Genomic DNA, 110,770 nt, shown 5'->3' with positions numbered 1-110,770 from the left:
ACGGCAGCGGGATCTCGCGGCCGCTGCTCACCGCGATCAGCACGAGCGTCGCACCGAACGGGTCGCCGCGCCGCGCCAGCAGGTACGCGCCGTCGGGCGACCACGTCACGCCCCACCGGTAGTCGCGCGACGAGGTCGAGATGCGACGGCGACCGGTGCCGTCGGGCCGCACGACCCAGAGGCCGCCGTCGCTCCAGTAGGCGATCAGGTCGCCCGTCGGTGACCAGCGCGCCGCGTAGCCGTCGATCGCCAGCGACCGGATCGAGCGGCTCGCGACGTCGAGGATCGAGAGGGTGGAGCGCCAGGGCGTGAAGGCGACGTCGGTGAAGGCGAGGTGCCGGCCGTCCGGCGACAGCGTCGGCGCCTCGTGGCGGACGGCCTGGCAGTTCAGCAACCGCGCGAGCTCCTCGTCGCCGTCGTACGGCTCGGGGCTCACGCGCTCGGCCGGCGTCGCCGACCCGGGCCGGACGCGGTAGACGATCTCACCGCCGGTACACGACACGCTCTGGTAGATCCAGCCGTCCTTCGACTCGCGGGCCAGATGGCGCACCGGCTGCCGGCGCTCGGGATCCGCGGGATCGCCGGGGAGGGACGACGCCAGCGGATACCTCCCGCCGTCGAGCGACACGCGGTACACCTCGTCCTGGGCGTTCACGAGCAGCGTCTGCCCGTCGGCGCTCCAGCGCGGCCCGAAGCCTTCCCAGGTCACTTCCGGCAGCCCCGGCACGCCGTCGAACGGCACGCGCCGGAAGCCCGTGCCGTCCACGTGCATGACGCCGAGGGCCGTGCCGTCGAGGTCCTGCCGCACGACGGCCAGCGTGCCCGCCGGCACCACGCTGATCCAGGTCGTCACACTGTCGATGCCCGGCGCCGACACCGTCAGGGCCGCCCGGCCGACCGCGAGCGCTCGCACGTCGCCGTTCGCCGCGACCGCGAGCTCCGGCGCGGACGACGCGAAGGTCACGGAGTCGTCGCGGCGGTTGAAGGCGCGGTCGAGGCGGATCGCCGCCATCCGCGCGCGCGCACCGACCGTGAGCGCCGTGTCGTAGGCGGACAGCAGCTCGAGGTGCTTCGGCGCGCCAGGGCGCACGGTGAAGCGCACCGTGTCCACGACGCCCACCGAGGGGACGGAGAGCGCGAGCGCCGCGGTGCCGGCCACCCAGCCGAGCGTGACGCGGATCGCCGTCGCGCCGTCGGCGTCGGTGGTGTCGTGCAGCCCGCCGTACTCCGCGGCGCGGCCGTCCATCGTGCGTGGGATGGCGACGGGGCGATCCTCGGGCCGCCAGTCCGGATCGCTGGGCGGCATCACGACGCGGTCGACGACGACTTCGACGCCGGGCACGGGGCGGCCCGACGCGTCGGTGACGGTGAGGCGCAGCGGCGCGAGCTCGGCGCCGATGGTGTCCGTCGCGCCAGCGCCGGCGTGCACGACGATCCGCGCCGGTGCCCCCGGCGCGGTGACGTCGCGACAGCCCGCGAGCATCGCCAGCAGTGTGACGAGCGGCACGAGGCGCGAGGCGCACCGCGAGATCGCGGACGAACGACGTGCGGGAGCGGCGAGCGGCATGACGGCGTGGACGGCGTGGACGACGCGAGGCGGATCGACGACGAGAGTGCGTCCCCTCGTGCGTCAGCCGTCGACGCCGCCGACTCCGCGTGAGGGACGACGCGCGCCACCGCGACGTTTCGCCCGGGCCGTCAGGGCGCGGTCGTCAGCAGCGCCGGGTCGGTCCACGCCGCGACCCCGCGCGCGACCGGCGCGGCCATCGTGCGCACGCCCGTCATCGACGGCGTCACGCCGAGTGGAGCTGGATGAGGTTCCCGCAGGTGTCGTCGAACATCGCGATCGTGACGGGGCCCATGACCGTCGGCGGCGTGCGGAAGACGACGCCCTTCGCGACCAGCCGCTCGTACTCCGCGTGCACGTCGCGCGACTCGAACGACGTGAGCGGGATGCCGTCGGCATACAGCGCCTGCTGCCACGGCCGCGCGGCGGGATGCACGTTGGGCTCGAGCGCGAGCTGCACGTCGGGCGTGCCCTCGGGCGACGCGACGGTGAGCCAGCGGTGCTCGCCCATGGGGATGTCGAGCACCTTCACGAAGCCGAGCTTCTCGGTGTAGAACGCGAGGGCCTTGGCCTGGTCGTCGACGAGCACGCTGGCGAGGGCGATGCGCATGCGGTGAGATCCTCGTGAGGGAGTGAGTGGAGCGTGCTGCGTGCTGCGTGGCCTGCCTCGCTGCGCCGGTCCCCTGTGCCTCTGGGAGGGATGCGGATGCTGCGGATCTTGAAGGGCGATGCTTCGGATCGCTCCGCGCGGCGGCGACGCCCCATGCGCCACACGGCGCGATCCGTCTGATCCGTTCCGATCCGGAGCATCCGCATCCTCACCAACGGCCAACAGCCCGGGCGCGACGACGGACGCCGAGGGCATGGAGCTACACGCAGCACGCAGCACGCAGCACGCAGCACGCAGCACGCAGCACGCAACCTCAGATGGCCGCCGCGACGACGTCGATCATCCTCCCCCACCCGCTCGCCGTGCGCTCCGCGTACTCCGCCCACTCGGCGCGCATGCGGTGGACGAGCGTGAGCGCGCAGCCGCCGTCCGCGGGCGCGAGGGCGACGCGCACCAGGTCGTGGTCGGCGGAGAGCTGCGGCAGCCCCCACGTGAACGCGAGGCGGTGCGGGCGGTCGAACGCGACATACGTGCCCTCGTGCACCACGTCCTCGCCGTCGCGGCGGACGACGAAGCGGAACGTGCCGCCCGCGCGCGGGTCGAGCGCGATGCGCACCATGTCGCCCGTGCCGGCCATCCACCGGCCCACGACGTCCGGATCGACCCACGCGTCGAACACGCGCTCGGGCGACGCCGCGAGGTGGCGCGCCACGCGCACGTGCACGTATCCCTCGTCGAGCAGCGTCTCCAGCGCGTCGAGGCACGCCGCCCACCCCGCGTCGAGGTGCGCGTACGGCTCCGTGTCGGGGATGCGGTCGTGCGTCAGCGTCACCTCGGTGAGCGCGGGGCCGATCGCGCGCAGGTCGACCGTGAGGCGCGAGGGTGCGACGTCGCGGCCGAACGCGCCCTCGTACAGCCAGCTCTGCACGACGCGGCGGTCGGGCACCAGCTCCAGGAACTCGCCGGTCGTGAGATGCGCGTCGCCCTCCGGTCCCACGACCTTCACGCGGTAGATGCCGCCCGGACGCGAATCGGTCACCGCCTCCTCCACGCGGTACGGCGCGGGCGCCATCCAGCGTGCGAGCAGCGACGCCTCGGTCCACGCCGCGTACACGCGCGCCACGGGCGCGGCGAGCGTGCGCACCATCACGAGGGTGCGCGGCAGCGCGCCGCGCGACTGGGTGTCCGTCATCGACGATCCGGTGAAGGGTCGGGCGACTCCTCGGCCAGCAGCGACTCGAGCGCGTCCAGCCGCTCGCTCCAGAACCGCTCGTAGTGCGCGAGCCACGCCTGCGCCTCGGCCAGCCGGTCGGCCTGCAGGCGGCAGCGGTGCACGCGCCCCTGCACGCGGCGCCGCACGAGGCCCGCGCGCTCCAGCACGCGCACGTGCTTCGACGCGGCCGCCAGCGACATGCGGAAGGGCTCGGCCAGCTCGCCGACCGTGCGCTCGCCGCCCGCCAGGCGCTGCACCATCGCGCGCCGCGTGGGATCGCCCAGGGCGCGGAAGACGAGGCTCAGCGAGTCGGCGCTTCGTTCAACCATGTGGTTCACGGTACGACCACGCCCGCTGATCGTCAACCATCCGGTTCAGGGTCCGGCGCCGCCCGTCGCCATCGGATCGGGGCACGTGCCATGCACCCCTCCGGCCCATCCCGAGCCGGAGCGACCATGAAGGACGACCGCAAGCAGAACGACCGCAGCCAGTACACGGACACCGGGTTCCGCGACCCCGACGGGCGGCAGGGGTTCGGCGACGACGCGGGCACGCGCGTCGGCCGGCCCGACGGCGCCGAGTCGGCCCACACCGCCCCGCGCGACGCGCAGCTGGGCGACCAGGTGCCGGGCCAGCCGAGCACCAACACCGACCCCGTGTCGAACGGGATCGAGGGGTCGCTGACGGGCGACGGCAGCGAGGGCCCCGCGCAGTCCCGCGTGCGCGCGGCGGCCGAGGACGTGGAGCGCCCCGACGGCAGCTCGCGCGCCGGATCGGCCGACAGCCGGATCGACGACCTGTGACCCCCACCGAGGAGCCGCGCATGCGCGACCGACAGACGCCGCCCGACCAGGACGACTCCCGCCGCTCGACCACCGGCAGCCTGGGCGCGGGGAGCGAGGCCACGGCCGGCGTGCACGCCGACCAGGGCAACAGCTCCGACGGCGCGAGCGCGTCGGCACCCGCGGGCACGGACGCGGTGACCGGGCGCGGCGCCGAGGGCACGGCGGACCGGGCGGGCTCCGAGCCGCTGGAGCGCGACCGCGAGCACAAGCCGAGCTACGGCGGGGAGGGCGGGCAGCCGCGCACCAGCTCCGACCAGCGCGAGCCGATCAACCCGAGCTGACGGCCCGACGGGCCGGGCGGCCCGCTTGACGCGGTCGGCCCGGCCCGGCATCGTGCCAGCAGCCCCTCCGAGCGCCCAAGCCGTGTCGGCCGCACCGCACGGCACCGATGACGCGCGGCCTCCCGACCCCGGGGGGCCGCGTTGCTTTTGCTCCCGCCCTCATGCCTTCCGCCCGTCCCGCTCCCCTCGTGCACAAGTTCGGCGGCGCCGCGCTGGCCGACGCCGACGCCGTGCGCCACGCCGCGTCCATCGTCGCCATGCTGCGCACCGACGACGCGCTCCCGACGGCGGTGGTCGTCTCGGCCATGCACGGCGTGACCGACGCGCTGCTCGACGCCTCGCACCGCGCGACGCACGGCGACGCCACGGGCGCCCGGCACGCGCTCGACGCGCTGCGGCGCCGGCACGACGAGGCCGCGCGCCGCGTCGCGGGCGACGGCGGTGGCGACGAATCGCTCTCCGCGGTCATCGACGCGACCTTCGGCGAGCTCGCGGGACTGCTCGACGGCCTGGCCGCGCTCGGCGACCTGCCGCCCAGCGTCGCGGACGCGGTGCTGGCGCGCGGCGAGCGGCTGTCGGCGCGGCTGGCGGTCGCCGCGCTCGCGGCGATCGGCGTCCCGGCGCAGTACGTGGACGAGTGCGACGTGATCCAGACCGACGGCCGGCCGGGCAACGCCTTCCCCGACCTGCCGCGCACCGCCGCCGCTGCGCGCCGCGTGCTCGCGCCGCTGCTCGCGCGCGGCACGGTCGCGGTGATCCCGGGCTTCGTCGGCGCGGTGCCGGCGCGCACGGCGGCACACGCTGCGCCATCGGACGCGCCACGCCGCGTCGCTCCAGTCGTCACGCTCGGCCGCGGCGGCTCGGACCTCACCGCGACGACGCTCGCCCGCGTGCTCGGCGCGCGCGACGTGTTCCTGTGGAAGGACGTGCGCGGGCTGCTCACCGCCGACCCGCGCGTGGTACCGGACGCGCGCGTCATCCCGGCGCTGCACGCGCGCGAGGCGAGCGAGCTGGCGTACCACGGCGCGAAGGTGCTGCACCCGCGCGCGCTCGTGCCGCTGCTCGCGCGCTCCGCGCAGCGCGACGCGCATCGCGAGGCCGGCGTGCCCGCGCCGCGCGCGCGCGTGACGGTGCGCCCGTTCGCGGACCCCACCGCGCCCGGCACGACGATCGTGCTGGCCGAGGAGCGCCGCGCGCCGGGCGCGACGTCGTCGCCGCCGCGGCATCCGGTGAAGGCCGTCTCCGCGCTCGGCGGGCAGGCGCTGGTGACCGTGCGCGGCACCGGCATGGCGGGCGTGCCCGGCATCGCGGCGCGCGCGTTCGGCGCGCTGGAGCGCGCGGGCATCTCGGTCGCGCTCATCTCCCAGGCGTCGAGCGAGCAGTCGATCTGCATCGGCGTGCCGCAGAGCGCGACCGCGGCCGTGGAGCCCGCGCTGCGCGAGGCGTTCGCGGCGGAGATCGCGCGCGGCGAGATCGAGGGGATCGACGTCGAGCCGGACGTCGCGACGGTGGCGGTGGTCGGCAGCGGGATGGCCGGCGTGCCGGGCATCGCGGCGCGCTTCTTCGGCGCGCTCGCCGACGCGCAGGTCAACGTGGTCGCGATCGCGCAGGGCTCGTCGGAGCTGAACATCAGCGCGGTGGTCGCGGGGAAGGACGCGGCCGCGGCGCAGCGCGCGGCCCATGCCGCGTTCCGCCTCGATCGCGTGGGCGGCGGCGCCGCGCGCGCGCCGCAGCACGCCGACGTGGTGCTGCTCGGCTTCGGCAAGGTGGGACGCGAGCTGGCGCGGCAGATCACGCAGCGCCAGAGCGCGTCGCGCGCGGACGGCACGCAGTCGCCGGTGTCGCTGGTCGGTGTGGTCGATTCGCGCGGCTGGGTGTTCGACGCCGCGGGGCTCGCGCCGCGCCGGCTCGCCTCGCTCTCGAAGGCGAAGGCCGAGGGGCGCGCGCTGGCCGAGCTGCCGGGCGGCGCGGAGGGCGCGCCGGACGCGGCGCTGGCGCACATCGCCGCGCACGCGCTGTCGCGTCCCATCCTCGTCGACGTGACGGCCGGCGACACGTCCGCGCTGCTCGACGCCGCGGTGCATCACGGAATGGACCTCGTGCTCGCGAACAAGAAGCCGCTGGCCGAGGGGCGCGTGACGGTGGACGCGGCGACGGCGAGCGCCGCGGGGCTCGTGGCCACGGCCGCCGCGCGCGGCCGCCGCGTGCTGCACGAGGCGACGGTGGGCGCGGGGCTGCCGGTGATCGACACGGTGAGGAAGCTGCAGGAGAGCGGCGACCGCATCCTCCACATCCAGGGCTGCCCGTCGGGGACGCTCGGCTTCCTGTTCGCGGAGCTGGGCCGCGGGCGCGCGTTCAGCGACGCGCTGCGCGACGCGATGGCGCGCGGCTACACCGAGCCCGATCCGCGCGAGGACCTCTCGGGGCAGGACGTCGCGCGCAAGGCGGTGATCCTCGCGCGCCTCGTGGGCTGGAAGGGGACGCTCGACGACGTCGCGGTGGAGTCGCTGGTGCCGCCCGCGCTGGCCGCGCTGCCGTTGCAGGAGTTCCTGGCGCAGCTCGAGTCGCTGGACGCCCCGTGGGCCGCGCGCGTGGCCGCCGCCGCGGCGCGCGGCGCGGTGCTGCGCTATCGCGCGGACGTGTCGCCGAAGGAGGCGCGCGTCGGCATCGTGGAGGTGGATCGCGCGAGCCCGTTCGCGTCGCTGAGCGGCACGGACAACCAGTTCGTGTTCACGACGCGTCGCTACAAGGAGCGGCCACTCGTGATCACGGGCCCCGGCGCTGGCCCCGAGGTGACGGCGGCGGGCGTGCTGAACGACGTGCTCGCGCTCGCGGGCGCGCGGTGAACGGCGAACTACGAACGGCATTGCAAGGATGAAAATCTGATCAGATCTGATAACGAGGATGGTTCCGTGTGGCGCGACGCCCCTCGACTCCGGAAGGAGCCATCCGTCGTTATCAGATGTTATCCGATCTTCATCCTTGCTGATGCCGTTTGGGTCCGGCGCGTCCGATCACGACGCGCGCCGCCGCTTCAGCAGCAGCCACACCACCGTCATCAACAGCGGCGGCAGCGCGAGCCAGAGCGCCAGCTCGCCCAGCCCCGCGTCAATGGTGAGGCTGAACGACCCGCGTGCGCCCGGCCGCGTGGCCAGCTCCCAGATCCTCGGCAGCTCGGGCCACAGCCATCCGATCAGCACCGCGCTCCACCACAGCACCCAGGCCGTGAACAGCCGCCCGACCGAGCGCCGCCGGTCACCGCGCGCCCCGGGCGCCATCCCGGGGGCCACCACCGGCGCCCGCTCGCGCAGCGACTCCTGGTCCATCCGCGTCCGCGCCTGCGGCTCACGTTCCATGCATCCTCCGCGCGTCCTCCGAAGTCGTGCGTGAGATCGGCGTCCGCGTAGAATACACCACCATGCCCGACCTGACCCTCCAGCGCTGCGCCTCGTGCGGCGCCGAGCTGCCCGAGCGCGACGCGCGCACCAGCTGCCCCGCCTGCGGCGGGCTCCTCGCGCTCGAGCACGCGCCGCCCGCCGAGCGCGGCGCCGCGCTGCGCGACCGCTTCGACGCACGCCTGCGCGACGCCGCGGCCGGCCACGTCGCCGACGCCGCCGGTGCCGCGCGCGCCTCGGGCGTCTGGCGCTTCCGCGAGCTGATCATGCCCGGCGCCACCGACGCCGACATCGTCAGCCAGCCCGAAGGGAACACGCCGCTCTTCCACCGGCCGTCCGTCGCCGCGTGGGCCGGCGTCGACGGGCTGCTGCTGAAGCACGACGGCTTCAACCCCACCGGCTCGTTCAAGGACCGCGGGATGACCGTCGCGCTGACGCAGGCGCGCCGCGCCGGTGCGCGCGCGGTGGCCTGCGCGTCCACCGGCAACACGTCGGCGGCGCTCGCGGCCTACGCGGCGCTCGCGGGCGTGCCGGGCCTCGTGCTCGTCCCCGCGCCCAAGGGCGGCGCGCAGCAGGTGGCGCTCGGCAAGCTCGCGCAGACGCTCGCCTACGGCGCGCGCACGCTGCTCGTGCGCGGCGACTTCGACGACTGCCTGCGGCTGGTGCGCGAGGGCGCCGAGCGGCTCGGCGTCTACCTCGTCAACTCGATCAACCCGTACCGCATCGAGGGGCAGAAGTCGGTCGCTCTGGAGATCCTGCAGCAGCTGGCGTGGAACGCGCCCGACTGGATCGTGCTCCCCGCCGGCAACCTCGGGAACACGTCGGCGGTCGGCGCCGCGCTGCGCGACGCGGTGCGCCTCGGCCTCATCGACCGCGCGCCGCGCATCGCCAGCATCCAGGCCGCGGGCGCGAACCCGTTCGCGAGCGGATATCGCGAGAACTTCGCGACGCAGCACCGCGTGAAGGCGGAGACGGTCGCCACCGCGATCAAGATCGGCGATCCCGCATCGTGGGACCGCGCGGCGGCGGTGATCCGCGAGTTCGACGGCGTCGTCACCGACGTGAGCGACGCCGAGATCCTGGAGGCGAAGGCGGCGATCGACGCGGCGGGGATCGGCTGCGAGCCCGCGAGCGCGGCCAGCGTCGCGGGCGTGCGGCGGCTCGCGCGCGAGGGCGTCATCCGCGCCGGCGACCGCGTGGCGGCGATCCTCACGGGCCACGTGCTGAAGGACCCGGGCGTGCTGCTCGACTACCACCGCGCGGACCACGACGCGCCGCTCGTGAACGCGCCCGTCGAGGTGGACGCGACGCTCGACGCGCTGGCGCGCGTGGTGGACGCGACGGCCGCCGCGGCGGGTCGCTAGCACGCGGCCGCGCGCATGCCCGCTGCCCTCGAGATCGAGCGGCTCACCGTGCGCTTCGGCGCGGTGACGGCGGTGGACGACCTCTCGCTGCAGGTCGCGGAGGGGGAGGTGCTGGCGCTGCTCGGCCACAACGGCGCGGGGAAGACGACGACGGTGCGCGCCGCCAACGGGCTGGCCGAGCCGGCGTCGGGGAGCGTCCGCGTGCTCGGGCGCGTGCCCGCCACCGACGGCCCGGAGATCCGGCGGCGCACGGCCGTCCTCACCGACACGCCCGGCATCGACGAGCGGCTCACGGCGCGCGAGGCGCTGGCCTTCGCGGCGGAGCTGTACGACCTGCCGCGCGACGGGACGCCCGCGCGCATCGCCGCGCTGCTGGCGGAGCTCGGGCTCGCGGCGCGCGCGGACGACCGCGTGGGCGGCTTCAGTCGCGGCATGCGCCAGCGGCTCGCGCTCGCGCGCGCGCTGCTGCACCGCCCCGCGCTCCTCTTCCTCGACGAGCCGACGACGGGGCTCGACCCCGAGGCGACGCGGCAGCTGCACGGCATCATCCGCCGCATCGTGCGCGAGGACGGGCGCACGGTCGTGCTCTGCACGCACAACCTGTTCGAGGCGGAGTCGCTGGCCGACCGCGTGGGCGTCATGGCGCGCGGGAGGCTGCGCGCGCTCGGCACGCCGGCGGAGCTGGCGCGCGGCGTCCGCGCGACCGACCGCGTGACGCTCGAGGTGCACGCGGAAGATGCCGACGCGGCGGCGCGCGTCACCGGCGCCGCGCCGACGCTCGCCGACGGCGCCGCGACGATCGTCGCCGACCTCGCGCACGACGCGGTGCCCGACCTCGTGGCGCGCCTCGTGGGCGCTGGCGTGCGCGTGTACCGCGTGACGCCCGCGCGCCCGACGCTGGCGGACGCGTACTTCGCGCTCCAGCCGCCCGACGTCGTGGCCACCACCGTCGACGGGGACGTGTCGTGACGCGCCGCGCGATGTGGGCGATCGCGCGGCGCGACATGACCGTCGTGCGCCGCAGCCGCGCGATGATGGCGCCGCTGGTCGCGGTGCCGCTGATGATGCTCGTCGTGCTCCCCGCGGCGCTGCTGCTCGCGCCGTCGCTCGGCGCCGCCGATCCGCGCGCGGCCGAGGGGCTGCGGGAGCTGCTGGCGGGGCTGCCGGCGAGCGTGCGCGCGCAGTACGCCGGCCGCCCGCCGGCGGAGATGTGGATGCTGCTCGTGCACACGCAGCTCTGGCCGCCGCTCTTCCTGCTGGTGCCGTTCATCGTCGCCAACGTCATCGCGGCCGACAGCTTCGCGGGCGAGCGCGAGCGGCACACGCTCGAGGCGCTGCTCTACACGCCGCCCGACGACGCGACGCTGTTCATGGGCAAGCTGCTCGCCGCCGGGCTGCCGGGCATCCTCGCGTCGCTGCTCGGCTTCGTGCTCTACGTGGCCGTGGTGACGCTGATCGGACGCACGACGGTGGGCTGGACGCCGCCGTTCGGCGCGGCGTCGCTCGTGCTGGTGACGTGGGTGGGACCCGCCTTCGCGGCGCTCGGCCTGGCGGCGATGGTGCTGGTCTCGCAGCGCGTTGCGCGCACGCAGGACGCGGTGCAGCTGGGCGGGCTGCTCGTGCTGCCGATCGTCGGGCTGGTGGTGGGCTCGGTGAAGGGCACGGTGGTGCTGCAGCCGGGCACGCTCTTCCTCGTCGGCGCGGGCGCGTGGCTCGTGTCGGCCGCGGTGCTGCTGGTGGGCGTGCGCCACTTCCGCCGCGCGCGGCTGGTGTCGCGGCTCTGATCGCGCGCGGCGCGCAGCAGGCGCGTCGACGCATGCAGCAGGAGCGTCGCGCGCGCGCAGCGAACGCCACCGTGTGCGCATCGGCCGCACGCCGATCACGGGCCATCCGATCGTCGCGTGGCGGCGTAGGAACCCGGCGCGCCGGCAGACGTTCGCGTGATGCAGGGTGCGGGACCCTCGCTTGCACTCCGCGCCGCTGCCGCACGTCCATCGGCCGCTCCGGCATCGCCGGCGCGCTCGCCTTCCACGTCGACGCGCATCGACTCGCATCGACGCGCGTCGACCCACGCCGCACACGAGACCACTGCCATGCACCGGATCGCGCGTCGCATCCTCCCGGCCCTCGGGCTGCTGCTGGCCGGCACGGCCGCGGAGGCCCAGTACACCGTCTACGGCGTCACCAACGTCGCGGGACAGCAGCAGCTGGTGTCGTTCAGCAGCGCCACGCCGGGCGCCGTGACGACGCTCGGCGCGACGGGCGCGAACCTGACCGGCATCGACTTCCGGCCGGCGAACGGCCTCCTCTACGGCTACGACGGGAGCCGGGTCTACACGGTGAGCCTCACCACCGGCGCGGCGACGCTCGTCGGCGACATCGACGACCTGACAGGCGGCGCCGGCGGCGTGGACTTCAACCCGGTCGCCGACCGGCTGCGCCTCGTCGACGGCGCGGGCACGAGCCTGCGCGTCAACGTCGATGCGTCGACGACGATCGTCGACGGCTCGCTGGCGTACGCGGCGGGCGACCCGAACGCGGGCAGCTCGCCGTTCGTGACCGCGGTCGCGTACACCAACAGCGTCGCCGGCGCCGCGTCGACGACGCTCTACGGCATCGACACGCGCAACGGCACGCTGGTCACCGTGAACCCGCCGAACAACGGGACGCTGAACACGGTCGGCAGCCTCGGACTCGGCACGCTGTCGGCCATCAACGGCTTCGACATCGTGACCGTCGGCGGCACCAACACGGCGTTCTTCGCCGCGCTCGGCGCCGGCAGCATCAGCAACCTGTACACGGTGAACCTCGGCACCGGCGCGGCGACGCTCGTCGGCGCCGTGAACGCGGGCGGCGGGCTCGCGGGGATCGCCGCGGTGGCGACGGTGCCCGAGCCGTCGACGTGGCTGCTGATGGGCTCGGGGCTGCTCGCCGTCGGCGCGATGGCGCGCCGCCGCGCGCGGACGTGAGCTGACAGGCGACGGAACCGCGAACTGCATTTGCAAGGATAAGATCGGATAAGGTCTGATAACGACGGAGGGCTCCGCGGGGCGGCGAGGTGTCTCGCACTCCATCGGAGCCCTCCGTCGTTATCAGATTTTCTCAGACTTTCATCCTTGCTGCCGTTGTCGTTCGGGTCCGGCGCGACGACTCGCGGCTACGGCGCACCCCGCAACCGTGTCGCGATCTCCGCGCGCGAGCTCACACCGAGCTTGTGCATCACGCGCTCGGTGTGGTGCCGTGCGGTGTGCGCGCTCACGCTCAGCGCCGCCGCCACCTCCGCGTTGCTCAGGCGCTGCGCCAGCAGCCGCGCCACCTCGGCCTCGCGGCGCGTGAGCCCCAGCGACTCCGGCAGCGCGGCCGCGTCGGGCAGCGCGCGCTCGGCCTCCACCGCGACGAGCACCGTGCCCGGCACGCCCCACACGAGCTCCGACGCGTACGTCGCGCGCACCGTGTAGCGCGCCACGGTGGTGACCACGGTCTGCGCGGCGTGGCGCGCCAGCGGCCGCGCGGCCGACAGCGCGCCGAGGTCGCGCGCCGCGCGCAGCGTCGCGTCCAGCAGCCGCTCGCGCTCCGGGTCCGCGGCCAGCAGGCGCGCCAGCGCCGCGCTCCGGTGCAGCGGGCGGCCGTCCGGCGCCACCACCAGCAGCGCCTCGCCCGCCGCGTCCAGCGTCGCCGCCAGCTCCGCCTCGCGCCGCGCCGACGCGAACGCCGCGTGGTGCCCCGCACGGTACGCCGGCAGCAGCAGCGAGAGGAGCGTCGTGTCGTCGCCGAAGCGCGACTCGCGGCCGCGCGGATAGCCCACCTGCAGGAACGCCTCGCCCACCGGCGACTCGTACGACAGCCCGCACAGCCCGAACATCGACGCCGCGTACAGCCCGTCGTTGACGAAGACGCTGCGCGTGCCGTCGAAGCCCAGCTCCTCGATGATGCGCATGTTGCGCGCGGTGCTCCAGACCTGCAGCGCGTGCGCACGGCGGTAGGCCACCCACGCCTCGATCGCCGGGTCGCGGATCAGGAAGTGGCCCGCGCGCGGATCGATGGCCGTCAGCTCCGTGATGCGCCGCCGCGCCGAGTCGTCGATGCTCTCCGAGTCGTTGCGGAGGCGGTCGCCGTCGGGCATCGAGAGCATCACGTTCGAGCCCACGAACAGCTCGCGCAGGCGCGCCTCCGCGCCGCGCCACCAGGCCCACGGATCGCCGTGCGACGGGGCGAGCAGCGCCTCGGTCGCGGCGCCGAGCCGGGCGAGGTCCTGGGCGGAGAGATGGAGGCTCATGGGAGGAGCGTCGAAGATAGATTCCGGCGCCCGCCGCCCACCAGAGACCCGCCATGCCCCAGCCGACCCCGCGCGCGCACGTCCGCGTCCCCTGCTCCACGTCCAACCTCGGCGCGGGCTTCGACTGCGTGGGCATCGCGCTCGATCGCTGGCTGGCGGCCGAGGCGTGGCTGGAGGGCGACGCCGCCACGCCGGTGCTGACGCGCGGCGGCGCGCTCGCCGCGCTGGGCGACGCGCCGGCCGACGACGACCTGCTGGTGCGCGGCGTCGCGCTGGCGTGCGAGGCGGCGGGCCGCGCGATGCCCCGCGGTCTGTCCATCACCGCGACGTCGGACATCCCCGTCGCGCGCGGCCTCGGCTCGTCGGCGGCGGCGCTGGTGGCGGGCGCGCTGCTGGCCGACGCGCTGCTCGGCCTCGGCCTGGGCGCGACGCGCGTCGCGATGCTCGGCGCCACGGAGGAAGGCCATCCCGACAACGTCGCCCCCATGCTGCTCGGCGGCGCGGTGCTCGGCGTGCCGCGCGGCGATGGGTGGGCGTTCGCGCCGCTGACGATGCACCCCGACGTCGCCGCGGTGGTCGCGATCCCGACCTTCCAGACGTCCACGCGCGCCATGCGCGCCGCGCTGCCGCCCGAGGTGCCGCATCGCATCGCGGTGCAGGCGGCCGGCAAGAGCGCGGCGCTCGTGCGCGGCCTCGCGGACGCCGACGCGGCGCTGCTCGCGCACGCGCTCGACGACGTGCTGCACGTGCCGTTTCGCCGCGCGCTCATCCCCGGCTACGATGCGGTGGTGGACGCGGCGCGCGGCGCCGGCGCGTGGGGCGCGACGCTGAGCGGCGCGGGCTCCTCGCTCATCGCGCTCGCGCCGCGCGACGCGGTGGAACGCGTGGGCGCGGCGATGCGCGACGCGTGGGCCGCGCACGGCATCGAGAGCGAGGCGTGGCCCGCGCCCGTCGCCGGCGGCGCGACGACGTCCGCGGGCTGACCCGCGGCACGGCCCATCCGTCCCGCCGGCGTGGCGGCGATCGGATCGGTGCGCGCACCGTGAGCGCGACCCGAAGGCTCGCTCACGTCTCGCCACGCATCCCATGCGTCTGCCCGTCTCGCTCGTCCGCGCCGCCGTCCTGCTGTTCGTCAGCGCCCGCGCCGCCGCGGCGCAGCCCCCACGCGCCATCGGCGTCAGCGACGCGGAGCTGCGCGACATCGTCGCGCTGGCCGCGCAGTCGGACGCGCGGTGGAACGCGCGCGACGCCGCGGGATTGAGCGCCCTGTACACGGCCGAAGGGCACAACCGCATCGTCGGCACGCCGGTGGACCTGCGCGGCCGCGACGCGATCAGGGCCTACTTCACGCGCTCGTTCACGCAGACCGAGCCCGCGCTCGTGCACCACACCGTGGTCGAGGAGGTGCAGCGCGTGTCGCCCGACGTCGTCGTGGTCGAGGGCCGCGTGTGGCTGGAGCGCACCGGCGCCGACTCGGCGCACGCGGTCGTGCGGCGCTTCGGCATGAACGCCATCATCGTGCGCGAGGGCGACGCGTGGCGCGTGCGCTGGAACCGCGCGCGCGTGGAGCCCATGCCGGCCGCCGCCTCCACCGCGACCCTGGGTCGTTGAACCCCATGCGGGGGCGTCGCGGCCGGTGCATCGTCCCCGCATGCGACCGATCCTCCGCCTGCTGACCGCCGCGCCGATGCTGGGCGCGCTCGCCTGCGCGACGCCGCGCGCCGCCGTCCCGCCCTCCGCACCGCTCGCCGTCCGCACCGACCTGGCCGAGGCGGAGGCGGCGGTCGCGGTGCTCGACGCGCAGGCGGCGGGGCGCGGCATCCCCGACGACCTCTGGGCGCGCCTGACGGCGACCGCGGGCTACCGCCGACTGGGAGAGCGCGAGCGCGGCATGGGGCGCCCCTTCACCGACTCGGCGTTCCGCGCGTTCCTGACGTCGGACACGCTGCGCGCCCGGCACGCCGCGCTGCGCGACGCGGTGCAGCGCTGGCGCACGGTCGACGTGCGTGCGGCGGCGGCGCGCGCGGCGGCCTACCTGCCCGCGGGGACGCCGCTCCGCGCCACGCTCTACCCGGTCATCAAGCCGCGCGACAACAGCTTCGTCTGGGACCTCGACGGCGATCCGGCGTTCTTCGTCTACGTCGATCCGGCGGAGCCGCCCGCGCGGCTGGAGAACGTCGTCGCCCACGAGCTGCACCACGTCGGCTACGCGGCCGCCTGCCGCGACGCGCCCCCCGCGACGGCGACGGGTCCCGACTCGCTGCGCGCCGCCCGCCGCGCCACCGCGCGCCTGTGGGCGGGCGCCTTCGGCGAGGGGCTGGCGATGCTGGCCGCCGCGGGCGGGCCGGACGCGCACCCGCAGGCCGCCAGCGAGGACAGCGTCCGCGTGCGCTGGGACCGCGACGTCGCGAACGCGCCGGCCGACATGGCGAAGCTGGCCGCCTTCTTCACCGACGTGCTGGAGGGGCGACTGGATGCGCCGGGCGCGGCGCGCGAGCGGGCGGCGGCCTTCTACGGCGAGCAGGGGCCCTGGTACACGGTGGGCTACGTGATGGCGCGGACGATCGAGACCACCCACGGGCGCGCGCGGCTGCTGCGGGAGCTGTGCGATCCTGGCGCGCTGCTGGCCACCTACGACGCGGCGGCCGCGCGGGCCGGGCTCCCGCGCTGGCCGGCGGCGGTGCTCGCGGGCCTCGCGGCCGGTCCGGGCGGCGGCTGAAAAGCCCGCTCTGGCGCGGATCAGGCACTCGCGGCCGCCCCGGGCGGCGGCGTGAGGAATCCGCTCTGGCGCGGATCAGGCACTCGCGGCCGCCCCGGGCGGCGGCGTGAGGAATCCGCTCTGGCGCGGATGAGCCGGCCGCCCTACCGTGGGCGACCATGCCTCGGACCCCCCTCCTCCGCCAGCTCGCCGCGCTCGCCCGCGTGGCCGACACGTCGCACCGCAGCGGCCTCCCCACCGACGCGCTGCTCGACCGCCGCGCCTTCCTCGGCGCCGCGGGCGCGATGGCCGCGCTGGGCGCCACCGCCTGCGCCGACGACCCGCTCACCGTCCCCGCGGCGCCGCGCTTCGAGCGTGGCGGCGGCACGCCCGGCGGCGCGCCGATCAGCGTCGCCGTCGTGGGCGCGGGGCTCGCGGGGCTCACCTGCGCGCTGCGCCTGCGTCAGGCCGGCATCGCCGCGACGGTGTTCGAGGCCAGCGACCGCGCGGGCGGCCGCTGCTGGACGCGCCGCGACTCGACGTTCGCCGGCGGCCAGCTCGCGGAGCGCGGCGGGGAGCTGATCGACCAGTCGCACGCCAACGTGCGCCAGCTGGCGCGCGAGCTGGGGCTGACGCTCGACAACGTGCTGGCCGCGGAGCCCAACGGCACCGAGGCGCGCTACTGGTTCGACGACGCGGCCTACTCGCCCGAGGAGGCCGCGCGCGACCTGAAGGCGGTGTGGCAGCCGCTCAAGCGCGACTACGTCGAGGCGGGCTACCCGACGCTCTACACGCAGTCCACGCCGCGCGGCCGCGCGCTCGACGCGATGTCCGTCGCGCAGTGGATCGACGCCACGGTGCCGGGCGGCCGCACGTCGCGCCTCGGCCAGCTGCTCGAGACGGCCTACGTCATCGAGTACGGCGCCGAGGCGCACGACCAGAGCGCGCTGAACCTGATCTACCTGCTCGGCGCCGTCGGGCAGGGGCAGCTGCGCGTGTTCGGCCCGTCCAACGAGAAGTACAAGGTGCGCGGCGGCAACGACCAGCTGGCGTCGCGCATCGAGGAGCAGCTCGTCGGCCAGGTCGCGAAGGGCTACGAGCTGACGTCCATCGCCACCGCGCTCGGCGGCCGGTGGGCGCTGGGCTTCCGCGGCGGCGCGACGATGATCGTTGACCGCGTGGTGCTCGCGCTGCCGTTCAGCATCCTGCGCGAGCGCGTGGACTTCGCGGGCGCGGGCTTCCCCGCCGTGAAGGAGCGCGCGATCCGCGAGCTGGGCATGGGCGCGAACGCGAAGCTCGCGCTGCAGTTCCGCACGCGGCACTGGAACGCGATCGGCTGCAACGGCGACACGACGTCGGACCGCGGCTACCAGCAGACGTGGGAGGCGACGCGCGCGCAGGCGGGCACCGCGGGCATCCTCGTGGACTACACGGGCGGCGACGCCGCGCGCGCGCAGAGCGGACGCCTGCCCGCCGCGCTGGCGACGGAGTTCCTCGGCCGCGTCGAGCCGGTGCTGCCGGGGATCACCGCGCAGTACGACGGCCGCGTGGCGTTCGAGGACTGGCCGCGCCATCCGTGGACGCTCGGCTCGTACTCGTACTGGAAGGTCGGGCAGTACACCGCGTTCGCGGGCGCGGAGGGCGAGGCCGTGGGCGCCTGCCACTTCGCGGGCGAGCACACGTCCGTGGACGCCCAGGGCTATCTTGAGGGCGCGGTGGAGTCGGGCGCGCGGGCCGCGCGCGAGGTGCTCGCCGCGGTGGGGCAGATTCCCAAGGCGTAGCTCTCCCAGATGTCGCTGCACCTGACGCACGAGGACACGACGCACCTGGGTGCGGCGGTGGAGGCGCTGCTCGCGCCGTCGGTCGGACCGGACCCGATCCCGTGGTGGACCGAGGTCGAGGAGCGGCTGCGCACCCTGTTCGGCGGCGCCAACGCGATGATCACGTGGCCCGAGGGGCAGCGGCTCCGCTACTTCGGGCGCAGCGTGGACGACGACGCCGAGCGCCGCCTGGAGGCGCTGTCGGCGGCGGACCCGGAGACGGGGCTGCACATCAACTTCGATCCCGGCGTCGTCGCGTGGTTCGAGCATCGCCGCGCGCACCGCATCGAGGTCTGGCACGAGAGCGACAACTTCCGCGTGATGAACGCGATGGGGATCGACGGGCAGCGCGGCCTGTTCTACAACGAGGGGCTGCTGCCCGCGGGCTTCAAGGACTGCTCGGGCACGACGACCACGGTCCGCGGCGGCGAGATGTTCCTCACCCTCGGCTACGACCGCCGCGGGCACGGACGCTTCGGCGGCCCGACCGACGCCGAGGTGCTGCGGATGCTGCTGCCGGCCATCCGCACGGCGCACCACGCGCTGTCCAGCTTCGGCCCGCGCCAGGCGGCGCTGCTGGCGACCATCGACGCGGTGCGCGACGCGCTGCTGATCGTGGGCCCCGACAGGCGCGAGCTGCACCGCAACGTGGCGCTGCGCGAGGCGCTCGCCGGCGAGCCCGCGCGCGACGACGTGGTGGGCGCGATGCATACGATGGCGCACGACCTGCGCGCGCTGCGCCGGAGCGCCGCGGCGGCGGCGGGCGCGCTGCGCCCCTCGCTCGCCGTCATCACGCCGCTGGCGCGCTACACGCTGCGCGCGACCTACGCGTCCGCGCTGCTGTGGGGTGTGGAGGGCGCGGTGCAGGTGTCGCTCGAGATCGACGCGACGGCGCCGACGACGCTCGTCGCACCGAGCGCCGGCACGTCCGTGCGCGACGCGGTGCCCGCGGCGGCACTGCAGGCGCTCGGCCTGACGACGCGCGAGGCCGAGGTCGCGCAGCTGCTCGCGCGCCGGCTGCGCAACGCGGAGCTGGCCGCGGCACTCGGTGTGAGCGCGCACACCGCGCGGCACCACACCGAGCGCGTGATGGCGAAGCTGGGCGTGAAGCGCCGCAGCGAGGTCGCGGCGACGCTCCTCGGCGCGGTGGGCTGAGGGGAGGCGCGCCCATGCCCGCGACGTATCACATCTATCCCGAGGCGCGGCTGGTGTACACCTGCGCGGTCGGCAGGCTCGCGGGCCGCGAGATGATCGCGCACGCGACGGCGCTGGCCGCCGATCCCGCCTTCTCGCCCGACTTCGCGCAGCTCGCCGACTTCCAGAAGACGACCGTCTTCGCCGCGACGGCCGCCGACATGCGCCTGCTCGCCGACCACAACCCGTTCGACCGGGCGGCGCGCCGGGTTGCGCTGGTCAGGACGCCGATCGCCTTCGGCATGCTGCGCATGTACCAGCTCCTGTGCGACATCGAGGAATCGGCGTCGCTGGTCACGCGCAGCAGGCGACAGGCCTGGGCCTTCCTCGGGCGCACGCCCGACGTCCTGCGCGGCGCGGTGGCCAGCGCCTGGACGTCGGACGACGCGCCCGCGCGGCGCTAGGCCATCGAGAACTCCTTCCCGAACGCCACCGCGAACGAGAAGGACTTCGCGCGGCTGCGCGACTCCATCGCGTCGGCCACGCGCTCCAGCCGCTTGGGGATGCCCAGGATCTTCTCCTGCGCGACCTTCCCCATCTCGTCCAGCCCCTCGAGCTTGTCGATCGCCCAGTAGCGGATCTGCTCCTCGACGATCCTCAGGTAGTCCCTGGGGCCGTAGATCCCGGCGCGGCGGATCACGTCCGCCATCTCGCGGAAGTGCGGCATGCTCACGCCCGGCATGTCGATCGACGGCATCACCTCGGCCGCCGAGACGAGCGCGCGGTTCGGGTCGCGCTTGAGGACTTCCTTGAAGATCGCGCGGTAGAACGTGTAGTGCCGCGCCTCCTCCTTCGCGACGTTCGCCAGCACCTCGCCGATCGTCGGCTCGTACGCGCTCGCGAGCTTGCCCGTGTTCGCGTGGCTGACCTGCGTCGCGCGCTCCTGCAGCGTCGTGTAGACAAAGACGCGGTACGGGTCCTTGTCCCACGCCGGCTCGAAGCCCGCCTTGAGGTACTCGAACTGCATCCGCTCGAGCACCGGGTTGTCGAGGATGCGGCTGTCGCGCGCGTAGTCGTGCAGCACCGCGCCGTGCCGGTCCTCCTCCGCCGTCCACAGGTTCGTCCAGCGCGTCCAGAAGCTGTCGCTCCCCAGGTACGCGGCCAGCAGGCGGTGGAAGTGCGGCAGCCCTTCCTCGGTCAGGAGGTTGAGCGCCAGCGCGACGCGCATCGGCAGGCTGATCCCCTCGGCGCGCTTGCGCAGCTCGGAGACGTAGCGGTCCGGGTCCGTGTCCGGCGGCGGCGCGAGCAGCTCGCTCGGGAACCAGAGGACGCGCTTCGCCTCGTGGCTCTCCATCAGCGTGTGCACGACCTCCTCGAGGTCGGCCAGCACTTCCACCTTCGCGAGCGTCTCCGCGGCGGGTTGGGTCGTCGTCATGCGCGGAATGATGTCGGGTGCACGGGGGGGCGTCCAGCGGTGACCCGAGAGGTGAGTGCGACCGATGGCGGCGGACGCCGCGCCCGTGTAGCTAAAGGCGCGCCGCGCCGCACGACTGCGGCCGGCCTCGCCTTCGTCCGCCCTTCCTGCAACGCGCGATCCGGTGCCCTGGTTCGAGCTCGCCCTCCTCGCCGTCGCCGTGCTCTCGGGCGCGACCGCGTCGCTCGTCGGCTTCGGGATCGGCAGCCTGCTGACCCCCCTGCTGGCCACGCGCCTGGACATGCCCACCGCGGTCGCCGTGGTCGCGCTGCCGCACGCGGTGGCCACCGCGCTGCGCTGCTGGCGGCTGCGCGACGCGATCGACGGCGCGGTGCTGCGGCGCTTCGGGGTCCTCAGCGCGCTCGGCGGCCTGCTCGGCGCGCTGGGGTACGCGGGCGCCGGCGGGCGCACGCTGACGCTCGCGCTGGGCGCGCTGCTCCTGCTGACGGCGTTCGCGACGCTGGTGGGCCTGGCCGCGCGCTGGCATCCGCACGGGCCGGTCGTGTGGGGACTCGGCCTGCTCTCGGGCGCGTTCGGCGGGCTGGCCGGCAACCAGGGCGGGCTGCGCGCCGCGGCGCTGGGCACGTTCGCGCTCACGCCGCGCGCGTTCGTCGCCACCGCGACGGCCACGGGGCTGCTCGTGGATGCGGCACGCACGCCGGTGTACGTGTGGCGCGCGGGCGCGTCGCTGCTGCCGCTCGCCGGTCCCATCGCGATCGCGAGCATCGGCGTGCTGGTCGGCACGGTGCTCGGCGAGCGCGTGCTGCTGGGCGTGTCGCCCGAGCGCTACCGCCGCGTGCTCGCCGTCGCCATCGGGCTGCTGGGCGCATGGCTGGTGTGGCGCGCGCTACGCGGCTAGCGCCCGTTCGTCCCACGAGCGGCCGCGGCCGTCCCACCGGGCTGGCGCCCCGCGCACGCGTGGTGCAGCGTGGCGATGTCGGAGCGCGCACGCCGCGCCTCCGCCGACATCCGGTTCCACTTCCACCGCTCCCGCCCGCATGCCGCCACGCGCCGCCCGCGCGCGACGCCGCCTCGCCCGGGCCGTGGGCGCCCTCGCCGCGACGCTGGCGGCCGGCGCGTCCGCGGCCACGCCGCTGCGCGCGCAGCCGAACCTCGCGCCGGTCCGCGGCGGTGGGCCCACCGCGCGCGAGCCGGCGGCGGCCGCCCGCACGCGCGCGCTCGTCGACTCGACGTGGGCGGCCTACGCGCGTGGTGATCGACCGGGCACCGTGGCGCGCGCCGAGCGCGCCCTCGAGGAGCTGCCGTCGTCGCACCGGAACGCGCGCTTCGCCGCGAGCGTCGCCGCCGGACGCGCGCTCGCCGACATGGGCGACGCCGCGGCCGCGCTGCCGCACCTGGAGCGCGCGCTGGCGCTCGACACGCTGCGCGACGCCGCGCGCGGCTGGGCGCTCGCGTACGTCGGCAAGGTGCGCTACGCCCTGGGCGACCCCGAGCGCGCGCGCGAGGCGCTCGCCGGCGTCGCCGCGCTGCGCCCGACCACGCGCCTCGCCGCGACCGTCGCCACCGACTGGCGCCTGTTCGGGTTCGACACGACGTACGCGCGCTGGATCTCGCTGCGCACCCCGCACCTGCGCCTGCGCGTGAGCCCGACCGCGCCGATCCTCGATCGCGCGGCGTTCGCCGACGTGCGCGAGCGGGCCGCGATGCAGATCGCCGCCGCGCTCGGCGACACGTCGGTCGTGAGCGCGCCGAAGCCGATCGACATGTTCATCTGGGACACGGAGACGGAGGCCCACGCGGCCGGACTGACGCGCGTCCACTTCGCGCGGCCGACCGTGGGGCTGACGCACATGACGTGGGACCAGACGGTCGGGCACGAGCTGGCGCACGTGATCGCGTACCGTGCGGTGCGGCCCGTCGTCGCGACGCTGCTGGTGACCGAGGGCGTCGCGGTCTACTTCGACGGCAGCACGCAGGACCGCGTCGGCGAGGCGGCGGCCGCGCTCTCCGGGCTCGGCACCACGCAGGTGGACGTGCGCGCGCTGTGGGCCGACTGGGACCGCCTGCCGCCCGGCGTCGCGTACCCGGTGGCCGGCGCGGTGATCGACGCGCTCGCGCGCGGCGGCGACCTGGCGCAGCTCCGCGCGCTGCTGCGCGTGCAGACGCTGGCCGAGGCGCGCCGCATCTACGGCCCCGCGCTCGACGCGTGGCTCGACCTGCTGGAGCAGCAGATCGCCGCGCGCGCCGCCGCGCTGCTGTCGCCGCAGACGCCCGACGCGCGCCCCTGACCCCGCCATCACCGGAGCTCCCTCGCCATGCGCCTCCGATCGCTCGTCTCGTGTGCGCCGCTGCTGGCCGCACTCGTGCTGGCCCCCGTCGGCTGCGACGCGCAGCCGCCCGCCGCGGGCGCCGCCGCGTCCCAGGCCGCGCCGTTGCCGAGCGTGACGCTGCCGCCGGAGCTGGACCGGGTGCTGCGCGACTACGAGCGCGCGTGGAGCGCGCGCGACGCCGACGGGCTGGCGGCGCTGTTCGCGGAGGACGGCTTCGTGCTCGCGAACGGCGCACCGCCGCGGCGCGGCCGGGCCGCGATCGCCGAGGGGTACCGCGGCCAGGGCGGCCCGCTGGCGCTGCGCGCGCTGGGCTACGCGACGGCGGACACGGTGGGCTGGATCATCGGCGCGTTCGCGGGCGCGCCGGGGGAGGCGGACGGCGGGAAGTTCGTGCTCGCGCTCAAGCGGTCGACGGCCGGGCAGCCGTGGCGGATCGCGGCCGACATCGACAACCCGATCCGCCGGCGGTAGCGCGGTGGACGCGCGGACCGTTGCGCGGACCGTCGGGTACATTATCTTAGCACTGAGACAACTGACCGGCCCTGACCGGAGGACCCGATGACCGACGCTGCCGATACGACCCGCCCCACCCCCGCGACCGACGCTCCCGCCGTCCGGGCGCAGGGGCTCCACCACGTCACCGCCATCTCCGGCGATCCGCAGCGCGTCCTCGACTTCTACGTCGGCGTGCTGGGCATGCGCCTGGTGAAGCGCACGGTCAACTTCGACGATCCGAGCGCCTACCACTTCTACTTCGGCGACGAGACCGGCACGCCGGGCTCGCTGTTCACCGTCTTCCCTTGGCCCACCGGCCGGAAGGGGCGGCTGGGCGCGGGCCAGGTCGGCGAGACCGCGCTCGCGATTCCCGCGGCGTCGCTGGGCTGGTGGCTCGACCGGCTGTCGGCGCACCACGTCCCGCACGAGCTCCCGCAGCGGCGCTTCGGCGCCGACGGCGAGACGGTCGTGACGTTCACCGATCCGGACGGGATGCGACTGGCGCTCGCGGCCGACCCGCGCGCGGCCGCGCTGCCCGGGTGGAGCGCGCCCGGTCCCGACGCGGTCCCGGCGGAGCATGCGATCCGCGGCGTGTACGGCGTGACGCTCTGGGTCGAGGATGCGGAGGGCCAGGCCGCGCTGCTCACCGGCCCGATGGGCTGGCGCCGCGTGGCGAGCGACGGCATGACCACGCGCTTCGTCGCCGACGACGCGACGCTGGGCCGGATCGTGGACGTGCGCGACGTGCAGGGCTTCTGGGGCGCGGCCGACGGCGTCGGCTCGGTGCACCACGTGGCCTTCCGCGTCGGCGACGCGGCCGCGGAGCTGGCGATGCGCTCGGCCGTCGCGGCCACCGGGCTACAGCCGACGACGGTCCGGGACCGGCAGTACTTCGAGTCCGTCTACTTCCGGGCGCCGGGGGGCGTGCTGTTCGAGCTGGCCACGGACGGCCCCGGGTTCCTGATCGACGAGCCGCTGGAGACGCTGGGCGAGGCGCTGCGACTGCCGCCACAGTACGAGCAGCACCGCGCCGCCATCGAGGCCAACCTGCCCGTGCTGGGCACCACCGAGGAGGTGCGCGCGTGACCGCTCCTGGATCGATGCGGGCGCCGAGTGCGGAGGCGTTCGGGTTCGCGTACCGGTACGAGCCGGCCGTGCCGGGTGAGGCCGGGTCCGACCTGACCATCCTCGCGCTGCACGGGACCGGTGGGGACGAGCACGACCTCGTGCCGCTGGCGCGCGCGCTGGCGCCCGGCGCGGCGGTGCTCAGCCCCCGCGGCCAGGTGCTGGAGAACGGGGCGCCGCGCTTCTTCCGCCGGCTGCGCGAGGGCGTCTTCGACCTCGAGGACCTGGCGCGGCGCACCGCCTCGCTGGGCGAGTTCGTGGACGGGGCGACGGCGCAGCACGGGCTGGCGCGCGACCGCGTGGTGGCGGTCGGCTTCTCGAACGGCGCCAACGTCGCCGCCAGCCTGCTGCTCCGCCGACCGGGCTCGCTGGCCGGCGCGCTGCTGCTGCGGGCGATGGTCCCGTTCGAGCCGGAGACGCCGCACGCGCTGCCCCCCGGCATGAAGGCGCCGGTCGTCACGATCGCCGCGGGGCTGATGGACCCGCTCGTGTCGCGCGAGCAGGCGGAGCGGCTGGCGACGCTGCTCCGGGATGCCGGTGCGGACGCGACGCTCGAGTGGCTGCCGGCCGGCCACCAGCTGACGCAGCGCGACCTCGCGATCGGGCAGGCGCTCGTCGCCCGGCTCTGACGGAAGACAACGACGGGCGGGCGTGGAGGATCTCCCTCCACAGCCCGCTCGTCGTCGCTCGTTCAGCCAGGATACGTCAGCCCGTGCTCGGCGCACAGGCGCGCGATGCTCTCGGGCTGGAAGTAGTGGCCGTAGCGCGCCGCGAGGCCGCCGAGGTCGGGCACCTCCGCCACGCTGACGGCGTGGGCCGCGGCCATCTGCTCGCCCAGCTCGTTGAAGAAGTGCTCGAAGCCGGCGGGCGAGATGATCTCGAGGATGCGGCAGGGCGTGTCGCCGGCGTTCCAGAAGGTGTGCCACTGCCCGCGCGGCTTGAACACGAGGTCGCCGGCCTCCGCGATCACCACGTCGTCGCCGAGCTGGGCGCCCATACGGCCCTCGAGCACGTAGCTGTACTCGTCCTCGCGCTCGTGCAGGTGCAGCGGGGCGACGAGCGTGCGCGGCGGGATCGGGTGCTCGACGAGCGAGAAGTCGCCGCCGGACTCCGCGCCCCAGACCATGAAGCGCACGCCGACGGATCGCAGGTCGACGTACTTGCCGTCGCGGGGCCTGATGATGCGCGGGCCGGTGGAGCCGTCGAAGCGGGTCGTGGGGAGCTGGGTCTGCTGCATGGTGGCCATGGGATCACCTCGTGAGGAGGATGCGTCGGGGTCGGAGGTTCAGCGAACACCGATGTTCACCGACCTGCCGCGACGATAGGATCCCCGGGCCCGCCTGTCAAGGGTTCAGTGAACAGTAATGTTCACCAAGCCACCAGGTCGCGCGGCACCGCGCCCGCCGACGCGCAGCCCGCGAGCGCCATCGCCAGGTCGAGCTCCGCGCGCAGCATCCCGAGCGCCGACGCGACGCCGGCCGCGCCGTCGCACGCCAGCCCCCACAGCACCGGCCGGCCGACCAGCACCGCGCGGGCGCCGAGCGCGAGCGCGCGGAGCACGTCGCCGCCGCGGCGGACGCCGCCGTCCACGTAGACCTCCAGCGCGTCGCGCACCGCGTCCACGACCTCGGGGAGCGCGTCCGCGGTGGCGATGGCGCCGTCGAGCTGGCGGCCGCCGTGATTGGAGACGACGACCGCCGACGCGCCGTGCGCCGCGGCCAGCCGCGCGTCGTCGGCGCGCACGACGCCCTTCACGAGCACGGGCAGGCGCGTGATGGAGCGCAGCCACTCGACGTCGCGCCAGGTGAGCGACGGATCGAGCATCGCGGCCACGTACGCGGCGAGCCCCGAGTCGCCGCGCGCCTCGTCGACCGCGCCCTTGCCGTGGCCGACGAGGTTCGCGACCGAGAGCCCCGGCGGCAGCGCGAAGCCGTTGCGCACGTCGCGCAGGCGCCGGCCGAGGAACGGCGCGTCCACCGTGAGCGCGAGCGCGTCGTAGCCGGCCGCCTCCGCGCGCTCGACGAGCGAGCGCGTGATGCCGCGATCGCGGTACACGTACAGCTGGAACCAGCGGCCGCCCATCGCGCCGCGCTCGGCGTCGTACGCGCCGGCGACGTCCTCGAGCGTCGTGGTGGCGAGCGTGCTGAGCGTCATGACCGTGCCGATCGCCGCAGCGGCGCGCGCGGTGGCGAGCTCGCCGTCGGGATGCGCCATGCGCTGGAACGCCGTCGGCGCGACGAGCACCGGCATCGACACGCGCCGGCCGAGCACCGTCGTCGCGAGGTCGCGCGCGGAGACGTCGACGAGGCAGCGCGGGCGCAGCCGCACGCGCGCCCAGGCCGCCTCGTTCCCGGCGAGCGTGTGCTCGTCCTCGGCGCCGCTGGCGTAGTAGTCGTACGCCATGCGCGGCAGGCGCGCGACGGCGAGATCGTGCAGGTCGCGGACGGTCAGCGGGACGGTCGTCACGGAGCGCTCGGGCGATGGGGAGGCGGCGGCAAACCTGCGCCGCCGCGCCCGCGGCCGCCAGCGGAAGCGGTGCCTTGCCGGGTGCGGGTCCGGCCCGCATCGTAGCGCCTGGCGCACGGCCGTCGCCCGATCCCCGACGCGTTCATGCTGAGCACCACCGTCTGTCCCAAGTGCGGCGCGGAGACCGCGCCGCGCGCGCGCTTCTGCTCCGTCTGCGGGCAGGCGCTCGTGGAGGAGGACGCGCCCGCGAAGGGCGACGACCACCTGCTGCGGCGGCTGCGCGGCGCGACGCTGGGCGACTACGACATCATCAAGGAGCTCGGCCACGGCGGGATGGCCGCCGTGTACCTCGCGTGGGACCTGGAGCTCGCGCGCTACGTCGCCATCAAGGTGATGTATCCCGAGCTGGCGTCGCGCGACACGATGCCCCAGCGCTTCCTGCAGGAGGCGCGCACCGCGGCGAACCTCGACGACCATCCGAACGTCGTGCGGGTGTACCGGGCGAAGGAGAGCCAGGGGCTGCGCTTCTTCGTGATGAAGTACATCGACGGCTGCTCGCTGGAGCAGCTGCTGCACGCCGTCGGCGCGCTGCCGGTGGACCTCGCGTGCTACGTGGTGGAGCAGGTCGCGCGCGCGCTGCACTACGCGCATGAGCGCGGCGTGGTGCACCGCGACATGAAGCCCGCGAACGTGATGCTCGACCGCTACGGCGGCGTGACGGTGACCGACTTCGGCATCGCCAAGGTCGCGCAGAGCGAGCAGCTCACGAAGACCGGCTTCGCGATCGGCACGCCGGGCTACATGAGCCCCGAGCAGTGGCGCGTGGAGACGCTCACCAGCGCGTCCGACCAGTACTCGCTCGGCACCGTCGCGTACGAGCTGCTGGTGGGGCGCCCGCCGTTCGCGGGCTCGCTGTACGAGGTGCTGCAGGCGCACCTCTCGACGCCGCCCGCGCCGATCCGCGAGCAGCGCGCCGACGTGCCCGCGGAGCTGGAGGCGACCGTGCTGCGGATGCTGGCGAAGGCGCCCGCGGACCGCTGGCCGTCGCTGAACGCGGTGTGCCGCGCGCTGCGGCTGGACGACCACGGCGGCGCCGACGCGCTGCGCGCCGCGCTGGCCGCGCTCGTCCCGACGGTGCTCGGCACCGACGCGCCCGGGCCGCACACGCCGCAGAGCCCCGTGCCGATCGGCCGCCCGACGCCGGCCGCGACGCCCGCGGCGACGCCCGCGCGGTCGGAGACGCCGCTCCCGACGCCGCTGCCCACGCCGATCCCGACGCCGGTCCCCGAGCCGACGCCCACGCCGATCCCCGAGCCCGCGCCGGAGCCGACGCCGCTCCCGGAGCCGCTCCCGGACTTCACGCCCGCGCCGATCGTCGCGGCGGTGGAGGAGATCGCGGAGCCGGAACCGGTGATCGAGTCGGTGATCGAGCCGGTGATCGAGCCCGAGCCGGAGCCGGAGCCGGACTGGCGACTCCGCGTGCCGTCGCTGCAGGAGACCGCGCTGACGCCGTCGGCGCCGCCGGCGCAGGCACCGCGGCCGATCACGATCGAGACCGCCGCATCGACCGCATCGACCGCATCGACCGCATCGACGCCCATCGCGTCGCCGCGCGCCACGCGCCGCGGTCCGCTCGTCGCGGCCGGGGTGCTCGCGGCGGGAATCGCCGCGTGGCTCGCGCTGAAGGGTGGATCGTCCGACGCGACGCCGCCCGTCGCCGTGACCGGAGCGGGCACGGAGGCCGCGCCGTCGACGCCAGCGCCACCGACGGCGGCACCGACGCCCGCGACGTCCACACCGACGACGACCACCGACGCACCGCCCGCACCATCGGCGCCGGCCGTGCCCGCGCGCATCGTGCTCGACGCGCCGGTGGCGGGGTTCACGCTGGGCGTGGGCGACACGCGCCGCATCACCGCGCGCGTGCTCGACGCGGGCGGCAAGGTGGTGACCGGCGTGCCGCTCGCGTGGCGCTCGTCCGACGCGGCCAGCGTGACCGTGCGCGACGGCGTGGTCGCGGTGCGCGCGCCGACGCGCGGCACGACCATCGAGGTGCGCGCCGGCGCGGCGCGCGCGCGCGTGGTCGTCACCGTGCCCGCGCCGGTCGTCGCGACGGCGCCCACGACGACGGCCGCCGCGCCGGCGTACGCCGCGCCCGAGGTCACGCCCGCGCCGCCGACGCCGTCACCACAGCCGGTCGCGGTGCGCGACGAGCCGGTGCGCCGGCCGTCGGTCCCCGCACCGGCGCCGGCCGACTCCTATCCGCCCGCCGCGCCCGCCGCCGCCGAGTCCGCGCCGGCCGCCGCCGACGCGCGCGCCGCGGTGGCGGCGTTCGCGCGGGCGCTGGAGCGTCGCGACGGGCGCGAGGTGGCGCGCCTGCTGGGCGGCGCGCAGACGGCGAGCATCCCGCGCGCGCGGATGCTGCAGTGGCTCAACGGCACGCGGCAGGTCGCGGTGACCGTCGTGTGGGTCGGCGAGGCGACGCGCGTCGACGGCCAGTGGATGGTGCCGTTCGGCGCGGACGTGCGCTGGATCGTCGGCTTCGGCGCGCGCGGCCAGGAGCAGGGCCGCTTCCGCGCGGTGCTCACGCGCGGCGACGGCTGGCAGCTCGCGGGCGTCGCGCCGACGGCGCCGTTCCCGTCGCGGTGACGCGCTAGAGCGGCTTCGGCGCGCCGAACCCGATGCTGACGCCCGCCTTCGCGACGTACGACGTCAGCGTCGGGAAGCGGAACTCCTGGCTGCCGATCGTGAAGTTGCCGAGCGACTGGCGCAGCACCGCCGCTCCGCCGTCGAGGTTCACGCGGTCGGTGAGCGCGACGATCACGCCGCCCCCGCCGCCGATCGCGTAGCCGCTGGAGCTGGAGCCGCCGAAGTTGTTCGACTGGCGGAGCACCGCGCCGCGCAGCGCGACGTACGGCCCCACGCGCGGCGACGACACGACGAAGGTGCGCCGCGGCTCCACGAACACGCCCGTGAGCTTGATGTTGTCGTCGCGGTCGGTGGCGTCGTTGCGCGAGGAGTGGCTGCTGTACTGCACGCCGCCGCCGAGCGACCAGAGCCCGCTGGTGTAGCGCAGCTGCCCCTCGACGCCGCCGCCGGCGACGCCCGACCCGCCGCTGCCCACGTTCGCGGAGGTGAGCAGTGCGGAGGCCTGCAGCGACCACGGCTGCGCGGACTGCGCGTGCGCGGCGGCGGTCGTGACCGTCAGGGCACATCCCAGCGCGAGGAATCGCATGGTCGTTCGTTGAAGGGTGGGCGTCGCCGCGATCAGCGCGACGGCTGCGCGATGGAGCGCGGTGCGTGCGATGGCGGTGCGGACGCCTCGCCGCGTGAGCGCGCGGCGCGAGGCGACCAGCGAATGCCGCGGGTGCCGCCATCCGTCGCCGTGAAGACCGAGGCGGTCGGGGAACCGCGAAGCACGAGGAAGTTGTCGCCCGCGCCTACCGCCCCACCACCGGGCAGTCCGACGATCGCCCACAGCCCGGCTGGTCCGCGCGTCTGCGTGGTCCACGCCTGGCCGTCGTAGTGGAGCACCTCACCGCAGCTCGTGCCCGCATACACATCGGTGGCGCTCGCGCCCCACAGCGTCCAGACGTTGCACTGCGAGGTTGTCGCCTGAGCCGTCCACGCGGTGCCGTCGAAGCGGTAGATCGCGCCGGCACGCGCACCGACGAACACGTTCGCGCTGTCTGCGCCCCAGATGGTCAGCAGGTCCTCTGTTCGCCCGAGCAGCGACTCCGTGCGCCACACGGTGCCCTCCAGTCGCAGCAGGGTCCCATTCGCGCCCACGGCACGTGCATGCGTCGGCGACGCGGACCAGACGGCGTTCAGCCGGTTGGCAGTCGGCTTGGTCATCTCCGTCCAACTCGTGCCCGCGAGGCGGAAGATGCGGTCGCCGACAGCGAGTGCGCTGCTGGCGCTCGTGCCGTGGACGCCGAGCAACGTGCCGACGCTCCGGATCGGGGACCGCCACGCGCCGGCACCATACTGGAGGATGACGTCGTCTCCGACGGCGATCGCGTTGCCGGCGCCGTCCCCCCACGCTCCGGCGAGGACGCGTCCGACCCCGGTAGGCACGGCCGTGCAGGTGGCGCCGTCCCACCGGCACGAGCTACCGAAGGAACCCACGAGCAGCGCCGACGACGCGCCGATCGGCGCCGCCCCGAACCAGCTTACGCGCGCATTGGTCGGGGTCCATGTGCCACCGCCGTTCCGCCCGAGCACCAACCCGTCGGTACCGCCGACGAACACCGCATCCCCCACCGCAGTCACGGACTGGAACAGGACGCCAGGATACGGCGTCGTCACCGTACTCCAAGTCGTACCGTCGAATCGTGCGATGCCGAAACCCACAGCGTAGATGTCGTTCGCCGCGCTGCCGGCGATGTCGTTGAAGCCAGTCCCAAAGGTCCCGAGCTGCGCGACCGCGGTGCCCGTCTGTACCTGGTAGACGCGTGGGTTGTTGGATGCCGCGTACACCGGCCCGGTGGCGGTGCCCCAGAGCCCGTTGAAGAAATCGGTGGCCGGTGCCACGATACGCCGCCACGACGTACCGTCGAAGCGCAGCACGAGCGACGAGTCGCCGCCGACGTACACGTTTGCGGCGCCGCTCGCCCAGATCGACTTGAAGTGTGCGGTCGTGCCCGCGTTCAATCGCGTTGCGCCGGTGGCGTCGATACGGAATACCGCGCCGCTGTCCCCCACCGCGAACGCCAGCCGCGGCCCCGCGACGAACACGCCGCGCAGGGTGCTGGTACTCCCGGTCGTGATCGTGCTCCAGGCCGAGCCGTCGAAGCGAAGCACGGTGCCGCGCGCGCCCACGGCGTACACGTCGCTCGGGCCCGAGCCGCCGATGTCGTAGAGCACCACCCCGCTGCTGGCGCGGGCGAGTGCCCACCGCGTGCCGTCGTAGCGCCAGATCTCGCCGATGTCGGTGCCGGGGCTGGCGACGGCGAAGACGTTCGATGCGGTGTTTGCCCACACGCCGTAGACGGTACCGCGCACGAGCGTGTCACCGAGCATGCCGGCGCGACTCGCCACCCAAGAGCGGATTGCCGGACCGGCGTCGAGCACCGTGAGCGTCAGCTGCGCGGCCACGTTCGGCGCGGCCACCGAGGCTGCGGTGACCACCGCGGGTCCCGGCGCGACTCCGCGCACGACGCAGGTCAGCGAGTCCACCGCGAGCACGTTTGCCGCGGACGACCGGCAGCGGTAGGCCGTGCTCGCGCCACCCGGCGGGTTCACGGTCACGCGCACCGTCATCGCCGCCGTCGCGCCGACGCGCACGCTCGTCGGTCCCTCCAGCGACACGCCGACCGTGACCGGCACCGCAGAGATCGAGACCGGCACCGTCGTCGTCTGTCCGCCGGCGCTGACCGTGATCGCCGAGCTCCCCGCGGACACGCAGCGCACCGTCGCCGTCGCGCCGGTGGACGTCACCGTGGCGTTGGCATTCGTCGCCGCGAAGGTGAAGGTCGCGTTGGCCTGCGCGGGTGACAGCGCCGCGGCGAGGGTCACCTGTTCGCCGGCCTGGCACGCCAGCGCCGCCGGCGCGGTGGTGAGCGTCACCGTCGGCGTGGTCGGCGCGATGCCGCCGCCGCCCCCACCCCCACAGGCGGCCGACGCGAGGAGAGCGAGCAACGACAGCGGCGTGCGGAGCGCGCTCCGGACGGAGGGCAGCGGAGGCCTGGGCATTGGGTCGGCTCCCTCGGACGGAGTGCGCACCGCAACGGCGAGACGGACGTACCGGTGTCCCTTGGTATGACGGGACGGCGCACTCGTCAAGAGCGCCGCACGCTCCGCGCAGGCGCCGCTCCCTGACCGCACGGCGCGCGTCACCTGGGCCGGAGCACCGGCGCGCCGAACCGATCGGTGCGCGGCAGCGCGCCGCCGCCGCGCGACGTGCGCACGTCGGCGGGGCGCCGCGACGTGCGCGGGCCAAGGTCCGACGCCACGAGCGCCGTCGGGAAGCCGCGCAGCAGCAGGTGGTTGCCGCCCGGCGCGATCGCGCCGCCGGCGGGCAGGCCCGTGATCGCCCACAGGTTGGTCGGCGCCTGGATCACGCGCGTCCAGCTCGTGCCGTCGTAGCGCAGCACCTCGCCGCAGCCGGTCGCGGCGTAGACGTCGCGCGAGCTGGCGCCCCAGATGCCCCACACGCTGCACGTCGACGGCGACGTCTGCGCGGTCCACGTCGCGCCGTCGAAGCGATAGAGGCCGCCGCCCGCGGCGCCGACGAACACGTTGCTCGTGTCGGCGCCCCACACGCTGAGCAGGTTCTCGGTGCGGTTGAGCAGCGGCGCCACGCGCCACGCCGTGCCGTCGAAGCGCAGCAGCGTCCCGCGCTGCCCGACGGCGAGCGCGAAGTTCGCCGTCCCGCTCCACACCGCGTACAGCGCGTTCGTCGTGGGCTTCGTCATCTCCGACCACGTCGCGCCCTGCAGGCGGAAGATGCGCGAGCCGACCGCGAAGGCGTCCGTCGCGCTGCGGCCGTGGACGCCGTTGAGCGTGCCGACGTCGCTGCGCACCGTGCGCCACGCGCCGCTCGAGTACTGCAGGATGACGCCCTCGCCGACGGCGATCGCGCTCGCGCCGACGTCGCCCCACGCGCCGTAGAGCGTCGCGCCGGTGCCCGTGGGCTGCGCGGTGCAGGTGCTGCCGTCCCACCGGCACGATGCGCCGAGCGAACCGACGAGCAGCGTGGAGTTGCCGGCGAGCGGCGCGACGCCGAACCACTCCACGCGCGCGTTGGTCGTCACGAACGCCGCCGGCGTGCCGCGCCGCACCATCACGAGCCCGTCGGGCCCGCCCACGAACGCCGCGCCCGTGGTGGCGAACGCCGAGAGGAGGAGCGCGCCGTCGTACGGCGCATCGACCTCGCTCCACGACGACCCGTCGAAGCGCGCGACGCCGTAGCCCACCGCGTAGATGTCGTTCGCGGCGGTGCCCGAGATGTTGGTGAAGCCGAACGGGAGGCTCGCCGTCTGCGTCGCGGTGCCCGTCTGCACCTGGAAGATGCGCCCCGTGCTGGACGCGGCGAACACCGGGCCGCTGACCGTGCCCCAGATCCCGTTCACGTACTCGCCGGCCGCGGTCGGGATGCGGCGCCAGCTCGTGCCGTCGAAGCGCACGACGAGGCCCGAGTCGCCGCCGACGTAGACGTTCGCGGTGCCGCTGGCCCACGCCGCGTCGAGCCGCGCGGTGGTGCCGGGATTGAGCCGCGCCACGCCACTCGCGTCGATGCGCAGCACCACGCCGCTGTCGCCCACCGCGTACGCGAGCCGCGGACCGGCGGCGAACACGTTGCGCAGCGTCGCCGTCGTGCCGCTCGCGATCGCGCTCCACGCCGAGCCGTCCCAGCGCAGCACGGTGCCGCGCTCGCCGACCGCGTACACGTCGGTCCCGCCGGAGCCGCTGATGCCGTACAGCACCACGCCGCTGCTGGCGCGCGCGAGCGTCCAGCGCGTGCCGTCGTAGCGCCAGATCTCGCCGGTGGCCGCGAACTCGCTCGCGACGGCCCAGACGTTGGTCGCGCTGGTGCCCCACAGCCCGTACACCGAGCCGCGCACGACCGTGTCGCCGACGATGCCCGCGCGGAACGCGCTCCACGAGCGCACCGCGGGCCCGGTGACCGGCGCCGTGACGCTGAAGCCGAGGGTCGCGGCGACGGTGGGGAGCGCGACGGACGTCGCGGTGACGATCGCGTTGCCCGGCGCGACGCCACGCGCGAGGCACGTGAGCGAGTCGACCGTCAGCACGCCCGTGGCCGACGAGCGGCAGCGGAAGTCGGTGCTCGTCCCCGCGGGCGACGCGGTGACGCGCACGGTGATGGGCTGCGACGCGCCGACGGGGATCGACAGCGACGACGCCTCCATCGACACCGAGACGGTGACGGGCACCGCGGTGATCGCGACGGGCACGGTGACGTTCTGGCCGCCGGCGCTGACCGTGATCGCCGACGCGCCAGCCGACACGCAGCGCACGGTCGCCGACGCGCCCGTGGCGGTGACGGTGGCGTTGGCGTTAGTCGCGGCGAAGGTGAACGTGGCGCCCGTCTGCGCGGGCGTCAGCGTCGCGGCGAGGCTCACCTGCTCGCCCGCCTGGCAGGTCAGCGCCGCCGGCGCGGTCGTGAGCGTGACCGTCTGCGTCGGCGGCGGGTTGGTCGGCGCGATCCCGCCCCCGCCCCCGCCACAGCCGGCGGTCGCGAGGACGGCGAGCAGCGTCGCCCGGCGCGGAAGCGCGCGCCAGGCGAGGGGCAGCGGAAGCCTGAGCATCGAGGACGGCCCTCACGAACGGAGTGCGCGCCGCTACGGCGAGGCGGCTGGATCGGTGCCCCTTGGTACGACGCGGCGGCGCACTCGTCAAGAGCGCGCCGCCCGTCCGGATCCTCCCTTCGCTCGGCGCGCTACCAGCGCTGCGAGAAGCCGAGCCCGAGGAAGTAGTCGCGGCGGTTGCCGCCCAGCCCGCGGCCCACGCGCAGGTCGAGCTGGTGGTTGTCCGTGAAGAGGTACGTCACGCCGCCATTCGCGAAGTGCGTCCCCTGCGCGCCGTCGGGCCGCGTCCCGAACCACTCGAGGTACGCGCCCGTGCGCTCCGAGAGCGAGCGCGCGAGCGAGAGGCTTCCCGCGACCTCGCCGGTGCGCGCGTCGCCCGCGTCCACCGACGCGACGTTGAGGTTGGACGACAGCGCCCACGCCTCGCCGAGCGACCAGCCCACGAGCAGCTTGGCCTCGGGCGAGACGCCGCCGCCGCGGAACGCCCGCGACCCGGTCGGCAGCGCCGCGCCGACGATGAGCGCGGTCGTCGGCACCAGCCCCGCCGCGCGCGACTCGCCCACGAGCTCGAACTTGGCGCCGAGGTTGCCGTCGGAGAGGCCGTCCACGGCGCCCGGGCCGGCGACGCGCACGTACGACGGGAGCCCCAACCGCAGTTCCACGCCGCCGCGCACGCCCACGCGCACCAGCGTCTCGCCGAGCGTGTTGGCGCGCACGTCGTCGGTGCGCTCGAGCGTGTTGCCGGCCTCCACCTGCACCGCGCCGCGCGGCACGGCCACCGGGCTCTCGGTGAAGTCGGGACGGTCGGTGACTATGCTGCCGGAGTAGGCGCCGTGGGAGGCGCAGCCGGACGCGAGCGCGGCGGCGGCGAGGACGGGAAGGACGGCGGGATGACGCATGGGAGGGGACTGCGGAGGATGGGACGCCGCGTCAGCGCGCGGCCAGGAGTCGGGTGTCGAAGCGCGGCGTGGAGCGCGGCGCATCCGACGGTGCGGCGGCATCGAGCACGAACGCGTCCACCGCGTCGCGCAGCACGCGCGCCTGCGCGTCGAGCTCCTCCGCCGCCGCGGCGGACTGCTCGGCCGTGGCGGCGGTCTGCTGCGTGGCGCCGTTGAGCTGCTCGACGGCGGCGCCGATGTCCATCACGTCGCCCTGCTGGCGCGTGCTGGCCTCGGTCACCGCGTCGAGCACGATCGCGAGACGCGCCGCGCAGCCGTCGATCGAGCGCAGATGGCCCACCACCTCGTCGCTCGCCTGCGTGCCGAGGTGGACGCGCGCCTCGTTCTGCGCCACGAGATCGCCCGTGCGGCGCGCCGCCTCGGCGCTGCGGAGCGCGAGCGCGCGGACCTCTTCCGCCACGACGGCGAAGCCGCGCCCCGCGTCGCCCGCGCGCGCGGCTTCGACGGCGGCGTTGAGCGCGAGCAGGTTCGTCTGGAACGCGATCTCGTCGATGGTGCGCAGCACGGTCGCGGTCTCGCGCGCGCTGGCGCCGATGAGCGCCATCGCGTCGGTCAGCCCGGTCATCGCGCTCACGCTCGCGGCGGCGCTGGTGCGCGTGTCCGCGGCGACGGCGCTGGCCGCCGTCGCCTGCTCGGCGTTGACGTCGGCGGAGCGCCGCAGCTCCAGCAGGCGCGCGGTGACCTCCTCGAGGCTCGCGGCCTGCTCGCTCGCGCCGCTGGCGAGCGCCTGGCTGCCACCCGCGATCTGCGCGCTGGCGACGGCGACCTGCCCCGCCGTCGTACGCACGCCGTCGAGCGCCGTGCCGAGCTGGTCGAGCGCGCCGTGCAGCGCGGTGCGCAGCGTCGCGAAGTCACCCGTGTAGTCGCCATCGAGGCGCGCGGTGAGGTCGCACTCCGCGACGCGCTGCAGCACCGCGATCGTCTCGCGCGTGGGCGCCGCGACCGCGCCGACCGTGTCGTTGATCCCGGCCACCAGCTCGCGGTACACGCCGTCGAAGCGCGCGGACTCGCCGCGCACCGAGAGGTCGCCGGCGCGCGCGCCGTCGATCAGCGTGCGCGTCTCGCCCAGCAGCCCGTGCAGCGCGTCCACGGCGCCGTTCAGCGACGCGGCCAGCCGGTCGGCCTCGGAGCGCGCCGTCATCCGCACCGACAGGTCGCCGCGCGCGACGTGCGCCGCGGCGTCGGACGCCTCCCGCAGGTAGCCCATGAGCGCGCGGAACGCGTCGGCCAGCGCGCCGATCTCGTCGCGCCCGTGGTGCGTGACGTCCGCCGTCACGTCGCCCAGCGCCACGCGCCGCGCGACCGCCGCCATCTGCGCGATCGGGCGGCGGATGGACGCGGCCAGCGCGAGCGCGATGCCCATCACCAGCGCGACGACGACGCCGGCGATCACCAGCACCCAGTGCCGCGTCGCCTCCGCCGTGCGCGCGTCGGCCGTGACGCGCGCCTGCAGCCGCTGCTCGGCCAGCGTCCCGAGCGCGCCGAGCGAACGCTCCAGCGTCGCGAAGCTCGCCTGGAACGCGGCGAAGCGCACGCGCGTCGCGGCCGTGTCGGCGCCGAGCGCGCTGGCCATCGAGTCGGCCTGCGCGACGTAGCGCATCGCGTCCGGCTGCGCCGCGCGCGTGGCGGCGCGCACGTCCTCGAAGCCGGCCGTCCGCGCGACCGTGTCCAGCTCCGCCAGCAGCTTGGGCCCGTCCTCCGCGAGATCCTCGCGCAGCGTCGCGACGCCGGCCGAGTCGCCGTTGGCGTGCGCCACCAGCATGCCGACCACGTCGCCGCGCACGGCGTCGTGCATCATGTCCGCGGTCAGCGTGTGACGCTGCACCACGTTGGCGGCGGTCGTCGTGTGGAGCAGCGCCAGCGTGTCGGTGAGGCCGGAATGCCCGACGAGCCCCACGGCCATCGTGGATCCCGCGCCCACGAGCGCGAGGGCGAGCAGCTTCTGTCGGAGCGTGAGAGCGAGCATGGATGCGGGGGGACGGGTGCGGACCAGCGTCAGCCACGATTCGTGACGGTTCCGTCGAGTGTCGACCGCTGCGCGCGCGCGCTCCACACCTTCACGAAAACGTCATGACCTCCCTCTCACGCGAGCGCGCGCGTAGCATTGCCGCCATGCGCCCCGTCGTCGCCGTCACCCGCCGCCTCCCCGCGCCCGTGGAGGCGCGCCTCACCAGCGCCCTCACCACCGCCGTCGATGCGCGCCTGAACGCGGACGACCGCCCGCTCGACGCCGACGGGCTGGCCGACGCGCTGGCCACCGCCGACGCGGTGCTCTGCACGGTCACGGACCGCATCGACGCGGCGGTGTTCGCCGAAGCGGCGCGCCGCGCGCCCGACGGCCGGCCGCGTGCGGGCCTGCTCGCGAACTTCGGCGTCGGCGTCAACCACATCGACCTGGAGGCGGCGCGCGCGCACGGCGTCGCGGTCACCAACACGCCGGGCGTCCTCACCGACGACACGGCGGACGTGGCGATCGCGCTCATGCTGATGGCCGCGCGGCGGCTGGGCGAGGGCGAGCGCGAGCTGCGCGCGGGCCGCTGGAGCGGCTGGCGGCCGACGCATCTATTAGGGACGTCGCTCACCGGTGCGACGCTCGGCATCGTGGGCTTCGGGCGCATCGGGCAGGCGGTCGCGCGGCGCGCGCACCACGGCTTCGGCATGCCGGTGCGCTACCTCAACCCGTCCGCGCGCGACGCCGAGGCGGCCGCGGTGGGCGCGACGCGCTGCGGGACGCTGGCAGAGCTGCTGACGACGAGCGACGTCGTCTCGCTGCACTGCCCCGCGACGCCCGCGACGCGCCACCTGATCGACGCGGCGGCGCTCGCGCACGCGCGGCCGGGCGCGATCCTCGTGAACACGGCACGCGGCGACGTCGTGGACGCCGACGCGCTGGCCGACGCGCTGCGCGCCGGCCGGCTCGCGGCCGCGGGCCTCGACGTCTATGAAGGAGAGCCGCGCGTGCCGCCCGCGCTGCTGGCGCTGGAGAACGTCGTGCTGCTGCCGCACCTGGGCAGCGCGACGGTGCGCACGCGGCGCGCGATGGGCGACCGCGCGCTCGACAACCTCGAGGCGTTCCTCGCGGGCCGCACGCCGCCCGACCGCGTGATCTGAGGCGCGCGAATCCTCAGGAAATCGTCACGAACGACCGAGACTTCCCGGCGTGCCTCGCCCGCCATGCGCGGGCGCCGTCTCCTCGCCGTCCGCCCGATGCTCTTCCGCCGTCTCGCGTCCCGCCGCCCCGCTCCACCGGCCGCCCACATCCCGCGTGGGACGATCGCGCTGACCGATCCGGCCGTCGCCGAAGGGGTGACGTTCATCGGGCTGACGGAGGAGGACGTGGGCGTGCTGGCGCACTGGGCGCCCGCGTGCGCGCGGCGCACGGACGCCATCGCGGCGTCGATCCTCGGGCGCGTCGCGAGCCACCCCACGCCGCGCGCGCTGCTGGCGGCGCACGTGCCGGACGCCGAGCGCACGCCGCTCATCGCGCGGCACGTGCAGTCGATGCTCGCGGGCCGGCTGGACGACGCGTACGTGCAGGCGCGCCACGCGGCCGGCGCCGCGCTCGACCGGCTCGGCCTCCATCCGCACTGGGCGATCGCGCTCTACGAGACGCTCCGGCGCGCGCTCGGCGACGCCATCGCGGCGGAGGGCGCGAACGATCCGGAGCAGCGGCGCTTCGGCCAGGCGCTCGCGCGGCTCGTGCAGCTGGACGTCGGGCTGGTGACCGGCGCGTCGGCCGACGCGAGCCGGCGGCGCCTGGAGGCCGCGGGCGCGGAGCAGGCGCGCTTCCTGGGCGAGGTGGGCACGGTGCTGGCCGCGCTGCGCGCGCGCGACCTGACGCCGCGCGTGCGCGGCGCGTACGCGGGCGAGCACGCGCAGCTGCAGCAGCTGCTCAACGGCGCGCTCGACGACCTGTCGGCGGCGCTGGGCGAGATCGAGGCGACCAGTGCGCAGGTGGCGGCGTCGGCGGACGACATCCGCGGCGGCGCGGGCGCGCTGGCGGCGGACGCGGGCGACCAGGCGGCGAGCCTCGCGACGGTGAGCGCGCACGTGCAGCGCCTCGGCGAGACGGCGGGCCGCAACGCCGCCGGCGCCGAGCAGGCGAGCGCGCTGGCGGCGCAGGCGCGCGCGGCGACGCACGAGGGCGCGCGCGAGATGCAGCGGCTCGCGACCGCGATGGGCGAGATCCGCGCGAGCGCCGACGCGACGCGCCGCATCGTGAAGACGATCGACGAGATCGCGTTCCAGACGAACCTCCTCGCGCTGAACGCGGCGGTCGAAGCCGCGCGCGCGGGCGACGCGGGGCGCGGCTTCGCGGTCGTGGCCGAGGAGGTCCGCGCGCTCGCGCTGCGCAGCGCGGACGCGGCCAAGCGCACGGCGGAGCTGATCGCCGATGGGCTGAAGCACACCACCGCCGGTGTGACGCTGACGGCGCAGGCCGTGGCGCAGTTCGAGGCGGTGGAGCGGCGCGTGGGCGAGGTCGCCGCGGTCACCGGCGCGATCACCGAGGGGAGCGCCGAGCAGCGGCGCGACGTGTCGGCGGTCGAGACGTCGGTCGGCGAGGTGGACGACGTCACGCAGCGCGTGGCGGCGACGGCGGACGAGTCGGCGACGGCGGCCGAAGCGCTGGCGGCGCAGGCGGCGGCGGTGCAGGACACGGTGCGCCGCTTCCGCCGCGCGCCGGTCGACCGGCGCCGCGCCGCGCCGGTGGCGCCAGCGGTGCCCGCGCCGGGCACGATCCCGGGGCCGTTCCGCGAGGAGCGCCGCCGCAGCGTGTTCGGCGAGAACTGAGCGCACTCGCGGGGCGCCGGCCCGCGGGCTATCCTCGCCGCCATGCCTGCCCTGCCCCGTCGCGCGGCGCTCGCCGCCGCCCTGCTCCTCGCGTCGCCCGTCGCCGCACAGCCGGCGCCCGACACCCTCCGCACGCCCGGCCTGCGCGCACCCGTCACGCTGCTGCGCGACTCGTCCGGCATCGTGCACATCCGCGCCGCCAACGAGCACGATCTCTTCTTCGCGCAGGGGTGGAGCGCGGCGCGCGACCGGCTGTTCCAGCTGGAGCTGTGGCGCCGCCAGGCCACCGGCACGATGGCGGAGGCGCTCGGCGCGCGCTGGGCGGCGCGCGACCACGGCGCGCGGCTCTTCCGCTACCGCGGCGACGCGGCGCGCGAGCTGGCGCACTACCATCCGCGCGGCGCGGCGATCGTGCAGGCGTTCGCGGACGGCGTCAACGCATGGATCGACCGCGTGGCGCGCGACAGCACGCTCCTGCCGCCCGAGCTGCAGCGGCTCGGCATCACGCCGGGGCGCTGGACGCCCGCGGTGGTGGTGTCGCGGCACAACGCGCTCGTCGGCAACGCCGAGACGGAGATCGACCGTGCGCGGGCGGTGCGGACGCTGGGCGCGGCGCGCGTGGCGGCGCTGGGCGTGTTCGGGCCGGGGCGCGTGATGCTCGATCCCGACACGGCGCTGGACGTCGCGGCGCTGTCGGATTCGGCGCTGGCGCTGTTCCGCGCGTTCCGCGCGCCGGCGGCGTTCACGGCGACCGACGTCGCTGGTGCTGCAGCATCGAGCGGCGAGCGGGAAGCGGCGAGCGAGTCGTTCGAGGACATGCCGGAAGGCTCCAACAACTGGGCCGTCGCCGGCACGCGCACCGCGAGCGGCAAGCCGATCGTGGCGAACGACCCGCATCGCACGATCGCCGTGCCGTCGCTGCGCTACTGGGTGCACCTGACCGCGCCCGGCTGGGACGTGATCGGCGGCGGCGAGCCCGCGCTGCCCGGCGTCGCGATCGGCCACAACCGCCACGGCGCGTGGGGGCTCACGATCTTCGGCCTCGACCAGACGGACCTCTACGTCTACGAGCTCGATCCGCGCGACCACACGCGCTACCGCTACCGGGGCGCGTGGGCGCGCATGCGCAGCGAGACCGACACGATCCGCGTGCGCGGCGAGGGGCCGCGCGTGGTGACGCTGCGCTTCACGCGCCACGGTCCCGTGACGTGGATCGACAGCGCGAGCCATCGCGCCTACGCGGTGCGCGCGGCGTGGCTGGAGCCGGGCGGCGCGCCGTACCTGGCGAGCCTGCGGCTGGACCAGGCGCGCACGTGGGACGAGTTCCGCGCGGGGCTGCGCTACGCGCACATGCCGGCGCTCAACTGGGTGTGGGGCGACACGAGCGGCACGATCGGCTGGCAGGCCGCGGGCATCGCGCCGGTCCGCCGCACGTGGAGCGGGCTGCTGCCGGTGCCGGGCGACGGGCGCCACGAGTGGGCCGGCTTCCTCCCGATCCTCGAGCTGCCGCACCGCGTGAACCCGCGCGAGGGCTTCGTCGGCTCGGCCAACGAGAACAACGTCCCCGCGGGCTACGCGCACACCGATGCGGTCGCGCGCACCTGGGCGGAGGCGTGGCGCGGCACGCGGCTGCGCGAGGCGCTCGGCACGGTGACCGGCGCGACGGCGGCCGACATGGCGCGCCTGCAGCACGACGAGACGTCGCTGTCCGCGCGCGCGCTGGCGCCGCTGCTGCGCGATGTCGCTTTCGAGGACACGAACCGCGGTGCGCTGGCGCGGCGCGCGCGCGACACGCTCGCGGCATGGGACCACGTGCTCGCCGCGTCGTCGGTGCCGGCGGGCGTGTACATGATGTGGGAGCGCACGCTCTCGCGCGCAGTGACGCGCCGCGCGATCCCGGCCGACGCGCGCGACGCGATGGGCAGCGTCCCGCTGACGCGCGTCGTCGAGTGGATGACGCGACCGGAGCGTGCGCCGGCGGGCGTGCTCGACGCAGGCGATCCGCGCGCCGCGCGCGACGCGCTGCTGGCCGCGACGTTCGGCGAGGCGGTGGGCGAGCTGTCGACACGCTTCGGGCCGGAGCTCGCGCGCTGGCAGTACGGCCAGGCGCGCTACCACCACGCGCTGATCCGCCATCCGCTGGGCGCGGCGCTCGACAGCGCGGCGCGCGCGACCTTCGACGTCGGGCCGGCGCCGCGTGGCGGCTCGGCGCACACGCTCAACGCCACGGGCAGCGGCGACAACCAGACCGCGGGCGCGTCGTTCCGCATCGTCAGCGACGTGGCCGACTGGGACCGCTCGCTCGGCACCAACACGCCCGGGCAGAGCGGCGATCCGCGCAGCCCGCACTACCGCGACCTGTTCGGGCCATGGGCCGAGGGGCGCTACTTCCGCGTGCCGTACACGACGCGGGCGGTGGAGGCGGCGGCGGAGCGGCGGGAGGTGCTGGCGCCGTGAGCGGCACTGCAGGGGACGTGGCCTTCATGAATGCGCCGGACCCGAACGGAACGGCAGCAAGGATGCGATCGGACAAGATCTGATAAGAGCGGATGGCTTCGCGTGGTGGCGACCAACATCGCGTCACGCGGAGCCATCCGCCGTTATCAGACTTTCTCCGATCTTCATCCTTGCAATGCCGTTCGCCGTTCAGGGTCCGGCGCGCGGCGATCGCCGTCACGACCGCGAACGTCCCTCCCGATGAACGATCGGGCAGGTGTGGCCCGAGCGCCTCAGGATTGCATGTTCGCGGCTCGGCCCGCACACTGGGCGCGCCACGGGACCGCCATGAGCCCGTCGCCGACACCCATCGTGAGGATCGCGCCCATGCCCGTCGCGCCGCGCCGCCGCCTCGCTCACACCGCCGCCCTCGCGCTGCTGCTCGCGAGCGCGTGCGCGGATCCGACCCTGGCGCCCGACGGCGCGCTGCGTCCACGGAGCCGCCCCTCGGGTGACCACACGCCCGCCCCCACGACGGTCACGGTCGCGGCGAGCTTCCAGTCCGAAGCGGGGTGCGCCGGCGACTGGCAGCCGACGTGCTCCGCGACGCAGCTGATCTACGACGCGAACGACGGCGTCTGGCAGCGCGCGCTCGGCATCCCCGCCGGCAGCTACGAGTACAAGGCCGCGCTCAACGGCACGTGGGACGAGAACTACGGCGTGAACGCGACCGCGAACGGCGCGAACCTCTCGCTCTCGCTCGCGGCGCCGGCGACGGTGAAGTTCTACTACGACCACGCGACGCACTGGATCACCGACAACCGCCGCTCCGTCATCGTGACCGCGGCGGGGAGCTTCCAGTCGGAGCTGGGCTGCTCGGGCGACTGGGACCCGACGTGCCTGCGCTCGTGGCTGCAGGATCCGGATGGCGACGGCATCTACACGTTCGTCACCAGCGCGCTCCCGGCGGGCAGCTACGAGGTGAAGGCCGCCATCAACGAGGGCTGGGACGAGAACTACGGCGCGAGCGGCCAGCAGAATGGCGCCAACATCCCGTTCACGGTGGCCGCGGGCGCCACGATGCGCTTCGCGTACGACGCGGCGACGCACGTGCTCACGATCACCGAGGTGCAGCCGCCGGTGACGACCGTGACCGCCGTCGGCAGCTTCCAGTCCGAGGCGGGCTGCGCGGGCGACTGGGATCCCACGTGCGCGGCCACGCACCTGACGTACGACGCGACGTCGGGCACCTGGCGGGCGGTGTTCACGCTGCCGGGCGGCAGCTACGAGGCGAAGACGGCCATCAACGACAGCTGGAACGTGAGCTACGGCGCCGGCGGGGTGCTCTTCGGCGACAACATCCCGTTCACGGTGCCGCCGACGGGCGCCGCGATGCGGTTCACGTACGATCCGTCGACGCACGTGCTGACGATCGCGGAGGCCGTGCCCACGTCGACCACCGCCGCGCAGCAGCTCGCGGTGCTGCGCGCGATGGTGGGCGCGCTGGCGCTGGACCGCGGCACGACCACCAGCCTGCAGGCCAAGCTGGCCGACGCGCAGAGCGCCATCGCCTCCGGCGCGACGGCCGCCGCCTGCTCGAGCCTCGCGGACTTCATGGCGCAGGTGCGCGCGCTCAGCGGGCGGAAGATCCCGGTCGACGGCGCGACGGCGCTCCTGGACGCCGCGACGCAGATCCGCGCGACGCTGGGCTGCTGAGCGGCGCGCCGGACCCGAACGGCAACCACAGACAGGATCAAGACGGATTGGCGGACAGGATCTGATGTGCCCTCCTCATTGCGCAAAGCTCCATGCGCCGTGAGGAGCGTACATCAGATCTTGTCCGTTCAATCCTGTAAATCCTGTCAAAGCCGTTCGCCGTTCGGGCCCGGCGCAGCCGTCAGGGCTCGACGTCGGCCGCCGAAATCACTGATTCCACCGGCGCAGCGGCGCGAACGCGTCAGCCGGCGCCCACGGGCAGCCGTCATCGGCGTTCCACGCATGAGCGCTTCTTACGCCTCTCGCCCACTTGCCCCTACGAGCGCCGCCGGTGGGTCGGTCGCTACAAGAGCTCCTGCGGTTGGATAAAGCGCCCCTTGCGTAACCCGAGATTAAGACCAAGAGTGGGGCGCCCACCGTCATTTGTTTCCACGCGGGAGCCCATCCATGACGGCACCTAGCGACGAGCAGAAGCGTATCCGGGATGAGTACGATACCCATCTGACCAAGTTCACGCCGGTGTCTGACGTTAGCCCCGCGGCCGTCATCCTAAATGCCGAGGTGCGTGCGCTCATCAAGCGCATGGGCCGTCGGCCGTCGACGGTGCATGATGAGGTGATCGAACTTCTGCATGGCGCGCGCGAAACGGCAGCCGTTTAAGTACGTACGTCCGAGAACTGCGATCTCAAGATCGCACGCGAGGCGCTCGCGCAGGCCAAGGCACGTCTTGCGCAGCATGAGCAGTCACGCAATCGCCTCTACTACCTGCTCGGACTCGGAGTCGGAGTGCTCGCGGCGGTGCTCGTTCCAATCGCCATCTGTGGTCTTTACGTGGTCCTCGTGCGGCTGGGGAATGTCCGAGGACCTTTGACCTTCGCGAACGACAGCGCAGACGCACTGGTGCGAGTGGCCCGGATTCTCACGTACGCTGGGCTCGGCGCCGTAGCAAGCGTGATCATGCGGCTGCCTGGGACCGATCTGAGCGGCGAGACTAAGACGCGCATCGTCGTATTCGCTGGTGCAGGCCGCCCGATACTGGCGGCAATTTTCGCCGTCGTAGTCTACCAGATCCTCCACCACGGGATCATCAACGTCGGCACGACTGCTACGCCCCAGGCGTTCGCGTATGTGCAAGTCGCGGCATTCCTGTGCGGCTTTAGCGAGCGGTTCGCCACAGACATCCTCGATCGAGTACCGTTTGGAGGTCGGCCAGAGCAGACGCGCGGCGCGCCAGTCGGTAACGGCAGTCTTAGCTGAAGCGCACCCTTGCGCTTACACAGTTCACCGGTTGCGCTCCCGGCCCACTCATGGCGCAGCTAGGCGCCCCGCCGACGGTCGGTTCGCACACGTCAACGAGCGGCTGCTACAATCGCAAGTCTGATGGCTTGTTCTGCATCCATGTGCACGCGCATGGAGTTCTTGACGATCTGCTCAAGTGTGAATGGGTCCACTTGGAGGCAGGCCATCTCGAGCTTCATCGGAGCCATCAGACTTTCGATCCAAAATTCTCGGACTTTCATCCTTACCTATTGCTGCCGTTAGGGTCCGGCGTGAGAAGTCAGGGCTCGACGTCGACCACGGGAATCACCGGCTCCACCAGCGCGTACAGCCGCGCGAACGCGTCCGCCGGCAGCAGCGGGCGCGCGTGCAGCGCGGCCAGGCCGAGCATCAGGCACGACATCGCGGCGCCCCCGCCGCCGGGCTGCGCGTGCCCAAGGTCCCACAGCGACTGCACCTGCGCGACGCGGCGCCGCGTGCGCGGATCCGCCGACGGCGGCGCGTCGCGTGGACGCCGCGGGCCGTCGTGCGTGCCGCCCGTCAGATCGCGCACCAGCTCGACGCCGAAGCCCACCACCGCCAGCGCCTGCTGCAGCGCGGGCAGCGCCGGCACCGCCGCGCCGGCCGCCGACAGGCGCGCGGCGCGCTGCCAGCGCGACATCGGGTCGCCCGCGACGAAGCGCTGACCGATCGCGTCCAGCCGGCCCCACTCCGCGGGCCCCAGCCGCGCGACGCGCGCCAGCCACCGGTCGACGACCGCGTCGCGTCCCGGCGTGAGCGTGCGGATCTCGAGGCGGGGCGTGCTCATGCGGCGAAGGTACACCGCGCGGGGACGACGCGCTGCTGCGGCCGACCTCGCCGACGGTCCGCCGCGGCGCACCCGACCGGGCCCGCGCCTTGCCCCGGCGGTCCTCCCCACGACGACGGAGGAATGGACGGCGATGGCATCGGAGCCCTACGACCCGCGCATCACGCGCTCCCCGAACGGCGGCGGCATCCACGCCGCGCCCGAGCCCTCGCTCGGCGAGCTGCTGCGCCGGCTGAGCCAGGATACCGGCGAGCTCGTACGGCAGGAGATGCTGCTGGCGAAGGCGGAGATGCGGCGCACCGGCGCGACGCTGGCGCGCGACGGCGTGCGGATCGGCATCGCCGTCGGCTTCGCGCTCGCCGGCACGCTCGCGGTGGGCGCGTTCGCGGTGCTCGCGCTCGGGCAGCTGCTCGGCAACTACTGGCTCGCGGCGCTCATCGTCGGCGTCGTGCTGCTGGCCGCGGGCTACTTCCTGGGCCTCGCGGCGGTGAACGACGTCAAGCGCCGCTCGATCGGCGCGCCGCAGACCGTCGAGACGCTGCGCGAGGACGCGGCGTGGGCGCGGCAGGAGATGCGCGAGGTGCGCCGCGAGCTCACCGCGCGGCCGCGCGGCGACTGACGAGACGCGCGCGACCACGCGCGCGAGACCTTCGAGGAGGCATCAATGGCCGATTGGCAGGGTTCGACGCCGGGCGACACGCCCGGCTACGGCAACACCGGGCAGGGGCAGGCCTGGGACGCGAACCGTCGCGACCAGAATCCCGCGCCCTGGCCGACGCAGCAACCGACGCAGCAACCGACGCAGCAACCGTCGCAGCAGTCCTCGCAGTACGCGTCGCAGCAGCCGTGGCCGCAGTCGCCGCCGTCGCATCAGCAGTCGTACCAGCAGCAGCAGCAGCTGCAGCAGTCGTCCCCGCCGCGTGACGTGCACGGCGCCGTCGAGCAGGCGAAGGACCGCGCCGTGCACCTGGCCGGCGACGCGCGCGAGCAGGTGACGCAGCGCGTGGAGTCTGGCCTCGACCGCGGCAAGGCGCGCGCGGCGGACACGCTGGGCGGCGTCGCGCAGGCGCTGCTGCAGTCGAGCCAGCAGCTGCGCCAGCAGCAGCCGCAGCTCGGCGACTACGCCGAGCGTGCCGGTCGCGAGATGCAGCGCCTCTCGGACTACCTGCAGCGCGCGGACGTCCACGAGCTGGTGGACCGCGCGGAGGACGTCGCGCGCCGCCAGCCCGCGCTCTTCCTGGGCGGGATGTTCGCGCTCGGCGTGATCGGCGCGCGCTTCCTCCGCAGCTCGCAGCGCGCGCAGCGCCCGACGTACGAGCGCGGCTCGTCCGCGTTCGACCATGCGTCGGCGGAGCGCTACGGCCCCGACTACCCGCCGCGCCCGACCGCGAGCTACGGGCAGGACCGCGGCGCGGCGTCGTCGCCCAGCCCGTACGGCAGCAGCCCGTATGGCAACGCGTCGTTCGGCGCCACGCAGCCGGTCTACGGCGGCTACGGCAGCACGCAGCCGCCCAGCACGGCTCCCTACACGCCGCCGCTCGACCGCGACGTCACCGAACGCCAGCGCGTCGCCAGCGAGCCGACCTACGGCACGCCGGGGCTGGGCCAGGAGTCGTTCCGCCGCGCCGACTCGGCGTGGGACACGACGCCGGACGAGCGCACGGAGCCGGGCGGCGGCTCGCGTGGCGGGGAGCCGCGCTGACCATGGAACGGTCCATGGAGCGGCCCAGCGAGTGGACGGCGCCCGACGCGGCGCCGCGCCAGCACGACGAGCGTGAGCCCGATCCGACCGAGCTCCGCGCCGGCATCCGCGAGACGCGCGAGCGCCTCGGCGAGACGCTGGAGGAGCTCGGCGCGCGGCTCAACCCGCAGCACATCCGGCAACAGGTGAAGCACGACATCCGGGACGCCACCATCGGCAGAGTGGAGCACATGGCGCGACAGGCCGCAGACCGGGTGCAGGAGACCCGGAGCTCGTTGGCGGACACGATCCGCGAGAACCCCATCCCGGCGGCGATGGTCGGCATCGGCCTCGGGTGGCTCTTCATGAACCGCCGTCGCGGCGGCGCACGCAGCACGTACGACGCGCAGTACGGCGGCGCCTACGGCGAGCTGCGCCCGTACCGGCCGCGCCTCGACGCGTACGACACGGGCGCGTACGGCGCGGGTGCGTACGACGCACGCTACGCCGCGGGGCCGTCGCCCTACGCGGGCGGCCACGCGGGCGGCTACGCGGGCGACGCGTCGGGCGCGATGGACCGCGTGCGCGAGCGCGCGAGCGAGACCGCGCACGACGTGGCCGAGCGGACGCAGCACGCGGCGCACGCGGCGCAGGCGGTGGCGCAGCAGACGCGCACGCAGGTCACCAACCAGGTGCGCCGCGTCGAGGACCGCTTCGACGAGCAGCCGCTCGTCGTCGGCGCCGCGACGCTCGCGCTGGGGCTGGCGGCGGGCCTCGCGCTGCCGGCGAGCGACCGCGAGGTGCGCCTGATGGGCGACGCGCGCGACCGCCTGGTGGACCGCGTGAAGGACGCGGCCGAGGAGGCGGCCGGCAAGGTGCAGCACGTCGCCGCGCGCGTCATGGACGAGGCGCAGGACACCGCGCGCGAGGCCGCGCGCGACGAGGGCCTCACCGGGTCGCGCTCGACGCAGCCGTCACCACAGTTCTGAGCCCGGGCGCGGGGACGGCGGCTCGCGTCGTCCCCGCGTCTCGCCGCGCCGGTCGCCGCGCCGACGGCGCTCCGAGCTGCCGCGCCGTGGCGCGCCCGACCGCCGGTCGATCGCCTGGCCGTCGGGCGCGTGCGTGCGCCGCAGCACGAGCGTGAACGTCGAGCCGGCGCCGAGCGCGCTCTCGGCGCTCAGCTCCCCGCCCATGCCGCGCGCGAGGTCGCGGCTGATCGCGAGGCCGAGGCCCGTGCCCTGGTGGGCGCGCGTGAGCCCCGTGCTCACCTGCACGAAGGGCTCGAACACGGCGGCGAGGCGGTCCGCGGGAATGCCGACGCCCGTGTCGTGCACGCGCACGATCGCCTCGTGCGGATGGCGCGGCCGCGCGCCGAACTCCAGCACCACGCGTCCGCCGGGCGCGGTGAACTTCACCGCGTTGTCGAGCAGGTTGAGCAGCACCTGCACGAGCTTCTCGCGGTCCGCCCACACGGGGATGCCCGCGCCCGCGTCGTCGGGCAGGCTGACCTCGAACGCGATCCCCTTCGCGGCGAGCTGCGGCTCGACCATCGGACGCACGTCGGCGAGCACGTCGAGCACGCGCGTCGGCTCCAGCGCGAACTCGACGCGCCCGCTCTCCAGCCGCGCCAGGTTCAGCACGTCGTTGATGAGGCCCAGCAGGTGGCGCTGCGCCCGCGCGACGCGGTCGAACGCCTCGCGCTGCGCGTCGGTGACGGGCCCGTGGATCCCCATCTCGACCAGCTGCAGGTGGCCGCCGATCGCGTTCAGCGGCGTGCGCAGCTCGTGGCTCATCCGCGCGAGGAACTCGCTCTTCGCGCGGTTCGCCTCGTCGGCCTCGCGGCGCGCCTCCTCCGCGGCCGCGCGGGCGAGGCGCTCGGCGTCGAACAGCCGCGCGCGCTCCAGCGCCACCGCGCACTGCTGCGCCACGGCCTGCAGGAACTCGAGGTCGTCGTCCGAGCGGAAGGTGCGCGGCTCGGAGAAGCGGAAGGCGATCGCGCCGAACGGCCGCGCGTCGGACGCCAGCGGGAAGGTCGCCAGCGCGTGCGCGCCCACGCGCGACCAGAGCGACGCCGTGTCGGGATAGCGCTCGACCATCTCCGCGCGCGACGTCAGCAGCACCGGCGCGCCGGTGCGCACCGCGTCCGCCACCGGCAGCGGCTGCTCGATCGGGCTCCGCTCCCAGTCGGCGCGCACGTCCGCGGGAAATCCGCCGAGCCCGATGCGCTCCAGCCAGCGGCCGTCCGCGGAGACCAGCGCGACGATGCTGGAGCTGGCGCCGACCACGGGCACCGCGTGCCGCGCGACGGCCTCGGCGACCTCGAGGGCCGTGAAGGCGCGCGCCAGCGCGGCGGAGATCGCGAGCAGCCCGCGCAGCCGGTCCACCGACACGTGCGCGACCTGCATCGCCGCGGCCTGCGACGCATCGCCCGAGACACGGACCCGCTCGACCTGGATGTCCGCCATCACCCGGCGCGTGCGGGTCGAACGAACGAGCCCGCGCGACGCGCGCCGGCACGGTCCGTGATCATGCGCGCGGGCCCCGACCAGCCTCCATGCCAGAGCCGCAGCCCTCGACATCCGCGACGCGCGGCACCGCCACCGGCGGCCGGGAGATCACCGGCGCCGACGGGCGCCGCTGGCGCGTGACCGCCGTGCGGCCGCAGGAGGTGCTCGGCGAGCGGCGCCGCGGCGCGGACCGGCGCACGACGCCCATCGAGGCGCTGGAGGACCCGCCCGTGCTGCAGCGCCGCACGGGCGACGAGCGGCGCGTCCACGCCGAGCTGCGGCACGCGCTGCCCGGCATGCTGCTGCCCGAGGACTGGCGCGACGGCTGGCTGCTGTTCGAGGCGATCGGCAGGCCCGGCGACCCGCCCGACGTGCGGCGCCGCGCGCCCATCCCCGATGGCTGGGCGACGCTGCCCGACGACGCACTGGCGCGCGAGCTGGCCCGCGCGACGCGGCCGCGGAGCTGACGCACAGGGCAGGAAGGGGGACAGGAGGCGGGCGGGCACGGGAGGATGCAGCGGTCCGGAGGGCACGCCCCAACCTGTGCGCTCGGGCCCGGTTTGGCGAGCCGCGCGTGCCGTCGCGTGTGATCTACGCCCGCCTGCGCCCGATCACCTCGACCATCGGCGGCGTGAGGAGCCACGCCGCGGGATCCCGCGACCGCTCGGCCCACTCGCGCCGGAACGCCGCGTGGTCGTCGGCCGAGAGCCCGCCCGAGGCGACGAGCCCGGGGAGGAAGTTCTCGAAGAAGCGCCACGGCCACTCCCACAGCGCGGTGCCGGGACGCGCCAGCCGCACGATCGGCCGCAGCGTCTCGATCTCGAGCCCCGCACGCTGCATCATCGCGGGCACGTCGCGGCCGACGTCGGGGTTCCCGCCGCTCTGCCGGAACGACTCGGTGACCGCGCGGATGATCCGGTCGGTCGCCGCGCCGCGCGGGGCCATCATCAGCGCCTCGTAGTGGCAGTAGTCGAGGACGACGAACGCGCCACCCGGGCGCAGCGCGCGCGCCACGCGGCGCACCACCTCCTCGGGATCGCGCACCCAGCACAGCACCCAGCGCGCGAACGCGCCGTCCACGCTCGCGTCCTCGATCGCGAGCTGCTCCAGGTCCTGCACGTGCGGCTCGACGTGCGCGTAGCCGCGCCGCGCGCGCTCCGCATCGAGATGCGCGACGAAGCGCTGCGACACGTCCACCGCGACCACGCCGCCGCTCGGCGTCACGAGGTCCGCGAGGTCGAAGGTCGCGTAGCCCGGCCCGCAGCCCACGTCGAGCACGCGCTGGCCGGGGCGGAAGCGCGCGCGCTCCCACGACGCCGCCGTCGGCGCGGCCCACACCTGGTGCTGGAAGCCGAGCCGCCGCAGCTCCGCGTCGTTGGTGCCGAGGACGTACTCCTGCTCCGAAGCGCTCACGACGACTCCTCCTGCTCGACTTCCTGCGGTGCCTCCGGCGCGACGTCGGACGGGCGGCGGATCTCCGCGGCATAGATCGATCCGCCGAACATCGACCCGCACGCGCCCACGGTGCGCGGCCGTCCCCATCCGTCGGGCACGATCGCCTGCAGGCGCGCCTGCGACACGGGGTGCGGCACCCACGGACTCGGCGCGCGCCCCTCGTACTCCACCAGCACGAGCGCGCCGCCCGGCCGCAGCGACGTCGCGATGCGCGCCAGCACCACCGCCTGCTGGCTGGCGGGCACGAAGTGCAGCGCGTTGGCGAGCAGCACGCCGTCGAGGTCGCGGAGGCCGAGCGTGTCCCACGCGCGCGCGTCGGCGAAGTCCGCGAGCTGCGGCACGATCACGGCGCCGCTCGGCCGCCGGCCGGCGAGCGCGAGCAGCGCGGCGTACGCGGCGACGTCGCGGTCGATCGCGTGCACGCGCGCGCCCTGGCCCAGCAGCATCGCGAGCGCCTCGGTGAAGGTGCCGTGGCCCGCGCCCAGGTCGGCCCAGCGCGGCATGCCGGGGATCGCAGCGTCGCCGCGGCGCGCGACGCCCATGACGAGCGCTGCCGCCTCGTGCGGCTGCATGCGTGACTGCGCCTGGGACTGCGTCTGCGACTCCATGGTCACACCGGAATCGGTCGTGGGAGCGCGACCGCGACCACGCGGTCGGAGAGGGACGCGGCGTACGCGATGCCGCGCGCCGCCGCGGGCGACGCGAGGAAGTGGCCCGTGGGCAGCGCGTGCCGCCCGAGGATGCGCCCGTCCGCGGCGGCGATCGTCCACAGCTGCCCGTCCACGGAGCCGATGCTGACGATGCCGTCGGAGACCGCGGGGCTCGAGTCGTAGATCGTGCTGCCGGTGGCGGCGGCCCACAGCTCGCGGCCGTCGCGCGCGTCCAGGCAGCGCACCTCGCCGCGGTCGCCCAGGCAGCCGACGTACAGGCGGCCGTCCACCACCGCGGGCGACGAGTAGCCGACCTTGTCGCCCGGCGAGGAGTACGTCCACCGCGTCTCGCCCGTGACCGCGTCGAAGGCGTGCATCACGTTGCCGTTGGACGGGATGTAGACGACGCCGTCGGCGACCGCGGGCCCGCCGATCGCGGCGGAGTACGCGAACGACCTGTCGGTGCCGGGGCGACGCCACACCAGCGCGCCCGTCGCCGCGTCGAGCGCGTAGACGTGGCGGTCCCACGCGCCGATGAAGAAGCGCGTGCCGTCGGTGGCGGCGGGGCTCTGCGCGAAGGCGGAGACGCTGGCGGGCAGCGCGTACGTCCAGCGCACCGCGCCGGTCGCCGCGTCCAGCCCGTACACCGAGCCGTCGCCCGACGCGATGCCCACGATCCCGCGTGCGACGGCGGCGGATGCGTAGACGGGACCGCCCGTGCGCCGCTTCCACCGCGGCGCGCCGGTGCGCGCGTCGAACGCGTACACGTGGCCGTCCGCGCTGCCGACGATCACGCGCCCGTCGGCGAGCACCGGCGACGAGTGGCAGTAGCCCTCGGTCGTCGCGCGCCAGCGCACCGTGCCGTCCGAGGCGCGCAGCGCGTGCACCGAGCCGTCCATCGCGCTCACGTACAGCGTGTCGCCGTCGAGCAGGAGGTGCGACATCACGCCGCCGGTGAGCGGCCGCTCCCACCGCTTCGCCAGCGCGGGCACCACCGGTGGCGGCACGACGGGCGGCTTCGGCGCCGCCGCAGCGGCCGAGATGGCGCCGAGCGCCCACACGGGGCGCTTCTCGCGATCGGCCTTGAGGGATGCGGAGACGAGCAGCGCCTGCGTCGGCGCCTTCTCGGTGCGGCGCGACAGGCGCACCTCGCCCGACGCGGCGTCCACGTCCACGCGCTGGTACGAGCCCTGGTAGAGGCCCTTGTTCATCGTGGTGGGCATGCCGTGCCAGTCCCACAGCAGGTCCGCGTGCCCGTGGCCGGTGAACACCAGCTTGATGTTGTACGGCTCGATCACGCGCAGCAGCGCCTCGTCGTTGTCGGTGACGACGGGCGCGCGGCCCACCCAGTGGTGCGTGAACAGCAGCACCGGCGTCGTGCGCCCCACGCGCCGCAGGTCGGCCGCGAGCCAGCGCAGCTGCGCGCTCTCGAAGTGGCCGTAGTGCGACAGCGGCACCGTGCTGTCGAGGAGCGCGAAGTGCACGCCCTTGTGGTCGAAGCTGCGGAACGGCGCGCCCACGCGCTCGCGGAAGATCTGCAGCCCGCGCGGCGCCCAGCGCACGTCGTGGTTGCCGGGGACGTGGTGCACCGGGAAGCGCAGCCCGGCCAGCACCTGCGCGTACGAGTCGTACTCGCCCGCCCAGCCGTAGTCGGTGACGTCGCCGCCGTTGATCGCGAGGTCGGGCGCGATCGTCTCCGCCATCTCCAGCATCAGCGTACGGCAGACGTCCAGGTTGCGGCGCTCCAGCCCCAGGTGCGTGTCGCTGAAGTACGCGAACGAGAACGACGCCGCGTGGCGCAGGTCCGGCAGCCGGCGGAACGCGGCCGCCGGCGCCAGCCCCGCCGCGAGGCCGAGCTTGAGCAGCGCGCGGCGGGAGATCGTGGACGTCGTGGGATCGAAGGGCGCGGTCGTCATGTCGTCGCTGCTGTTCACTTCACGGGCATGCGCGCGTGCTGCTTGGTCCACACCAGCAGCACGCCGCACATGTTGATGCCGTTCACGTACTTCTGCGGCGCGAGCGCGGCGTTCTGGTAGACCTCGATCGCCGCGATGTCGGTCGGCGCGAAGGCGCCGAGAAACTCCGTTGCCCCCGATCCACCGGACTGCTGGCTGCCCGGGCGCTCGGGATTGAGCAGCGTGCCGTCGAGGTAGATCTGCGGCTCGCAGCCGTTGATCGGGTCGAGGCGCATGTAGCGCACGTTCCAGCGGCCGCCGGCGTGCTGCACGCGCACGCCCGGCACGTCCGCCAGCGTCGACGCCATCTGCGGATAGTGCGCGAGCTGCTCGTGCGTGCGGATCAGCCCCGCGCCCTGCTTGCGGCGCGCCTCGATCTCCGAGAAGAACTGCTCGGTGAACTTAGCGGTCGTCACGCTGGCCGAGAGCGCCGTACCGCGGCGCATCACGACGTCGAGCGACGCGGGCGTGCCCGCGCGCAGCGTCACGGTGCGCTCCTCGGGCACGTGGCCGACGGCGGTCACCGTCACCATCGGCGTGCCCTCGGGCAGCCGCTCGAGGCGGAACGTGCCGTCGTCGCCGGCGCGCGCGGTGGTCGTGTCGCCCGCCTCGCCCACGACGCGCACCAGCGCGCCCGCGATCGCGCGGCCCGACGAGTCGCGCACGGCGCCGCGCAGCGCGGCGACGGCGGCCGCACCCGCGCCCGGCGCGGTCAGCTCCAGGTGCGCGAGCGGCCGCGCGGGCGGCAGCCACACGGCGAACGACGAAGCGCGCCCCGCGTGCGACACCGCGCGCACGCGCAGCTCGACGTCCACCGGCACGCCGCAGACGACGAACGCGCCCGCCGAATCGGGCGGCGCGGCGCGGCCGTGCGTCGTGGGGCCGTCGCCGGCGCGCACGCCGCGCGCGTCGGGCAGCACGATCCAGCTGGCCTCGACGCGCGTGCCAGCGGGCACGCGGCCCTGCGCGTCGCGCACCACGCCGTACAGCAGCCCGGGTCCCGCCGCGGGCGCGGCGGCATCGGCCGGGCACAGCTCGCGCGCGAGCGTCGCGAACGACGGCGTCGCGAGCCGCACCTCCGGCGTGCCGCCGTTACTGCCGCTGCCCGCCTCGCCCTCGCCACCGATGTCGTAGAGGCCGAGCGAGTCGAGCGCCGCGTGCGCGACGGTGAACGTCGCGCGGCCGGTCGGCAGCGAGTCCATCGTCCACCGGCCCTGCGCGTCGCTCGTCGCGCTGCGCCCGTTCGGCCCGAACACGAGCGCGCCGGCCAGCGGGCGCGCGAGCAGGCTGTCCCACACGACGCCGCGCGCGGTGCCCGCGACGTCCGACGGCCGCACGCCCTGCGCCAGCCGCGCCTCGGCGCCGACCTCGGTGATGCCGACCACCGTCGTGCCCGAGAGGCCGCGCGACAGCCGCGGCATGCGCAGCGCCCAGCGCGAGACGATCCACGCGTTCGACGGCAGCCGCGTGAAGTCGATGCGCCCGCCGGGCGCGGGATGCTCGGGATCGATGCGGTCGCGCAGGAACTGCGCGGGGACCTGCATGCGGGCGTAGTCCACGCGCACGTAGCGGTACTCCACGTGCCGCAGCTCCGCGGTCGCGGGATCGACCCAGAGCGTGCCCGCGACGTCGGGGTGCGCGCCGCGCACGGGCTCGAAGCGCAGGCCCACGAGGCCCGCGGTCGCGTCGCTGCCCGCGACGCGCGCGAAGCAGTGCCCCTGCACGAACGTCTCGCTCAGGAAGGTGCGCTCGTCCGGTCCGCGCCACTCGGCCTCGCTCGCGCCCGACCCGACGACGAAGACGTTGTCGCGCACCACCGACTTGAACGGCCGCGTGTCGGCGACGACGGTCCACGCCGGGTCCACGGTCTGGCGCGTGGTCTTCCCGTCGAGCCGGAGCTGGCGCTGGAAGGTGCGCGTCTCGAGCGCGACGGCGTTCTCGTCGCGCGCCTGCGCGGTGGCCTCGAGCGCCGCGCGCAGCGCGTCCCACACCGCCAGCAGCGCGTCGCCGCCGTCCTCGCCCGCGACCATCGGGCCGCATCGCGCCTGGTCGACGCGCGCCACCGTCTCCAGCTGCACGCGCCGACCCGCCAGCGCGAGCCGTACGTCGGTCGTCGCGCCGACCGTGAGCGCGTACGGCCCGAAGCGCTCGGGCGCGAAGCCGACGCGGCGCACCTGCACGGCCCACGCGCCGGCCGCCGGCGCGCGCAGCACGCGCACGCCGGCCGCGCTCGTGAGGCCCTGGTCCACCGCCGCGCCGCCGGCCGCCGGCACCAGCGCAACGAACACGTTGGCCAGCTCGGCGCCGACGGTCGTATCGGCGAGCGTGACGCGCACGGCCTGCGCGCCGACCGGCGCGGGGAGCGCGAGCAGCACCGGCGCCAGCAGGCGCGACGCGACGCGGCGCATCAGAAGCCCGGCGGCGCGAAGCCCGGCGCGGACGCCGAGGGCGCGACGTACTCGCGCAGCAGCTCCTCGGCCGCGGGCGTGTATGCGTCCACCGGCGGCAGCCCGCCGTCCAGCAGCGGCCCGCAGTCGCGCAGCAGCGCGGCCAGCGCGTGCGTCAGCGCCGCGACGTCCTGGTGCTCGTCCACGCACGCCTCCAGCAGGTAGACGACGTAGCCCGCCAGCTCCTCGGGCGACGGGTCGCGCACCGCGCGCCAGCCGATGCGGTCCAGCGCGCGCGTGAGCCCGGGCGTCGCGCCGACGCCGCCGCCCATGGTGTCCTCGCGGAAGCGCGCGCGCAGCGCGGCGAAGGGAACGCTCATCGTGCCGCGGCGCGTCAGGCGGCCGAGCGGCCGGGCAGCGGTGCGCGGAGCCAGCGGTGGCCGACGAACGCGCCCAGCAGCGCCGAGAGCAGCACGAGGAAGAGCGCGTCGGACGCGAGGTCGCGCGGCGTGTCCCGGTCGCCGATCGCGACCATCGTCAGGATCGCGAGCAGGTAGCCGGCGACGGCCACCATCCCCGCGAGGTACGGCCCGACGACCGGCACGCGGCGCAGCGGGCGTCCCAGCAGCGCGTACACCAGCCCTCCGAACGCGCCCGCCGCCGACGCGGCGACGACCGCCCCGAGCGCGGCCAGCAGCACGCGCGGCTCGCGCAGCGCGGCCGGCAGCACGAGCACCACGCGGATCGCCGTCAGCGCCGCCAGCGCGGCGGCGCCGAGCAGCGCGGGACGCAGCCACTCCGGACGCGCGTCCACCCATCCCATCAGCCGCTGGAGCGCGCGCGCCCACCCCGCCATCGGCACCGGCGGCATCGTCGGGAACCGCTCGGCCAGGAACGCATCGCGCGCGCCGCACGTCGCGCAGCCGGACGCGTGCGCCTCCGCGCGCGCGACGTGCGCCTCCAGCGCCGACCGCGCCTCGGGGATCTCGTCGCCCCAGCGCTCCATCCACTGGCAGGCCGGCAGCCCGCTCGCGGCCAGCGCGTCCTGGCGGTCGCGGACGGCCAGCTGGTAGGTGATCAGCTCCGCATGCCGGCGCGACAGCGAGGCGCGCCCGGCCTCGCACGCGGCGTAGGCGTGCGGCGGGATGCCCAGCTCCGCAGCCAGCTGCTCGGGCGTGCGATCCAGTCGGGTGCGCGCGGCGACGAGCGCGGGTCCATTCATGCCTCTAATCAGGCGCCCCGGCGGCCGGCGCGCCAGCCGGCGCGCCCGCCGCCGCGCCCGTCGTGAGCAGCGGCAGGTAGCGCGTGCGGAGCAGGTCCTGGTGGTGCAGCTCGTGGCCCGCGATCAGGTACGCCAGCGCGGCCGCGGTGATGGTGCCCGTGCCCACGGGGCCCACGAAGGCGAACGCCTCGGGCGGCGCGTCGACGAGGAGCGCCATCGTCGCGCCGCGCACCGCGCGCAGCTCCGCCAGCAGCGACGTCAGCGTCCGCGCCTCGAAGCGGCCGGCAGGCACGTACGCGTCGTGGTCGAAGGGGCTGAGCCGCGTCGCGTCGCCGCGCAGGAAGCGCAGGAGGCGGTACGAGAGCACGCGCTCGACGTCCGCGAGGTGCCCGACGGTCTCGCGCACGCTCCACTTGCCGGGCGCGTAGCGCAGGCCGGCGTTCCCCTCGCCGAACCAGCCGACGAGCGCGGTCGTCTCCTCGCGCTGCGCGGCGAGCATGGCGACGAAGTCGGGCGCGTCGGGCACGAGCGCGATCTCCGCCGTGAACGCGGGAGAATGGTCGGCCGGCGTCGGCCGCGGGATCACGAGTCCGCCCATGCTCGCCTCCGGATCGTGCGTCCGTCCTGCGCGGGTGCTGACCTGGGACTGCGTCAGTCCTTCGGGGCCTGGTGGGGCGCGAGGTGCTCGATGCGCAGCGGCAGCCGCTGCGCCAGCGCGTCGGCGAGCATGCTGCGGTGGCAGTGCGACGGGTCGGCCTCGAAGCAGAGGAGCGCGATGCGCTTCCCGTCGCGCACGATGCCCTCCAGCACGTCGAGGTCGGCCTGCGCGGTGTCGGTGGCGAGGTGCGCGAGGTAGATGTCGCGCAGCTCGCCGTGGCGGCCCGCGCGCGCGGCGGCGCGCCCGTCGGCCGGCGTGCCGAGCCCGCGCAGGTGGCGGTACTCGATGCCGACCGTCTGGAGGTTGGCGGCGAGGCGCGTCTTGGCGAAGCCGGGGCGGCGCGAGCTGGCGAGCGCGCGCACGTCCACCAGCAGCGCCACGCGCGCGTCGGTCAGCGCCTGCAGGAAGTCAGCGACGTTGGTGCCCTCGTAGCCGATCGTGGTGATCTCGTGCATGGGCCGCAAGCTAGCGCGCGCAGGCGTCGCGGGCGAACGGTGGCGGGCTCGGCGCGCTGGTCCTGATTGCCTGTTGGAGGGATGCGGATGCTCCGGATCCGGACGGATCAGTCGGATCGCTCCGCGTGGCGGCGACGCTCCGTGCGCCGGGGCGGAGCGATCCGCAGCATCCGCTTCATCCGGAGCATCCGTATCCCCTCCAGAGGCGCACGGGTCCGGCGCATCGACGTGTCCCGGGTTCGAGGTCCGCAGCCCGCAGCACGCAGCACGCAGCACGCAGCACGCAGCCGATCTCACGCCGGCTGCAGCAGGTCCCAGCGGTTGCCGTAGAGGTCCTCGAACACCGCCACCGTGCCGTACGCCTCGTGCCGCGGCGCCTCGACGAAGCGCACGCCGCGCGCCTGCATCGCCGCGTGGTCGCGCGCGAAGTCGTCGGTGTGCAGGAAGAGGAACACGCGCCCGCCCGTCTGGTCGCCGATGCGCGACGCCTGCAGCGGCGTCACCGCGCGCGCCAGCAGCAGCGCGGTCCCCTGCCCGCCCGGCGGCGCCACCAGCACCCAGCGCTTCCCGCCGCCGCGGTCCTCGTCGCACAGCCGCTGGAAGCCCAGCACGTCCACGTACCAGGCGAGCGCCTCGTCGTAGTCGCGCACCACCAGCGCGACGTGCAGCACGGCCCGCGGCACGGCGCGCGACGCTACACCGAGCGCAGCACGCGCACCGTCACGCCGGCCGCGAGCTCGCGCGACCGCTCGCGATGGTCGTGCATGTGCGGCGCGTCCAGGTGCGCCGCCAGCGCCGCCTCGTCGCGCCACTTCTCGACGACCGTCAGCACGTCGTCGCGCGGCGGCGCCTGCGCGGCGATGGCGGTCGCGATCTCGAGCGCGCCCTGGTACTCGATGCAGCCGTCCTCCGCGCGCACGAGCGGCGTGAGGCGCTGGAACTCGGCGACGAACGCGTCGCGCGCGCCGGGGCGCAGGCGGATCTCGGCGATGACGTGGATCACGGGCTGGTGTGATGGAGAGTCGACGCGACGTACGGCGTGCGCATTCTAACGGACGTCGGCCTGCCGCAGCGTCGCCTGGATGAACGCCGCCTTCCCCTCCGTGTACGCCGGGCGGTCGCCCGCGTGGCGCGTCGCGAGGTCGCGCTTCAGCGCCTCGTAGGCCGCGCGGCGCTCCGGCTGCGCGCGCAGCGCGTCGCGGAAGCCCACGTGCGTGCGCCAGAACGGCCCGCCGAGCGGCACGACGTTGAGGTGGTGCGTGCGGCGTCCGGCGGCGTCGTCGCGGACGAGGTAGTGACGGCCCGGCAGCCCGTACTCGCCGCGCGACGCGTAGCCCAGCGCCTCCAGCGGCGCGACGTACGCCGCGACGTCCTCCATCCGCGGGATCCCCACGAGCAGGTCGAGGATCGGCTTCGCCGCGAGCCCCGGCACCGCGGTGCTCCCGACGTGCGCGACCTCCGCCGGCAGCGCGCCCAGCGCGTCGCGGATGCGCCGCGCCTCGTCGTCGAAGGCGCGCGCCCACGCAGGGTCGTGTGGCCGCAGCGCGATCGTCCCCGATGCGAGCCCGAGCGCGTCGGCCGCGCTCACGACGTGCTCACGACGTGCTCACGCGCTCACCAGAAGCGCCACCACGGCCGCATCGCCTTGTCGTCGGGCGCGACGGCGTGGACGCCGACGGGCGTCGGCTGGCGCGGGCCGCCGTACTCCGACGGATCGACGACGTTGGGTCCCTGCGGATCGAACGCCACGAAGCCGCCGAGTCGGGTCAGCAGCCCGACGTAGCGCAGCAGCGTCGCCATGCCGGCGTCGCCGCGCCCGTGCGGCATCTCCAGCGACACCCAGTCGTCGTGCAGCGTCACGAGGATGCCGTGGCCGTCGGGCGGGCCGTACACCTCGATCTGCCGGTGGCGCCGGCGCGACTCCTCGATCGAGATCCCCTCGTAGCCCGCGATCGCCGCGTGGTCCGGCGTGGACGCGGTCAGCGTGGGGTCGGCGGCGCACAGCGCGTCGGCCAGCGCGCGCTTGCGCGCCTCGACGGCCGGGTCGGGCGGGCCCGCGGGCCCGTCGGATTCGGCGGCCGCCATCGCGATCGCCTCGACGAAGTCGTCGTCCGCCCCGGCGGGCGCGCGCACGAGATAGAGATCGTAGCTCACGCCCCCATTCTGCGGTCCGCGAGGTAGCCGTGCCAGAGGATGCGCGCCGCCACCGCCCGCCACGGCCGCCACTCCTCCGCCAGCCGCGTCGCCTCGGCGCTCCCGGGCATGTCGGATCGGCCATGGAGCCGTGCCATCGCCCGGTGCAGCGCCAGGTCGCCGGGCGGCCAGACGTCGGGGCGGCGCAGCGCCATCAGCAGGTAGATGCGCGCCGTCCACGGCCCGATCCCCGGCACGTCGCACAGCAGCGCCTCCACCTCGTCGTCGGGGCGCCGCGCGAGAGACGCCAGCGGGAGCGCGCCGCTCGCCACGCGGTCGGCGAGCGCGGCGACGTAGCGCGCCTTCTGCCGCGTGAGGCCGAGCGCCTGCAGGCCGGGCGCGCCGGCGGCGCCCACGATGTCCGGCGTCATCCCGCCCAGCGTGGCCGACACGCGTGCGTACAGCGTGGCGGCGGAGGCGAGCGACACCTGCTGCTCGAGGATGATGCGCACCAGCGTCGCGAAGCCGCGCGGCCGCGCCCAGAGCGGCGGTGGGCCGTGCCGCGCGACGATGCGCGCGAGCCCCGCGTCGCGCTCCCCCAGCGCGCGCACCGCGTCGTGCAGCGTCGCGCGCGTGAGCGCCGCGCTCAACCCGGCCCGAAGATGAACGGCTGCTGGACGAGCGCCGCGGCGGGCGTGCCCGGCTTGCCCGGGTGGCACGCCGAGCCGTCGTTGCTGATCGCGAAGTCGTCGGAGTCGGCGCTCGCGCGCGCGGGCTCGTAGCGCCACTTCGGGAGCACGCGCCGCACCGCGTCGGTGAACGCCGGGTCGCTCTCGCGCAGCACGCGCAGCGTGTGCAGGTCGGGCTTCCCGTTCTCCTGCACGCGGAACTGCAGCACGACCGCGCCGCCCGCGCCGCTGCCGCGCAGCGCGGCCGGGTACTCGGGCGACGGGTTGGTGCGCAGCGGACGCACGGCCGAGGCGACGCAGGTGCGCGTCGCCGCGCTGGCGTGCCGCGTGGCGTGCGCGCAGGCGGCCAGCGCGACGGCGACGACGACGGGCGTCCGGAGGCGCCGATGCAGCGGGATCATCGTGGAGCGGTGGCTAGGGTACGACCGTGCCCGCCGGCCAGCGTCCGGCGAGGAACGCCTCGATCGCGGGCAGCACGAGCTCGGGGCGCGCGGCGGCCGCGCCCGCACCGGCGCGCGGCACCGGCAGCCGGCGCGCGTCCGGCAGCGCGGCGGCCCACGCGCGCTGCGACGCGAGCGCGTCCGCGTCGTCGGCGTCGTGCACGAGCAGCAGCGGCGTGCGCAGCCGCGCCAGCGACGTCGTGAAGTCCCAGTCGCCGAGCGACGCGAGGAGGGCCGGCGCGGCGTGGCGGAACTGGTAGGCGACGGCGCGCGGCGGCATGTCGCACCGGCTGCCGCGCCAGCGCGGCGCGTCGCCGCGCGCGACGGCCATCTCGCGACGCACCGCCTCGTACGCGCGGCACGTCGCGACCGGATCCTCGGCCGCGCCGTCGCGCAGCGCGCGCTCGGCGTCGGTCAGTCGCTGGCGCGTCGCCGAGTCCGCGCGCGCGGCGGCGGCGTCGGCCAGCGCGTCCGCGCCGTCGGGGCCCGCGCGCACCGGCGCCACCGCGTCCAGGAACACGACGCGCTCCAGGCGCTCGGGGTGCGACTCGGCGTAGCGTGCCACGAGCACCGCGCCGAAGCCGTGCGCGACGACACGCATCGACGCCAGGCCGAAGTGGCGGCGCACCGCGTCCAGGTCCTCGACGTGCGCGCGCGCGTCCAGTCGCGTCGTGTCGGCCGGCAGCTCCGAGCGTCCGGCGCCGCGCTGGTCGTAGAAGACGACCGTGTGCGTGCGCGCCAGCGGCTGCAGGTCGGGGCGCACGGCGTTCAGGCCGGCGCCGGGGCCGCCGTGCACGACGACGACCGTGTCCGGCGCGCTCCCCATCACACGGTAGAAGAGCCGCGTGCCGCCGGCGCCCGCGAGGAAGCCCTCGTGCGCGAGGACGCGCGTCACCGGCGGCGGCGCCGGCGTGCGCGCGCACGCCACGGCGGCGGGCGCCACGGCCCACGCGGCGCGGCGGAGGGCCCGCGCGAGCGGCCGGCGGTGCCAGTGGCACCGGCGATGGCGCTGCGGATGGCGGACGGGGGGCACGCCGCAACTTCACGGGTGGCTCGCCCGGGGGTCAAGCCGCGCCGGGCCCGGCCGTGGTGCGGCTACCGCCCGCTCACCGCCAGCCCACGCGCCGCAGCCACGCGTGGTACTCGCGCTCGAAGCGCGCGCGGTCGCCGACCTCCTCGCGCCCCATGCGCGCCTGCCGGGCGGCCAGCGGCTCCAGCCCGACCGCCGCGCGGCGCGCCTCCACGCCGTCGGGATCCTCGATGGGGTGCGGCCGCAGCCAGCCGTCGGCGTCGGGCTGGAACTGCGAGCCGTAGCGCTGCGGCCGCCCCTCGAAGACGCGGATGCGGTCCTCGAGCATCGCGGCCTGCCACGCGGGCACCTCGCCGCGCGCGGCCGCGTCCCACAGCACGGGAAGCGTCGCGCGCAGGAACGCGGGCTCGCCGATGGCGTGCTGCACGATCAGCCACGCGGCCTCCGCGCCATCCTCGCCGGCCAGCGCGCGCGTCGGCCAGCCGTGCTGTGCGACGAGCTCGCGCAGGCGCGCGGCGTTGCGACGGTGCACGGCCTCCATGCGCGGCGCGTAGCCGCCGGCCAGCTCGCCCGCCTCGTCGAGCTCCGCGCGCACGCGCAGGTCCTCGGCCGCCATCGCCAGCAACTCGTCTCGCAGCGCCGCGTCCATCACGTATCCGCGGCGACACGCAGCGCGTGCCGCATGCCGTGCTTCTCCTGCGGCACGCAGAGGATCGTGTACTCGCCCGCCGCGAAGTCGATCGTCGTCGTCGCCTCGCCGCCCGGCGACAGCGTGGCGATCGTCGCGATCTCGACGTCCGGCTGCGGCGTGCCGCTCTCCGGCTTCCACGCGAACGACTCCTGCGCGGTGCGCCCCGGCTTCAGGCGATAGAGCTTGAACTCGTGCAGCGCGCGTCCCGCGTTCACGATGCGCAGCACGCGGCGTCCCGGCCGGATGGGCGACGACAGCCTGTAGCCATGGTCCACCATCGTCACGACGACGTCGGCCTTCGGCAGCGCGCCCGGCGTGCGCGGCGCGGGCGCGACGACCAGCCGGCGGAACATCCCGAGCTGGTGGTGCGGCGTTCCCTTGCTCGATGCCCCGGCGACGTAGCAGAGCACCGCGTACTCCCCAGGCTCCAGCACCATCGTCGCGTTGACGGTGCCGCCCGCGGGCGGGAAGCCGGGCCCGCCGAGGTTGCGCGCCCACGCGGGCGGCCGGCCGGCGTGCGCGGGCGCGACCAGCTCGCGGATGCTGCGTCCCGGCGGGATGCGCAGGATCCACGCGGCGTGTCCGCCCTTCTCGACGCGCAGGCGGAACGTCGTGAGCCCCGCGGGGATCGTGTCGGGCGACCGGAAGTAGAAGTCGCCCGCGACCAGGTCCACCACGCGTCCTGGTAGCGGGGCGGCCTGCGCGCGTGCGGCATCGGTCCGCGCGTCGGTCCACGCGGCCGTCAGCGCGACGGTGGTGACGAGCGATGCGACGAGCAGCGGGCGGACGTGCATGGCGGCGGCGGGCTAGGGACCGGGCGAGCGCCAGCGCGGGATCCAGCGCGGCACCCGCGAGCGGTAGCCATCGTAGCTCGCGCCGAACGTCCTGGCGAGCGCCGGCTCCTCGAACAGCGTCACGACCGTGTGAAATGCGACCGCCACGCACGCCCAGTACGCGAGCACGCGCGTGGACCAGCACCAGAGCGCCCAGCCGGCGGTCGCGAGCAGCACGCCGACGTACATCGGGTTCCGCACGTGCTCGTAGAGACCGCCCGTCACCAGCTGCGCGGGCGGATCGTACGGCGCGGGCGTGCCGCGGCCGCGACGCACGAAGTCGCGCACGCACCAGAGCAGCACGCCCCATCCCAGCGCGAGCGCGGGCACCGCCAGCGCGCGCGCCGGCAGCGGCGCGGCGTCGGTGCGTCCGCAGCCCAGCCACCAGGGCAGCCAGCCGCCCACGGTGCCCGGCACCACGAGCACGAACAGCGCGGCGCGCAGCCAGAGCCACATGCGCGGGCGACGCGCGTCAGCGCCGCGGCTCGGGCACGCGCGCCCGCGCGGGCGGCATGTCGGCCGGCATCTCCTGCGGTGCGGCGATCGTCGCGACGTTGTGCCGCCCCAGCTCCAGCGCGTGCAGGAACGCCAGCCGCTGCGCGATCTCGTTCTCCGCCTGCGCCTTCACCAGGCCCATGCCGCCGAGCGCGGTCAGCCAGCCGTACTCGATCGCGACCTCCACGCGCGTGCGGCCGTCGGGCTCCGGCGCGACGTCGTAGAGCACGCGCCAGCCCAGCGCGTGCGACCGCCGGTCCGTGAGGGGATCGAGCGCCGCGTACGCGATCTCGAGGCGGCGCCCCGGCTCGACGCGCGTGACCCAGCCCGCGTACTCCTTACCCGGCCGCAGGCGGCGATAGGCGTCCTTGAGGCGCGGGTCCTCCATCGCCGCCTGCACGGCGTGGAGGCACAGCTCGGCCGGGACGGCGACGACGATCTGGGCGGCGACGCGGGTCATGCGCGGACGTGGCGAGGACGGAGAGAGCGGGCCCGCGCGTCGGACCCGCCGTCTCCAACCTACGGCGCGCGCGCCGTCCGCGTGCCAGGCTGGCGCCAGCCTATCGCGGCTTCTTGGTCTTCTTGCCCGGCCCGGCGACCACGGGGTCGAACGTCTTCACGGCGCCGATCTCCGTCTTCACGTTGTCGAGCGGCGACATGATGAACTGCACCGCGTTGGTCTCCAGGTCCGTCGAGCCGCCCCACAGGATGCCCGCGAGGAACACGGTCCCGTCGGTGTGCTGCCCGAACACGGGCGACCCGCTGTCGCCGCCGTCCACGAACGCGTCCACGTAGTCCTGGCAGAGCTGCGTGATGTCGGAGTCGGTGACGCTGACGTCGACGCACGTCGCGGTCACGAGCCCCGACGTCCAGCCGGTCGTGCGGCCGACGTGGCTCAGCTTCTGCCCGAGCACCGTGCGCCCCTGCTCGGCGGTGATGGTGAAGGTCGGGTTCACGGCGTCGATGCGCAGCGTGTCGTCGAGCGTGCCGGTGGCGTTCTCGTTCGCGGGCCGCGCGATCTTGCCGAGCACGAAGGCCTGGCCGGGCGCGTACTTCGCGCGCGACGCGTCGCTGATGCGGCAGCGCCGCCCGATGGGGCACGGGCCGTCGACGCTCCCCATCGTGTAGTCGGGGTCCTCGACCTCGCGCGCGACGTAGTTCTGGTTGTCCGCCACCAGCCCGCCGCGCACCGCCTGGTAGTAGTCGGTGGGCGTCGTGATGCCGCCCTGCACGTTGGAGCAGTGCGAGTTGGTCACGAACGACGTGTCGGCGCCGTCGATCGCGTTGAAGCCGAGCGTGCAGAGGAGCGTGACCGGGCTCGCGGGCAGCGGGAAGAACTGGATCTGCAGCCCGCCGTACGGCGGACGGAACTGGTCGCGCAGCGTGGCCACGGTGCGCACGCGCGCGCCCAGCCGCAGCGTCACCGCGCCCGCGGGCACGCCGGCGCCGGCCACCGCCGCGGCGATGCCCGACAGCGCGCTCGCGTCGAGCCCCGCGAACGCGATCCGGTTGCGCGACTCGTCGATGTCGCCGAGCACCGCGCCCACGACGCCGAGCGCGCGCGGGCGCGCGGCGCGGTACCACGCGTCGAGCTGCAGCCAGTCGTACTGCGCCTGCCGCACGCGCAGGTCCGACGCACGCCAGCCGAAGCTGCGCAGGAAGCCGGCGAGCGCCTCCGCCGCCTCGGGAAGGCGCGCGGGGTCGGTGAGCCAGACCGTCGGCGCGCCCGACGCGTCGATGTAGTAGCCGCCGAAGCCGGGCACCGCCTGCGCGACGGCGAGCTGGCTCGGCACGTCCTGCGCGGCGAGCTGCGCGACGCTGAGGCGCGGCGCGTCGGGCACCGCCGCGACGTTGGGGCCGACGTCGGGGGCGGCATCGGTGGGCGCGGGGGCGGCGGCGTCGCGGCAGGCGGCGGCCAGCAGGACGACGGCGGTGACGACGGCGGTGCGCGCGATGGCGCGGGCCGCGGGACGTGGATGCATCGTGCGATCCTCCCGAGCGATGGACACGGCGAGATGGAGCGCCGTCCGCGTGGACGGCTCCCGTCGCCGGTGTCGCGCGAGGGGCCGATCGGCGCGGTCGCGCGACGCGGGCTGCTGCGAGTGCCAGTCGCGCGCCCCGGCGGGGGGCGCCGCGTGACCGTGGTCACGCGGGTCGTCAGTCGCGCCAGTCGCGCCGCAGGAGCCCGAACAGGATCGCGTCCTGCCACTCGTCCGACATCCAGTAGCGCTCGCGCTGATGGCCCTCGCGCACGAAGCCCACGCGCTCCAGCGCGCGGATGGACGCGGCGTTGCGCGGATCGGCGTCGGCCTCCAGGCGATGCAGGCCGAGCGTCTCGAACGCGAAGCGCACCATCGCCGGCAGCGCCTCGGCGACGTAGCCGCGGCCCCAGCACGCGCGCGCCAGCGCGAACCCCACCTCGGCGCGCGCGTGCTCGGGCGAGAGCGACGCGAGCGTGCACGTGCCGACGAGCCGTCCGCCGTCGCGCTCCGCGATGCCCCACTGGAAGAGCGAGCGCTCCGCGAACGACGCCGCGATCTCCGCGAGCAACGCGTGCGCGTCCGGGACGTCCGTCAGCGGCGGGCGGCTCCAGTACCGGCACACCGCGGGATCACCGAAGATCGCGAACAGCGCGGGCGCGTCGTCGGGCGTCAGCCAGCGCAGCCGCAGCCGCGGCGTGTCGAGCGTCGGCAGCCGGTCCGCGTCCGGCAGCAGACGCGCGGGCTCAGTGTCCCGCATGCACGCCGTGATCCGGCGTCGTGTCGCTCGCGCGGCAGCTCCGGCCGCAGAACTGCTCGTCGATCGCGGCGCGGATCTCGGCCAGCGACCTCCCCTTCTCGTGCAGGCGCCGCGCGGTGCGCGCCTCGCCCGTGCAGATGCCGCACGACTGCGGCATCGTTCCCTCGTAGCAGCTGAGGAGCGAGCGCAGCCCGCGGTGCTCGGCGCAGTTGCAGTGGCAGAAGATCCCGTCGAGCACCTGCGGATAGTCGCGCGCCGCGCGGTACGCGTCGCGGTACTTCTCCGGCACGTCCGCCTCCGCCAGCACGCGCTCGGCCGTGATGCCGGGGCGCGGATCGGGATGCTTCACCGGCTCGCGGGCGATCGAGGCGAGCGCGTCGCGCGGCATCGCGGCCGCGGTGACCAGGGCGGCGAGCGCGGCGCGGCGCGTGAGCGCCGTGTGGGAGAGCGACATGGCGGCGGGCGGATGCGGGACGGCGGGTCGGCGGACAGGGGTTGGACACCGCGGCCGGGCGCGGCGTTGGCTCCCCGCGCCGCTGTCAGCCCGCCCGCTGGAGGAGCGCGGTGAGCGCCACCGTATTCACGTGGCACCTGCCCTCGGTGACGCGGACTCCGGTGCGCCGCCATGGGCGATAGCCGGGACTCTCGACGGTCACCTCGTAGGTGCCCGCACGCTCGCCCGCCAGGCCCACTGGCGCCGGCATGGCTCCCGGCGGCGCGACGGGAAGGCGGATGCTGTCTGCGTACGCGCCCTCGCGCGCGACGATCACGGCGCCGACGGAGACCTGCGCGCGCGAGGTCGAGTCGAGCACCGTCAGCACGATGCCCGGCTCGAAGCTCAGCGTGCAGACGGTGTCGTCGCCGGTGATCAGCCTGCAGGCGGCGACGAGGGGCAGCAGCGCGGCGCCGAGCAGCGGCGCGAGGCGCGAACGACGGAGCGACATGCCTCCAGTGTAACCGCGTGTGCGGTGCATGCGTCAGCGCAGCACCGCCCGCGCCCACACCGGCACGTGGTCGCTGATGCCGCGCGCCTCGCGGCCGACCGTGCCGGCCGCGTCGCGGGCGGGGCTGGCGAGCCCGCGCAGGAAGACGTGGTCCCAGCGGCCGAAGCGCGTGGTGCGCGGGCCGCGCTCGGTGGGCCACGCGTAGCCGGCGTCGCGCGCGACGCGCCCCACCGCGCCGTCGTTGAGGTCCCCGCCGAGGATCACGCGCGGGTGCCGCGCGGCGTCGGCGAGGATGGCGCGCATCTGTGCGCGGCGGCTCCGCGCGCCGACGTCCAGCGGCGTGCCGAGGTGCGTCGAGTAGACGCGCACCAGCGTGTCGCCGACGCGGATGGTGGCGGCCGTCGCGATGCGCTGCGTGCCCGCGTAGCGCGACGGGTGCGGCAGCACGAGGCGCGCGTCCTCCACGATCGGCCAGCGCGAGAGCACCGCGTTGCCGAAGTCCTGCCGCGCGCGCGTGTGATGGATGGCCGGGTAGTACACCCAGTGCAGGTCGAGCGCCCTGGCGACGCGCCGCGTCGCATCGCCGGTCATCTCCTGCAGCAGCACGACGTCGGCGCCGCGCAGCGCGGGATGCGTGGCCAGCAGCGCGATCGCGGCGTCGAGGCGGCGCGCGAAGGCGATGTTGAAGGACACCACGCGCAGCGTGTCGGGCGCGCCGCGCGTGGTGTCGCTCATCGCACGCGCGCCGGCGGCGCGCGTCGCGTCGGGATCCGCGTAGTTGCGCCCCGTGCGGCAGCCCGCGAGCGCGACGGTGAGCAGCAGCGGCAGCAGAAGCGCCGTGCGCCCGCGGGCCGTCATGGCGTGTTCACGCCGTCACGCGGCGCCCGCGGCCTTCACCCGCCAGCCGACGAGCGTCATCTGCTGCTTGCGCAGCTCGGCCGCGCGCGGCTTCAGCGCCTCCACCACGTCGGGCGGGTACTTCGGCGTCACCTGGGCGGCCTGCCTGTCGCGCTCCTGCTGCATCGACTGCACCATCGCGGCGGGCATCTTGCCGGCCTCGAAGTCCGCCTCGACGGGCGCGAGCACCATCGTCAGCGCCGACAGCTCGCTGGCGATGAAGCCGTAGCGGCTCTCGTCGAGGCCCGCGGCGCTCGCGCCGGCGGCGCGCGTGGCGGTCTCGTTGGCGCCCATCATCGCCGTCAGCGTGTCGTTGCCCGTCTTCGCGGCCTTGAGCTGCGCGCCCGCGTCCTGCACCGCCTTCAGCTCCGCCGCCATCCCCTTCTGCCAGCGGTCGATGTCGGCGACGGTGAGCGGCGCGCTCGCGTCGTTCGCGGGCGCGGCGGCCGGCGCCTCGGGCGTGGGGGCTGCCGCCGCGGCCGACGCGGCGCTGTCGGCCGCCGCCGAGGAGTCCTCGGCCGACGGCTTGTCGCCGCCGCCGCACGCGGAGAGGAGGGCGACGAGGAGCAGGGCGCGCGCGGCGCCGGAGTGACGGTCGGGCATCGGAGCGAAGGGTGCAGGGTGACTGGAGGCTGCGTGCCCAACTGAATGCGCGCGCGGCGCGCCGGAGGGAAGGCCCGCGCCGCGCGTCCGGCGTCAGCCCGCGTCCGCGAACGCGTAGCGGAAGTCGTACTCGTGCTTCCCGGGGCTGACGATGATGTCCATCGTCCCCGAGAGGCCCGCGAGCTCCCCGGTGCCCGAGTCGGGAACGACGGCGACGGTGAGCTGCGGCGCGCCGCGCGTCATCACGCCGGTGTGCTGCAGCACGAAGCTGCCGCGCCGGCCGGCCAGCGTGCCCGTGACGCGCTCGATCGCGACGTAGCCCGCGGAGCCCGGCGTCGCGGTGCGCGCGCTCAGCATCTCGCCGCGGCTGGTGGCGTCGAGCGGGCCGTGGAACCGCTTGTCGATCGAGAGGCGGCCGAGGGGCACGCCGCTGCCGTCGTCGTCGGTGGCCTGCGGGGTGAGCGTCACGTCGAACGTGCCGCGCGCGTGGTCGGTCACGGATGCCTCGGAGTCTGGAGTCGGGCCCGCGCGTCGACGCGCCGCGGGCGGTACACGGTGACGGGCGAGCCGTCGGCCACGAACGCGGACGACGGCGGCCCCGCGAGCGCGGACACGAACCCGGCTCCGTAGAGCCGCGCCACGTCGGCCACCAGCTCCGGCGCCGCGACGTCCCACACGCGCCACGCCGGATGCTCGACGCGGTACTCCACCGTACCGCCGTCGCGCTGCGGCGTGTAGCCCCAGTAGTGCTCCGTGACGAAGCGCGCCTCGTCGTCGGGGCCGGGGACGCGCGGCGCGCCGACGGCGGTCGCGGCGACGCGCTCCCACGGCGCGCCGCGCGCCGGCCGCCACGCGTAGACGATCCGGCCCGGATCATCGGTCATCTCGCCCGCGGGTACAGTGCTGCGCATCGGCACGGCGCGGTACGGCTCCGCGTACGCCAGCCGCGCCACGAGCGCGATCGCGGCGCGCGGCACCAGCTCGCGCACGAACGTGACGCCGCGGCGCACCTCGCCGTCGGGCATCTCGCGCCGCACGTAGAAGCGGAGGTTGACCTCGTCGAAGTCGCGATGCCCCGGGATCGGCAGGCCGAGCACGCGCGTGCGCAGGAAGCGGAAGCCGACGACGCTGACGAGCGCGCGCCCGTGCCAGAGGTCGAGCGTCGTGCCGGCCGGCACCCGCGGGCGCAGCACCTCCGGCGCGACCTCCCAGCTCAGCATCACGAGGTGGCGCCACTCGGCCGTCAGGAACGCGCGGGGGGTCATGGCCGGCGAATCTACGTGATTCCGCGGTCGGGGGTCGCTAGCTTGCGCGGCATGTCGACTCCCACTCCCTACCGCTCGCTGCCGCCGGCGCGCCGCGTGGCGCTCGTGACGCACGCCATCAAGTCCAGCCGCGAGGCGCGCGCGCTGTACGCGCAGCGCCTGGTCGCGCGCGGCGGCGGCTTCCGCGCCGTGACGCTGGCCTCGTGGCCCGCCGACAAGCTCGCGAAGGAGATCGTGCGCACGAACGCCGAGACGCCGTCGGACGAGCTGGACCTGCTGCAGCTGCTGTACGTGGAGCTGGAGCCGGGCATCCAGACGACCTTCCTCGACGCGGCGGGCGTGCCGCACGAGAACGGCCGCATGGGCGAGGCGCTGGAGCCGCCGTACGCCGACGCCGACGCGGTGCGGCGCGCCGCCGACGCGGTGGTCGCGCAGCATGGCGACGAGGGGAAGCACTACCTGCGCACGCTCGCCCGCTACAGCCGCGACGGCTGGCCGGGGATCGAGACGCTGCCGGCGGCGCAGGGCTGACCGACCGACGCGGTCGCGCTCAGCCCTGCTCGAGGAGCGCGACCTCGTCCACCGCCGCGAAGCCGAGCTTCGCGGCCAGGCGCCACGACGGCGGGTTCGCCGCGTCGGCCGCCCACACGGGCTGCAGCCCACGCGCCCGCAGGTGGCGGATCATCCACGCCGCGCAGCGGCCGGCGTGGCCCTGCCGGCGGTGGGACGCGAGCGTGTCGATCGCGACGTCCCACAGCGACTCCGTGATCGCGCCCGCGTAGCAGAACGCGACCGGCACGCCGTCGGCGTGGCTGGCGGCGATGGGCGCGCGCGTGGCGCCCACGGCCAGCTCGTCGCGCAGCTCGTCGGGCACGTCGAGCGTCGCGATGGCCGACGGGTCGAGCAGGCGCACGCCGCCGTCGTTGGGCGCGGGGAGCCGCGCGGGATCGCGCAGCAGGTGCAGGATCGCGCGCGACCGCACCCAGCCGGGCAGCAGCGCGGCCAGCCAGTCGGCGTCCTCCGGCGCCACGACGGCGCTCGCGGCGCCGGTGCTGCACGCCGCCGCGTCGCGCACGGCGTCGTGCGACGGCCGGCCGTAGACGATGAGCGACGACGTCGGCGCGTCCCACAGCGCGAACGCCAGCGCGGGCGACTCGCGCACGCCGAACAGCGCACACCGCTCCCACCGCAGGAAGGCGCGCGCCTCGACCCAGCGCGGGACGTCGGGCACGCGCCGGGCGATCGCCTGGTGGTCGAGCATGGCCTCTTCAGGAAGCAGGAGTGCCCGTGGCTAGGCGACCGCGCCCGTCTTGCCGCCGACGTGCGCCCACAGCGCCCGCTCGACGAGCACGGGCGTCCAGTCGCTCCCCAGCTGCTCCGCGCGCCCGCGCAGCGCGGCCGCGTAGCGCGCGTAGTAGCCGAGCGTCCACGCGACCTTGCCCAGGTCGGGGACCTGCGCGGCGACCAGCTCGTCGAAGAACGGATACGTGGCCGGCGCGAAGGCGGCCGTGACGGCGGACGCGGTGGCCGGCCCCACGCCGTCGAGCTTCGCGAGCGCGGCGATCGGTGCGGTGGGATGCGGCACCTTCGCCAACGCGTCCGTGCTCGTCGCGACCACCGCGTCGGCGTCGTTCCCGCGCACGAGCACGAGGTTCGGCGCGCGCCACACGCCGCGCGCCATCTTCCACTCGGTGAGCCGCACCAGCTCGGGCAGCGTCAGGTGCGCCGGCGATCGCCCCGCGATGGCCGGCGGCAGCTCGTCGCGGTACCAGCGGTCCAGCTCCGGCAGCCGCGCCACGTCCTGCCGCGCGATCACGGCGTCGTGGCGCGCGAGCGCGGCGTGCCACGCGTCGGGCGCGGCGGCGGCCCAGAGGTCGGTCGTCGGCGGCATGTGGAGACGGGCGGCGGTCAGACGCGCGCGAGCTCGAGGATCTCCTGCCCCATCAGCACGCACTCGTTCGGCGTCTCGCGCAGCGGCGCATACAGGAAGCGCATGCGGTAGCGCGCGCGGTAGATGTAGCCCTGCACCTCCAGCACGTCGAGCAGCTGCGGCGGCGTGCCGCCGACCGGGTTGCGCACGGGCGCGAGCACGCGCACCGCACTGTCGATCGCGATGCGGTCGTCGGGCCCGCGGTGCAGCGCGAGCAGGCGCGCCGCGTGCGATCGCGCATCGGCGGCGCAGCGGTGCGGCGCGCGCGGCTGCGCGAACGCGGTCGATGCGGTTGCGGCGAGCAGCAGCGCGAGCGCGGCGTGTCGCACGCGCGTCACTCGACCCGCAGCATCGCCAGGCGCGGCGTCTGGCGCCCGCGGCGGTGCGGCGCGATGTCGCTGAACGACCAGTAGAGGTCCGCCGTCAGCAGCGGCCCGCGCGTCGTGACGCCGAGGCCCTGCGCGTGCTCGGCGCGCAGCGTGACGCGCCGCGTCGCGCCGGCGCGCAGCACGCTGTCGCGCGTCACCACGCGCACCGTCGGCGTGTAGCCCGCGTCCTTCATCGCCAGGTGGAAGCGCGCCCACATGTCGACGTGGCGCAGCGTGCTGTCGGTCGCGTTGCGGACGTCGAAGGTGATGGTCGGGTAGCGGCCGCCGCTGCCGTGCACGTTCGTGACCTCGAGGATCGGCCGCGGCGTCGAGCGGTCCGCGAGGTCGACGCCGGTGCGCCGCTTCACCTCGTCACGCAGGCGGCCCTGGTAGACCCACGATGGCAGCATCCCGGCGCGATGCGCGAGGATCCCGCCGCCCAGGAGCAGCGCCCAGACGACGGACCAGACGGTGGTGCGGTTGCTCCTCGAGCGCATGGACGTGCGTGTGTCTCCGTGAGGGGTGCGGGGCCGGCGTCCAGGCTACGCCCCGCGCGCCGGCGGGGCAAGCACGTCGTCCAGCGCGCCCGCGATCGCCGCGAGCCCCTGCTGCACCGCCGCGCGCCGCCGGGCCGCGTGGTGGCCGAGCGTCCACGCGAGCGCCTCCAGCAGGCCCCACGCGCGCACGCGCGGCGCGAGGACGGCCGGACGTCCGTGCGGATAGCGCCGCAGCACCGCGTCCAGCATCTCCTCGCCGTGGTCCTCGCGCAGGAAGATCAGGTCGCGCGCGGGATCGCCGATCGCGAGGTCGCCGAAGTCGAGGATGCCCGTGATGCGCCCGCTCGCCGGATCGTGCAGCACGTGGTCGGGCGAGAGGTCGCGGTGCAGCACGACCGACGCCGCGTCGTCCTCGTCCCGCGCCCACGCCGCGAGCGTCGCGTCCAGCCGCTCGCGCACGTCCGCCGCGAGCAGCGCGTGCAGCCCGCGCCCCGACGCCTCGCGCAGCCGGCGCGCGTACGCGGCGCGCGTCAGCACCGGCAGCCCGCACCGCCGTACCACCGCGACGGGCAGCTCGTGCAGCGCGGCGAGGAAGCCCGCGAGCTCCGCGGCCGCCCGCTCGCGCTTCGCGGCGCGCAGCCGCAGCCAGCGCCCGCGCGTGAGCACGACGCCCGTGACCTCGTCGTGCACGCTGAACGCGCACCGGTCGCCGGGCCGCGCGAAGGTCGGCCGCGGGACGGCGACGGGCAGCTGGTCCGCGATGCGCGCCATCGTGCACGCCTCGCGCTGCAGCGCGTCGGCCGCCTCGCTGCTGCGCGCCACGCGCACGACGGTCGCGCCGCAGCGGAACGCGAGGCTGTGGTCGCCCTGCCCGATGGGCTCGAGCGCGGCGTCGGCGGGTACGTGCGGGCGCACGCGCGCCGCGGCGTCCGCGTACGTGCGCGGCCAGCGCGCGTCCGTGATCGCGTCCACCGCGCTCAGCGCACCACCAGGATCGCGCTGCCGGTGACCTGCGGCGGGAGCGAGCGCGACTCGGGTCCGCGCACCCACACCTTCACCTCGCGGCCCACCGTGAGGTCCGCCGGGCGCGCGGCGCGGCCGTCGGCCCAGAGCAGCAGCGAGTCGGGATCGACGCGCACCAGCGCCGCCGGCTGCCGCGACGTGCCGTCGGTCGTGCTCCGCGCGCGCACCAGCACCGCGACCGCGCCCTGCGGGCTCACCGACCGCTCGGCGATCGCACCCGAGACGTACGGCGTGTCGCTGCGCACCGCGAGCGCGAACGGCAGCATCTCGGCCTCCGGCGGCGTGGCGGAGGACCGGCAGGCGGTGAGCAGGAGGGCGGCGCCGAGCAGCCGCGCCGCGAGGGGACGTCGCATCGATCGGTCTCCGACGGAGGGGTCACCGGGCAGTACCCGCGACGGCGGGCCCCCGGTCACCATCGACGCTGCTCAGCGGTAGCGGCGGATGAGCCGCGTGGTGGGCTCGCCGGCGCGGGCCGCTCCGGGACACGCGGTCGCGTCCACCCCGTCCTCGCGCGGCACGCGCTCCCACCCGCTCGGCGTCCGCTGGTCCGCGCAGACCTCCAGCTCCGTGCCGCGCGGCCAGCCCGTGTGGCGCGTCAGCACCATGCTCGTGGCCATGCTGTCGGCGCCCGTGCGCGCGGGGCACTGCGAGTCCTCGACGTATGCGACGGCCACCCAGCCGCGCGGCACGCCGCTCGTGCGGCACATGCGGCGCTCCGCCGCGTAGCGCGTCCCCGATGCGGGACCGGGCAGGTCGCCGCGCGGCGTCTCGGGCCCCCGCGGGTCGGCCGGCGGGCCGCCGGTCTGCCGCGGCGGCATCCCCGGCCGCGTGCGCGTGATCGGGTCGTCCGTGACGCGGCCGCCGACGCCGGCGACGCGCACGGCGCCGCAGGCCGTCGCGCCGACCAGCGCGACGAGGACGAGGAACGACGCGGAGGGACGACGCGGCATGGCAGAGGCTCGCTCGGGAGTTGGACGGCACGACGATGCGCGACGCGGGGCGCTCTCCGCAATCCGGGCGCCCGCGCGGCGCTTCCCTGCGATCGCCATCGCGCGGGCGCGGATCGTCCACGCGATTGGACGCGGCGCGTCCGGGGCGGGAGACACGTCGCGGTCAGGCCGCCACGAACGCGACGCCCGCGCTCACCACGGTGCCGACGGCCACGAGGAACCCGAGCCGCCAGGCATGGCCGAACAGTGACGGGCCATGCAGCTCGCCCGGCGGCAGGCGACCCTCCCGTTGCAGCTGCCGCCGCTGCGCCGCCGCCCTGAAGCCGACCGCCACGTACATCAGCAGGCTCGCGGTCATGAAGCCGACGAGCGCCGCCGCGAGGCGTGCACCGTACGGCAGCGCGCCGTAGCGCGCCAGCAGCAGCGCGAGCGCGCCGAGCAGCGCGGCGTACACGGGATAGATGAGCGGGCCGCGGCGGCTGTAGGTGACGGTGAGGGCGAGCCCCACGCCGCCGAACAGGCCGACGACGATGGCGCGTGAGAGCGCGGGATTCGCGAGCACGGCGTCGAGCATGCGAGGCCTCCTCGTGCGAGCGTCGACCGGTGCACGGCCGGGCGTGCCGCCTCGCACGCCCTCCCGCCAAGCTACGGCGCCTCGGGCAGCGGCGTGAGGGACGCGGCGCGCGGCCGGGGGTCGGCAGCGGAGACGTCCGTCATGCAGGCCGCAGGAGCACGCGTCCGACGCCGTACGCGAGCGCGCCGGCCGCGAGCCCCGAGCCGGCGACGGGCAGCCACCAGCCCGATCGACGCGGCATCGCGGTCAGCGCGCGCGCTGCGCCGGTCGCGATCTCGCAGCGCGCGGGCTCCGTCAGGTAGCGGCCGCCCGCGTCGAGGCAGGCGTCGATGAGCACCGAGACGTGGACGCTGCGCGCCGCGATCGCGCCGACGAACACGGCGATGAACAGGCGCGCGGAGCGGCGCACGCGCCCGGCGCGGCCGGCGGGCCGGGTCACGCCCATCGCGATCGGCGAGGCTCGCGTGTGGGACTCGCTCACCCCATGCGCCGCCGCTCGTACTCCTCCACGCGCACCACCTGCGTGTCCGCCACCCGGTCGCCGAGGCGCCGCCCCTCGGGGTGGAACACCGCCGTCGCCGGCTCGACGAGCGGGCCCACGAGCGGGATCACGCACAGCCCGTCCCAGATCAGCTTCCGCACCGTCGACTGCCACATCGAGCACGGCAGGTCCGTCGGCAGGTGCACGACCATCAGGTCGAGCGCCCGCTTGCCCCAGCTCTGGCCCTCGTCCAGCCCGTCCTTCGCGTGCGTGTACCAGAGCGCCCACACGAGCGCCGCGAGGAACCCGAGGAGGAGCGACGCCGACAGCGCGCCTTCGTCGGCGTTCGCGGCGCGCCAGGCGAACCAGCCGCCGAGCAGCAGCAGCCCCGCGAACGCGATCAGGCCGTCGAGCAGGCTGGCCGCGAAGCGGCGGCCGAGCGGCGCCTTCTGGTAGGGCGACGACATCGGCGTGCGGTCGAGCGTCGAGTGCGTCATGCGCGGAGGGGTCGGGGGTTCGGATCGGGACGTCGGGGACTCACCGGTACAGCCAGTACGGCCGCGTCGCGTCCTGGAAGCGGCGCGACTCGTCGGCGAAGGCGCGCAGCAGCGCGGTCACCGCCGCGTCGCTCGTCGTCACCGCGGTGCGCAGCCGCGTGTCGCCCGCCAGCCGGTCCATGTGCGCCTCGCGCCACACGAGCTCCTGCGGATGGCGCGCCGCGATCTCGCGCAGCATCCACGCGCCCACCTCCACCGGGACGACGCGCTCGCGGTCGGTCACGTGCACCTGCACCACCGGGATCGTCAGCCCGCCGTGCTTCTGCCCCGCGGCGACCGTCTTGGACGTCGAGTCGAAGCGCACGCCGGGGAGGTTGCGCGCGTTGAGCGCGGCGGCGATCGCGCCCGCGTCGGTCAGCCACGGCGCGCCCGCGACGCGGAACGGCGCGTCGGTGCCGCGCCCCTCGCTCAGGTTCGTGCCCTCGAAGAAGACGGTGCCCGTGTAGATGATGGTCGCCTCGAGGTCGCGGAGGTTCGGCGACGGGTTGACCCACGGCAGGCCGGTCGCGTCCCACCACTGCGCGCGCGTGTAGTGGCGCATCGGAACGACGGTCACTGACGGCAGCGCGATCTGCTTCGTGCCCTGCAGGTAGCGCAGCAGCTCGCCCGGCGTCAGGCCGTAGCGCAGCGCGACCGGGAACTGCCCGACGAACGAGCGATACTTCGGGTCGAGCATCCCGCCGTCGACCCGGTCGGCGCGCACGGGATCCGGGCGGTCGAGCACGATGAACGGCTTGTTCGCCGAGTCGGCCGACAGCGCCATCGTCCACACGTAGGTGTAGACGCGCGCGCCGACGTCCTGGATGTCGTACACGAGCACGTCGACGTCGCGCAGCATCGAGTCCGACGGCGTGTTGCGCTGGCCGTAGAGCGAGTAGATCGGGATCCCGGTCGCGCTGTCGCGCGTGGTGGCGATCTTCGCGCCCGCGTCGGCGGCGCCGCGGATGCCGTGCTCCGGCGCGAACAGCGCCACGAGCTTCACGCCCGGCGCACGGTACAGCAGGTCGATGGTGCTGGTGCCCGCGCGGTCGCGCCCCGAATGGTTGGTGATGAGCCCCACGCGCTTGCCGCGCAGCAGGTGCAGCGAGTCGCGGAGCAGCACCTCGACGCCGGGGACGACGCCCTGCTGCAGCGCGCCCTCGACGGTGGCGGAGGCAGGGTCCTTCTGCACGCGCGGCGCGGCCTGCGCACCGGCGGTGGTCGCGGCAGCGACGGTGAGGAACGCGACCGCCGCGGCGGCGCGCGCGATCGAGGGAGCGAGTGGCGAGCGCATGACGGAGACTTCGGGGAGGACGGCGCCACGTTGACGGAGCGGCCGCCGCGCGCCAACGTGGCGCGCCGCCGACAAAGATGCAGCACGCGCGGCCCGAACCGCGAGAGCCTGCGACTCCACGCCCCATGTCCGCGCCTTCCGATCTCCTCGCCGCCGGTGCGATGCCCCACGTGCCTCACGGCCTCGCGATGCAGCTGCAGGCCTACGATCCCGCGCGCGCGGCCGAGCCGCTGCCGCCGGTGTCGCCCGAGGAGTGGGAGCGACGCGCGCGCGAGGTGCTGGCCGATGGGCCGTTCGGCTACGTCGCGGGCGGCGCGGGCGCCGAGGACACGATGCGCGCCAACCGCGCGGCGTTCGCGCGCCGTTCCCTCGTGCCACGCATGCTGCGCGACGTCTCGCGCCGCGACCTCGGCGTCGAGCTCCTCGGCCACCGGCTTCCCGCGCCGGTCGTGCTCGCGCCCATCGGCGTGCTCGGCATCCTCCACGCGGAGGGCGAGCTGGCGCCCGCGCGCGCCGCGGCCGCGGAGGGCGTGCCCTTCGTGCTCAGCACCGTCAGCTCGGTGCCGATGGAGCAGGTCGCGGCGGCGATGGACGGCGTGCGCGCGGGCGCGCCGCGCTGGTTCCAGCTCTATCCCGCGCGAAGCCGCGACGTGATGGCGAGCCTCGTCGCGCGCGCCGAGCGTGCGGGCTACACGGCCGTCGTCGTCACGCTCGACACGACGATGCTCGGCTGGCGCGAGACGGACCTGCGCAACCGCTACCTCCCGTTCCTGCAGGGACAGGGCCTCGCGAACTACCTGAGCGATCCGGCGTTCCGCGCGCTGCTCCCCGTCCCGCCCGAGCAGGACCCGCGCGCCGCGGTGCAGGCGTTCCTCGGCACGTACGTGCATCCGGGCTTCTCGTGGGACGACCTGGCGTTCGTGCGCGCGAGCACGCGGCTGCCGCTGCTGCTGAAGGGGATCCTGCATCCGGACGACGCGCGGCGCGCGCTGGACGCGGGCGTGGACGGCGTGATCGTCAGCAACCACGGCGGACGGCAGGTGGACGGCGCGATCGGCGCGCTCGACGCGCTGCCGGCGGTCGTGGAGGCGGTGGGCACGCGTGCGCCGGTGCTGATGGACTCCGGCATCCGCCGCGGCGCCGACGTGCTGAAGGCGCTCGCCCTCGGGGCCCGCGCGGTGGGCTTCGGGCGGCCGTACGCGTACGCGCTGGCCGCCGCGGGCGAGGCGGGCGTGCGGCACGCGCTGCGGTGCCTGCTGGCGGACCTCGATCTCGCGCTGGGACTGTGCGGGCAGGCGTCCGTCGCCGACGTGGACGCGTCGCTGCTCGCGTAGCGCCGGACCCGAACTGCATGAGACAGGATTAGACGGATTCGACGGACAAGGGCCGGATTACGCTCCGCGTGGTGCAGGGGCCGTCGCCGCCACGCGGGAAGTAATCCGGCTCTTGTCCGTTCAATCCGTTGTAATCCTGTCTAGAGCAGTTCGCCGTTGAGGGTCCGGCGCGTCAGTAGATTGCCGTCGCATCGCCCCACCATCAGCCGCGTCCCCATGTCGATCCCGTCGCTCCGTCCCCTCGTCGCGCTCGCGACGCTCGGCGCACTTGCCGCCTGCCGCCGCGCCCCCGAGCCGGCCGTCGCCGCGGGCCCGTTCTGGAGCGCGCAGCCGTCGGCTACCGCGGCCGCGCGCGGCGCGTCGCTGCGCGGCGTGCGCGCGGTGAGCGAGCAGGTCGCGTGGGCCAGCGGCAGCCGCGGCACGGTGCTCCGCACGACCGACGGCGGCACGACGTGGACGCGCCACGCGGTGCCCGGCGCCGACTCGCTCGACTTCCGCTCCGTGTGGGCGTTCGACTCGCTCGCCGCCGTCGTCGCGAGCGCCGGCGACGCGGCCGAGGGGCAGGCGCGCATCTATCGCACGTCCGATGGCGGGCGCACGTGGACGCTCGCGCACCGCGACTCGACGAAGGGGATCTTCTACGACGCGATCGCGTTCTGGGACGCGCAGCGCGGCCTGATCCTCAGCGATCCGGTGGACGGCCGCTTCGTCACCCTCGTGACCGACGACGGAGGACGCAGCTGGCGGCGCACGCCGCGCGACGGGATGCCCGACGCGCGCGAGGGCGAGGCCGCGTTCGCGGCCGGCAACGCGGCGCTCGCGGTCGCGGGGCGCACGCACGCGTGGTTCGCGACCGGCGGCCCGCGCGGCGCGCGCGTGTACCGCACCGAGACGGGCGGTGCGCGCTGGGACGCGACGCCCGCGCCCGTGCAGCCCGCGAGCGCCAGCGCGGGCCTGTTCGCCGTCGCGTTCCGCGCGCCCGACGTCGGCGTGGCCACGGGCGGCGACTACTCCGCCGCGCGCACCGGCACGCGCCAGTTCGCGCGCACCACCGACGGCGGCCGCACCTGGCAGCCCGCCGACGCCGCGAGCGGTGCGCCCGGCTACTGGTCCGGCCTCGCCTTCGTGCCCGGCGCGCGCTCGGCGACGCTCGTCGCGGTCGGCCTCGCGGGCACCGCGCTGTCGCGCGACGACGGGCGGACGTGGGCGGTGGTGGATACCGTTGGCCTGCACGCGGTCAGCATCGCGTCGGGGCGCGGCGTGGGCGGTGGGGCCGCGGGGGCTGGTCCTGAAGACCGCCTCGATCGTAGGACGGTGAGGCGGAGGACGGAACGGCGGAAGACGATGCAGCGTGAGACGATACGGCGGACCCTCAGGCTTGAAGCTTCAAGCTCGAAGGGTCCGCTTCATCGTCCTCCGCCGTTCCGTCCTCCGCCCTTCTAAGCAGGTGGTTAAGCGCGCGCGCCGAGCTTCGAGTCCATCCCCGCCACACCTCCCTCCCGCCGCGCCCGCGCCGTGTTCGCCGTCGAGACCACGCTCGTCCTCCCCCAGTCCGCCCCGACGATCTTCGCGGTCGCCAGCGCGCTCGCCCAGGCGCCGCGGTGGCGCGCCGGCGTCATGGCGGTCGCGGAGGCGGCCACCGTGCCCGCCGAGGGGGCCGTGCTCGCCTTCCGCGCGCTCGGCGGCCGCCACGCCCTCGCCACGCGCGTCCTCGCGTGCGAGCCGCCGCGCCACGTCTCCTGGCGCAGCCGCTGCGCCGCCTTCGTGCTCGACGTCGCGCTGTCGCTGGAGGACGCCCGCGAGGGGACGCGCGTGACCTACCACTGCGGCCTCTCGCTCACCGGCGACGACGTGCTGCCCAGTGGGCACGCGACCGCGCTCCGCCGCCTCCTCGTGCGCCGCGCGCCGCGCGACCTGGAGCGCCTGAGCGGGTTGGTCGCCGACCTCGCGCCGGTGGCCGTCACGGTCTGAAGGGTTCTGCAGGCGACGCCCCGCCCGACGGTTTCACGACGGCGCGCGCCTCGCCAGATTGCGGGCGCGCGACGCCGGGCGACGCGCCCCGGGCGGCACGGGCCGCCGGGCCCCCTGTGCCACCGCCCCGTCGTGTCGTCCCTCCTGAGCGCCGCCGAAGCCGCGCCCACGGCGCCCGCCCTGCCCACCAACGTCCCGCGCGCCCTCTCGACCTTCGTCGGACGCGCGCGCGAGCAGCGCGACCTGCGCGAGGCCATTGCTCGCGGGCGCCTCGTCACCATCACGGGACCCGGCGGCTCGGGGAAGACGCGCCTCGCGCGCGAGCTGGCCGACGCGCTCGCCCACGGCGCCGACGACGCGGCCGCGCGCTTCGCCGACGGCGTCTGGTGGGTGGACCTCGCGCCGCTCGCCGACGGCACCGACGTCGCGCCCGCGATCGCCGCCGTGCTGCAGGTCAACGCCGCGCCCGGCCGCGACCTCCTGACCGTGCTGGCGGGCGCACTGCAGGCGCGCCGCACGCTGCTCGTCCTCGACAACTGCGAGCACGTCGTCGACGCCTGCGCCGCCGCCGTCGAGGCGCTGCTGCGCGCCGCGCCGGGCCTCACCGTGCTCGCCACCAGCCGCGAGGCGCTGGCCGTCGAGGGCGAGGTGGCGTGGCTCGCGCCGCCGCTCGCGCACCCGGGGCTCGCCACGCTCGCCGCGGTCGCGCGCGCCCAGGGCGGCCTGACCGCCGCCTCGCTGGCCGAGTACGACGCGGTGCGCCTGTTCGTGGACCGCGCGAAGGCGACGCTGCCCACCTTCGCGCTCACCGACCGCAACGCCGCCGCCGTCGCCGACATCTGTGCGCGGCTCGACGGCCTGCCGCTGGCCCTGGAGCTGGCCGCCGCGTCCGTGGGCACGCTCGGCGTCGAGGTGCTGGCGGAGCGCCTGGACGACGCGTTCACCGTGCTCACGCGCGGGCGCCGCACCGCGCCGTCGCGCCAGCGCACGCTGCGCGCGCTGCTCGACTGGAGCTACGCCCTGCTCGGCGACGACGAGCGGCGGCTCCTGCGCCGCCTGTCGGTGTTCCGCGCCGGCTTCACGCTGGAGGCGGTCGAGGCGGTGTGCGGCGAGGACGAGTTCGAGCCCGACGAGGAGGATCCCGCCGCGCTGCTCGTCACCGGCACGCACTCGATCGCCGTCGTGCGCCTGGTCGCGGCGCTCGGCCGGCTCGTGGAGCTGTCGCTGCTGGACGTGCGCGAGGAGGGCGGCGAGGTGCGCTACCGCCTGCTCGAGACCGTGCGGCAGTACGGCGCGGCCCTGCTGCGCGGCACCGACGACGCGCCGCTCGTGCGCGCGCGCCACGCGCGCTGGGTGGCGCGCCTCGCGATGGCCGTCGAGCCGACGTTCTGGAGCCCCGCGCGCGGCACCACCGTCGAGCGCCTGCGCCTCGACCTCGACGACATTCGGGCGGCGCTGGCATGGAGCACCGGCCCGCACGGCGACGTCGGCACCGCGCTCCGCATCGCGGGCGCGCTGGCGTGGTTCTTCATCTCGGCCGGCATCCCGTGGGAGGAGGCGCGCGGCTGGACCGCGCAGGTGCTCGCCGCGGTCGACCGCGAGGGGATCCCCGACGCCGAGCGCCCGCTGGCGGAGCGCGCGTGGCTCGGCGCGTTCTTCTACGGGAGCTCGGGGCTCGCCTACTTCGCGGGCGAGCCCGATCGCATGCTGGCCGACGTCGCGCGCGCGCTCGCCGTCTGGGAGACCGTCGCGCGCGAGCCGGGGCTCGCGCCCGTGCGCCGCGTGCAGCTCGGGCGCGGCCGCACGATCATGCGGCAGATCGCGGGGCTCGCGCACGGCATGCAGGGCGACCTGCCCGCGGCGATCCGCGAGATGGACGCGTCGGTCGCGATCGCCGAGGCGATGGACGAGCCGTGGCTGGCGGCCGTGATGCGCATGCGCCGCGCGCTGATCTGCGTGCGCGGCGGCGCGCTGCCGCAGGCGGCGGCCGACTACACCGCGGCGCGCGCGGCGCTCATCGCCGTCGGCGAGCGCTGGTTCCTCTCGCTCTGCGTGCAGGGGATGGCCGAGACGGAGCTCGCGCTCGGCGACCTCGCGGCGGCGGTGCGCCACGCGCGCGAGAGCGCGGCGGTGCTGCGCGACGAGCCCGATCTCTGGTTCCTCTCGCGGTCGCTCGACACGCTCGCCATCATCGCCGCCGCGACGTGCCCCGACGGCGCGCTGCCACGGGCGCGCGCGACGACGGCGGCGCGCCTGCTGGGCGCGGCCACGGGGCTGCGCGCGCGCTGCGGCGCGACGGTCATCGGCCACGACCGCGAGCGCCACACGGAGGTCGTGCGGGTCGTGCGCGCGTCGCTGTCTCCCGAGGCGTACGACGCGGCCGTCGCGGCGGGCGAGGCGCTCTCGATCGACGACGCGTTCGCGCTCGCGGCGCAGGCGGACGTGCTGGACGACGGCGCGCTCGCGACGCCGGCGCCCGGCGCCACGCAGTACTCGATCGCGCGCCCGCCCGCGAGCACCACCGCCGCGCCGGCGCTCGCGGTGCGCGTGCTCGGCCCGCTGGCGATCGCGCGCGACGGCGAGCCGCTGCCGCCCGACGCGCTGCCCACGGGCAAGGCGCGCGAGCTGCTGCTCTTCCTGCTGCTGGTGCCGCGCGCGAGCAAGGAGCAGATCGGCCTCGCGCTCTGGCCCGACGCGTCGGCCGCGCAGGTGCGCAACAACTTCCACGTCACGCTCCACCACCTGCGCCGCGCGCTCGGCGACCGGCGGTGGATCGTGTTCGACGAGGAGGGCTACCGGCTGGAGCGCGCGCCGTCGCCCGACGCGCGGCTGGACGCGGACGTGGACGACGTGCTGGCGACCGCGGACGCGCTGCGCCGCGCCGCGCGCCGGCAGTCGCCGCTGGCGCCCGACGCGCTGGACGCCGCGCGCGCGGCGCTCACGCGCCCACAGGGCGAGCTGGCCGAGGGCGTGGCCGCGGGCGACTGGCTGCTGGAGCACCAGGACCGCGTGCGCGCCGCGTGGGCCGACGCGATGCACGCGCTCGCGCAGCAGCTGGCCACCGCCGGCCGCCACGACGACGCGGCCGAGACGCTGGAGGCGCTGCTGGCGCGCGATCCGCTGCGCGAGGCCGCGCACCGCGACCTGATGCGCGCCCACGCGGCACGCGGCGAGGGGGCGCGCGCACTCCGCCACTACGACGCCCTGACGGCGCTGCTGAAGCGCGAGGTGGGGGCGGCGCCGGCGCGCGAGACGGCGGCGCTGGCGGCGTCGATCCGGCAAGCCCACTGAGGCAGGCGGAGGACGGAGAAGCGGAGGACGATACGGCGGAAACCGATAAAGCGTGAAACGGAACGGCGGATCCTTCGGGCTTGATGCTTCGAGCCAAGAGGTCCGCCTTCTCGTCTCACGCCCTTCCGTCCTCCGCCTCTCCGTTCTCCGCCGTCTCGTCCTCCGCATTCGGGTTCGAGGGCATTAAGCAGGGGGCTAAGCGAGGAGCCCGATCCTCATGGGGTCCCGCCCGGGTCACCCGACCCACGCGGCCTGACGACGGCGGGTGAAACCTTTGTCACCGCCCGCCGTTCGGACGGACCGTCCCCGCTGGAGCGCGCCGGCATCCCGTGCGCCGCGCCGCGGGGCGCTCCGCCCCACTCCGACACCGAGGCCCCCCATGCGCTCCATCTTCCGCCGCCTGCCGCTCGCCGCCGCGCTCACCGCCGTCGTCGTGATGCCCGCCACGCTGCTCGCGCAGCTGCCCGCGTCCGACCCCAGCGCCGGGATGGCGCCGTCCAGCCGTCCCATCCGCCTCGGCTTCGGCGGGGGCGTCATCGTCCCGCGCGAGGGCGCCTCGATGCGGGAGCTGAAGCAGGGCGTGCAGGGCCAGGGCTTCGTCGTCGTCAAGCTGCCCGCGGGGCTGCCGGCGCTGCGCGCCAACGTCGACTTCGCGCGCATGCGCCTGCAGTCGCCGGTCGTGCCGGCGCCGTCGCTCGGCTACACGCCGCCGGCGAGCCAGCTCCCGACCGAGGAGACGGTGCGCACGATGCTCGCCGGCGTGGCGAGCCTGAAGTTCGACCTGCTGCGCGGTCCGGTGCGCCCGTACGTGCTCGCCGGCGTCGGCGCGTTCCACTTCAAGGACGAGGAGCAGGCGGGCCTCTCCAGCGACGCGGCCAAGCAGCTCGACTTCGGCATGGAGGGCGGCGCGGGCCTCTCGATCAAGCTCGGCCCGATCGACGCGTTCGCCGAGACGCGCCTGCAGAACGTGTACACGAAGCAGAAGGGGCTGATCGACACGAAGACGATCCGCGCCTTCCCCGTCACGTTCGGCATCACCCTCTGAGCCACCGATGAAGCACCGTCTCATCCTCGGCGCGGCGATCGCCGCCGCCATCGCCCTCGCGGTCGCGCCGCTCGCGCTCACCGCGCAGTCGTCGCCCGCCGCGCGCCGCACCGCGGCCGGCCTCTCCGGCTACACGCTGTCGATGGCCGACCTGCGGAAGTTCGGCGTGACCATGCAGGAGATCGGGGCCGCCATCAGGGCCAACCCGCAGCTCGAGCAGCGCTTCACCAGCACGATGGACGAGTCGGTCGAGCAGATCGCGACGCGCCTGGGCGGCGTGGCGCAGTTCCGGCCGGCGTTCGCGAAGTCGGGCATGACGCCGCGCCAGTTCGCGGTCACGCAGTTCACCCTCCTCGGCGCCGGCATGGCGGTGGGGATGCCGAAGGGCGCGAAGTCGCCCGAGCAGCTCGTGAAGGCGATGGGGATCGATCCCGCGAACGTCGCCTTCATGCGCCAGCACGGCGCCGAGGTGCAGGCGCTGTTCAGGCAGATGCGCGCGTCGTCGGACGAGGGCGGGGACGACGAGAAGGCGGAGCCCGCGCGCTGAGCCGAGCGTCGTCGCGCCGGACCCGAACTTCAACAGCAGCAAGGATAAGATCGGACAAGATCTGATAACGACGGATGGCTCCGTGTGGCGGCGAGACACCTCGCACTCCACCGGAGCCATCCGTCGTTATCAGATCTGTTCAGATCTTCATCCTTGCTAATGCCGTTCGCAGTTCAGGTCCGGCGCGCCGTAGATCAGCCCAGCAGCTGCCAGATCGTCCGCACGCTCAGCGCCGCCATCGCGGCCGCGGTGATCGCGCCGACGGCCGTCAGCCACGCCGGATGCCGGTACGCGCCGACGATCGCCGGGCGTCGCGCCGCGACCACCATCGTCGCCAGCGCGAGCGGCAGGATGCAGCCGTTCACCGCGCCCGCCAGCACCAGCACGCGCACCGGACGCCCAACGAGCAGGAAGATCGCCGTCGACACGACGATGAACGCGACGATCGCCGTGCGCGCGTTGCGCTCGACGGGCTTCGCGATCGCGCGCAGGAACGACACCGTCGTGTAGGCCGAGCCGACGACCGACGTGATCGCGGCCGCCCACATCAGCAGGCCGAAGAGCCGCATCCCCACCGCGCCCGCCGCGAAGCGGAACACCTCGGCCGGCGGATTCGTCGTGCCGAGCGTCGCGCCGCGCGCCACCACGCCGAGCGCCGCGAGGAAGAGCGCGACGCGCACCGCCGAGGCGAGCAGGATCCCGCTCGACGCCGCCCGCGTGGCGCGCGGCACCGCGTCCACGCCCACGACGCCCGCGTCCAGCAAGCGGTGCGCGCCCGCGAAGGTGATGTAGCCGCCGACGGTGCCACCGACGATCGTCACGATCGCCAGCGCGTCCACGCGCGTCGGCAGCACCGTGCGCACCACCGCCTCGGCCAGGGGCGGCTGCGCGCGCACCACCACGAACGCCAGCAGCGCCAGCATCACGAGGCCGAGGAACGCGCTGAAGCGGTCCATCGCGCGGCCCGCGCGCGGCACCAGGAAGAGCGCGACCGCCATCGCCGCGCTGAGCGTCGCGCCGACGGGCGTGGGGATGTCGAGCAGCGCCTCGAGCCCCAATCCCGCGCCGGCCACGTTGCCGACGTTGAACGCGAGGCCGCCGAAGCTCACCGCGAGCGCGAGCGCGACGCCGAGGCCCGGCAGCACCGCGTCGGCGACGACGGGCGCGGGGCGCGCGGCGGCCACCAGCACGCGCCACACCGTCATCTGCGCCGCGAGGTCCAGCAGCACCGACACGAGGATCGCGAAGCCGAAGCTCGCGCCCAGCTGCGCCGTGAACAGCGCCGTCTGCGTGAGGAAGCCCGGCCCGACGGCCGACGTGGCCATCAGGAACGCGGCGCCCACCAGCGCGCCGCGCACGTCGCGCGCGCTCGACGCGGACGACGGCGGTGCGGATACGGGAGCGGTCGCGGGAGCGCTCATGCGTGTGCGGCCTCGTGCAGCGCGCGGAACAGCCGCGCCAGGTCGTCCTTCTGGTAGTTCGCGTTCAGCCCACTCGGATTCGGCAGCACCCACACGCGCGCGTCGCCCATGCGCTCCGGCTGCTCGCCGAGCGTGGCCTTCGGGTGCGCGAACGCGGTGCGATACGCGCCGACGCCGAGCACCGCGAGGATGCGCGGACGGAAGCGCGCGACCTTCTCGGCTAGCACGCGTCCGCCCTCGACGAACTCCTGCGGCGCCAGCTCGGCCGCCGTCGCGGTGGCGCGCGCGACGACGTTCGTCACGCCGTAGCCGAGCGGCAGCAGCAGGCGCTCCTCGGCCGGCTGCAGGCGGCGGTCGGTGAAGCCCGCGGCGTGCAGCGTGGGCCAGAAGCGGTTGCCCGGTCCCGCGAAGTGGTGGCCGCTCCAGGCGGTGTAGAGGCCCGGATTGATCCCGCAGAAGAGGACGCGCAGGTCGGGGCCGATGACGTCAGGTACCGTACGGTCGACGGCGGCCAGCAGCTCGGCGCGCGTGGGACGGCGCGCGGACGTCGGCGCGGTCCGATTGGAGGGCGTGGGCACGGCGGGGATTTACCGGCCGGCGCACGCCTCGTCTACCGGCCGGGACCGAACGGCGCGATAGTGTGGCCGTCGGATGGGCGCGACGCGGCGTCCGTCCCACACTTCCCGACCCATCGCACAGGCACGACCATGGGCACGCCACTGCCGCCGCGGGATCACAGAATCTCGAAGTCCGAGGCCGTCAAGAAGACCAAGAAGTACAAGGAGAAGAAGGAGAAGAAGGACCGCTTCCCGACGCTCGCCTTCCACGCCGAGGCGTACAAACGCATCTTGGACCAGCCCGGGTGCGTGGGCATCCGTGCCTATCCCGGCGAGGAGGAGACCGGGGCGGTGACGATGATCCTCGTGGGCGTCGATGCTGACGGGAACGACATGGTGGACGGCGCGCTCGAGCAGCAGCCGATCGGCTGCCCCGATGTCTGCTCCGATCCGAACGAGTTGAACACCGAGTGACGCCGACGCCGGCGCCGGGGTGCCGGCCACGTCGCTCGTGGCCGGTCCCCCTACGTCCCGCCGCATGCCCGCTCTCCGCATCTCCTGGCCCAGCTACCTGGTCACCGTCGCGACGGGGCTTCCGCTCCTCGGCGCGTGGAGCGCGCGGCGCCTGACGTGGCGCGACCCCGTGGGGCAGGTGGGGCTCGTGTGGGGCGCGCAGTTCCTGCTCAGCGTCGCACAGATGGCCTTTGCCCTCACGGGGCACATCCCGTACGTGAAGTGGGGCAGCGCGGCCGCGGCGCTGCTCGCGCCGCTGCTGCTCGTTCCGTTGCTGACGTGGATGGGGCCGCGCGCCACGCGCTGGCGTACGCCACTGCTCGCGCTGTTCGCCGTCGCCGGCATCGTCGCGATGTTCGCCCTGGGTCCGGGGCGTCAGCTGACGCTGCTGTACCTCACGTCGACGCAGCTGGTGCTGGCCATCCTCGCGCTGGGCATGCTCGTCGCGCAGGCTGGCCGCGCGGGCGATCCGCAGGGCGTGCCCCCGGAGCCGGGATGGGTGTGGATCGGCGGTGGGCACCTCGTCTACTTCCTGGCCACGGTCGTCAGCCGGCCGCTGATCGAGTTCCTCATTCCGCTGCTCGGCCGCGAGCCGGCGCGCGACGTCTCGATGGGCCTCCTGCTCGTCTACTCGGTGGCGCTGGCGGGGATCAGCTGGGGGCAGTGGAAGGGGCGTCGCGACGCGGCGTCTCCGTCGGCGTCGCGCGCCGCGGCCTGATCACCATGCAGACGGACACGGTCCCCAGCGTCATCCCGCCGCTCGACTACGCACCGACCCTGCTCACCTGGTCGCTGCTGGCCGGCGGCGTGGTGATCGGCGCCGGCATCGCGCTCGCGGCCTGGTGGGGCGTGCGCAACGCGCGTCACGCCCGCGTGCTGGCCGCTGCCGGTGGACAGCTGGTGGTGCTGCGTGCCCCCGACGGCACCTGCGAGTCGATGGCCGTGCCCGCGCGCATGGCGACGCTCTTCGTCACCGCGCCGCAGGCCGGCAATCCGCTGCCGCCATGGCGCCCCGAGATGGCCGAGGCGATGGAGCGGCTGGCCGAGCGCGCGCGCACCACGGACGCGGACGCGATGGCCGTCGAGTGCAACGCCGCCGGCTTCCGCCTGCGCCTCGTGGGCCTGCGGGCGGGCGACGGCACGAGCCTCATCGTCAGCGTGGCCGAAGCGGGCCCCGACGCGGCGCGCGTGAACCGGCTCGAGGCGGCGGCGCTGCTGAGCGGCGGCCTCGCGCACGACCTGCGCAACATCCTCAACACGCTCGTGCTGCACGCCGAGGTGGGGACGGACCACGCGACGAACCCGCAGCGCGTGACGTCGCACCTCGACCGCATGCGCCTGGGCGCGATGCGCGCGGCCGACCTGGTGGGGCTGCTGCGCCGCCACCTGCGCGACGAGCAGCCGCCCGACCACCCGACGCCGGTGGTGATGGCCGACGCGGTGCGCGAGGTCGTGGAGCTGCTGCGCCCCGGCTTCCCGCGCAAGCTCGTGGTGGACACCGACGACCTGTCGCCCGACGCGATCGTGCTCGCGCCCGATCCGGTGCAGGTGCACCAGCTGGTGCTGAACCTCGTGCTGAACGCGGCGCAGGTGCTGGAGAAGCATCCCGCGCCGCGGCTGCGCGTCGAGGTGGCGGTGGACGAGGAGGCCGAGGGCGCCGCGACGGCCGTGCTGGTGGTCGAGGACAACGGCCCCGGCATGCCGCCCGAGGTGCGCGCGCGCTGCTTCGAGCCCTACTTCACGACCAAGGCGCTGCAGTCCGGCACGGGGCTCGGCCTGGCGGTGGTGCGCACGATCGCCACCGACGTGCTGCACGGCTCCGTGCGCGCGAGCGAGTCGGACACGGGCGGCGCGCGCTTCGAGGTCCGCGTGCCGTGCGCGCCCCGCCCCGCCGCGCTCCCGGCGTCCGACGGCGACGTCCCCCTACTCCACGCCTGACCCGACCCGATCCCGCCCCATGAGCGACGACCTGCGCTACCCGATCGGCAACTGGAGCACGCCCGCCGACGACCCGGCGGTGATGACCGCGCTGGTGGACGACATCGCCGCGGCGCCGGCGAGGCTGCGCGCCGCGATCTCGGGCCTGGATGCGTCGCAGCTGGACACGCCCTACCGCGACGGCGGGTGGACGGTGCGGCAGGTCGTGCACCACGTGGCGGACAGCCACATGAACGCATACGTGCGCGTGAAGAAGGCGCTCACGGAGCCGGGGACGCCGATCGCCGCGTATGAAGAGTCGCTGTGGGCGACGCTGCCCGATTCGCGGCTCGAGCCCGAGGTGTCGCTGCAGCTGCTCGACGCGCTGCACGTGCGCTGGGTGACGACGCTGCGCGCGCTCGCGCCCGAGGACTGGGAGAAGACCTACGCCCACCCGGAGATGGGCCCGGTCACGCTGCGCACGGCGCTGGGGATCTACGCGTGGCACGGGAAGCACCACACGGCGCACGTCACCGGCCTCCGCGAACGGCAGGGATGGTAGGCGCGGCTGCGGACTGCGGGCTGCGGATCTGAACGACGAAGTGCTTTGACAGGATGACAGGATGACCAGGAGGCTCTGCGCGGCGCGCTGCTCCAAGCGCCGGTGCGGAGCCTCTTCGTCATCCTGTCATCCTGTCCAAGGCCGTTCCGGGGCTCGCGCGCCGGACCCTCGCTGCCTGTGGGGAGGGATGCGGATGCTTCGGATCACGACGGATCATTCGGATCTCCTCCGCACCGGCGCACGGAGCGTCGCCGCGACGCGGAGCGATCCGAACGATCCGCCACATCCGGAGCATCCGCGTCCTCTCCAATAGGCACAGGGGCCCGGCGGGAAGACGGGGCCCGACCTCGAGGTCCGCGGCCCGCAGACGTCAGCTGGCCAGGCGCTTCGCCCGCGCGGTCCAGAGTGCGGCCCCGATCGCGGTCGCGAGGCCGAAGGCCGCGACGGCGAAGCCGACCTCCGCCCAGCGCGTGTAGCGGGCGTGCGCGGCGAGCCCCGCGAACAGCACCTTCGCGCCAGGCGTGTTCACGGCGCCGGCGTCCTCGAGGCGGCGCATGTTCGCGTAGGCGACGGCGTAGAGCGTCGCGCCGGCCGACAGCAGCGCCAGGCTGGCGCGCTCGGCCCAGCGGGCGGGGCGGGGGGCGGTAGTCGTGCCGGCACTCATGCCGGGAGGACGCACGCCCGGCGCCGCGGGTTACACGCCCGGGACGCCCTGCAGCGTCGCCTCGTGCAGCTCCGTCGGAGCGTCCGGGTCGTCGGCGTCCGTCACCAGCCAGAGCGACGAGCCGTCGGCCGTGCGGGGCAGCACCCCCTCGACCTTGCCGCGGAAGGGCGCGCCGCTCGCGTCGAGCACCGGCGTCCACCGCGCGCTCCCGTCCGGCGCGATGAGGCCGAGCGCCGATCCCGTCACCTCGCCGTCGTCGTACGTGTTCGGCGAGCGCTCGGCCGCCGCGGCGTAGAGGATCGTGCCGTCGGCGAGCCGCGCGGCGTCGGTGAACGCGAGCGTCGCCCCCTCGACGTCGCCGAGCGCGTACGGCCGCACCGCGTCGATCGGCGGCACGGGACCGCCGTGCAGGAGGAACGCGAGCAGCGCGTCGCGCGCGACGTCGCCGGTGGCGCTCACGGGCGCCCTGCCGTCGCGCACGGCGCCGTTGCCGCGGCCGAACAGGCGCACGCGGTCGCCCGCCACCACCGCGCCCTCGACGTTCAGCTCACTGCCCGCGAACCCCGGCGCGTCGCGCAGCGCGGCGTAGAGCGGCGCCGCGTCGATGAAGCGCACGTCGGCCCGCGCGGGATCGGGGGCGCCATCGGGGAACGTCGCCACCAGCACGCGCTCACGCCGCGGCGTGGAGCCCGACCCGAACGCGAGCACGCGCACGCCGCCGTCGTCCGCGGGCAGCGCGACGCACGCCTCGAGGTCGTACTTGCGGTCCTTGTTGCCGCGCGCGGTGGAGAACTGGCGGCGCCCGTCGTCGTCGGCAGGGAGCGTCACCGCGCACGCGAGCCCCGTGGCCGGATCGACGAGCGCGAGGAACGCCGCGTCGTCCTGCACCACGACCAGCCGGTCGCCCACGCGCGCCAGCCCCGAGCCCGCGCGCACGTGCGCGGGGCGGTCGAGCGCCTCGTCGGCGCCGTCGGAGTAGCGCAGCGCGACGCGGCGGCCGAGGCGCGCCACGAGCCGCGGATCGTGCGTCGCGTGCAGCATCATCGCGGCTCCGCGTCGCGCCGCGCGGCGTCGCGCGTGGCGCCCGCGGCCAGCCGCTCGCCGGCGTCCACGCGCGCGCCCATGCCCACCACCGTGATCGCGTCGTCGCCCTCGCCCGCCCCGCCCACCACCGCGCCGGCGCCCACCTCCACGCCGTCGTCGAGCACCGCGCGCACGACGCGCGCGCCCCGACGCACGACCGCGCCGTGCAGCAGCACGCTGTCGTGCACCTCGGCCCCCGCCTCGACGATCGCGCCCGGTCCCAGCACCGAACGCGCGACGCGCCCCGCGACGTACGCGCCCGGCGCGAGCAGCGCGTCCGCCAGCTCCGCGCCGCGCGACACGCGCGCCGGCATGAGCTGCGCGGCGGCCGTGCGCACCGGCCACGCGGGGTCGTCCACCACCAGCGCCGGCTCGTCGCCCAGCAGGTCCATGTGGCCGCGCCAGTAGCTGCCGGGCGTGCCGAGGTCGCGCCAGTAGCCCGCGTGCGGCACGCAGTGCGCGCGCCCCTCGCGCACCAGCGCCGGCAGCAGGTGGTCGCCGAAGTCCTGCAGGTGCGGCACGTCGTCGCGCCGCTCCACCTCCGCCGCCAGCGCGTCGAGTGTCGCGAGCAGGTGTTGCAGGTCGTACGCGAACACCTCCGTCGTGACGGTGACGCGCGCGCCGTCGCCCGGTGGATGCTCCGGCTTGTAGTCGAACGCCTGCACGCGCCCGCCCGCCGCCACGTGGACGACGCCGAAGCGCGACGCCTCGTCGCGCGCGACCTCCGTCGTCACCATCGTCACCGAGGCGCGCGCCTCGCGGTGCGCGTCCAGCACGTCGCGCAGGTCCACGCGCTCCACGTGGTCCGCGCTCAGCACCACCAGCTCGTCGGCGCCCGACTCCGCGAGCAGCGCGCGGTGCCGCCAGAGCGCGTCGGCGTTGCCGCCGGCGAAGCCCTCGCCGTGCGCACCCGTGAACGGCGGCAGGATCCGCAGCCCGCCCTGGTTGCGATCGAGGTCCCACGGCCGCCCGTTCAGCAGGTGGTCGTTGAGCGCGTGCGGCTGGTACTGCTCCACCACCCACACGTCCGACAGCCCGCTGTGCACGCAGTTGGTGAGCGGGAAGTCGATCATGCGGTACCCGCCGCCGAACGGCAGCGCGGGCTTCGCGCGGCGCTGCGTGAGGGGGCCGAGGCGGGAGCCTTTGCCGCCGGCGAGGACGAGGGCAAGCGTACGGGGGCGGGACGCCATGGCGCCCCGCCCCCGCAAACACCCTGCCCGTCAGTCGGACGCGCTCAGGGGTTGGTCCCGCGCTTGCCCCACGTCGGCGCCGTCGGCTCCTTCATCATGCGGTCGATCGGCTTCGCGGCCAGCAGGCGCAGCGCCTCCTGCACGGCGCGCTCCAGCTGCGGATCGCGGCCGGCGATGACCTCCTTCGGCCAGTTCTCGACGTCGATGTCCGGCGCGACGCCCTCGTTCTCGACCGCGAACTTCCCCTCGCGCGAGAAGAAGCCGAAGCGCGGCGCGATCATCGAGCCGCCGTCGACGAAGGGCGGCGTGTCGGTCGTCGCGACCAGCCCGCCCCACGTGCGCTTGCCCACCAGCGGGCCGATGCCGCGGCGCTTGAACATGTACGGCATCAGGTCGCCGCCCGAGCCGGCCATCTCGTTGATGATCATCACCTTCGGGCCCCAGATGCCGGCCGCGGGGCTGGTGTACGGCACGCGGTCGCCGACGGGGTTGTTGAAGTAGCCGTCGAAGTCGCGCCCGAGGATGTCGACGATGTAGTCGGCGGCCGAGCCGCCGCCGTTGAAGCGCTCGTCGATCACCGCACCCTGCCGGTCCTGCTGCGCGAAGTAGTAGCGGTTGAAGCTCGTGTAGCCCGGCTGCCCGGTGTTGGGCACGTAGACGTACGCGATGCGCCCGCCCGACAGGGAATCCACGAGGCGACGGTTGCGCTCGACCCACGCGCGCGTGCGCAGCCCCTGCTCGTTGGCGATCGGGATCACCGTCACCTGCCGCGCGCCCGCCATCGACGGCGTCGCGTTCACCGTCAGCACCGTCTGCCGGTTGGCCGTGCCGTCCAGCAGGCGGTACAGGTTGTCCGGCGCGGTGAGCTCGACGCCGTTGACCGCCAGCACGTAGTCGCCGCGAGCGACGTTCACGCCCGGCATCGCCAGCGGCGCGCGCAGCTCGGGGTTCCAGCTCTCCGCGTCGTAGATGCGCGCGATGCGGTAGCGGCCGCCCTCGACCGTGAAGTCGGCGCCGAGGAGGCCGGCGGTGGACGTCGGGACCTCGGGCATGTCGCCGCCGCGCACGTACGAGTGCCCGATCGCCGTCTCGGCCCCCATCATGTCGATGAGGTAGTTGAGGTCCGCCCGGTGGTTCACGTGCGCCAGCAGCGGCTCGTACATCTTCCGCATCGCCGGCCAGTCCGTGCCGTGCAGGTTCTTCACGTAGAAGTTGTTGCGCTGGTTGCGCCATCCTTCCGCGAAGATCTGCGCGAACTCCGCCTTCGGGTCGACGTACGCGCGCAGCTGCGCGTTCAGCCGCCCCTGCCCCGCCGTCGGCGCGGCCTTGTCGGCGTCCACCAGGAAGAGCGCGGCCTGCTGCCCGGGCGTGCGGTAGAGGAGCTTCTTCCCGTCGGCGCTGACGACGTACTGCGCGACGTTGGTCGCGAACGGCGCCGCGCGGCGCGTCGTCAGCTGGTAGCGGTGCAGCGTGCCGCCGCCCCCGCCGAAGCCGCCCTGCGCGCTGGTGCCCGTCTGCGGGACCGCCTCGACGAAGTACACCGTGCCCGGCGCGCCCGCGCGCAGCTGCGCGTAGTCGCGGATGGCGACGTCCTGCACGGCGATGATGCGCTGCTGCAGCCCGTCGAAGTCGATGCGCACCGTCGTCGAGCGCGGGCCGATCGCGGCCGCGCGCGCGGCGGTGTCTCGCGGCTGGGCGCTCGCCGCGCGCGTCGCCGACGCGGGCGTCGCGCTGCTGTCCGCGGGCGGCATGTCGCGCCCCGGCTGCTGCGGCGCGCGGCCCGCGCGCGCGGCCTCCTCGTCGCTCTCCGGCAGCAGCGGCGACGGCTCGCCCTTCGCCAGCACCATCAGGTACAGGCCGCGCGTCTGCTCATGCTCGTACGCCGACATGTCGAGCAGCCCCGAGTTCATCGCGAAGTTCGTCGACGCCATGAACCAGAGGTACTTGCCGCTCGCGTCCCACGCCGGCTGCGTCGCGTCGGCGAGGCCGTCGGTCACCTGCCGCGCGCGTCCGGCCTCCACGTCGTAGAGGAAGATCGCGCGGTACAGCGACGGCAGGCGCTTCGGGTACGCGATGTAGCGCGAGTCCGGGCTCCACACCGGCACGATGGTGCGCGAGCCGCTGAAGTGCGGGTCGGTGTCGGCGCGCGTCGCGCGTCCGCTGGCGACGTCCAGCACCCACAGGTTCAGGTGCGAGTCCTGGTACGCGATGCGGCGCCCGTCCGGCGACCACGCGGGCGCGTACGGGCGGCTCGGCTCCGGCAGGGCGATCTCGCGCGGCGGCGCGATGCCTTCCTGTTGCGTCACATACAGTCGGTATTCACCGGAACGATCGCTGAAGTACGCCACCGACCGGCCGTCCGGCGACCATACGGGCGCGATCTCCGCCGACCCGCTGGCGTGCGTCAGGTTGCGCACGTCGCCCTTCTCGGCCGGAATGGTGAAGATCTCGCCGCGCGCCTCGACCGCCGCGCGCTTGCCGGTGGGCGAGAGCGCGAGGTCGGTCATGCGGTTCGCGACGTCCTTCCACTGCGGCATCATCCACGGGAAGTCGCCCGCGACCGCGATGTCGAGCCGCTTCGTGCGCCCGCTCGCGGGGTCGAGCTCATGGAGGTATCCGGCCTGCTCGAACACCAGCACGCCGCCGCCCGCGTCGAGCGTCTTCACGTCGAAGTCGGTGAAGCGCGTGAGCTGGCGCAACGGCCTGTCCTTGCCGTCGTACGCCCAGACGTTCTGCACGCCGTCGCGGTCCGAGATGAAGTACACCGAGCTGCCCAGCCAGACGGGATCGATGTCCTTCGAGTCGGTCCACGTCGGCGTCTCCACCGTGTGGCTCGCGAGGTCCATGATCCAGATGGGCCGATTCTGGCCGCCGCGGTAGTTGCGGCGCTCGTCGTCCCAGGAGTTGTTCATGCGGTACGCGACGCGCTTGCCGTCGGGCGAGATCTTCCCCTGGAAGGCGCGCGGCATCGGCATCGCGGCCTCGGGGCCGCCGGCGGCGGGCACGGTCCAGAAGCGCGGCGCGGCGGTGGGCGCGGCCGTCGCGCGATTCGACGCGAAGACGATCGCGGCGCCGTCGGGCGTCCACCCCTGCACCTGGTCGGGCGACGCGTGCCACGTCAGGCGCTTCGGCTGGCCGCCCTGCACCGGCACGACGTACACGTCGGTGTTCCCGCCGTACTCGGCGCTGAACGCGACCCAGCGCCCGTCGGGCGAGAGCTTGGGATTCGTCGTCTCGCCCTGGAAGCTGGTGAGGCGGCGCGCGTTGCCGCCGGCGCGCTCGACGACCCAGACGTTGTTGGCGTAGGTGAAGGCGACGTGCTGCGCGCTGACGCTGGGCATGCGCAGCAGACGCGTGGCGCTGGGCGACTGGGCGCCGAGGGGCAGCGCGGCGGCCAGCGCGACCGCGAGGGCGGCGCGTGGGAGCTGTGGGGACATCGGGAGACGGGTGGGGGGCGGACGGCGCGACGCGTGGGGACGCGGCGTCCTATGCTACGTCGGGGACCTGCAAGGCGCTGCGGGCTGCGGGTCCTGCTCCGTGCCCTCGGCGGCCGACGTCGCGCCCGGGCTGTTGGCCATTGGTGCGGATGCGGATGCTCCGGATCGGAACGGATCAGACGGATCGCGCCGTGTGGCGCATGAGACGTCGCCGCGATGCGGAGCGATCCGAAGCATCGCCGTTCACGATCCGGAGCATCCGCATCCCTCCCAGAGGCACAGAGGTCCGGCGCGATGCTGCTGGCCACGCCGCACGCAGCGTCCTAGTGGTGCTTCGCCCCGCCTGGCGCGCACCCGTGCTCCACGGGCTCGAAGCGGTCGTGCAGCGCCTTCAGCGACGCCTTGAGCTGCGCGTCGGTGGTCGCGGGCTTCGCGGCGAGGTCGGCGAGCGCGCGCGCGTCGGTGGCCAGCGCGGCGATGGTGGTGCGCGTGGCCGGCGTGTCGCAGGCCTTCGGCACCGCGGCCGCGGCCCAGGCGCGCGCGGCGTCGGCGAGCGCGCCGGCGCGGGCGCGCAGTGGCTTCAGGTCGTCGCTCCTGCTGGCCGGATGCCACGTGGCGGCGAGCTGCGTGTGGAACGCGTCCATCTCCTTCCAGCCGGCGGCGGCGTGGTGCCCGTCCTTCGTCACCTTCGCGCTGTCCGCCGTCGCGGGCGCGGGATGGTGGCCGGTGTGCTGCGCGCGTGCGGCGGCGGGGGCCGCGAGCAGGACGAGCGGGAGGAGCAGAGATGGACGGCGCATTGTGAGGATCGACGGGTCGTGGTGGTGACGGGCGTGCCGGAGGCAGCGTGCGTGCGGCATGAATGCAGCACGCGCGGGCTCGCGCGCGCCAGCCCTCCGCGGCCCACTTCCCCGCCCTGCCGGGCGCGATTAGCTCCCGCGCATGGCCATCGACGATCCCACCACCGCCCTCCGCCTGCGCGCCGCCACGGCGGACGACGTCCCCACCGTCCTGCGCCTGATCCGCGGGCTGGCCGAGTACGAGCGGCTCCTCGACGAGTGCGTCGCGACCGAGGCGCAGCTGCGCGAGACGCTGTTCGGCGCGCAGCCGCAGGCCGAGGTCGTGATCGCGGAGTGGAACGGCGAGGCGGCGGGGTTCGCGCTCTTCTTCCACAACTACTCCACCTTCCTCGCGCGGCGCGGCCTCTACCTCGAGGACCTGTTCGTCTTCCCCGAGCACCGCGGCCGCGGGATCGGGCGCGCGCTGCTGTCGCACCTCGCGCGCGTCGCGCTCGCGCGCGGCTGCGGGCGCTTCGAGTGGGCGGTGCTCGACTGGAACGCGCCGGCGATCGGCTTCTACCGGGCGCTGGGAGCGGTGGCGATGGACGAATGGACCGTGATGCGGGTGACGGGCGACGCGCTCGAACGGCTGGCAGCGGAGAACGGAAAGGCGGAGAACGAAACGGCGGAGGACGGAAGAGCGTGAAACGACAGGGCGGACTCTCGCCTGAAGCTGTAAGCTCGAAACGTCCGCCTCACCGTCTCACGCTTCATCGTCCTCCGCTTCATCGTCCTCCGCCCCACCGTCCTCCGTGTCCTCGTTCAAACAGAACGTCGTGGTGCTGACCGGCGCCAGCAGCGGCATCGGCCGCGCCCTCGCGCGCCAGCTCGCCGAACAGGGGGCGTGGCTGGCGCTCGCCGCGCGGTCGCGGGACGAGCTGGACGACGCGGTGCACGAGTGCCTCGCGGCCGGACGTGCGGTGGGCGCGCGCGCGATCGCGGTGCCGACCGACGTGAGCGACGAGGCGCAGTGCCGCGCGCTCGTCGAGCGCACGGTCGCGGAATACGGGCGCATCGACACGCTCGTCAACAACGCGGGCATCAGCATGTGGGCGCGCTTCGACGCGCTGCGCGACCTCGCGGGGCTCGAGCGCATCATGCGCGTGAACTACCTCGGCGCCGTGTACTGCACGTTCCACGCGCTGCCGCACCTGAAGCGCACGCGCGGGCGCATCGTCGGCGTCGCGAGCCTGACCGCGAAGACCGGCGTGCCCACGCGCACCGGCTACGCCGCCAGCAAGCACGCGATGGCGGGCTTCTTCGACTCGCTGCGCATCGAGCTGCAGGACGACGGCGTCAGCGTGACGATGGTCTATCCGGGCTTCGTCGCCACCGGTGTGCGCCGCCACGCCGTCGGCCCCGACGGGCGCCCGCTCGGTGAGAGCCCGGTGCAGGAGGATGCCGTCATGAGCGCCGACGAGTGCGCGCGCCTCACGCTGCGCGCCGCCGCGCGCCGCAAGCGCGAGCTCGTGATGACCGCGCGCGGAAAGGTCGGCCAGTGGCTGCGCCTCGTCGCGCCGTCGCTGACCGACCGGATCGCCGCACGCGCGATCGCGCGCGGGCGCTAGCCCGCGTCAGCCCTCGCCCGTGATCGCGTGCTTCATCGCGCCGAGCACGCCCGTGGGCGCGGTGACCTGCTCGGCCTGCGCGCCGCCGTTCGGGCGCGGCGCCGCCAGCGTCGGCACGTCGCCGAGGGGGCGCGCCGGCTCGACGCGGAACTCGCCCTTCCCGTCGACCGAGCGCCCACCGGCGAGCCGCTCCGGCAGCGGTCCCGCGTCGCCGCCCACCCGCGGGTCGACGAAGGCGTAGGCGAACTCCCTCGCCTCCTCCGACTGCGGGAAGCTGTTGGGGATCGGGAGCTGCTCCGTCTCGCCGCCGAGCTCCTCGATGACCGCCAGCCACTGGTTCTGGTGCATCGTGTCGCGCGCGATCAGGAACGACAGCATGTCCTTCATCCCTGCGTCGTCCGTCATGTGCCACAGGCGCGTCGCGAGCGCCCGCCCCGTCGCCTCGGCGGCGACGTTCGCGTACATGTCGGCGGCGACGTTGCCGCTGGCGTAGACGTGCGACGCGTTGAACGGGACGCCGTTGGCGTTCTCCGGCGTGGCGGCGAGCCCGGTGGACAGCACGTGGCGCAGGTTCATGCCGCCCATCACCGCACCGACGAGCGGATCCTTCGCCCCTTCCTCCTGGAACGACAGCGGGGCGCCCTCGAGGTTGAGCGCCACCGCGGTCGCGAGCATCTCGATGTGCCCGATCTCCTCGGTGCCGGTGGCGAGGATCATCTCGCGGTACCGGCGTGGGCCGCGCTGCCCCCACGCCTGGAAGAGGTACTGCATCATCACGCGGATCTCGCCCTCGACCCCGCCGATCGCCTGCTGGAGCGCGCGCGCGAAGACCGGGTTCGGTCGTTCGACGCGCACCGGGTACTGGAGCCTGCCGTCCGAGTAGAACATTGCGCCGCCTCCGGGCCGTGGTGGACTCGGGGGGCGGCGCAATGTTCGGACTCAAACTATCGGGAACGCCCGGGTCGTCCGGTCAGTGGTGCGCGTGCGCGGCGACCTCCGCCGCCGCGGGCGCGGCCGGAGCGTAGTCGCAGCTCACCGTCGGGTTGAACGCGGTGAAGGTGCCGTTCGGGTTGTGCTGCCCCACCCACGCGTGGAGCGCGTACGTCTGCATCGGGCCGACCGGCGGGCCGTTCTCGAACGCGACGTCGAACAGCGACGGGCGCGACGAGCCGGGCGTGTTGACCTGCATGTACTCCACCGCGACCAGGCGCAGGCGCCCGTTCTTCTGCGGCTCGTAGACGAGGATCTCGGGGTTCGCCGGGTCGAGCGTGGGGTCCATCACGCCCGCGACGTTCACGTAGTGGACGCCCATGCCGCCGAGCCCCGGGACGGCGACGCACCCGCCCTGCGGCGCGTAGCCCGCGGCGACGGCCGCGTCGACGTCCATGAACCGCGCGGCCGCCGCGCGCGCCGCCGCGAGCGCCTGGTTCGCCTCGGCGCGGTTCATCGCCCGCGCGCCGGCGCGGAGCGCGGGATCGGTGGGCGTGCCGTCGGCGCAGGCGGCGATGAGGACGGCGGCGAGCGAGAGTCGGAAGGCGTGACGGAGCGACATGATCGGATCCGATTGGCGATGAGGTCAGGCCGCAGCGGCATCCGCCGCGCGACGCCATGAACCTTCAACCGCGGGTCGGCTCACACTTGGGTCGCAATACCCAATTTCGTGCGGAGGCGGAGGACGGAACGGCGGAGGACGATGAAGCGGAGGACGGAACGGCGTGAAACGGAGAGGCGGACCTCTCGGCTTGAAGCATCAAGCTCGAAGGGTCCGCCTTATCGTTTCACGCTTCATCGTTACCCGCCGTTCCGTCCTCCGCCCCACCGTCCTCCGTCACATCCAGAACGTCCAGTGCTTGGTCCCGATGACGAACACCGACAGCGCCAGGTTCGTCGTCGCGTGCGCCAGGATCAGGTCCCCCATCGACCGCGTGCGCCGCATCCACCAGTTGTAGATCACGCCGCACAGCAGCCCCACCTCCCAGTACGGCCCGTGCTCGGCCGCGAACAGGACGGCGGTGGCCCAGAACGCGAACGTCGTGAAGGTGCCGAGCGGGACGCGCTGGAAGCGCGTGTCCTGCAGCCAGCGCGGGAGCCAGCCGCGCCAGAACAGCTCCTCCAGCACCGGCACCAGCAGCGCCGCGCGCGCCGTGCGCAGCACGAGCATCAGCGGCGTCAGCTCCTCGGGCGGGATGGACGTCTTGAGGCGGCCCGTGATCCCGTTCTGGAAGAGCGGCGACTCGCGCCAGCCCGGCACCAGCAGGTCGGGCGCGACCCAGAGCGCGCACACGGCGATGCCCAGCCCGATGCTCGCCAGCCAGTGCGGCGCGCGGCGCGCGTGCTCGGCCAGCACGCGCCGCGAGAAGAGCAGGATCGACGTCAGGATGACGAGGTCGCGCACGACCTCCTTCAGCGGCTGCTCCAGCGGCAGGTGGCCGTCGAGCGCCAGCCAGACCATGAAGACGGCGAACGGCCCGACCCAGGCGAGCGTGCCGGTGCCCGGCGCGTCGGGGAGGTCGGGGGCGCGCGGCGGAGGCGCCTCGTCGGGGGCGACGGGGACGGGCGGGGTGGCGATGGACATCAGTTGCGTCGGGGTCAGCGCGGGCAGCTGCGCGTGGAGTCGGCGGGGTTGAGCGGGCGCGGCGGCGTCGCCGGGGCCGGCGTGGCGGGCGGCTCCTCGACGCCGAGCAGCTCGACGTCGAAGATCAGCTCCGCGCAGGGCGGGATGGTGGGGGAGCGGCCGGGGATCCCGTAGGCCAGCTGGTACGGGATGAACAGCCGGCGGCGGCCGCCCACGCGCATCCCCTCGAAGCCCGCGTCCCAGCCGGGGATGACGCGGCGGCGCCCCTGCTCGAAGCGGAGCGGCTCGTTGCGGTCGCGCGACGAGTCGAACTTCCGCCCGTCGGTCAGCCAGCCCGTGTAGTGGACGACGTACACCTTCCCCGGCGCGGCCAGGGTGCCGGTCCCCTCGGCGATGTCCTGATACCGCATCTGGTATTGCGTCCGCACCACACCCTTCACTTCGGGAATGGGCGCGGGTAGCGTGTGACCGGCATCACCCCGGGGGCGCGCGCATCCTCCCAGGAGGCTCGCTGCGCAGAGGACGAGGCCGCCGAGGCGCCGCGCGAGCCGCCCGTGGTCCGCCGGCGCTGGCGGGCCCGAGCGCAACGGCGCGCGTCGTGCTTGTGCTCGAGGCTGCCAGAGCGCCCGCGCGGCGGGATGGGACGGGACAGGGGGCATCGAGGGATCTCTGGAAGTCTCTGGAAGTCCTGCGGTTCACGGAGCCAGCGACCGACACTCTGCTGGTATGGCCGAGCTCCCCGTCCGGCCGACGCCCCGGCCGGGCGCCCCAACTTAGCATCCCGTCATCGAGTCCGGGCACGCCAGCCCCGGCCACGGCGACGTCCCCTCCGGTCCGCGACGACCTTCCCCGGTCGCGCGGGCTCCCTCCTCGGTGCCCCTGCTCCCTTCCAACCTCCCCCCCGCCCCTCCCCTGGCGCGGCTGCTCTCCGAGCTGCCGACGCCGGCGACGCGCGTGGTGTGCACGGGCGGCGTGACGCTGCGCCGCGGCCCGGCGGGAGCGCCGCCCGGCGCGTGGGGGGTGGCGGCCGACGCGCCCACACCGGCGGTGGGCGGCGCGGGAGTGGCGGGCAGTGGGCCGATGCTGGCGGCGACGCTGCGCGCGCTGGGCCTGCGCCCGGCCGACGTGGCCGCGGGGCTCTCCGCCGCGCCGCCGTGGGGCGCCGTCCCGGGCGTCGAGGGCACGCCGAACGGGCACGCGGCGACGCTGTGGACGTGGCAGGCGGTCGATCCGGACGCGCTGGCGCGCGACGAGGGGGTGCGCCCGGTGGTGCTCGTGACCGACGAGTGCGACCCACCCGGCGACGGCGGCGCCCATCTCGTCTCGGCCGCCGGGACGCTGGCGTGGCGTCCGCCGCTCGAGACGCTCGCCGACGTGCCCTCGCTCGGCGCGCACGCGCTGCGGCTGCGCTTCCTGGTGGACGCGGCCGAGCAGCGGGCGCTGGCGGCGGCGCTGCGCTATGCGCGGGCGGCGGAGGCCGCGCGGCAGACGGCGACGCTGCTCGACGCGCGCGAGCTGACGACGCTGGCCGTCTCGCCGGCGCTGTTCGTGGAGGTGGACGCGCTCTTCGGCGCGGCGTCGGAGACGCTGGACGCGGTCGCGCGGCTGCTGGAGGACGCGTTCGGCGCGGGGCGCTGGACGCGCGGCGCGCGGGGCAGGCGCGAGCCGGTCGCGCGCGGCCGCCGCGCCCCGTTCGACGCGCGCCTGCTGCGCGTGCGCGCGGCGCCGCCCGAGCTGCGCGACGCCCTGCTGTCGGTGTGGGACGCGCACGGGAGCGCGGCCGCGGGGCATCGCCGCGCCGTCCGCCGCGCCGCCGCGGCCGAGCTGGGCCCGCCGACGGTGCGCGTGCAGCGACTGGGCGACGGCGGGTGGAGCGTGCGCCTCCCCATCACCGCGGAGCCCGCGGGGCTGGAGACCACGGGTCCGCTCGCGCGCCGCGGCCGGCAGGACGCGTTCGGGCTGGCGTGGACATACGTCACGGAGGCGTGGCGCGCGGCAACGCTGGCGATCTACGCGGCGACCGCGGAATAGACGGCTGCGGGCTGCGCGCTGCGTGAACGACCTCTGGACGCGTCGTCGCGCAGCGGAGACGGTGCCTATTGGGGAGGACGCGGATGCTCCGGATGCGTCGGATCAGACGGATCGCTCCGCACCGGTGCAGGGAGCAACGCCGCCACGCGGGACGATCCGCAGCATCCGCATCATCCGGAGCATCCGCATCCTCCCCAAAGGCCAACAGGTCCGGCGTGAAGTCGCGCGCCACGCAGCACGCCGCCTCTCCCAGAATCCCGCGCGACACCGTAAGGTTGCCCGGCACCGCAACCGGAGGTCGTGCACGATGACGCAGGAGCTGGCAGGGCGCGTGGCCGTGGTCACGGGCGGCGCGTCGGGGATCGGGCGCGCGAGCGTGCACGCGCTGGCGCAGGCCGGCGCGCAGGTCGTCGTGGCCGACGTCGACGAGGCGCGCGCACGGAGCGTCGCCGACGAGGTGCACGCGGCAGGCGGCACCGCGCTCGCCGTCGTCGCCGACGTCACCGACGACGCGGCCGTGAAGGCGATGGTCGCGACGGCCGTCTCCACGCTCGGTGGGGTCGACCTGGCGGTGAACGCCGCGGGCGTCGGCGGCGTCGAGGCGCCCACGCACGCGTACGCCGAGGCCGCGTGGCTGCGCACCGTCGACGTCAACCTCACCGGCGTGTGGCGGTGCATGCGCCACCAGATCCCGGCGCTGCTCGCGCGCGGCGCGCAGACGGGACGCACGACCGCGATCGTCAACGTCGCGTCGGTCGCCGGACTCGCGGGCTTCCCCGCGCACGCGGCGTACGCGGCCAGCAAGCACGGCGTCGTCGGGCTGACGAAGACCGCGGCGCTGGAGTACGCGCGGCGCGGCCTGCGCGTGAACGCGATCTGCCCGGGCTTCACCGACACGCCGATGGTCGCGCAGATCACCGGCGCCGATCCCGAGCGCGAAGCGCAGCTCGCGCGCCGCCTGCCCATCGGCCGACTCGGCACCCCGGCGGAGATCGCGGCGGGCGTGCTGTACCTGTGCTCCGACGCGGCGGCGTTCATGATCGGACACGCGCTCGTGCTCGACGGCGGGATCGTCGCGGGATGAGGCGCCCATGAGCGAGCGACGCTTCGACGACCGCGAGGTCGCGCTCATCTTCAAGGGGGCGGCGTCGCTGGAACGGCAGACGCACGCACCGGGCGGGCTCACGCTGCCGGAGCTCGAGCGCGTCGCCGTCGAGGCGGGCCTCGATCCGGCGATGGTGCGACGCGCGGCCGCGGAGCTGGACGCGACGCGCGCCGCATCGAGTGGCGACCGGTGGCGCGGCGGGCCGCGCGCGCTGGTGATCGTGCGCGAGGTCGAGGTCGAGGGCGAGGTCGCCGTCGACGCATCGCACGTCGCCGACGCGCTGCTGGCCGCCGTGCGCCGCATCCCCGGCGTCGGCATGGGCACCGCGACCACGCTCGGCCGCACGTTCACGTGGCGCGGGCAGCTCGACGGCGCGCAGACGGACGTGAACGTCGTCCCGGCGCAGGGGCGCACGACCATCGAGGTGCGCGTCGCGCTCGACGGCGTGTCGCAGGGGACGTTCGCGAGCTGGTTCGTGGCGGCCGGCGGCGGCGGCGGCTTCCTCGCCTTCGCCGCGCTCGTGAACCCGCTCGGCGCCGTGGCGGTGGTGCCCGCGGCCGCGGTGGCGGGCGTGGGCTACGCGGTCGCGCGCCGGCGCTACGCACGGAAGGTCGCGGCATACGCGGCGCGCGCGCAGGCGCTCGCCGACGCCGTGGCGGCGGCGGGGACGACCGGCTCGCGTTGACGGATCGGGATCCGCCAATATATTGGCGGTCGTGCCCCGATCCCCCGCGCCCACGCCCGACGCCCTCAGCCGGCGCGAGCGGCAGATCCTCGACGTGCTCTATCGCCACGGCCCGTCGAGCGCCGGCGAGGTGTGCGCGCGCCTCGCCGGCGCGCCCAGCGAGACGGCCATGCGCACGCTGCTGCGCATCCTCGAGGACAAGGGCCACGTGCGCCACACGCGCGTCGGCACGCGGCACGTCTACGCGCCCACGGTCGCGCGCGACCAGGCGCGCGCCTCCGCGCTGCGCCACCTGCTCGGCACCTTCTTCGGCGGGTCGACGCGCGACGCGGTGGCCGCGCTGCTCGACGCGTCCGAGCGCGACCTGTCGCCGGCCGAGCGCGAGGAGCTGATCGCGATGATCGCCGACGCGCGGGCGCGCGGCGCGTGAGACGCGGGTGAGACGCGCGTGAGCGGCGGCGCGGCGCTCGGTGCGCTCTGGAACGGCTACGTCGTGCTGCTGCATGCGACGCTGTGCCTGGGCGGCGTCACGCTCGCGCTGCCGATCGCGCGCCGCGTGGGACCGGCGGCGCGCGCGCACGTCCACGCTGCGGCGCTCGTCGGCATGCTGCTCGTCTCGGTGCTGTGCTGGCTGCCCGTGGGCGCGTGGGGCCGCGGCGTCCCCGCGCCCGTCGCCGCGCCGCTGCTCGCACTCGGCGCCGCGGCGATGGCGTTCCCCACGGGGGAGGCTGCCGCGCGCACGACGGCGACGCTCGCGACCGCGCTGCTCGCGCTCTGGATCGGTGGCGCGCTGCTGGTGCTCGCGCGGATGGCCGCGGGCTGGTGGAGCGTGCGCGCGATCACGCGGCGCGCGACGCCGGTCACCGACCGCGCGTGGACGCGCGCGCTGCGCGATGCGTGCACCGCGATGGGCACGCACCAGGGCGTCGAGCTGCGCCTCAGCGACGAGGTGGCGACGCCGCTCACGTGGGGCACGCTGGATCCCGTGATCCTGCTGCCCTCGTCCGCCGCCGTGTGGCCGGCGGAGCGGCGCCGGCTCGCGCTGCTGCACGAGCTGGCCCACGTGCGCCGCCTCGACTGCGTGGTGCAGGCGCTCGCCCACGTGGCGTTCGCGTGGTACTGGTTCCACCCGGCCGCGTGGTGGGCGCGGCGCGGGCTGCGCGACGCGCGCGAGGAGGCGTGCGACGCGCGCGTGCTGGCCGCCGGCGTGCGGCCGAGCGAGTACGCGCAGTGCCTGCTGGACGTGGCGGCGGAGGCGCGCGGGCGCACGCTGCATGCGTCGGCTTCGCTGGCGATGGCGCGCGCGCCGCAGCTGCACACGCGCGTGCGCCGCGTGCTCGCGACGCGCGCAGGTGCACCCGTGCACGCGACGCCGACGTGGGTGTCGCGCGGCGTGCTCGCCGCCGCGCTCGCGTGGATGCTGCTGCTCGGCTCCCTGCGCCTGGGGCCCGACCGCGCGCTGCTGTGGGACGCGCTGGGCGGCGACGCCTGGCCACGCCGCGCGTACGCGGCCGCGGTGCTGGGCCAGAGCCGCTTTCCGCAGGTGCGCGCGGAGCTGCGCGCGCGCGCCGCCGACGATCCGCATCCCGTCGTGCGGCGCCTCGCGCGCGCCGCGCGCTAGGTCGTGTCTGACAATCCAGCCAGCGGTTCATAGCTTCGAGGGACGCTGGCTGGAGGTGCGCATGGGGTTGGCCGCCGACACGAACTGACCGACGCGGCATGGGCAGTGCTCGCGCCGTTGTTG

The 110,770-nt window shown here is 75.3% G+C and carries 113 protein-coding genes (1 of these 113 cut by a window edge); 47 read left to right on the top strand and 66 right to left on the bottom strand.

Going from position 1 to position 110,770, the window contains the following annotated elements; all coding sequences use genetic code 11:
* The 4 genes from rosag_RS00565 to rosag_RS00550 form a co-directional block, all read right to left on the bottom strand.
* Window positions 1-1,507 carry the 5' portion of a TolB-like translocation protein gene (locus rosag_RS00565; protein WP_284348040.1) on the bottom strand. It extends 71 nt beyond the left edge of the window, so only the first 1,507 of its 1,578 coding nucleotides appear in the window; the start codon lies at window positions 1,505-1,507; its stop codon lies off the left edge, out of view.
* A 286-nt stretch (window positions 1,508-1,793) separates the two neighbouring features.
* A complete protein-coding gene (locus rosag_RS00560; RefSeq protein WP_284348038.1) occupies window positions 1,794-2,177 on the bottom strand; it encodes a VOC family protein in 384 nt (127 codons plus the stop codon).
* A gap of 313 nt (window positions 2,178-2,490) precedes the next feature.
* The gene (locus tag rosag_RS00555) at window positions 2,491-3,369 is read right to left on the bottom strand and encodes an SRPBCC family protein (RefSeq protein WP_284348037.1); all 879 of its coding nucleotides are present in this window, start codon (window positions 3,367-3,369) and stop codon (window positions 2,491-2,493) included.
* On the bottom strand, window positions 3,366-3,719 hold the full coding sequence (locus rosag_RS00550) for an ArsR/SmtB family transcription factor (RefSeq protein WP_284348036.1): 354 nt from the start codon (window positions 3,717-3,719) through the stop codon (window positions 3,366-3,368). The genes rosag_RS00555 and rosag_RS00550 overlap by 4 nt, the downstream gene beginning before the upstream one ends.
* A 126-nt stretch (window positions 3,720-3,845) precedes the next feature.
* On the opposite strand from rosag_RS00550, the gene rosag_RS00545 reads away from it, so the two are divergent.
* The 3 genes from rosag_RS00545 (at window position 3,846) to rosag_RS00535 (ending at window position 7,362) form a co-directional block, all read left to right on the top strand.
* The gene (locus rosag_RS00545; protein WP_284348035.1) at window positions 3,846-4,193 is read left to right on the top strand and encodes a hypothetical protein; all 348 of its coding nucleotides are present in this window, start codon (window positions 3,846-3,848) and stop codon (window positions 4,191-4,193) included.
* Between the two features lie 20 nt (window positions 4,194-4,213).
* Window positions 4,214-4,516 carry a hypothetical protein gene (locus rosag_RS00540; protein WP_284348034.1) on the top strand — a complete coding sequence of 101 codons (303 nt, stop codon included), beginning with the start codon at window positions 4,214-4,216 and terminating at the stop codon, window positions 4,514-4,516.
* 161 nt (window positions 4,517-4,677) lie between these two features.
* Entirely contained in the window at window positions 4,678-7,362 is a 2,685-nt protein-coding gene (locus tag rosag_RS00535) for an aspartate kinase (protein WP_284348033.1), read from the top strand.
* A 168-nt stretch (window positions 7,363-7,530) separates the two neighbouring features.
* Here rosag_RS00535 and rosag_RS00530 read toward each other — a convergent pair whose 3' ends face one another.
* Window positions 7,531-7,872: a hypothetical protein gene (locus rosag_RS00530; protein ID WP_284348032.1), complete on the bottom strand. Its 342-nt coding sequence runs from the start codon at window positions 7,870-7,872 to the stop codon at window positions 7,531-7,533.
* A 62-nt stretch (window positions 7,873-7,934) separates the two neighbouring features.
* On the opposite strand from rosag_RS00530, the gene thrC reads away from it, so the two are divergent.
* The 4 genes from thrC (at window position 7,935) to rosag_RS00510 (ending at window position 12,244) form a co-directional block, all read left to right on the top strand.
* Complete coding sequence (gene thrC / locus rosag_RS00525; protein WP_284348031.1) at window positions 7,935-9,275, top strand: threonine synthase; 1,341 nt, start codon at window positions 7,935-7,937, stop codon at window positions 9,273-9,275.
* 15 nt (window positions 9,276-9,290) lie between these two features.
* Window positions 9,291-10,244, top strand: a complete 954-nt coding sequence (locus tag rosag_RS00520; RefSeq protein WP_284348030.1) for an ABC transporter ATP-binding protein — start codon at window positions 9,291-9,293, stop codon at window positions 10,242-10,244.
* The gene (locus tag rosag_RS00515; protein WP_284348029.1) at window positions 10,241-11,059 is read left to right on the top strand and encodes an ABC transporter permease; all 819 of its coding nucleotides are present in this window, start codon (window positions 10,241-10,243) and stop codon (window positions 11,057-11,059) included. Before rosag_RS00520 ends, rosag_RS00515 begins: the two co-directional genes overlap by 4 nt.
* A gap of 309 nt (window positions 11,060-11,368) precedes the next feature.
* Window positions 11,369-12,244: a DUF4394 domain-containing protein gene (locus rosag_RS00510; protein WP_284348027.1), complete on the top strand. Its 876-nt coding sequence runs from the start codon at window positions 11,369-11,371 to the stop codon at window positions 12,242-12,244.
* 188 nt (window positions 12,245-12,432) lie between these two features.
* On the opposite strand, the gene rosag_RS00505 is transcribed toward rosag_RS00510, so the two are convergent.
* Entirely contained in the window at window positions 12,433-13,551 is a 1,119-nt protein-coding gene (locus rosag_RS00505) for a helix-turn-helix transcriptional regulator (protein WP_284348026.1), read from the bottom strand.
* A gap of 53 nt (window positions 13,552-13,604) precedes the next feature.
* Here rosag_RS00505 and thrB point away from each other — a divergent pair, with 53 nt between their 5' ends.
* The 6 genes from thrB (at window position 13,605) to rosag_RS00475 (ending at window position 19,667) form a co-directional block, all read left to right on the top strand.
* Window positions 13,605-14,534, top strand: a complete 930-nt coding sequence (gene thrB / locus rosag_RS00500) for a homoserine kinase (RefSeq protein WP_284348025.1) — start codon at window positions 13,605-13,607, stop codon at window positions 14,532-14,534.
* 103 nt (window positions 14,535-14,637) lie between these two features.
* Window positions 14,638-15,162: a YybH family protein gene (locus rosag_RS00495; RefSeq protein ID WP_284348024.1), complete on the top strand. Its 525-nt coding sequence runs from the start codon at window positions 14,638-14,640 to the stop codon at window positions 15,160-15,162.
* A gap of 40 nt (window positions 15,163-15,202) precedes the next feature.
* Entirely contained in the window at window positions 15,203-16,270 is a 1,068-nt protein-coding gene (locus tag rosag_RS00490) for a DUF5700 domain-containing putative Zn-dependent protease (RefSeq protein WP_284348023.1), read from the top strand.
* Between the two features lie 158 nt (window positions 16,271-16,428).
* The gene (locus rosag_RS00485; RefSeq protein WP_284348022.1) at window positions 16,429-18,030 is read left to right on the top strand and encodes a flavin monoamine oxidase family protein; all 1,602 of its coding nucleotides are present in this window, start codon (window positions 16,429-16,431) and stop codon (window positions 18,028-18,030) included.
* A gap of 9 nt (window positions 18,031-18,039) precedes the next feature.
* Complete coding sequence (locus tag rosag_RS00480) at window positions 18,040-19,224, top strand: helix-turn-helix transcriptional regulator (RefSeq protein WP_284348021.1); 1,185 nt, start codon at window positions 18,040-18,042, stop codon at window positions 19,222-19,224.
* 14 nt (window positions 19,225-19,238) lie between these two features.
* Window positions 19,239-19,667, top strand: coding sequence for a hypothetical protein (locus rosag_RS00475; protein WP_284348020.1), 429 nt, complete (start codon window positions 19,239-19,241; stop codon window positions 19,665-19,667).
* On the opposite strand, the gene rosag_RS00470 is transcribed toward rosag_RS00475, so the two are convergent.
* Window positions 19,664-20,638: an acyl-ACP desaturase gene (locus rosag_RS00470; protein WP_284348019.1), complete on the bottom strand. Its 975-nt coding sequence runs from the start codon at window positions 20,636-20,638 to the stop codon at window positions 19,664-19,666. The two genes, rosag_RS00475 and rosag_RS00470, sit on opposite strands and share 4 nt — an antisense overlap.
* Window positions 20,639-20,801: 163 nt before the next feature.
* Between rosag_RS00470 and rosag_RS00465 the strand changes: the two genes are divergently transcribed.
* From rosag_RS00465 to rosag_RS00445, 5 genes are all read left to right on the top strand, one after another.
* A complete protein-coding gene (locus rosag_RS00465; RefSeq protein WP_284348017.1) occupies window positions 20,802-21,536 on the top strand; it encodes a sulfite exporter TauE/SafE family protein in 735 nt (244 codons plus the stop codon).
* A gap of 139 nt (window positions 21,537-21,675) precedes the next feature.
* On the top strand, window positions 21,676-22,926 hold the full coding sequence (locus rosag_RS00460; protein ID WP_284348016.1) for an ATP-binding protein: 1,251 nt from the start codon (window positions 21,676-21,678) through the stop codon (window positions 22,924-22,926).
* A gap of 27 nt (window positions 22,927-22,953) precedes the next feature.
* The gene (locus rosag_RS00455) at window positions 22,954-23,439 is read left to right on the top strand and encodes a YybH family protein (protein ID WP_284348015.1); all 486 of its coding nucleotides are present in this window, start codon (window positions 22,954-22,956) and stop codon (window positions 23,437-23,439) included.
* A gap of 87 nt (window positions 23,440-23,526) precedes the next feature.
* A complete protein-coding gene (locus rosag_RS00450) occupies window positions 23,527-24,549 on the top strand; it encodes a ring-cleaving dioxygenase (protein WP_284348014.1) in 1,023 nt (340 codons plus the stop codon).
* On the top strand, window positions 24,546-25,217 hold the full coding sequence (locus rosag_RS00445; RefSeq protein ID WP_284348013.1) for an alpha/beta hydrolase: 672 nt from the start codon (window positions 24,546-24,548) through the stop codon (window positions 25,215-25,217). The genes rosag_RS00450 and rosag_RS00445 overlap by 4 nt, the downstream gene beginning before the upstream one ends.
* A gap of 62 nt (window positions 25,218-25,279) precedes the next feature.
* Here the strand turns inward: rosag_RS00445 and rosag_RS00440 are convergent, their stop codons facing one another.
* The gene (locus rosag_RS00440; protein WP_284348012.1) at window positions 25,280-25,834 is read right to left on the bottom strand and encodes a cupin domain-containing protein; all 555 of its coding nucleotides are present in this window, start codon (window positions 25,832-25,834) and stop codon (window positions 25,280-25,282) included.
* Window positions 25,835-25,956: 122 nt separating this feature from the next.
* Complete coding sequence (locus rosag_RS00435; RefSeq protein WP_284348011.1) at window positions 25,957-27,054, bottom strand: alpha-hydroxy acid oxidase; 1,098 nt, start codon at window positions 27,052-27,054, stop codon at window positions 25,957-25,959.
* Window positions 27,055-27,198: 144 nt separating this feature from the next.
* Here rosag_RS00435 and rosag_RS00430 point away from each other — a divergent pair, with 144 nt between their 5' ends.
* A complete protein-coding gene (locus rosag_RS00430; RefSeq protein ID WP_284348010.1) occupies window positions 27,199-29,703 on the top strand; it encodes a serine/threonine-protein kinase in 2,505 nt (834 codons plus the stop codon).
* Window positions 29,704-29,707: 4 nt separating this feature from the next.
* Here rosag_RS00430 and rosag_RS00425 read toward each other — a convergent pair whose 3' ends face one another.
* The 5 genes from rosag_RS00425 to rosag_RS00405 all read right to left on the bottom strand — a co-directional run bounded on the left by rosag_RS00425 (window position 29,708) and on the right by rosag_RS00405 (window position 38,249).
* A complete protein-coding gene (locus rosag_RS00425) occupies window positions 29,708-30,289 on the bottom strand; it encodes an outer membrane beta-barrel protein (RefSeq protein WP_284348009.1) in 582 nt (193 codons plus the stop codon).
* A gap of 32 nt (window positions 30,290-30,321) precedes the next feature.
* The gene (locus rosag_RS00420) at window positions 30,322-32,622 is read right to left on the bottom strand and encodes a hypothetical protein (RefSeq protein WP_284348008.1); all 2,301 of its coding nucleotides are present in this window, start codon (window positions 32,620-32,622) and stop codon (window positions 30,322-30,324) included.
* A gap of 266 nt (window positions 32,623-32,888) precedes the next feature.
* Complete coding sequence (locus rosag_RS00415) at window positions 32,889-35,324, bottom strand: Ig-like domain-containing protein (protein WP_284348007.1); 2,436 nt, start codon at window positions 35,322-35,324, stop codon at window positions 32,889-32,891.
* Between the two features lie 131 nt (window positions 35,325-35,455).
* Window positions 35,456-36,223, bottom strand: a complete 768-nt coding sequence (locus tag rosag_RS00410) for a transporter (protein WP_284348006.1) — start codon at window positions 36,221-36,223, stop codon at window positions 35,456-35,458.
* Window positions 36,224-36,254: 31 nt separating this feature from the next.
* Window positions 36,255-38,249 (bottom strand): methyl-accepting chemotaxis protein, encoded by a 1,995-nt coding sequence (locus rosag_RS00405; RefSeq protein WP_284348005.1) that lies wholly within the window; start codon window positions 38,247-38,249, stop codon window positions 36,255-36,257.
* A 146-nt stretch (window positions 38,250-38,395) separates the two neighbouring features.
* On the opposite strand from rosag_RS00405, the gene rosag_RS00400 reads away from it, so the two are divergent.
* From rosag_RS00400 to rosag_RS00375, 6 genes are all read left to right on the top strand, one after another.
* Window positions 38,396-39,394, top strand: coding sequence for a 2-hydroxyacid dehydrogenase (locus rosag_RS00400; RefSeq protein ID WP_284348004.1), 999 nt, complete (start codon window positions 38,396-38,398; stop codon window positions 39,392-39,394).
* A 96-nt stretch (window positions 39,395-39,490) separates the two neighbouring features.
* On the top strand, window positions 39,491-41,074 hold the full coding sequence (locus tag rosag_RS00395; RefSeq protein WP_284348003.1) for a methyl-accepting chemotaxis protein: 1,584 nt from the start codon (window positions 39,491-39,493) through the stop codon (window positions 41,072-41,074).
* A gap of 42 nt (window positions 41,075-41,116) precedes the next feature.
* Window positions 41,117-43,531, top strand: coding sequence for a penicillin acylase family protein (locus rosag_RS00390; RefSeq protein WP_284348002.1), 2,415 nt, complete (start codon window positions 41,117-41,119; stop codon window positions 43,529-43,531).
* Between the two features lie 366 nt (window positions 43,532-43,897).
* Window positions 43,898-45,226 (top strand): pullulanase X25 domain-containing protein, encoded by a 1,329-nt coding sequence (locus rosag_RS00385; RefSeq protein ID WP_284348001.1) that lies wholly within the window; start codon window positions 43,898-43,900, stop codon window positions 45,224-45,226.
* A gap of 447 nt (window positions 45,227-45,673) precedes the next feature.
* Window positions 45,674-45,886, top strand: coding sequence for a hypothetical protein (locus rosag_RS00380; RefSeq protein ID WP_284348000.1), 213 nt, complete (start codon window positions 45,674-45,676; stop codon window positions 45,884-45,886).
* A gap of 126 nt (window positions 45,887-46,012) precedes the next feature.
* Window positions 46,013-46,483, top strand: coding sequence for a hypothetical protein (locus tag rosag_RS00375; protein WP_284347999.1), 471 nt, complete (start codon window positions 46,013-46,015; stop codon window positions 46,481-46,483).
* Window positions 46,484-46,575: 92 nt separating this feature from the next.
* Here rosag_RS00375 and rosag_RS00370 read toward each other — a convergent pair whose 3' ends face one another.
* Window positions 46,576-46,704 (bottom strand): hypothetical protein, encoded by a 129-nt coding sequence (locus tag rosag_RS00370; RefSeq protein ID WP_284347998.1) that lies wholly within the window; start codon window positions 46,702-46,704, stop codon window positions 46,576-46,578.
* Between the two features lie 80 nt (window positions 46,705-46,784).
* On the bottom strand, window positions 46,785-47,312 hold the full coding sequence (locus rosag_RS00365; RefSeq protein ID WP_284347997.1) for a hypothetical protein: 528 nt from the start codon (window positions 47,310-47,312) through the stop codon (window positions 46,785-46,787).
* 133 nt (window positions 47,313-47,445) lie between these two features.
* Here rosag_RS00365 and rosag_RS00360 point away from each other — a divergent pair, with 133 nt between their 5' ends.
* Genes rosag_RS00360 through rosag_RS00350 form a run of 3 tightly spaced genes read left to right on the top strand, consistent with a single transcriptional unit; the run spans window position 47,446 to window position 49,982 of the window.
* The gene (locus tag rosag_RS00360) at window positions 47,446-47,931 is read left to right on the top strand and encodes a phage holin family protein (RefSeq protein ID WP_284347996.1); all 486 of its coding nucleotides are present in this window, start codon (window positions 47,446-47,448) and stop codon (window positions 47,929-47,931) included.
* Window positions 47,932-47,976: 45 nt separating this feature from the next.
* Complete coding sequence (locus tag rosag_RS00355; protein ID WP_284347995.1) at window positions 47,977-49,014, top strand: hypothetical protein; 1,038 nt, start codon at window positions 47,977-47,979, stop codon at window positions 49,012-49,014.
* A gap of 2 nt (window positions 49,015-49,016) precedes the next feature.
* The gene (locus rosag_RS00350) at window positions 49,017-49,982 is read left to right on the top strand and encodes a DUF3618 domain-containing protein (RefSeq protein ID WP_284347994.1); all 966 of its coding nucleotides are present in this window, start codon (window positions 49,017-49,019) and stop codon (window positions 49,980-49,982) included.
* Here rosag_RS00350 and rosag_RS00345 read toward each other — a convergent pair.
* Window positions 49,968-51,458, bottom strand: coding sequence for a sensor histidine kinase (locus rosag_RS00345; RefSeq protein WP_284347993.1), 1,491 nt, complete (start codon window positions 51,456-51,458; stop codon window positions 49,968-49,970). The genes rosag_RS00350 and rosag_RS00345 overlap by 15 nt on opposite strands.
* Window positions 51,459-51,547: 89 nt before the next feature.
* On the opposite strand from rosag_RS00345, the gene rosag_RS00340 reads away from it, so the two are divergent.
* Window positions 51,548-51,967, top strand: coding sequence for a hypothetical protein (locus tag rosag_RS00340; protein ID WP_284347992.1), 420 nt, complete (start codon window positions 51,548-51,550; stop codon window positions 51,965-51,967).
* A gap of 124 nt (window positions 51,968-52,091) precedes the next feature.
* Here the strand turns inward: rosag_RS00340 and rosag_RS00335 are convergent, their stop codons facing one another.
* From rosag_RS00335 to rosag_RS00205, 27 genes are all read right to left on the bottom strand, one after another.
* Window positions 52,092-52,913, bottom strand: coding sequence for a methyltransferase domain-containing protein (locus rosag_RS00335; RefSeq protein WP_284347991.1), 822 nt, complete (start codon window positions 52,911-52,913; stop codon window positions 52,092-52,094).
* Window positions 52,910-53,563: a class I SAM-dependent methyltransferase gene (locus rosag_RS00330; RefSeq protein WP_284347990.1), complete on the bottom strand. Its 654-nt coding sequence runs from the start codon at window positions 53,561-53,563 to the stop codon at window positions 52,910-52,912. Before rosag_RS00330 ends, rosag_RS00335 begins: the two co-directional genes overlap by 4 nt.
* 2 nt (window positions 53,564-53,565) lie before the next feature.
* Window positions 53,566-55,521 (bottom strand): outer membrane protein assembly factor BamB family protein, encoded by a 1,956-nt coding sequence (locus rosag_RS00325; protein ID WP_284347989.1) that lies wholly within the window; start codon window positions 55,519-55,521, stop codon window positions 53,566-53,568.
* A gap of 14 nt (window positions 55,522-55,535) precedes the next feature.
* Window positions 55,536-57,968, bottom strand: a complete 2,433-nt coding sequence (locus rosag_RS00320) for a carboxypeptidase regulatory-like domain-containing protein (RefSeq protein WP_284347988.1) — start codon at window positions 57,966-57,968, stop codon at window positions 55,536-55,538.
* Window positions 57,968-58,327 (bottom strand): hypothetical protein, encoded by a 360-nt coding sequence (locus rosag_RS00315; RefSeq protein WP_284347987.1) that lies wholly within the window; start codon window positions 58,325-58,327, stop codon window positions 57,968-57,970. The genes rosag_RS00320 and rosag_RS00315 overlap by 1 nt, the downstream gene beginning before the upstream one ends.
* Before the next feature lie 14 nt (window positions 58,328-58,341).
* Window positions 58,342-59,169 carry a hypothetical protein gene (locus tag rosag_RS00310; RefSeq protein WP_284347986.1) on the bottom strand — a complete coding sequence of 276 codons (828 nt, stop codon included), beginning with the start codon at window positions 59,167-59,169 and terminating at the stop codon, window positions 58,342-58,344.
* A 4-nt stretch (window positions 59,170-59,173) separates the two neighbouring features.
* Window positions 59,174-59,767 carry a DinB family protein gene (locus rosag_RS00305; RefSeq protein ID WP_284347985.1) on the bottom strand — a complete coding sequence of 198 codons (594 nt, stop codon included), beginning with the start codon at window positions 59,765-59,767 and terminating at the stop codon, window positions 59,174-59,176.
* Window positions 59,768-59,820: 53 nt separating this feature from the next.
* On the bottom strand, window positions 59,821-60,282 hold the full coding sequence (locus tag rosag_RS00300; protein WP_284347984.1) for a DUF488 domain-containing protein: 462 nt from the start codon (window positions 60,280-60,282) through the stop codon (window positions 59,821-59,823).
* Window positions 60,283-60,575: 293 nt separating this feature from the next.
* Window positions 60,576-60,953, bottom strand: coding sequence for a VOC family protein (locus rosag_RS00295; protein ID WP_284347983.1), 378 nt, complete (start codon window positions 60,951-60,953; stop codon window positions 60,576-60,578).
* A 23-nt stretch (window positions 60,954-60,976) separates the two neighbouring features.
* The gene (locus rosag_RS00290; RefSeq protein WP_284347982.1) at window positions 60,977-61,285 is read right to left on the bottom strand and encodes a putative quinol monooxygenase; all 309 of its coding nucleotides are present in this window, start codon (window positions 61,283-61,285) and stop codon (window positions 60,977-60,979) included.
* 45 nt (window positions 61,286-61,330) lie between these two features.
* Complete coding sequence (locus rosag_RS00285) at window positions 61,331-61,870, bottom strand: GrpB family protein (RefSeq protein ID WP_284347981.1); 540 nt, start codon at window positions 61,868-61,870, stop codon at window positions 61,331-61,333.
* Between the two features lie 26 nt (window positions 61,871-61,896).
* A complete protein-coding gene (locus tag rosag_RS00280) occupies window positions 61,897-62,436 on the bottom strand; it encodes a hypothetical protein (RefSeq protein ID WP_284347980.1) in 540 nt (179 codons plus the stop codon).
* A complete protein-coding gene (locus tag rosag_RS00275) occupies window positions 62,433-63,065 on the bottom strand; it encodes a DNA-3-methyladenine glycosylase family protein (RefSeq protein ID WP_284347979.1) in 633 nt (210 codons plus the stop codon). The genes rosag_RS00280 and rosag_RS00275 overlap by 4 nt, the downstream gene beginning before the upstream one ends.
* The gene (locus rosag_RS00270) at window positions 63,062-63,505 is read right to left on the bottom strand and encodes an energy transducer TonB (protein ID WP_284347978.1); all 444 of its coding nucleotides are present in this window, start codon (window positions 63,503-63,505) and stop codon (window positions 63,062-63,064) included. The genes rosag_RS00275 and rosag_RS00270 overlap by 4 nt, the downstream gene beginning before the upstream one ends.
* Before the next feature lie 13 nt (window positions 63,506-63,518).
* A complete protein-coding gene (locus tag rosag_RS00265; RefSeq protein ID WP_284347977.1) occupies window positions 63,519-64,487 on the bottom strand; it encodes an alpha/beta fold hydrolase in 969 nt (322 codons plus the stop codon).
* Window positions 64,488-64,650: 163 nt separating this feature from the next.
* Window positions 64,651-65,223 (bottom strand): DUF6624 domain-containing protein, encoded by a 573-nt coding sequence (locus tag rosag_RS00260; protein ID WP_284347976.1) that lies wholly within the window; start codon window positions 65,221-65,223, stop codon window positions 64,651-64,653.
* The gene (locus rosag_RS00255; protein ID WP_284347975.1) at window positions 65,223-66,059 is read right to left on the bottom strand and encodes a hypothetical protein; all 837 of its coding nucleotides are present in this window, start codon (window positions 66,057-66,059) and stop codon (window positions 65,223-65,225) included. Before rosag_RS00255 ends, rosag_RS00260 begins: the two co-directional genes overlap by 1 nt.
* A gap of 12 nt (window positions 66,060-66,071) precedes the next feature.
* The gene (locus rosag_RS00250; RefSeq protein WP_284347974.1) at window positions 66,072-66,554 is read right to left on the bottom strand and encodes a methyltransferase family protein; all 483 of its coding nucleotides are present in this window, start codon (window positions 66,552-66,554) and stop codon (window positions 66,072-66,074) included.
* 16 nt (window positions 66,555-66,570) lie between these two features.
* Window positions 66,571-67,053, bottom strand: coding sequence for a hypothetical protein (locus rosag_RS00245; RefSeq protein WP_284347973.1), 483 nt, complete (start codon window positions 67,051-67,053; stop codon window positions 66,571-66,573).
* Window positions 67,054-67,153: 100 nt separating this feature from the next.
* On the bottom strand, window positions 67,154-68,575 hold the full coding sequence (locus rosag_RS00240; RefSeq protein ID WP_284347972.1) for a chymotrypsin family serine protease: 1,422 nt from the start codon (window positions 68,573-68,575) through the stop codon (window positions 67,154-67,156).
* A gap of 175 nt (window positions 68,576-68,750) precedes the next feature.
* Window positions 68,751-69,332 carry a GNAT family N-acetyltransferase gene (locus rosag_RS00235; RefSeq protein ID WP_284347971.1) on the bottom strand — a complete coding sequence of 194 codons (582 nt, stop codon included), beginning with the start codon at window positions 69,330-69,332 and terminating at the stop codon, window positions 68,751-68,753.
* Window positions 69,319-69,786 (bottom strand): PCYCGC motif-containing (lipo)protein, encoded by a 468-nt coding sequence (locus tag rosag_RS00230; protein ID WP_284347970.1) that lies wholly within the window; start codon window positions 69,784-69,786, stop codon window positions 69,319-69,321. Before rosag_RS00230 ends, rosag_RS00235 begins: the two co-directional genes overlap by 14 nt.
* A gap of 85 nt (window positions 69,787-69,871) precedes the next feature.
* Window positions 69,872-70,276 (bottom strand): PEGA domain-containing protein, encoded by a 405-nt coding sequence (locus tag rosag_RS00225; protein ID WP_284347969.1) that lies wholly within the window; start codon window positions 70,274-70,276, stop codon window positions 69,872-69,874.
* 33 nt (window positions 70,277-70,309) lie between these two features.
* Window positions 70,310-71,134 (bottom strand): endonuclease/exonuclease/phosphatase family protein, encoded by an 825-nt coding sequence (locus rosag_RS00220; protein ID WP_284347968.1) that lies wholly within the window; start codon window positions 71,132-71,134, stop codon window positions 70,310-70,312.
* A 15-nt stretch (window positions 71,135-71,149) separates the two neighbouring features.
* Complete coding sequence (locus rosag_RS00215; RefSeq protein WP_284347967.1) at window positions 71,150-71,776, bottom strand: hypothetical protein; 627 nt, start codon at window positions 71,774-71,776, stop codon at window positions 71,150-71,152.
* A 93-nt stretch (window positions 71,777-71,869) separates the two neighbouring features.
* Window positions 71,870-72,274: a DUF3224 domain-containing protein gene (locus rosag_RS00210; RefSeq protein WP_284347966.1), complete on the bottom strand. Its 405-nt coding sequence runs from the start codon at window positions 72,272-72,274 to the stop codon at window positions 71,870-71,872.
* Window positions 72,271-73,041, bottom strand: a complete 771-nt coding sequence (locus rosag_RS00205) for a YqjF family protein (protein WP_284347965.1) — start codon at window positions 73,039-73,041, stop codon at window positions 72,271-72,273. The genes rosag_RS00210 and rosag_RS00205 overlap by 4 nt, the downstream gene beginning before the upstream one ends.
* 51 nt (window positions 73,042-73,092) lie before the next feature.
* Here rosag_RS00205 and rosag_RS00200 point away from each other — a divergent pair, with 51 nt between their 5' ends.
* Window positions 73,093-73,572 carry a hypothetical protein gene (locus rosag_RS00200; protein WP_284347964.1) on the top strand — a complete coding sequence of 160 codons (480 nt, stop codon included), beginning with the start codon at window positions 73,093-73,095 and terminating at the stop codon, window positions 73,570-73,572.
* Between the two features lie 19 nt (window positions 73,573-73,591).
* Here the strand turns inward: rosag_RS00200 and rosag_RS00195 are convergent, their stop codons facing one another.
* From rosag_RS00195 to rosag_RS00145, 11 genes are all read right to left on the bottom strand, one after another.
* The gene (locus tag rosag_RS00195; protein WP_284347963.1) at window positions 73,592-74,302 is read right to left on the bottom strand and encodes a GNAT family N-acetyltransferase; all 711 of its coding nucleotides are present in this window, start codon (window positions 74,300-74,302) and stop codon (window positions 73,592-73,594) included.
* A gap of 30 nt (window positions 74,303-74,332) precedes the next feature.
* Window positions 74,333-74,932, bottom strand: coding sequence for a hypothetical protein (locus tag rosag_RS00190; protein WP_284347962.1), 600 nt, complete (start codon window positions 74,930-74,932; stop codon window positions 74,333-74,335).
* 17 nt (window positions 74,933-74,949) lie between these two features.
* Entirely contained in the window at window positions 74,950-75,300 is a 351-nt protein-coding gene (locus rosag_RS00185) for a hypothetical protein (RefSeq protein WP_284347961.1), read from the bottom strand.
* A 5-nt stretch (window positions 75,301-75,305) separates the two neighbouring features.
* On the bottom strand, window positions 75,306-75,836 hold the full coding sequence (locus rosag_RS00180; RefSeq protein WP_284347960.1) for a hypothetical protein: 531 nt from the start codon (window positions 75,834-75,836) through the stop codon (window positions 75,306-75,308).
* A 45-nt stretch (window positions 75,837-75,881) separates the two neighbouring features.
* Complete coding sequence (locus tag rosag_RS00175; RefSeq protein WP_284347959.1) at window positions 75,882-76,808, bottom strand: phosphotransferase family protein; 927 nt, start codon at window positions 76,806-76,808, stop codon at window positions 75,882-75,884.
* Between the two features lie 5 nt (window positions 76,809-76,813).
* Window positions 76,814-77,212, bottom strand: a complete 399-nt coding sequence (locus rosag_RS00170; RefSeq protein ID WP_284347958.1) for a hypothetical protein — start codon at window positions 77,210-77,212, stop codon at window positions 76,814-76,816.
* Between the two features lie 72 nt (window positions 77,213-77,284).
* A complete protein-coding gene (locus rosag_RS00165) occupies window positions 77,285-77,809 on the bottom strand; it encodes a hypothetical protein (protein ID WP_284347957.1) in 525 nt (174 codons plus the stop codon).
* A gap of 163 nt (window positions 77,810-77,972) precedes the next feature.
* Entirely contained in the window at window positions 77,973-78,383 is a 411-nt protein-coding gene (locus rosag_RS00160) for a hypothetical protein (protein ID WP_284347956.1), read from the bottom strand.
* A 139-nt stretch (window positions 78,384-78,522) separates the two neighbouring features.
* The gene (locus rosag_RS00155; protein ID WP_284347955.1) at window positions 78,523-78,864 is read right to left on the bottom strand and encodes a hypothetical protein; all 342 of its coding nucleotides are present in this window, start codon (window positions 78,862-78,864) and stop codon (window positions 78,523-78,525) included.
* Window positions 78,861-79,361 carry an RDD family protein gene (locus rosag_RS00150; RefSeq protein ID WP_284347954.1) on the bottom strand — a complete coding sequence of 167 codons (501 nt, stop codon included), beginning with the start codon at window positions 79,359-79,361 and terminating at the stop codon, window positions 78,861-78,863. The genes rosag_RS00155 and rosag_RS00150 overlap by 4 nt, the downstream gene beginning before the upstream one ends.
* Before the next feature lie 40 nt (window positions 79,362-79,401).
* Complete coding sequence (locus rosag_RS00145) at window positions 79,402-80,694, bottom strand: exo-beta-N-acetylmuramidase NamZ family protein (RefSeq protein WP_284347953.1); 1,293 nt, start codon at window positions 80,692-80,694, stop codon at window positions 79,402-79,404.
* Window positions 80,695-80,819: 125 nt separating this feature from the next.
* On the opposite strand from rosag_RS00145, the gene rosag_RS00140 reads away from it, so the two are divergent.
* The 6 genes from rosag_RS00140 (at window position 80,820) to rosag_RS00115 (ending at window position 88,882) form a co-directional block, all read left to right on the top strand.
* The gene (locus rosag_RS00140; protein WP_284347952.1) at window positions 80,820-82,028 is read left to right on the top strand and encodes an alpha-hydroxy-acid oxidizing protein; all 1,209 of its coding nucleotides are present in this window, start codon (window positions 80,820-80,822) and stop codon (window positions 82,026-82,028) included.
* Between the two features lie 216 nt (window positions 82,029-82,244).
* Window positions 82,245-83,471 (top strand): beta propeller repeat protein, encoded by a 1,227-nt coding sequence (locus tag rosag_RS00135; protein ID WP_284347951.1) that lies wholly within the window; start codon window positions 82,245-82,247, stop codon window positions 83,469-83,471.
* A gap of 72 nt (window positions 83,472-83,543) precedes the next feature.
* The gene (locus rosag_RS00130) at window positions 83,544-83,999 is read left to right on the top strand and encodes an SRPBCC family protein (RefSeq protein ID WP_284347950.1); all 456 of its coding nucleotides are present in this window, start codon (window positions 83,544-83,546) and stop codon (window positions 83,997-83,999) included.
* 132 nt (window positions 84,000-84,131) lie between these two features.
* Window positions 84,132-87,290 (top strand): BTAD domain-containing putative transcriptional regulator, encoded by a 3,159-nt coding sequence (locus tag rosag_RS00125; RefSeq protein ID WP_284347949.1) that lies wholly within the window; start codon window positions 84,132-84,134, stop codon window positions 87,288-87,290.
* Window positions 87,291-87,669: 379 nt separating this feature from the next.
* Window positions 87,670-88,335, top strand: coding sequence for a hypothetical protein (locus tag rosag_RS00120; protein ID WP_284347948.1), 666 nt, complete (start codon window positions 87,670-87,672; stop codon window positions 88,333-88,335).
* 7 nt (window positions 88,336-88,342) lie between these two features.
* A complete protein-coding gene (locus rosag_RS00115) occupies window positions 88,343-88,882 on the top strand; it encodes a hypothetical protein (RefSeq protein ID WP_284347947.1) in 540 nt (179 codons plus the stop codon).
* Window positions 88,883-89,076: 194 nt separating this feature from the next.
* Here rosag_RS00115 and rosag_RS00110 read toward each other — a convergent pair whose 3' ends face one another.
* On the bottom strand, window positions 89,077-90,303 hold the full coding sequence (locus rosag_RS00110) for an NRAMP family divalent metal transporter (protein WP_284347946.1): 1,227 nt from the start codon (window positions 90,301-90,303) through the stop codon (window positions 89,077-89,079).
* The gene (gene mug / locus rosag_RS00105) at window positions 90,300-90,881 is read right to left on the bottom strand and encodes a G/U mismatch-specific DNA glycosylase (protein ID WP_284347945.1); all 582 of its coding nucleotides are present in this window, start codon (window positions 90,879-90,881) and stop codon (window positions 90,300-90,302) included. The genes rosag_RS00110 and mug overlap by 4 nt, the downstream gene beginning before the upstream one ends.
* A 129-nt stretch (window positions 90,882-91,010) precedes the next feature.
* Between mug and rosag_RS00100 the strand changes: the two genes are divergently transcribed.
* The 4 genes from rosag_RS00100 to rosag_RS00085 all read left to right on the top strand — a co-directional run bounded on the left by rosag_RS00100 (window position 91,011) and on the right by rosag_RS00085 (window position 93,852).
* Complete coding sequence (locus rosag_RS00100; protein WP_284347944.1) at window positions 91,011-91,334, top strand: hypothetical protein; 324 nt, start codon at window positions 91,011-91,013, stop codon at window positions 91,332-91,334.
* 64 nt (window positions 91,335-91,398) lie between these two features.
* Window positions 91,399-92,091: a hypothetical protein gene (locus rosag_RS00095; RefSeq protein ID WP_284347943.1), complete on the top strand. Its 693-nt coding sequence runs from the start codon at window positions 91,399-91,401 to the stop codon at window positions 92,089-92,091.
* Between the two features lie 5 nt (window positions 92,092-92,096).
* Window positions 92,097-93,311, top strand: a complete 1,215-nt coding sequence (locus rosag_RS00090; protein WP_284347942.1) for a sensor histidine kinase — start codon at window positions 92,097-92,099, stop codon at window positions 93,309-93,311.
* A gap of 19 nt (window positions 93,312-93,330) precedes the next feature.
* Window positions 93,331-93,852, top strand: a complete 522-nt coding sequence (locus rosag_RS00085) for a YfiT family bacillithiol transferase (protein ID WP_284347941.1) — start codon at window positions 93,331-93,333, stop codon at window positions 93,850-93,852.
* A 370-nt stretch (window positions 93,853-94,222) separates the two neighbouring features.
* Here rosag_RS00085 and rosag_RS00080 read toward each other — a convergent pair whose 3' ends face one another.
* The 5 genes from rosag_RS00080 to rosag_RS00060 all read right to left on the bottom strand — a co-directional run bounded on the left by rosag_RS00080 (window position 94,223) and on the right by rosag_RS00060 (window position 101,023).
* Window positions 94,223-94,516: a hypothetical protein gene (locus tag rosag_RS00080; RefSeq protein WP_284347940.1), complete on the bottom strand. Its 294-nt coding sequence runs from the start codon at window positions 94,514-94,516 to the stop codon at window positions 94,223-94,225.
* A 30-nt stretch (window positions 94,517-94,546) separates the two neighbouring features.
* A complete protein-coding gene (locus rosag_RS00075; protein WP_284347939.1) occupies window positions 94,547-95,560 on the bottom strand; it encodes a DUF6929 family protein in 1,014 nt (337 codons plus the stop codon).
* Entirely contained in the window at window positions 95,557-96,789 is a 1,233-nt protein-coding gene (locus rosag_RS00070; protein WP_284347938.1) for a glucose-1-phosphate adenylyltransferase family protein, read from the bottom strand. Before rosag_RS00070 ends, rosag_RS00075 begins: the two co-directional genes overlap by 4 nt.
* Window positions 96,790-96,833: 44 nt before the next feature.
* On the bottom strand, window positions 96,834-100,226 hold the full coding sequence (locus rosag_RS00065) for a S41 family peptidase (protein ID WP_284347937.1): 3,393 nt from the start codon (window positions 100,224-100,226) through the stop codon (window positions 96,834-96,836).
* A gap of 323 nt (window positions 100,227-100,549) precedes the next feature.
* Window positions 100,550-101,023, bottom strand: a complete 474-nt coding sequence (locus rosag_RS00060; RefSeq protein WP_284347936.1) for a hypothetical protein — start codon at window positions 101,021-101,023, stop codon at window positions 100,550-100,552.
* A 142-nt stretch (window positions 101,024-101,165) separates the two neighbouring features.
* Between rosag_RS00060 and rosag_RS00055 the strand changes: the two genes are divergently transcribed.
* On the top strand, window positions 101,166-101,708 hold the full coding sequence (locus rosag_RS00055; RefSeq protein ID WP_284347935.1) for a GNAT family N-acetyltransferase: 543 nt from the start codon (window positions 101,166-101,168) through the stop codon (window positions 101,706-101,708).
* Window positions 101,709-101,814: 106 nt separating this feature from the next.
* On the top strand, window positions 101,815-102,630 hold the full coding sequence (locus rosag_RS00050) for an SDR family oxidoreductase (RefSeq protein ID WP_284347934.1): 816 nt from the start codon (window positions 101,815-101,817) through the stop codon (window positions 102,628-102,630).
* Between the two features lie 6 nt (window positions 102,631-102,636).
* Here the strand turns inward: rosag_RS00050 and rosag_RS00045 are convergent, their stop codons facing one another.
* From rosag_RS00045 to rosag_RS00030, 4 genes are all read right to left on the bottom strand, one after another.
* Window positions 102,637-103,518, bottom strand: coding sequence for a manganese catalase family protein (locus rosag_RS00045; RefSeq protein WP_284347933.1), 882 nt, complete (start codon window positions 103,516-103,518; stop codon window positions 102,637-102,639).
* Between the two features lie 82 nt (window positions 103,519-103,600).
* Entirely contained in the window at window positions 103,601-104,182 is a 582-nt protein-coding gene (locus rosag_RS00040; RefSeq protein ID WP_284347932.1) for a hypothetical protein, read from the bottom strand.
* 276 nt (window positions 104,183-104,458) lie between these two features.
* Entirely contained in the window at window positions 104,459-105,205 is a 747-nt protein-coding gene (locus tag rosag_RS00035; protein ID WP_284347931.1) for a CAAX prenyl protease-related protein, read from the bottom strand.
* A gap of 14 nt (window positions 105,206-105,219) precedes the next feature.
* Entirely contained in the window at window positions 105,220-105,633 is a 414-nt protein-coding gene (locus rosag_RS00030; protein ID WP_284347930.1) for an FKBP-type peptidyl-prolyl cis-trans isomerase, read from the bottom strand.
* A gap of 445 nt (window positions 105,634-106,078) precedes the next feature.
* Between rosag_RS00030 and rosag_RS00025 the strand changes: the two genes are divergently transcribed.
* The 5 genes from rosag_RS00025 to rosag_RS00005 all read left to right on the top strand — a co-directional run bounded on the left by rosag_RS00025 (window position 106,079) and on the right by rosag_RS00005 (window position 110,647).
* On the top strand, window positions 106,079-107,236 hold the full coding sequence (locus tag rosag_RS00025; protein WP_284347929.1) for a hypothetical protein: 1,158 nt from the start codon (window positions 106,079-106,081) through the stop codon (window positions 107,234-107,236).
* A gap of 307 nt (window positions 107,237-107,543) precedes the next feature.
* Window positions 107,544-108,320, top strand: a complete 777-nt coding sequence (locus tag rosag_RS00020) for an SDR family NAD(P)-dependent oxidoreductase (protein WP_284347928.1) — start codon at window positions 107,544-107,546, stop codon at window positions 108,318-108,320.
* Between the two features lie 7 nt (window positions 108,321-108,327).
* On the top strand, window positions 108,328-109,026 hold the full coding sequence (locus rosag_RS00015) for a hypothetical protein (protein WP_284347927.1): 699 nt from the start codon (window positions 108,328-108,330) through the stop codon (window positions 109,024-109,026).
* Between the two features lie 31 nt (window positions 109,027-109,057).
* Complete coding sequence (locus rosag_RS00010) at window positions 109,058-109,456, top strand: BlaI/MecI/CopY family transcriptional regulator (RefSeq protein WP_284347926.1); 399 nt, start codon at window positions 109,058-109,060, stop codon at window positions 109,454-109,456.
* An 18-nt stretch (window positions 109,457-109,474) separates the two neighbouring features.
* Window positions 109,475-110,647, top strand: a complete 1,173-nt coding sequence (locus rosag_RS00005; protein ID WP_284347925.1) for a M56 family metallopeptidase — start codon at window positions 109,475-109,477, stop codon at window positions 110,645-110,647.
* Window positions 110,648-110,770 lie beyond the last annotated feature (123 nt).

Source organism: Roseisolibacter agri, assembly GCF_030159095.1.
Classification (GTDB): domain Bacteria; phylum Gemmatimonadota; class Gemmatimonadetes; order Gemmatimonadales; family Gemmatimonadaceae; genus Roseisolibacter; species Roseisolibacter agri.
This window is presented reverse-complemented; position numbering and strand designations above follow the sequence as displayed.

Excerpts from the sequence above, each read along its gene's own strand:
- rosag_RS00460 (WP_284348016.1), top strand. The coding sequence starts at position 21,676 with ATGCCGCCACGCGCCGCCCGCGCGCGACGCCGCCTCGCCCGGGCCGTG.
- rosag_RS00215 (WP_284347967.1), bottom strand. The coding sequence starts at position 71,776 with ATGCCCGACCGTCACTCCGGCGCCGCGCGCGCCCTGCTCCTCGTCGCC.
- rosag_RS00040 (WP_284347932.1), bottom strand. The coding sequence starts at position 104,182 with ATGTCGCTCCGTCACGCCTTCCGACTCTCGCTCGCCGCCGTCCTCATC.
- thrB (WP_284348025.1), top strand. The coding sequence starts at position 13,605 with ATGCCCCAGCCGACCCCGCGCGCGCACGTCCGCGTCCCCTGCTCCACG.
- rosag_RS00270 (WP_284347978.1), bottom strand. The coding sequence starts at position 63,505 with ATGATCCCGCTGCATCGGCGCCTCCGGACGCCCGTCGTCGTCGCCGTC.
- rosag_RS00560 (WP_284348038.1), bottom strand. The coding sequence starts at position 2,177 with ATGCGCATCGCCCTCGCCAGCGTGCTCGTCGACGACCAGGCCAAGGCC.
- rosag_RS00505 (WP_284348026.1), bottom strand. The coding sequence starts at position 13,551 with ATGAGCCTCCATCTCTCCGCCCAGGACCTCGCCCGGCTCGGCGCCGCG.
- rosag_RS00355 (WP_284347995.1), top strand. The coding sequence starts at position 47,977 with ATGGCCGATTGGCAGGGTTCGACGCCGGGCGACACGCCCGGCTACGGC.
- rosag_RS00015 (WP_284347927.1), top strand. The coding sequence starts at position 108,328 with ATGAGCGAGCGACGCTTCGACGACCGCGAGGTCGCGCTCATCTTCAAG.
- thrC (WP_284348031.1), top strand. The coding sequence starts at position 7,935 with ATGCCCGACCTGACCCTCCAGCGCTGCGCCTCGTGCGGCGCCGAGCTG.
- rosag_RS00165 (WP_284347957.1), bottom strand. The coding sequence starts at position 77,809 with ATGCCGCGTCGTCCCTCCGCGTCGTTCCTCGTCCTCGTCGCGCTGGTC.
- rosag_RS00370 (WP_284347998.1), bottom strand. The coding sequence starts at position 46,704 with ATGAAGCTCGAGATGGCCTGCCTCCAAGTGGACCCATTCACACTTGAG.
- rosag_RS00110 (WP_284347946.1), bottom strand. The coding sequence starts at position 90,303 with ATGAGCGCTCCCGCGACCGCTCCCGTATCCGCACCGCCGTCGTCCGCG.
- rosag_RS00520 (WP_284348030.1), top strand. The coding sequence starts at position 9,291 with ATGCCCGCTGCCCTCGAGATCGAGCGGCTCACCGTGCGCTTCGGCGCG.
- rosag_RS00495 (WP_284348024.1), top strand. The coding sequence starts at position 14,638 with ATGCGTCTGCCCGTCTCGCTCGTCCGCGCCGCCGTCCTGCTGTTCGTC.
- rosag_RS00475 (WP_284348020.1), top strand. The coding sequence starts at position 19,239 with ATGCCCGCGACGTATCACATCTATCCCGAGGCGCGGCTGGTGTACACC.
- rosag_RS00145 (WP_284347953.1), bottom strand. The coding sequence starts at position 80,694 with ATGCGCTCGCCACTCGCTCCCTCGATCGCGCGCGCCGCCGCGGCGGTC.
- rosag_RS00535 (WP_284348033.1), top strand. The coding sequence starts at position 4,678 with ATGCCTTCCGCCCGTCCCGCTCCCCTCGTGCACAAGTTCGGCGGCGCC.
- rosag_RS00405 (WP_284348005.1), bottom strand. The coding sequence starts at position 38,249 with ATGCTCGCTCTCACGCTCCGACAGAAGCTGCTCGCCCTCGCGCTCGTG.
- rosag_RS00410 (WP_284348006.1), bottom strand. The coding sequence starts at position 36,223 with ATGCGTCATCCCGCCGTCCTTCCCGTCCTCGCCGCCGCCGCGCTCGCG.
- rosag_RS00195 (WP_284347963.1), bottom strand. The coding sequence starts at position 74,302 with ATGCTCGACCACCAGGCGATCGCCCGGCGCGTGCCCGACGTCCCGCGC.
- rosag_RS00305 (WP_284347985.1), bottom strand. The coding sequence starts at position 59,767 with ATGGGCGGACTCGTGATCCCGCGGCCGACGCCGGCCGACCATTCTCCC.
- rosag_RS00480 (WP_284348021.1), top strand. The coding sequence starts at position 18,040 with ATGTCGCTGCACCTGACGCACGAGGACACGACGCACCTGGGTGCGGCG.
- rosag_RS00055 (WP_284347935.1), top strand. The coding sequence starts at position 101,166 with ATGGCCATCGACGATCCCACCACCGCCCTCCGCCTGCGCGCCGCCACG.
- rosag_RS00455 (WP_284348015.1), top strand. The coding sequence starts at position 22,954 with ATGCGCCTCCGATCGCTCGTCTCGTGTGCGCCGCTGCTGGCCGCACTC.
- rosag_RS00550 (WP_284348036.1), bottom strand. The coding sequence starts at position 3,719 with ATGGTTGAACGAAGCGCCGACTCGCTGAGCCTCGTCTTCCGCGCCCTG.
- rosag_RS00190 (WP_284347962.1), bottom strand. The coding sequence starts at position 74,932 with ATGCCGCCGACGACCGACCTCTGGGCCGCCGCCGCGCCCGACGCGTGG.
- rosag_RS00075 (WP_284347939.1), bottom strand. The coding sequence starts at position 95,560 with ATGATGCTGCACGCGACGCACGATCCGCGGCTCGTGGCGCGCCTCGGC.
- rosag_RS00470 (WP_284348019.1), bottom strand. The coding sequence starts at position 20,638 with ATGACGACGACCCAACCCGCCGCGGAGACGCTCGCGAAGGTGGAAGTG.
- rosag_RS00365 (WP_284347997.1), bottom strand. The coding sequence starts at position 47,312 with ATGAGCACGCCCCGCCTCGAGATCCGCACGCTCACGCCGGGACGCGAC.
- rosag_RS00400 (WP_284348004.1), top strand. The coding sequence starts at position 38,396 with ATGCGCCCCGTCGTCGCCGTCACCCGCCGCCTCCCCGCGCCCGTGGAG.
- rosag_RS00115 (WP_284347947.1), top strand. The coding sequence starts at position 88,343 with ATGAAGCACCGTCTCATCCTCGGCGCGGCGATCGCCGCCGCCATCGCC.
- rosag_RS00170 (WP_284347958.1), bottom strand. The coding sequence starts at position 77,212 with ATGCGACGTCCCCTCGCGGCGCGGCTGCTCGGCGCCGCCCTCCTGCTC.
- rosag_RS00070 (WP_284347938.1), bottom strand. The coding sequence starts at position 96,789 with ATGGCGTCCCGCCCCCGTACGCTTGCCCTCGTCCTCGCCGGCGGCAAA.
- rosag_RS00150 (WP_284347954.1), bottom strand. The coding sequence starts at position 79,361 with ATGACGCACTCGACGCTCGACCGCACGCCGATGTCGTCGCCCTACCAG.
- rosag_RS00310 (WP_284347986.1), bottom strand. The coding sequence starts at position 59,169 with ATGAATGGACCCGCGCTCGTCGCCGCGCGCACCCGACTGGATCGCACG.
- rosag_RS00330 (WP_284347990.1), bottom strand. The coding sequence starts at position 53,563 with ATGGAGTCGCAGACGCAGTCCCAGGCGCAGTCACGCATGCAGCCGCAC.
- rosag_RS00235 (WP_284347971.1), bottom strand. The coding sequence starts at position 69,332 with ATGCGGGACACTGAGCCCGCGCGTCTGCTGCCGGACGCGGACCGGCTG.
- rosag_RS00395 (WP_284348003.1), top strand. The coding sequence starts at position 39,491 with ATGCTCTTCCGCCGTCTCGCGTCCCGCCGCCCCGCTCCACCGGCCGCC.
- rosag_RS00555 (WP_284348037.1), bottom strand. The coding sequence starts at position 3,369 with ATGACGGACACCCAGTCGCGCGGCGCGCTGCCGCGCACCCTCGTGATG.
- rosag_RS00390 (WP_284348002.1), top strand. The coding sequence starts at position 41,117 with ATGCCTGCCCTGCCCCGTCGCGCGGCGCTCGCCGCCGCCCTGCTCCTC.
- rosag_RS00225 (WP_284347969.1), bottom strand. The coding sequence starts at position 70,276 with ATGTCGCTCCGTCGTTCGCGCCTCGCGCCGCTGCTCGGCGCCGCGCTG.
- rosag_RS00425 (WP_284348009.1), bottom strand. The coding sequence starts at position 30,289 with ATGCGATTCCTCGCGCTGGGATGTGCCCTGACGGTCACGACCGCCGCC.
- rosag_RS00200 (WP_284347964.1), top strand. The coding sequence starts at position 73,093 with ATGTCGACTCCCACTCCCTACCGCTCGCTGCCGCCGGCGCGCCGCGTG.
- rosag_RS00325 (WP_284347989.1), bottom strand. The coding sequence starts at position 55,521 with ATGACGACCGCGCCCTTCGATCCCACGACGTCCACGATCTCCCGCCGC.
- rosag_RS00060 (WP_284347936.1), bottom strand. The coding sequence starts at position 101,023 with ATGCGCCGTCCATCTCTGCTCCTCCCGCTCGTCCTGCTCGCGGCCCCC.
- rosag_RS00350 (WP_284347994.1), top strand. The coding sequence starts at position 49,017 with ATGGAACGGTCCATGGAGCGGCCCAGCGAGTGGACGGCGCCCGACGCG.
- rosag_RS00240 (WP_284347972.1), bottom strand. The coding sequence starts at position 68,575 with ATGCATCCACGTCCCGCGGCCCGCGCCATCGCGCGCACCGCCGTCGTC.
- rosag_RS00540 (WP_284348034.1), top strand. The coding sequence starts at position 4,214 with ATGCGCGACCGACAGACGCCGCCCGACCAGGACGACTCCCGCCGCTCG.
- rosag_RS00380 (WP_284348000.1), top strand. The coding sequence starts at position 45,674 with ATGACGGCACCTAGCGACGAGCAGAAGCGTATCCGGGATGAGTACGAT.
- rosag_RS00065 (WP_284347937.1), bottom strand. The coding sequence starts at position 100,226 with ATGTCCCCACAGCTCCCACGCGCCGCCCTCGCGGTCGCGCTGGCCGCC.
- rosag_RS00440 (WP_284348012.1), bottom strand. The coding sequence starts at position 25,834 with ATGGCCACCATGCAGCAGACCCAGCTCCCCACGACCCGCTTCGACGGC.
- rosag_RS00545 (WP_284348035.1), top strand. The coding sequence starts at position 3,846 with ATGAAGGACGACCGCAAGCAGAACGACCGCAGCCAGTACACGGACACC.
- rosag_RS00490 (WP_284348023.1), top strand. The coding sequence starts at position 15,203 with ATGCGACCGATCCTCCGCCTGCTGACCGCCGCGCCGATGCTGGGCGCG.
- rosag_RS00485 (WP_284348022.1), top strand. The coding sequence starts at position 16,429 with ATGCCTCGGACCCCCCTCCTCCGCCAGCTCGCCGCGCTCGCCCGCGTG.
- rosag_RS00220 (WP_284347968.1), bottom strand. The coding sequence starts at position 71,134 with ATGACGGCCCGCGGGCGCACGGCGCTTCTGCTGCCGCTGCTGCTCACC.
- rosag_RS00510 (WP_284348027.1), top strand. The coding sequence starts at position 11,369 with ATGCACCGGATCGCGCGTCGCATCCTCCCGGCCCTCGGGCTGCTGCTG.
- rosag_RS00140 (WP_284347952.1), top strand. The coding sequence starts at position 80,820 with ATGTCCGCGCCTTCCGATCTCCTCGCCGCCGGTGCGATGCCCCACGTG.
- rosag_RS00095 (WP_284347943.1), top strand. The coding sequence starts at position 91,399 with ATGCCCGCTCTCCGCATCTCCTGGCCCAGCTACCTGGTCACCGTCGCG.
- rosag_RS00250 (WP_284347974.1), bottom strand. The coding sequence starts at position 66,554 with ATGTGGCTCTGGCTGCGCGCCGCGCTGTTCGTGCTCGTGGTGCCGGGC.
- rosag_RS00320 (WP_284347988.1), bottom strand. The coding sequence starts at position 57,968 with ATGCGCCGCGTCGCGTCGCGCCTGCTGGCGCCGGTGCTGCTCGCGCTC.
- rosag_RS00315 (WP_284347987.1), bottom strand. The coding sequence starts at position 58,327 with ATGAGCGTTCCCTTCGCCGCGCTGCGCGCGCGCTTCCGCGAGGACACC.
- rosag_RS00230 (WP_284347970.1), bottom strand. The coding sequence starts at position 69,786 with ATGTCGCTCTCCCACACGGCGCTCACGCGCCGCGCCGCGCTCGCCGCC.
- rosag_RS00020 (WP_284347928.1), top strand. The coding sequence starts at position 107,544 with ATGACGCAGGAGCTGGCAGGGCGCGTGGCCGTGGTCACGGGCGGCGCG.
- rosag_RS00180 (WP_284347960.1), bottom strand. The coding sequence starts at position 75,836 with ATGCGCTCGAGGAGCAACCGCACCACCGTCTGGTCCGTCGTCTGGGCG.
- rosag_RS00100 (WP_284347944.1), top strand. The coding sequence starts at position 91,011 with ATGGGCACGCCACTGCCGCCGCGGGATCACAGAATCTCGAAGTCCGAG.
- rosag_RS00530 (WP_284348032.1), bottom strand. The coding sequence starts at position 7,872 with ATGGAACGTGAGCCGCAGGCGCGGACGCGGATGGACCAGGAGTCGCTG.
- rosag_RS00160 (WP_284347956.1), bottom strand. The coding sequence starts at position 78,383 with ATGCTCGACGCCGTGCTCGCGAATCCCGCGCTCTCACGCGCCATCGTC.
- rosag_RS00360 (WP_284347996.1), top strand. The coding sequence starts at position 47,446 with ATGGCATCGGAGCCCTACGACCCGCGCATCACGCGCTCCCCGAACGGC.
- rosag_RS00090 (WP_284347942.1), top strand. The coding sequence starts at position 92,097 with ATGCAGACGGACACGGTCCCCAGCGTCATCCCGCCGCTCGACTACGCA.
- rosag_RS00120 (WP_284347948.1), top strand. The coding sequence starts at position 87,670 with ATGCGCTCCATCTTCCGCCGCCTGCCGCTCGCCGCCGCGCTCACCGCC.
- rosag_RS00085 (WP_284347941.1), top strand. The coding sequence starts at position 93,331 with ATGAGCGACGACCTGCGCTACCCGATCGGCAACTGGAGCACGCCCGCC.
- rosag_RS00135 (WP_284347951.1), top strand. The coding sequence starts at position 82,245 with ATGTCGATCCCGTCGCTCCGTCCCCTCGTCGCGCTCGCGACGCTCGGC.
- rosag_RS00080 (WP_284347940.1), bottom strand. The coding sequence starts at position 94,516 with ATGAGTGCCGGCACGACTACCGCCCCCCGCCCCGCCCGCTGGGCCGAG.
- rosag_RS00430 (WP_284348010.1), top strand. The coding sequence starts at position 27,199 with ATGCTGAGCACCACCGTCTGTCCCAAGTGCGGCGCGGAGACCGCGCCG.
- rosag_RS00245 (WP_284347973.1), bottom strand. The coding sequence starts at position 67,053 with ATGACCCGCGTCGCCGCCCAGATCGTCGTCGCCGTCCCGGCCGAGCTG.
- rosag_RS00255 (WP_284347975.1), bottom strand. The coding sequence starts at position 66,059 with ATGCACGTCCGCCCGCTGCTCGTCGCATCGCTCGTCACCACCGTCGCG.
- rosag_RS00035 (WP_284347931.1), bottom strand. The coding sequence starts at position 105,205 with ATGTCCATCGCCACCCCGCCCGTCCCCGTCGCCCCCGACGAGGCGCCT.
- rosag_RS00415 (WP_284348007.1), bottom strand. The coding sequence starts at position 35,324 with ATGCTCAGGCTTCCGCTGCCCCTCGCCTGGCGCGCGCTTCCGCGCCGG.
- rosag_RS00450 (WP_284348014.1), top strand. The coding sequence starts at position 23,527 with ATGACCGACGCTGCCGATACGACCCGCCCCACCCCCGCGACCGACGCT.
- rosag_RS00340 (WP_284347992.1), top strand. The coding sequence starts at position 51,548 with ATGCCAGAGCCGCAGCCCTCGACATCCGCGACGCGCGGCACCGCCACC.
- rosag_RS00205 (WP_284347965.1), bottom strand. The coding sequence starts at position 73,041 with ATGACCCCCCGCGCGTTCCTGACGGCCGAGTGGCGCCACCTCGTGATG.
- rosag_RS00345 (WP_284347993.1), bottom strand. The coding sequence starts at position 51,458 with ATGGCGGACATCCAGGTCGAGCGGGTCCGTGTCTCGGGCGATGCGTCG.
- rosag_RS00300 (WP_284347984.1), bottom strand. The coding sequence starts at position 60,282 with ATGCACGAGATCACCACGATCGGCTACGAGGGCACCAACGTCGCTGAC.
- rosag_RS00260 (WP_284347976.1), bottom strand. The coding sequence starts at position 65,223 with ATGGACGCGGCGCTGCGAGACGAGTTGCTGGCGATGGCGGCCGAGGAC.
- rosag_RS00045 (WP_284347933.1), bottom strand. The coding sequence starts at position 103,518 with ATGTTCTACTCGGACGGCAGGCTCCAGTACCCGGTGCGCGTCGAACGA.
- rosag_RS00385 (WP_284348001.1), top strand. The coding sequence starts at position 43,898 with ATGCCCGTCGCGCCGCGCCGCCGCCTCGCTCACACCGCCGCCCTCGCG.